At 69.5% G+C, this 112,782-nt stretch carries 103 protein-coding genes and 8 pseudogenes (1 of these 111 cut by a window edge); 61 read left to right on the forward strand and 50 right to left on the reverse strand.

The window, feature by feature from the left end; all coding sequences use genetic code 11:
* The first annotated feature begins 18 nt into the window (after nt 1-18).
* The 3 genes from ACJX2R_RS48170 to ACJX2R_RS48180 all read left to right on the forward strand — a co-directional run bounded on the left by ACJX2R_RS48170 (nt 19) and on the right by ACJX2R_RS48180 (nt 2,406).
* Nucleotides 19-927 (forward strand): EamA family transporter, encoded by a 909-nt coding sequence (locus ACJX2R_RS48170; RefSeq protein ID WP_413105314.1) that lies wholly within the window; start codon nt 19-21, stop codon nt 925-927.
* A gap of 82 nt (nt 928-1,009) precedes the next feature.
* On the forward strand, nt 1,010-1,483 hold the full coding sequence (locus ACJX2R_RS48175) for a nuclear transport factor 2 family protein (RefSeq protein WP_413105315.1): 474 nt from the start codon (nt 1,010-1,012) through the stop codon (nt 1,481-1,483).
* 38 nt (nt 1,484-1,521) lie between these two features.
* Nucleotides 1,522-2,406, forward strand: a complete 885-nt coding sequence (locus ACJX2R_RS48180) for an oxidoreductase (RefSeq protein ID WP_413105316.1) — start codon at nt 1,522-1,524, stop codon at nt 2,404-2,406.
* A gap of 148 nt (nt 2,407-2,554) precedes the next feature.
* Here the strand turns inward: ACJX2R_RS48180 and ACJX2R_RS48185 are convergent, their stop codons facing one another.
* The 7 genes from ACJX2R_RS48185 to ACJX2R_RS48215 form a co-directional block, all read right to left on the reverse strand.
* The gene (locus ACJX2R_RS48185) at nt 2,555-3,595 is read right to left on the reverse strand and encodes a vWA domain-containing protein (RefSeq protein WP_262697963.1); all 1,041 of its coding nucleotides are present in this window, start codon (nt 3,593-3,595) and stop codon (nt 2,555-2,557) included.
* A gap of 103 nt (nt 3,596-3,698) precedes the next feature.
* A complete protein-coding gene (locus tag ACJX2R_RS48190) occupies nt 3,699-4,916 on the reverse strand; it encodes a hypothetical protein (RefSeq protein WP_413105317.1) in 1,218 nt (405 codons plus the stop codon).
* A gap of 591 nt (nt 4,917-5,507) precedes the next feature.
* A complete protein-coding gene (locus ACJX2R_RS48195) occupies nt 5,508-7,304 on the reverse strand; it encodes a sugar-binding domain-containing protein (RefSeq protein WP_413105318.1) in 1,797 nt (598 codons plus the stop codon).
* An 83-nt stretch (nt 7,305-7,387) separates the two neighbouring features.
* The gene (locus tag ACJX2R_RS48200) at nt 7,388-8,020 is read right to left on the reverse strand and encodes a hypothetical protein (protein WP_413105319.1); all 633 of its coding nucleotides are present in this window, start codon (nt 8,018-8,020) and stop codon (nt 7,388-7,390) included.
* An 8-nt stretch (nt 8,021-8,028) separates the two neighbouring features.
* Complete coding sequence (locus ACJX2R_RS48205) at nt 8,029-8,865, reverse strand: carbohydrate ABC transporter permease (RefSeq protein ID WP_413105320.1); 837 nt, start codon at nt 8,863-8,865, stop codon at nt 8,029-8,031.
* Nucleotides 8,862-9,833 carry a carbohydrate ABC transporter permease gene (locus tag ACJX2R_RS48210; RefSeq protein WP_413105321.1) on the reverse strand — a complete coding sequence of 324 codons (972 nt, stop codon included), beginning with the start codon at nt 9,831-9,833 and terminating at the stop codon, nt 8,862-8,864. Before ACJX2R_RS48210 ends, ACJX2R_RS48205 begins: the two co-directional genes overlap by 4 nt.
* Nucleotides 9,830-11,167 (reverse strand): ABC transporter substrate-binding protein, encoded by a 1,338-nt coding sequence (locus tag ACJX2R_RS48215; protein ID WP_413106141.1) that lies wholly within the window; start codon nt 11,165-11,167, stop codon nt 9,830-9,832. Before ACJX2R_RS48215 ends, ACJX2R_RS48210 begins: the two co-directional genes overlap by 4 nt.
* A gap of 255 nt (nt 11,168-11,422) precedes the next feature.
* On the opposite strand from ACJX2R_RS48215, the gene ACJX2R_RS48220 reads away from it, so the two are divergent.
* Nucleotides 11,423-12,466, forward strand: a complete 1,044-nt coding sequence (locus ACJX2R_RS48220) for a LacI family DNA-binding transcriptional regulator (RefSeq protein ID WP_413105322.1) — start codon at nt 11,423-11,425, stop codon at nt 12,464-12,466.
* A 236-nt stretch (nt 12,467-12,702) separates the two neighbouring features.
* On the opposite strand, the gene ACJX2R_RS48225 is transcribed toward ACJX2R_RS48220, so the two are convergent.
* The 5 genes from ACJX2R_RS48225 to ACJX2R_RS48245 all read right to left on the reverse strand — a co-directional run bounded on the left by ACJX2R_RS48225 (nt 12,703) and on the right by ACJX2R_RS48245 (nt 19,326).
* On the reverse strand, nt 12,703-14,055 hold the full coding sequence (locus ACJX2R_RS48225; RefSeq protein ID WP_413105323.1) for an RNA-guided endonuclease InsQ/TnpB family protein: 1,353 nt from the start codon (nt 14,053-14,055) through the stop codon (nt 12,703-12,705).
* A gap of 247 nt (nt 14,056-14,302) precedes the next feature.
* Nucleotides 14,303-15,835 (reverse strand): sulfatase-like hydrolase/transferase, encoded by a 1,533-nt coding sequence (locus tag ACJX2R_RS48230; RefSeq protein ID WP_413105324.1) that lies wholly within the window; start codon nt 15,833-15,835, stop codon nt 14,303-14,305.
* On the reverse strand, nt 15,832-17,184 hold the full coding sequence (locus tag ACJX2R_RS48235; RefSeq protein ID WP_413105325.1) for an MFS transporter: 1,353 nt from the start codon (nt 17,182-17,184) through the stop codon (nt 15,832-15,834). The genes ACJX2R_RS48230 and ACJX2R_RS48235 overlap by 4 nt, the downstream gene beginning before the upstream one ends.
* 95 nt (nt 17,185-17,279) lie before the next feature.
* The gene (locus ACJX2R_RS48240; RefSeq protein ID WP_413105326.1) at nt 17,280-18,284 is read right to left on the reverse strand and encodes a LacI family DNA-binding transcriptional regulator; all 1,005 of its coding nucleotides are present in this window, start codon (nt 18,282-18,284) and stop codon (nt 17,280-17,282) included.
* A gap of 37 nt (nt 18,285-18,321) precedes the next feature.
* On the reverse strand, nt 18,322-19,326 hold the full coding sequence (locus tag ACJX2R_RS48245; protein WP_413105327.1) for a LacI family DNA-binding transcriptional regulator: 1,005 nt from the start codon (nt 19,324-19,326) through the stop codon (nt 18,322-18,324).
* A gap of 296 nt (nt 19,327-19,622) precedes the next feature.
* On the opposite strand from ACJX2R_RS48245, the gene rox reads away from it, so the two are divergent.
* A complete protein-coding gene (rox, locus tag ACJX2R_RS48250) occupies nt 19,623-21,053 on the forward strand; it encodes a rifampin monooxygenase (RefSeq protein ID WP_413105328.1) in 1,431 nt (476 codons plus the stop codon).
* Nucleotides 21,054-21,156: 103 nt separating this feature from the next.
* Here rox and ACJX2R_RS48255 read toward each other — a convergent pair whose 3' ends face one another.
* Both ACJX2R_RS48255 and ACJX2R_RS48260 read right to left on the reverse strand, forming a co-directional pair.
* Nucleotides 21,157-21,690: an EF-hand domain-containing protein gene (locus tag ACJX2R_RS48255; protein WP_413105329.1), complete on the reverse strand. Its 534-nt coding sequence runs from the start codon at nt 21,688-21,690 to the stop codon at nt 21,157-21,159.
* A 274-nt stretch (nt 21,691-21,964) separates the two neighbouring features.
* Complete coding sequence (locus ACJX2R_RS48260) at nt 21,965-22,573, reverse strand: hypothetical protein (protein WP_413105330.1); 609 nt, start codon at nt 22,571-22,573, stop codon at nt 21,965-21,967.
* Nucleotides 22,574-22,738: 165 nt separating this feature from the next.
* Between ACJX2R_RS48260 and ACJX2R_RS48265 the strand changes: the two genes are divergently transcribed.
* The 3 genes from ACJX2R_RS48265 (at nt 22,739) to ACJX2R_RS48275 (ending at nt 25,337) form a co-directional block, all read left to right on the forward strand.
* Nucleotides 22,739-23,443 (forward strand): VanZ family protein, encoded by a 705-nt coding sequence (locus ACJX2R_RS48265; protein ID WP_413105331.1) that lies wholly within the window; start codon nt 22,739-22,741, stop codon nt 23,441-23,443.
* A 69-nt stretch (nt 23,444-23,512) separates the two neighbouring features.
* A complete protein-coding gene (locus tag ACJX2R_RS48270; RefSeq protein ID WP_413105332.1) occupies nt 23,513-24,208 on the forward strand; it encodes a response regulator transcription factor in 696 nt (231 codons plus the stop codon).
* Entirely contained in the window at nt 24,201-25,337 is a 1,137-nt protein-coding gene (locus ACJX2R_RS48275; RefSeq protein ID WP_413105333.1) for a sensor histidine kinase, read from the forward strand. The genes ACJX2R_RS48270 and ACJX2R_RS48275 overlap by 8 nt, the downstream gene beginning before the upstream one ends.
* On the opposite strand, the gene ACJX2R_RS48280 is transcribed toward ACJX2R_RS48275, so the two are convergent.
* On the reverse strand, nt 25,317-27,710 hold the full coding sequence (locus tag ACJX2R_RS48280) for a SpoIIE family protein phosphatase (RefSeq protein WP_413105334.1): 2,394 nt from the start codon (nt 27,708-27,710) through the stop codon (nt 25,317-25,319). The two genes, ACJX2R_RS48275 and ACJX2R_RS48280, sit on opposite strands and share 21 nt — an antisense overlap.
* Before the next feature lie 168 nt (nt 27,711-27,878).
* On the opposite strand from ACJX2R_RS48280, the gene ACJX2R_RS48285 reads away from it, so the two are divergent.
* The 3 genes from ACJX2R_RS48285 (at nt 27,879) to ACJX2R_RS48295 (ending at nt 30,267) form a co-directional block, all read left to right on the forward strand.
* Complete coding sequence (locus tag ACJX2R_RS48285) at nt 27,879-28,151, forward strand: hypothetical protein (protein WP_413105335.1); 273 nt, start codon at nt 27,879-27,881, stop codon at nt 28,149-28,151.
* Between the two features lie 126 nt (nt 28,152-28,277).
* Entirely contained in the window at nt 28,278-28,598 is a 321-nt protein-coding gene (locus ACJX2R_RS48290; protein ID WP_413105336.1) for a hypothetical protein, read from the forward strand.
* Nucleotides 28,599-28,656: 58 nt separating this feature from the next.
* The gene (locus ACJX2R_RS48295) at nt 28,657-30,267 is read left to right on the forward strand and encodes an amidase (protein ID WP_413105337.1); all 1,611 of its coding nucleotides are present in this window, start codon (nt 28,657-28,659) and stop codon (nt 30,265-30,267) included.
* Nucleotides 30,268-30,694: 427 nt separating this feature from the next.
* On the opposite strand, the gene ACJX2R_RS48300 is transcribed toward ACJX2R_RS48295, so the two are convergent.
* On the reverse strand, nt 30,695-31,261 hold the full coding sequence (locus ACJX2R_RS48300; protein WP_413105338.1) for a TetR/AcrR family transcriptional regulator: 567 nt from the start codon (nt 31,259-31,261) through the stop codon (nt 30,695-30,697).
* A 144-nt stretch (nt 31,262-31,405) separates the two neighbouring features.
* Between ACJX2R_RS48300 and ACJX2R_RS48305 the strand changes: the two genes are divergently transcribed.
* Both ACJX2R_RS48305 and ACJX2R_RS48310 read left to right on the forward strand, forming a co-directional pair.
* Nucleotides 31,406-32,353, forward strand: coding sequence for a TIGR03564 family F420-dependent LLM class oxidoreductase (locus tag ACJX2R_RS48305; protein ID WP_413106142.1), 948 nt, complete (start codon nt 31,406-31,408; stop codon nt 32,351-32,353).
* Nucleotides 32,354-32,552: 199 nt separating this feature from the next.
* The gene (locus ACJX2R_RS48310; RefSeq protein WP_413106197.1) at nt 32,553-32,807 is read left to right on the forward strand and encodes a hypothetical protein; all 255 of its coding nucleotides are present in this window, start codon (nt 32,553-32,555) and stop codon (nt 32,805-32,807) included.
* A 162-nt stretch (nt 32,808-32,969) separates the two neighbouring features.
* Here ACJX2R_RS48310 and ACJX2R_RS48315 read toward each other — a convergent pair.
* Nucleotides 32,970-33,254 (reverse strand): annotated as a pseudogene (locus ACJX2R_RS48315) (helix-turn-helix domain-containing protein); the annotation flags it as partial.
* Between the two features lie 563 nt (nt 33,255-33,817).
* Here ACJX2R_RS48315 and ACJX2R_RS48320 point away from each other — a divergent pair.
* The 9 genes from ACJX2R_RS48320 (at nt 33,818) to ACJX2R_RS48360 (ending at nt 41,855) form a co-directional block, all read left to right on the forward strand.
* The gene (locus ACJX2R_RS48320) at nt 33,818-34,168 is read left to right on the forward strand and encodes a hypothetical protein (protein WP_413105339.1); all 351 of its coding nucleotides are present in this window, start codon (nt 33,818-33,820) and stop codon (nt 34,166-34,168) included.
* A gap of 50 nt (nt 34,169-34,218) precedes the next feature.
* Entirely contained in the window at nt 34,219-34,881 is a 663-nt protein-coding gene (locus ACJX2R_RS48325; RefSeq protein WP_413105340.1) for an MSMEG_1061 family FMN-dependent PPOX-type flavoprotein, read from the forward strand.
* 13 nt (nt 34,882-34,894) lie between these two features.
* Nucleotides 34,895-35,803 (forward strand): PDR/VanB family oxidoreductase, encoded by a 909-nt coding sequence (locus tag ACJX2R_RS48330; RefSeq protein ID WP_413105341.1) that lies wholly within the window; start codon nt 34,895-34,897, stop codon nt 35,801-35,803.
* A gap of 97 nt (nt 35,804-35,900) precedes the next feature.
* Entirely contained in the window at nt 35,901-36,524 is a 624-nt protein-coding gene (locus ACJX2R_RS48335) for a DedA family protein (protein WP_413105342.1), read from the forward strand.
* Between the two features lie 402 nt (nt 36,525-36,926).
* Nucleotides 36,927-37,385: a nuclear transport factor 2 family protein gene (locus tag ACJX2R_RS48340; RefSeq protein WP_413105343.1), complete on the forward strand. Its 459-nt coding sequence runs from the start codon at nt 36,927-36,929 to the stop codon at nt 37,383-37,385.
* 64 nt (nt 37,386-37,449) lie between these two features.
* Nucleotides 37,450-37,704, forward strand: a complete 255-nt coding sequence (locus ACJX2R_RS48345) for a hypothetical protein (RefSeq protein ID WP_413105344.1) — start codon at nt 37,450-37,452, stop codon at nt 37,702-37,704.
* 64 nt (nt 37,705-37,768) lie between these two features.
* Complete coding sequence (locus ACJX2R_RS48350) at nt 37,769-38,857, forward strand: FAD-dependent monooxygenase (RefSeq protein WP_413105345.1); 1,089 nt, start codon at nt 37,769-37,771, stop codon at nt 38,855-38,857.
* Between the two features lie 26 nt (nt 38,858-38,883).
* The gene (locus ACJX2R_RS48355; protein WP_413105346.1) at nt 38,884-40,617 is read left to right on the forward strand and encodes a CocE/NonD family hydrolase; all 1,734 of its coding nucleotides are present in this window, start codon (nt 38,884-38,886) and stop codon (nt 40,615-40,617) included.
* Nucleotides 40,614-41,855: a metal-dependent hydrolase family protein gene (locus ACJX2R_RS48360; protein WP_413105347.1), complete on the forward strand. Its 1,242-nt coding sequence runs from the start codon at nt 40,614-40,616 to the stop codon at nt 41,853-41,855. The genes ACJX2R_RS48355 and ACJX2R_RS48360 overlap by 4 nt, the downstream gene beginning before the upstream one ends.
* A 382-nt stretch (nt 41,856-42,237) precedes the next feature.
* Here ACJX2R_RS48360 and ACJX2R_RS48365 read toward each other — a convergent pair whose 3' ends face one another.
* The 3 genes and pseudogenes from ACJX2R_RS48365 to ACJX2R_RS48375 all read right to left on the reverse strand — a co-directional run.
* Nucleotides 42,238-42,429 (reverse strand): hypothetical protein, encoded by a 192-nt coding sequence (locus ACJX2R_RS48365; protein ID WP_413105348.1) that lies wholly within the window; start codon nt 42,427-42,429, stop codon nt 42,238-42,240.
* Nucleotides 42,426-42,713 (reverse strand): CocE/NonD family hydrolase, encoded by a 288-nt coding sequence (locus ACJX2R_RS48370; RefSeq protein ID WP_413106143.1) that lies wholly within the window; start codon nt 42,711-42,713, stop codon nt 42,426-42,428. Before ACJX2R_RS48370 ends, ACJX2R_RS48365 begins: the two co-directional genes overlap by 4 nt.
* Nucleotides 42,714-42,917: 204 nt before the next feature.
* Nucleotides 42,918-43,310 (reverse strand): annotated as a pseudogene (locus ACJX2R_RS48375) (FAD-dependent monooxygenase); the annotation flags it as partial.
* A gap of 183 nt (nt 43,311-43,493) precedes the next feature.
* Between ACJX2R_RS48375 and ACJX2R_RS48380 the strand changes: the two are divergent.
* Nucleotides 43,494-44,402, forward strand: coding sequence for a LysR family transcriptional regulator (locus ACJX2R_RS48380; RefSeq protein ID WP_413105349.1), 909 nt, complete (start codon nt 43,494-43,496; stop codon nt 44,400-44,402).
* 46 nt (nt 44,403-44,448) lie between these two features.
* Here ACJX2R_RS48380 and ACJX2R_RS48385 read toward each other — a convergent pair whose 3' ends face one another.
* A complete protein-coding gene (locus ACJX2R_RS48385; RefSeq protein ID WP_413105350.1) occupies nt 44,449-44,625 on the reverse strand; it encodes a hypothetical protein in 177 nt (58 codons plus the stop codon).
* Nucleotides 44,626-44,757: 132 nt separating this feature from the next.
* On the opposite strand from ACJX2R_RS48385, the gene ACJX2R_RS48390 reads away from it, so the two are divergent.
* Nucleotides 44,758-44,958 carry a hypothetical protein gene (locus tag ACJX2R_RS48390; protein WP_413105351.1) on the forward strand — a complete coding sequence of 67 codons (201 nt, stop codon included), beginning with the start codon at nt 44,758-44,760 and terminating at the stop codon, nt 44,956-44,958.
* A 151-nt stretch (nt 44,959-45,109) separates the two neighbouring features.
* A complete protein-coding gene (locus ACJX2R_RS48395; protein ID WP_413105352.1) occupies nt 45,110-45,718 on the forward strand; it encodes an NAD(P)-dependent oxidoreductase in 609 nt (202 codons plus the stop codon).
* Here ACJX2R_RS48395 and ACJX2R_RS48400 read toward each other — a convergent pair.
* Nucleotides 45,715-46,614 (reverse strand): LysR family transcriptional regulator, encoded by a 900-nt coding sequence (locus ACJX2R_RS48400; protein ID WP_413105353.1) that lies wholly within the window; start codon nt 46,612-46,614, stop codon nt 45,715-45,717. The genes ACJX2R_RS48395 and ACJX2R_RS48400 overlap by 4 nt on opposite strands.
* A 55-nt stretch (nt 46,615-46,669) precedes the next feature.
* On the opposite strand from ACJX2R_RS48400, the gene ACJX2R_RS48405 reads away from it, so the two are divergent.
* Nucleotides 46,670-47,449 (forward strand): inositol monophosphatase family protein, encoded by a 780-nt coding sequence (locus tag ACJX2R_RS48405; protein ID WP_413105354.1) that lies wholly within the window; start codon nt 46,670-46,672, stop codon nt 47,447-47,449.
* A gap of 628 nt (nt 47,450-48,077) precedes the next feature.
* A complete protein-coding gene (locus ACJX2R_RS48410; protein ID WP_413105355.1) occupies nt 48,078-48,278 on the forward strand; it encodes a hypothetical protein in 201 nt (66 codons plus the stop codon).
* 826 nt (nt 48,279-49,104) lie between these two features.
* On the opposite strand, the gene ACJX2R_RS48415 is transcribed toward ACJX2R_RS48410, so the two are convergent.
* The 3 genes from ACJX2R_RS48415 to ACJX2R_RS48425 form a co-directional block, all read right to left on the reverse strand.
* A complete protein-coding gene (locus tag ACJX2R_RS48415; protein ID WP_413105356.1) occupies nt 49,105-51,483 on the reverse strand; it encodes a hypothetical protein in 2,379 nt (792 codons plus the stop codon).
* 550 nt (nt 51,484-52,033) lie between these two features.
* Nucleotides 52,034-52,381 (reverse strand): hypothetical protein, encoded by a 348-nt coding sequence (locus ACJX2R_RS48420; protein ID WP_413105357.1) that lies wholly within the window; start codon nt 52,379-52,381, stop codon nt 52,034-52,036.
* Between the two features lie 651 nt (nt 52,382-53,032).
* Nucleotides 53,033-53,971: a S1 family peptidase gene (locus tag ACJX2R_RS48425; RefSeq protein WP_413105358.1), complete on the reverse strand. Its 939-nt coding sequence runs from the start codon at nt 53,969-53,971 to the stop codon at nt 53,033-53,035.
* A 266-nt stretch (nt 53,972-54,237) separates the two neighbouring features.
* On the opposite strand from ACJX2R_RS48425, the gene ACJX2R_RS48430 reads away from it, so the two are divergent.
* The 13 genes and pseudogenes from ACJX2R_RS48430 to ACJX2R_RS48490 all read left to right on the forward strand — a co-directional run bounded on the left by ACJX2R_RS48430 (nt 54,238) and on the right by ACJX2R_RS48490 (nt 68,751).
* The gene (locus ACJX2R_RS48430; RefSeq protein WP_413105359.1) at nt 54,238-54,393 is read left to right on the forward strand and encodes a DUF2399 domain-containing protein; all 156 of its coding nucleotides are present in this window, start codon (nt 54,238-54,240) and stop codon (nt 54,391-54,393) included.
* Between the two features lie 295 nt (nt 54,394-54,688).
* Nucleotides 54,689-54,875 (forward strand): annotated as a pseudogene (locus ACJX2R_RS48435) (transposase); the annotation flags it as partial.
* A 474-nt stretch (nt 54,876-55,349) separates the two neighbouring features.
* Nucleotides 55,350-56,621 carry an inositol-3-phosphate synthase gene (locus ACJX2R_RS48440; RefSeq protein WP_413105360.1) on the forward strand — a complete coding sequence of 424 codons (1,272 nt, stop codon included), beginning with the start codon at nt 55,350-55,352 and terminating at the stop codon, nt 56,619-56,621.
* Nucleotides 56,622-56,728: 107 nt separating this feature from the next.
* Nucleotides 56,729-57,538: an SCO3242 family prenyltransferase gene (locus ACJX2R_RS48445; RefSeq protein WP_413106144.1), complete on the forward strand. Its 810-nt coding sequence runs from the start codon at nt 56,729-56,731 to the stop codon at nt 57,536-57,538.
* Entirely contained in the window at nt 57,526-58,437 is a 912-nt protein-coding gene (locus tag ACJX2R_RS48450) for a sugar phosphate isomerase/epimerase family protein (protein WP_413105361.1), read from the forward strand. Before ACJX2R_RS48445 ends, ACJX2R_RS48450 begins: the two co-directional genes overlap by 13 nt.
* A complete protein-coding gene (locus tag ACJX2R_RS48455) occupies nt 58,434-59,135 on the forward strand; it encodes an EboA domain-containing protein (RefSeq protein WP_413105362.1) in 702 nt (233 codons plus the stop codon). The genes ACJX2R_RS48450 and ACJX2R_RS48455 overlap by 4 nt, the downstream gene beginning before the upstream one ends.
* Nucleotides 59,135-59,986: a TatD family hydrolase gene (locus ACJX2R_RS48460; protein WP_413105363.1), complete on the forward strand. Its 852-nt coding sequence runs from the start codon at nt 59,135-59,137 to the stop codon at nt 59,984-59,986. The genes ACJX2R_RS48455 and ACJX2R_RS48460 overlap by 1 nt, the downstream gene beginning before the upstream one ends.
* A 74-nt stretch (nt 59,987-60,060) precedes the next feature.
* A complete protein-coding gene (eboE, locus tag ACJX2R_RS48465; RefSeq protein ID WP_413105364.1) occupies nt 60,061-61,314 on the forward strand; it encodes a metabolite traffic protein EboE in 1,254 nt (417 codons plus the stop codon).
* Nucleotides 61,311-62,768 carry an alkaline phosphatase family protein gene (locus tag ACJX2R_RS48470; RefSeq protein WP_413105365.1) on the forward strand — a complete coding sequence of 486 codons (1,458 nt, stop codon included), beginning with the start codon at nt 61,311-61,313 and terminating at the stop codon, nt 62,766-62,768. Before eboE ends, ACJX2R_RS48470 begins: the two co-directional genes overlap by 4 nt.
* 250 nt (nt 62,769-63,018) lie before the next feature.
* A complete protein-coding gene (locus tag ACJX2R_RS48475; protein WP_413105366.1) occupies nt 63,019-63,267 on the forward strand; it encodes a hypothetical protein in 249 nt (82 codons plus the stop codon).
* A gap of 51 nt (nt 63,268-63,318) precedes the next feature.
* On the forward strand, nt 63,319-65,463 hold the full coding sequence (locus tag ACJX2R_RS48480) for a hypothetical protein (RefSeq protein WP_413105367.1): 2,145 nt from the start codon (nt 63,319-63,321) through the stop codon (nt 65,461-65,463).
* Between the two features lie 100 nt (nt 65,464-65,563).
* On the forward strand, nt 65,564-66,697 hold the full coding sequence (locus tag ACJX2R_RS48485) for a ferritin-like domain-containing protein (RefSeq protein WP_413105368.1): 1,134 nt from the start codon (nt 65,564-65,566) through the stop codon (nt 66,695-66,697).
* A gap of 1,448 nt (nt 66,698-68,145) precedes the next feature.
* The gene (locus tag ACJX2R_RS48490) at nt 68,146-68,751 is read left to right on the forward strand and encodes a lytic polysaccharide monooxygenase (RefSeq protein ID WP_137982052.1); all 606 of its coding nucleotides are present in this window, start codon (nt 68,146-68,148) and stop codon (nt 68,749-68,751) included.
* 157 nt (nt 68,752-68,908) lie between these two features.
* Here ACJX2R_RS48490 and ACJX2R_RS48495 read toward each other — a convergent pair.
* Nucleotides 68,909-69,342, reverse strand: a pseudogene (locus ACJX2R_RS48495) (integrase); the annotation flags it as partial.
* 55 nt (nt 69,343-69,397) lie between these two features.
* Nucleotides 69,398-69,747 (reverse strand): annotated as a pseudogene (locus ACJX2R_RS48500) (molybdopterin-binding protein); the annotation flags it as partial.
* A 351-nt stretch (nt 69,748-70,098) separates the two neighbouring features.
* On the opposite strand from ACJX2R_RS48500, the gene ACJX2R_RS48505 reads away from it, so the two are divergent.
* The 3 genes from ACJX2R_RS48505 (at nt 70,099) to ACJX2R_RS48515 (ending at nt 73,803) form a co-directional block, all read left to right on the forward strand.
* Nucleotides 70,099-70,467, forward strand: coding sequence for a hypothetical protein (locus ACJX2R_RS48505; RefSeq protein ID WP_413105369.1), 369 nt, complete (start codon nt 70,099-70,101; stop codon nt 70,465-70,467).
* 535 nt (nt 70,468-71,002) lie between these two features.
* Entirely contained in the window at nt 71,003-72,985 is a 1,983-nt protein-coding gene (locus ACJX2R_RS48510; protein ID WP_413105370.1) for a sulfatase-like hydrolase/transferase, read from the forward strand.
* A gap of 362 nt (nt 72,986-73,347) precedes the next feature.
* Nucleotides 73,348-73,803 carry a BTAD domain-containing putative transcriptional regulator gene (locus ACJX2R_RS48515; protein WP_413105371.1) on the forward strand — a complete coding sequence of 152 codons (456 nt, stop codon included), beginning with the start codon at nt 73,348-73,350 and terminating at the stop codon, nt 73,801-73,803.
* Here ACJX2R_RS48515 and ACJX2R_RS48520 read toward each other — a convergent pair.
* Nucleotides 73,735-74,694, reverse strand: a pseudogene (locus ACJX2R_RS48520) (hypothetical protein); the annotation flags it as partial. The gene ACJX2R_RS48515 and the pseudogene ACJX2R_RS48520 sit on opposite strands and share 69 nt — an antisense overlap.
* Before the next feature lie 10 nt (nt 74,695-74,704).
* Between ACJX2R_RS48520 and ACJX2R_RS48525 the strand changes: the two are divergent.
* The gene (locus ACJX2R_RS48525) at nt 74,705-74,866 is read left to right on the forward strand and encodes a winged helix-turn-helix domain-containing protein (RefSeq protein WP_413106145.1); all 162 of its coding nucleotides are present in this window, start codon (nt 74,705-74,707) and stop codon (nt 74,864-74,866) included.
* A gap of 230 nt (nt 74,867-75,096) precedes the next feature.
* Here the strand turns inward: ACJX2R_RS48525 and ACJX2R_RS48530 are convergent, their stop codons facing one another.
* Nucleotides 75,097-75,984: a S1 family peptidase gene (locus ACJX2R_RS48530; RefSeq protein WP_413105372.1), complete on the reverse strand. Its 888-nt coding sequence runs from the start codon at nt 75,982-75,984 to the stop codon at nt 75,097-75,099.
* Nucleotides 75,985-76,921: 937 nt separating this feature from the next.
* Nucleotides 76,922-77,617 carry an SDR family NAD(P)-dependent oxidoreductase gene (locus ACJX2R_RS48535; protein ID WP_413105373.1) on the reverse strand — a complete coding sequence of 232 codons (696 nt, stop codon included), beginning with the start codon at nt 77,615-77,617 and terminating at the stop codon, nt 76,922-76,924.
* A gap of 102 nt (nt 77,618-77,719) precedes the next feature.
* On the opposite strand from ACJX2R_RS48535, the gene ACJX2R_RS48540 reads away from it, so the two are divergent.
* Complete coding sequence (locus ACJX2R_RS48540) at nt 77,720-78,598, forward strand: helix-turn-helix transcriptional regulator (RefSeq protein ID WP_413105374.1); 879 nt, start codon at nt 77,720-77,722, stop codon at nt 78,596-78,598.
* A 107-nt stretch (nt 78,599-78,705) separates the two neighbouring features.
* Nucleotides 78,706-78,839 (forward strand): annotated as a pseudogene (locus tag ACJX2R_RS48545) (xanthine dehydrogenase family protein subunit M); the annotation flags it as partial.
* A 241-nt stretch (nt 78,840-79,080) separates the two neighbouring features.
* On the opposite strand, the gene ACJX2R_RS48550 reads toward ACJX2R_RS48545, so the two are convergent.
* Entirely contained in the window at nt 79,081-79,332 is a 252-nt protein-coding gene (locus ACJX2R_RS48550) for a hypothetical protein (RefSeq protein ID WP_413105375.1), read from the reverse strand.
* A 187-nt stretch (nt 79,333-79,519) separates the two neighbouring features.
* Here ACJX2R_RS48550 and ACJX2R_RS48555 point away from each other — a divergent pair, with 187 nt between their 5' ends.
* Nucleotides 79,520-80,362: a MerR family transcriptional regulator gene (locus tag ACJX2R_RS48555; protein WP_413105376.1), complete on the forward strand. Its 843-nt coding sequence runs from the start codon at nt 79,520-79,522 to the stop codon at nt 80,360-80,362.
* Nucleotides 80,363-80,827: 465 nt separating this feature from the next.
* On the opposite strand, the gene ACJX2R_RS48560 is transcribed toward ACJX2R_RS48555, so the two are convergent.
* Entirely contained in the window at nt 80,828-81,796 is a 969-nt protein-coding gene (locus tag ACJX2R_RS48560; protein ID WP_413105377.1) for an alpha/beta fold hydrolase, read from the reverse strand.
* Between the two features lie 442 nt (nt 81,797-82,238).
* Nucleotides 82,239-83,558: an MFS transporter gene (locus tag ACJX2R_RS48565; RefSeq protein WP_413105378.1), complete on the reverse strand. Its 1,320-nt coding sequence runs from the start codon at nt 83,556-83,558 to the stop codon at nt 82,239-82,241.
* A gap of 134 nt (nt 83,559-83,692) precedes the next feature.
* Between ACJX2R_RS48565 and ACJX2R_RS48570 the strand changes: the two genes are divergently transcribed.
* Nucleotides 83,693-84,628, forward strand: coding sequence for a LysR family transcriptional regulator (locus ACJX2R_RS48570; RefSeq protein WP_413105379.1), 936 nt, complete (start codon nt 83,693-83,695; stop codon nt 84,626-84,628).
* A gap of 43 nt (nt 84,629-84,671) precedes the next feature.
* On the opposite strand, the gene ACJX2R_RS48575 is transcribed toward ACJX2R_RS48570, so the two are convergent.
* Nucleotides 84,672-85,541 carry a helix-turn-helix domain-containing protein gene (locus tag ACJX2R_RS48575; protein WP_413105380.1) on the reverse strand — a complete coding sequence of 290 codons (870 nt, stop codon included), beginning with the start codon at nt 85,539-85,541 and terminating at the stop codon, nt 84,672-84,674.
* A 142-nt stretch (nt 85,542-85,683) separates the two neighbouring features.
* Here ACJX2R_RS48575 and ACJX2R_RS48580 point away from each other — a divergent pair, with 142 nt between their 5' ends.
* Nucleotides 85,684-86,298 carry an NADPH-dependent FMN reductase gene (locus ACJX2R_RS48580; protein WP_413105381.1) on the forward strand — a complete coding sequence of 205 codons (615 nt, stop codon included), beginning with the start codon at nt 85,684-85,686 and terminating at the stop codon, nt 86,296-86,298.
* A 16-nt stretch (nt 86,299-86,314) separates the two neighbouring features.
* Here ACJX2R_RS48580 and ACJX2R_RS48585 read toward each other — a convergent pair whose 3' ends face one another.
* Both ACJX2R_RS48585 and ACJX2R_RS48590 read right to left on the reverse strand, forming a co-directional pair.
* On the reverse strand, nt 86,315-86,884 hold the full coding sequence (locus tag ACJX2R_RS48585; protein WP_413105382.1) for a hypothetical protein: 570 nt from the start codon (nt 86,882-86,884) through the stop codon (nt 86,315-86,317).
* Nucleotides 86,885-86,987: 103 nt separating this feature from the next.
* On the reverse strand, nt 86,988-87,458 hold the full coding sequence (locus ACJX2R_RS48590; RefSeq protein ID WP_413105383.1) for a winged helix-turn-helix transcriptional regulator: 471 nt from the start codon (nt 87,456-87,458) through the stop codon (nt 86,988-86,990).
* A gap of 119 nt (nt 87,459-87,577) precedes the next feature.
* Here ACJX2R_RS48590 and ACJX2R_RS48595 point away from each other — a divergent pair, with 119 nt between their 5' ends.
* Nucleotides 87,578-88,849, forward strand: coding sequence for an MFS transporter (locus tag ACJX2R_RS48595; RefSeq protein WP_413105384.1), 1,272 nt, complete (start codon nt 87,578-87,580; stop codon nt 88,847-88,849).
* Nucleotides 88,850-88,937: 88 nt separating this feature from the next.
* Here ACJX2R_RS48595 and ACJX2R_RS48600 read toward each other — a convergent pair whose 3' ends face one another.
* Both ACJX2R_RS48600 and ACJX2R_RS48605 read right to left on the reverse strand, forming a co-directional pair.
* Nucleotides 88,938-90,440, reverse strand: coding sequence for a sodium:solute symporter family protein (locus ACJX2R_RS48600; RefSeq protein WP_413105385.1), 1,503 nt, complete (start codon nt 90,438-90,440; stop codon nt 88,938-88,940).
* Nucleotides 90,437-90,637: a DUF3311 domain-containing protein gene (locus ACJX2R_RS48605; protein ID WP_413105386.1), complete on the reverse strand. Its 201-nt coding sequence runs from the start codon at nt 90,635-90,637 to the stop codon at nt 90,437-90,439. The genes ACJX2R_RS48600 and ACJX2R_RS48605 overlap by 4 nt, the downstream gene beginning before the upstream one ends.
* Nucleotides 90,638-91,117: 480 nt before the next feature.
* On the opposite strand from ACJX2R_RS48605, the gene ACJX2R_RS48610 reads away from it, so the two are divergent.
* The 7 genes and pseudogenes from ACJX2R_RS48610 (at nt 91,118) to ACJX2R_RS48640 (ending at nt 97,129) form a co-directional block, all read left to right on the forward strand.
* Nucleotides 91,118-91,507 (forward strand): gamma-glutamylcyclotransferase, encoded by a 390-nt coding sequence (locus tag ACJX2R_RS48610; protein ID WP_413105387.1) that lies wholly within the window; start codon nt 91,118-91,120, stop codon nt 91,505-91,507.
* Nucleotides 91,507-92,337, forward strand: coding sequence for a hydroxypyruvate isomerase family protein (locus ACJX2R_RS48615; protein WP_413105388.1), 831 nt, complete (start codon nt 91,507-91,509; stop codon nt 92,335-92,337). Before ACJX2R_RS48610 ends, ACJX2R_RS48615 begins: the two co-directional genes overlap by 1 nt.
* A gap of 116 nt (nt 92,338-92,453) precedes the next feature.
* Nucleotides 92,454-93,350, forward strand: a complete 897-nt coding sequence (locus tag ACJX2R_RS48620; RefSeq protein ID WP_413105389.1) for a 2-hydroxy-3-oxopropionate reductase — start codon at nt 92,454-92,456, stop codon at nt 93,348-93,350.
* A gap of 49 nt (nt 93,351-93,399) precedes the next feature.
* Complete coding sequence (gene gcl / locus ACJX2R_RS48625; RefSeq protein ID WP_413105390.1) at nt 93,400-95,178, forward strand: glyoxylate carboligase; 1,779 nt, start codon at nt 93,400-93,402, stop codon at nt 95,176-95,178.
* 122 nt (nt 95,179-95,300) lie between these two features.
* A pseudogene (locus ACJX2R_RS48630) lies at nt 95,301-95,366 on the forward strand (helix-turn-helix domain-containing protein); the annotation flags it as partial.
* Nucleotides 95,367-95,518: 152 nt separating this feature from the next.
* Nucleotides 95,519-95,806, forward strand: a complete 288-nt coding sequence (locus tag ACJX2R_RS48635) for a zinc ribbon domain-containing protein (protein ID WP_413105391.1) — start codon at nt 95,519-95,521, stop codon at nt 95,804-95,806.
* 210 nt (nt 95,807-96,016) lie between these two features.
* Nucleotides 96,017-97,129 carry a glycerate kinase gene (locus ACJX2R_RS48640; RefSeq protein WP_413105392.1) on the forward strand — a complete coding sequence of 371 codons (1,113 nt, stop codon included), beginning with the start codon at nt 96,017-96,019 and terminating at the stop codon, nt 97,127-97,129.
* A gap of 500 nt (nt 97,130-97,629) precedes the next feature.
* Here the strand turns inward: ACJX2R_RS48640 and ACJX2R_RS48645 are convergent, their stop codons facing one another.
* From ACJX2R_RS48645 to ACJX2R_RS48680, 8 genes are read right to left on the reverse strand one after another with little or no spacing between them, the layout of a single operon-like run.
* The gene (locus ACJX2R_RS48645) at nt 97,630-98,268 is read right to left on the reverse strand and encodes a TenA family protein (protein ID WP_413105393.1); all 639 of its coding nucleotides are present in this window, start codon (nt 98,266-98,268) and stop codon (nt 97,630-97,632) included.
* The gene (locus ACJX2R_RS48650; protein ID WP_413105394.1) at nt 98,253-98,999 is read right to left on the reverse strand and encodes a glutamine amidotransferase; all 747 of its coding nucleotides are present in this window, start codon (nt 98,997-98,999) and stop codon (nt 98,253-98,255) included. The genes ACJX2R_RS48645 and ACJX2R_RS48650 overlap by 16 nt, the downstream gene beginning before the upstream one ends.
* Nucleotides 99,000-99,057: 58 nt before the next feature.
* Nucleotides 99,058-100,113: a phosphotriesterase gene (locus tag ACJX2R_RS48655; RefSeq protein WP_413105395.1), complete on the reverse strand. Its 1,056-nt coding sequence runs from the start codon at nt 100,111-100,113 to the stop codon at nt 99,058-99,060.
* A complete protein-coding gene (locus tag ACJX2R_RS48660) occupies nt 100,110-101,132 on the reverse strand; it encodes an ABC transporter permease (protein WP_413105396.1) in 1,023 nt (340 codons plus the stop codon). Before ACJX2R_RS48660 ends, ACJX2R_RS48655 begins: the two co-directional genes overlap by 4 nt.
* Nucleotides 101,132-101,899: an ATP-binding cassette domain-containing protein gene (locus ACJX2R_RS48665; protein ID WP_262698012.1), complete on the reverse strand. Its 768-nt coding sequence runs from the start codon at nt 101,897-101,899 to the stop codon at nt 101,132-101,134. Before ACJX2R_RS48665 ends, ACJX2R_RS48660 begins: the two co-directional genes overlap by 1 nt.
* A complete protein-coding gene (locus ACJX2R_RS48670; protein WP_413105397.1) occupies nt 101,899-102,909 on the reverse strand; it encodes a substrate-binding domain-containing protein in 1,011 nt (336 codons plus the stop codon). Before ACJX2R_RS48670 ends, ACJX2R_RS48665 begins: the two co-directional genes overlap by 1 nt.
* Before the next feature lie 14 nt (nt 102,910-102,923).
* The gene (locus tag ACJX2R_RS48675) at nt 102,924-103,880 is read right to left on the reverse strand and encodes a carbohydrate kinase family protein (protein ID WP_413105398.1); all 957 of its coding nucleotides are present in this window, start codon (nt 103,878-103,880) and stop codon (nt 102,924-102,926) included.
* A complete protein-coding gene (locus tag ACJX2R_RS48680) occupies nt 103,877-104,761 on the reverse strand; it encodes a BtpA/SgcQ family protein (protein WP_413105399.1) in 885 nt (294 codons plus the stop codon). The genes ACJX2R_RS48675 and ACJX2R_RS48680 overlap by 4 nt, the downstream gene beginning before the upstream one ends.
* Before the next feature lie 155 nt (nt 104,762-104,916).
* Here ACJX2R_RS48680 and ACJX2R_RS48685 point away from each other — a divergent pair, with 155 nt between their 5' ends.
* The 3 genes from ACJX2R_RS48685 to ACJX2R_RS48695 all read left to right on the forward strand — a co-directional run bounded on the left by ACJX2R_RS48685 (nt 104,917) and on the right by ACJX2R_RS48695 (nt 108,187).
* Nucleotides 104,917-105,954, forward strand: a complete 1,038-nt coding sequence (locus tag ACJX2R_RS48685) for a LacI family DNA-binding transcriptional regulator (RefSeq protein WP_413105400.1) — start codon at nt 104,917-104,919, stop codon at nt 105,952-105,954.
* Nucleotides 105,955-105,986: 32 nt separating this feature from the next.
* Nucleotides 105,987-107,093 carry a M20 family metallopeptidase gene (locus tag ACJX2R_RS48690; protein ID WP_413105401.1) on the forward strand — a complete coding sequence of 369 codons (1,107 nt, stop codon included), beginning with the start codon at nt 105,987-105,989 and terminating at the stop codon, nt 107,091-107,093.
* Between the two features lie 104 nt (nt 107,094-107,197).
* Nucleotides 107,198-108,187 (forward strand): CehA/McbA family metallohydrolase, encoded by a 990-nt coding sequence (locus ACJX2R_RS48695; RefSeq protein WP_413105402.1) that lies wholly within the window; start codon nt 107,198-107,200, stop codon nt 108,185-108,187.
* 85 nt (nt 108,188-108,272) lie between these two features.
* On the opposite strand, the gene ACJX2R_RS48700 is transcribed toward ACJX2R_RS48695, so the two are convergent.
* Complete coding sequence (locus ACJX2R_RS48700) at nt 108,273-108,677, reverse strand: DUF6000 family protein (protein ID WP_413105403.1); 405 nt, start codon at nt 108,675-108,677, stop codon at nt 108,273-108,275.
* A 46-nt stretch (nt 108,678-108,723) separates the two neighbouring features.
* A complete protein-coding gene (gene tnpA / locus ACJX2R_RS48705; RefSeq protein ID WP_413105404.1) occupies nt 108,724-109,182 on the reverse strand; it encodes an IS200/IS605 family transposase in 459 nt (152 codons plus the stop codon).
* A gap of 25 nt (nt 109,183-109,207) precedes the next feature.
* On the opposite strand from tnpA, the gene ACJX2R_RS48710 reads away from it, so the two are divergent.
* Nucleotides 109,208-110,416 (forward strand): RNA-guided endonuclease InsQ/TnpB family protein, encoded by a 1,209-nt coding sequence (locus ACJX2R_RS48710; RefSeq protein WP_413105405.1) that lies wholly within the window; start codon nt 109,208-109,210, stop codon nt 110,414-110,416.
* Between the two features lie 32 nt (nt 110,417-110,448).
* On the opposite strand, the gene ACJX2R_RS48715 is transcribed toward ACJX2R_RS48710, so the two are convergent.
* Both ACJX2R_RS48715 and ACJX2R_RS48720 read right to left on the reverse strand, forming a co-directional pair.
* Entirely contained in the window at nt 110,449-112,284 is a 1,836-nt protein-coding gene (locus ACJX2R_RS48715) for an FAD-dependent oxidoreductase (protein ID WP_413105406.1), read from the reverse strand.
* Between the two features lie 175 nt (nt 112,285-112,459).
* Nucleotides 112,460-112,782: the 3' end of an NAD(P)H-binding protein gene (locus ACJX2R_RS48720; protein WP_413105407.1), read on the reverse strand. The gene runs 544 nt beyond the window's last position; only the last 323 of its 867 coding nucleotides appear in the window; its start codon lies beyond the right edge, outside the window; the stop codon is at nt 112,460-112,462.

The raw sequence follows: 112,782 nt of genomic DNA on the forward strand, positions 1-112,782 counted from the left end.
GCCGGGGCCGGTTTCCTCATGGCCGCCACCGCGATGTGTACCGTGCAACTCGGATCGGCCCTGACGGTTCCGCTGTTCGGACAGCTCGGCGCGCTGGGAACCGCAGGGCTGCGCCTGGGCTGGGCGGGGCTGATTCTGCTGGTCGCCATCCGCCCCCGGCCTCGTGATTTCAGCTCCCGGGATCTTCTTGCCTGCGTGGTGCTCGGTCTGGTGACCGCCGGAATGATGGTCTTCTTCATGCAGGCGATCGCCCGTCTCCCGCTGGGGACCGCAAGCGCACTGGAATTCTTGGGACCGCTCACCGTCTCCCTCTTCGGACCGAGGAAGGGGCGCCTGATCTGGGCGGCCGCGGCGGCGACGGGCGTCGTGCTGCTGACCGAGCCCTGGCACGGCGGCGCCGACCCCGTGGGAGTGGGGAGCGCGCTCCTCGCCGCGGGGTGCTGGGCCGCGTACATTCTGCTGACCCAACGGGTCGGTGATCGCGTCACCGGCCTGAAAGGGCTGGCTGTCTCCATGCCGATCGCCGCGGTGGTGGGGCTGGGTATCGCCGCCCCGGACCTCGCCGAACGCGTCACGTGGTCACCGCTGTGGACCATGCTGGCTCTGGCGGTGCTCAGCCCCGTCATCCCCTTCGCTCTCGAGTTTCTCGCCCTGCGCCATCTGACCACGTCCGCGTTCGGCACCCTGATGAGCCTTGAGCCCGCCATCGCCCTCATCGTCGGTCTGCTCGTCCTCGGCCAGCGCCCCGGGGTGGTTGCGACAGTTGGCCTGGTTCTCGTGGTCGTGGCCAGCGTCGGCGCCACCCGTGCCGGTGTCCGTCCCGTGGCATCCTCCACGCAGGTGCCAGTGCGCCGGTATGAGCCCGGCCCGGAGTCCGTACGAGATGAGCAGCGGCGTTCATCCAGGTGTCAGAACGTGCCAAGCTGACGTGTCGCAACCGGGCGATCCGCAGTCTTGCTGTCGCCGGGCGCGGCACGCTGAAGATCTCCCGCTTCGCTTGGAGGAGACCATGTCCACATCCATCGGCACGCCCGCCGATCCGACGTCGAGCCACCGAGCCATCGAGAACTTGATCGCACGTTACGCCGAACTCGTGGACGACGGCGATTTCGCGGGACTCGGCACGCTTCTCGCCGAAGCCACCTTCACGGGCACCGGCGAGCCGGCCAGCGGGCGCGAGGCGATCGAGAAGATGTTCAAGGATACGTTGATCGTCTACGCCGACGGCACGCCGCGAACCCACCATGTCACCACCAATGTGGCCATCGAGGTCGATGAACAGGCGAGCACGGCGGTATCGCGCTCGTACGTCACCGTGTTCCAGGCACTGCCCGACCTGCCGCTGCAACCCATCGCCGCCGGTCGTTACCATGACCGCTTCGAGCGCCGCGATGGGCAGTGGCGCTTCGCGGAGCGACGGGTCCGCATCAACCTGATCGGCGATGTGAGTCACCACGCGCGCCGGGCTGCCGCACAGCGGTAGTCGTCCCGGGGAGTTACTCAAGGGAGATGATGATGTCGATGGATCCAACCGTCGCAGTCGTGGGGCCGGGGGCGATCGGCACGACCGTGGCGGCGGCGCTGCATGAGGTCGGCCGTACACCGAGGATTTGTGGCCGCACGGCGCGTGATCGCCTCGAACTGCACATGGGCGAAGGTCGCGTCGTCGTGCCGGGGCCTGTGCGGATCGACCCGGCACGGGCTGATGGAGCGGTCGACCTTGTTTTCCTTGCCGTCAAGTCGACGCAGGTCGAGGCGGCGGCGCCATGGCTGACGGCGATGTGCGGTCCGGACACCGTCGTCTGTGTTCTCCAGAACGGCGTCGAGCAGGAATCGATTGTCGCGCCTCACCTCTCCGGCGCCCGGGCCATCCCCTCGGTCGTATGGTTCCCCGCCCAAGCGCGGCCCGACGGTTCGGTGTGGTTGCGCGGCGAAGCGCGCCTCACCCTGCCGGACACGCCGGCGTCTCGTGTGGTGACCGAGGCTCTGCGCGGCACTCGGTGTTCGGCCGACCTGGCCACGGACTTCACGTCTGTGGCGTGGCGCAAGCTGTTGCAGAACGCGGCCGCCGGCTTGATGGTCCTCACCGGCCGCCGCACCGGCATGTTCGCCAGGGCCGATATCGTCGAGCTGTCGATGGCCTATCTGCGGGAGTGCCTCGAGGTTGCCCGAGCCGAGGGCGCGGTACTGGGCGACGAGGTGCCGCGGGAGATCATTGACAGCTTCCAGGCCTACCCGGCCGATATGGGCACCTCCATCCTCGCCGACCGCGAAGCCGACCGGCCGCTCGAATGGGACACCCGCAACGGCGTCGTGCTGCGCCGCGGACGGGCCCACGGCATCCCGACGCCGATCAGCGATCTGGTGGTGCCACTCCTCGCGGCCGCCAGCGATGGGCCCGGCTGACTCCTGGCATGGATGAGCCATGGCTGAGGGGTGTTGCTCCTCGTGGATTTCATGGACGCGCGCCGGAGGTGCCGCGCCCCCGGACAACGGGGTCGCGGCACCTCGCTCACTTCGACCGTCCGGGCCCGGGGGCCCAGCTCGCATCGCCTCAGATCATGAGCAGCAGCCGCGTGTGCGGTACCAGCTTCCGGTTCACGCTGGTGCTCTGCACGAATATCGTGAAGTCGTCGTTGCGGTCCGGATTGACGCGAACTTCCGTATCCGGCAGGCCGAGCAGGGATCGGGCCTCCGGCCCCGTGTAAACCCGGTCCGTCTTCTTCTCCAGCACCGCAATCTGCTTCCGCGCCTGGATTTTCTCCGACTTGCTCAGCTGATAGAACGCACAGCCGGTACGGAAGGTGTGCCCGCATTCGACGACCCATTCCCGGATCGCCGCTTCGCGAGCCACCGGAATCAGCTGGTATTTCGATGGGTCCACCGGGGTGAGGCCGGCTGCCTTGATGGTGTCCTTGTTGACCGCCTCGGCGCCCGTGGAGAATACCGCCCGCGATCCCCGGATGCCTTGTGCCCGGCCCACCATGAAGTTCTCGGTGGCCTGCTGGATGACCTGCCCCGCCTCCTCCAGTCCCTGTGTGCTCGTGGCGTCCCAGATGGCGATGTTGTCCTTCGGGAAACCGCACTGCATGGCCTCGCGCTTGCCCATCTGGTCCGGCACGAGGACGGCCAGTGTCCAGTTGTCCTCCTGCGTCGCCATCAACTTGGCCACGGCCTGCACGAGTTCACGCGGATTCTTGGTGGGGGCATCCAGGCAGCGATGGCTTGCGTTCTCCTGGCCGTCCGTCAGCACGAACGTCAGGAAGCTGTGGTCGCCGTACAGTTGAGCCGTCTGAGCCAGCTCCCGCTGCGACTTCAGTGTGGCCGCCAGCAGAGCCGTCATTCCACCGACCCGGTAGAGCTGCTTCAGGGACGGCATCCGCAGCACGTCCTTGTCGTAGATGACGCACTCCACCTTGTCGGCGAAGACGTACACCGTGACGCGGGTTTCCTGGTCCAGTTCCTTCGATCGGCGGGCCAGATACGCAATCTGCTGGTCGGCGACTTCGACGACCTTTCCGCGCAGGTGTGACATGGACGAACTGGCGTCCAGCACAAGAGCAACGTGATTGATGTAGTTCTGGTCTCCGGACATGCCGCGCCCCCTCTTTTTCCTTCTCGATGTTCCTACCTTCTCACCCACCACTGACAATCGACCTTGGACTTCGATGCGTGGGGAGGCGGCGGCGGGAACGGCGTCAGGAGTAGAAGCGCACATAGTCGAAGCGTGCGGTCACTCCCTCACCGGCCAGGGAGACGAGGCCGATGGACGGGTCGGAACCGGCGGGCAGATGCCAGACCCCACCCCAGATGTAGTGCTCACCGTCCCGACTCGTGGCCGGCTGGAACCTGTGCTCGCCCGTCTTCGGATCGACGGTATGGCGCAGCCGCAGCCACATGGTGTCGGCAGACGGCCCCAGCTGCATCTCCGGCCAGCTGTCACGGTCCCGGCCGATCCACAGGAACGCCTGCCGTGAGGGGCCGGTCCGTGTCGGAGCCAGATGGATCGAGTCCGCCGGGCTCCGGAAGGCGATCATCCCGGCTTGGCCGCGTCCGTCGAGGGCGTCGCTGATCGGGAAGCGCAGCTTGATCTCGACCGTGTAGGTGCCGGTCGGAGCGTCACGCAGCAGCGCCGATGCCATCGTCCCCTTGCCGGAGAAGTCGGCGTCCTGCGTCGGCCACACGTACTGGCCGTCGGCGACCTTCCCGTCGGCGGGGCCGAACCACTTCCAGCCGTCCAGCTGGTCGTCGTCGAAGTCCTCGTCGTACTCCGGCAGCCGGGCTCCGATCCGGGGGTCCGGCTGTTCGACGGTCACCGGCGTGTAGAGCCGGGTCACGCCGACGTTGTCCGCCTCGCCGGCGCCGCGGGTCGAGGCGACACCGCCGCGGCGCCAGTCCTTTGGCACGTCCACCGTCAGCTCGGCCAGCGGCATGTCGAGCATGGCCGGGCTGACCTGTATGTGCGCCGCCCCGTCGCGGATCTCGGCCGTGAGCGAGTGCCAGGTCCGCGGATCGGTGTTCGAGTGCAGACGAGCGGTCCGCTTCCGCACCACCTTCCGGTCCCGGGTGACCTCGACGGAGAGTGTCCCGGTGGCATCGAACCAGGCCACGGCGTGGCTGGACCGTCCCCCGGAGGCCAGGACGAGGCCGACCCGGCCCTCGTCGTCGCGCAGCCGCACATCGGCCTCGATCCTCACATCGCCCTCGGGGGCCCGCCGCGGCAGCAACAGCTGCGGGACCGCGGTCCGGGACCGGCCGTGGGCATAGCGTCCCGAGTCGCTGTCCGAACCCATGGCCCAGGAGCCGGGTCCGAGGATGTCGAAGCGGCCGGGACCGTCGTCGAAGGTGCTGCCCGCGTCCCAGGCGCCCGTCGGTGCGGTCTGCCGGTCCTCGCTGGTCCAGGCGCCCGCGCGCACGGTCGGCCAGCCGTCGATCCAGAGAGACCGGTCAGCAGCGGGCTGGACGGTGGGCCGGCGTCGAAGGCCGTGGCCGCGTCATCGGGGTGCGGCGCGGTGACCACAGAGACCGACCGGCCGCGCTCGACCTCCTCGTCGCCGCTGGTGAGCCGGATCTCGACGGTGGCGAATCCCGGAGTGGCCACCGGGGTCGCGGTGACCGTCAGCTCTCGCTCGGCTCCGGCGGCGACGGTCACGGTCCGCTCGGTGCCGGACCAGCCGTCGGGGGTGACCAGCCGGGCGGTGACGTCGCGGTCCTCGGCGCCGGTGTTGCGTACCAGCACCGTGACCGGGTTGGCCCGGCCCGTCCACCACACCGGATCCGCCGCCGCCCTCAGGGCCACCATGGACGGTGCCGGGGCGGCCGGATCCGTGATCGCGAACGCGGACAGCCGCGAGGCCGTAGCCGTCCTCATCGGGGATGGATGCCGATGCGGCGAAGCCGGCCGCCGTGCTCCATGGGCTCAGTACCGCGGCGAAGGCGAGAGCGGATGCCTGGAGCACTCGGCGACGGCCGTACTCGTACGCGGATCGCGCCATGGCGATGTCTCCTCATGCACGGGTTCGGGTGAGAATTTCGCGCAGTTCGGCCAGGGGGATCTTCGGCTGGCGGTCCGGTGTGAGCAGGCCGTTGGTCTCTTGTTCCGTGTCGGTGAACTGGGTGTAGCAGAAGCCCGCGAGCCCGGAGTCCACCGCGGCGGCCACCAGGTCGGCGAGGCGTTCGGCGAAGTCCTCCTTCGTGGCGACGGTGTCGTAGCCGAACCACTCGGCGCCCTCCGCCGGTTCGAAGGTCGCGCCGCCGAACTCGCTGAGGACGACGGGCTGCCCTTGGTGGCGGACGCCGTCCAGGGTCAGGCGTTTGGCGCCGGGCCACCGCTCGGCGATCTCGCCTTGCCGCAGCGAGGCGTGGCCGTAGCGCTCGCGCAGTACGTTCCCGTGCTGGGTGTAGTCGTGGACGCCCCAGATGTCGGCGGCGGAGATCTCCCAGCCGTCGTTGGAGACGGCCGGGCGCGAGGGGTCCAGGGCCTTGGTCAGGTGGTAGAGGGCGTCCATGAAGTGGCGCTGTGCGGGGACGAGCGCCGGGTTCGGCACGGACCAGGATTCGTTGATCGGGATCCAGGCGACGATCGAGGGGTGGCTGAGGTCGCGGGAGACGGCCTCGGTCCACTCGGCGACCACGCGCTCGACGGTCCGCGCGCCGAACGCGTACGCCGACGGCATCTCCTCCCACAGCAGCAGCCCGAGCCGGTCGGCCCAGTACAGGAAGCGCGGGTCCTCGATCTTCTGGTGGACGCGCAGCCCGTTGAGGCCGATCTCCTTCGCCAGTTCGACATCGCGGCGCAATTCGCCGGCCGAGGCCGACAGATGCGAAGCGGGCCAGTAGCCCTGCTGGAGCGCGAACCGGAGGAAGTACGGCTTGTGGTTGAGGAGGAAGACGCCGTCGTCCCAGCCGATGTCGCGCAGACCGAGGTAGGACGTGACGCGGTCGACCGGTGTGCCATCCGCCGCGTCGCGCAACTCCACCACCGCGTCGATGAGTTGCGGCCGCTCCGGACTCCAGAGCAGGTCGTCGAGGTCCTGCCCGTGGCGCAGGGCGGGCACCGCGACGTCGAACTCCGCCTCCTGGCCCTCGATCAGCGTCCGCTGCTCGGCGAGTACCCGCTCGCCCCGCGTGAGGCGGACCGTCACGGTGAGCGGACGCCGCGGCCAGTGGCCCAGACGCAGCCGGCAGCGGACGCGGGCGTGGGCGACCTCGGGGGTCCAGTGCAGAAGCATGATGTGCTCGGCCGGGACCTCCTCCAGCCACACCGGCTGCCAGATCCCGGAGGTGCGGTGGTACCAGATGACATGCGGATCCCGGCGCCAGTCCTGCTTGCCGCGTGGCTGCGCGGCGTCGAGCGGCTGGTCCTCGGCGCGGACGACGACGGTCTGCTCGCCGTCCCGGTCGACGGCGTCGGTCAGATCGCAGGTGAAGCCGGTGTGCCCGCCCTCGTGACGTCCCACCGGGCGGCCGTTCAGCCAGACCTCGGCCCGGTGGTCGACCGCACCGAAGTGCAGCAGGAGCCGCCGCCCGGCGGCCGGCCGGGGCACGTCGATCACGCGCCGGTACCAGAGCACGGGGTGGAAACCGGTGTCCGCCACGCCCGAGGCCGCGGACTCGGGCGGATAGGGCACGGTGACGGCGCCGGTGAACGGTGCGGAGGTGGCCGGGTCCATCCACCGGTCGGCGCGGCCGCGGTCCTCGTCGTCATGGGCGAACCGCCAGGGACCGCCGATGTCGCGCCAGTCGGGATCGCGGATCAGCTGCGGCCTCGGATGGCCTGCGGCGTCCAGGTGCGGGTAGGGCATGCGTGAACTCCGGTGAGGTGGTGCGTAGGTGAGGGGTGGGGAGGTGCGTAGGCGATGGACGGGGGAGGTGGCGCGCCCGCGGTTCAGTTCTCCAGGGCGTCGGCCGGGGAACGGGGGTCCATTGGGGAGCGGAGGTCCACGACCGTGGCGGCGAACGCCAGCGGGCCCGGCAGCAGCGGGATCAGCAGCGGAATCGACCAGGCCAGGAGCCCGCCGAGGATCACCGCACCGGCCAGGAGAAGAGTGCCGCGCGGGTCCGCGGCCGAGCGGAGCAGCGCCTCGCGCGCGGACAGCGGGTGCGGTGTCTCGAGCGCGGCCGCCCGCAGCGCCACGACCGCGGCGCCCAGGACGAGCAGCGCGAGGGCGGGCGCCATGACGGCCGCTCCGGGCAGCGCGGTGCGCATCAGCGCGGCATCGATCAGGACGACCGCCGCGAGCACCGGCGGCACCAGACCGAGGGCCGCCGAGCGCGCGGACAGGTGGGCACGGAAGTGAGCGCCGTACGTACCGGCCCTGACCTGGACGCCGTTGCCCGCGGCCTGCCGGAGCGTCGCGGACGCGGCGGCGAACGCGGCCGGGGCCGTGACGACCGGCAGACAGGCGAGACTGGTGAGCAGGCCGACGAGCAGCATGTCGGCGAAGAGGCTGAAGCCGGAGCCGAAGACCTCTCCGGCCTCCCGGCGCTCGCGCCGGGGCGTGGCCGATACGTGGGCCATGGTGTGCCTCACCCCTTCAGTCCGGACGTGGCCATGCCCTGCACGAGATAGCGCTGGAAGACGAAGAAGAACAGCACGATCGGCAGCACCGAGATCACCGACATGGCGAACATGGGGCCGTACGCGGACGTGCTGGACTGATCGACGAAGCTGCGCAGGGCGAGCGTGATGGTGAACTTCTCCGGCGCGAAGAGGTAGATCATCTGCGTGAAGAAGTCGTTCCACGTCCAGATGAACGTGAAGATGGCCGTGGTGATCAGCGCGGGACGGGTCAGCGGCAGTGTGATCGACCAGTACGTGCGGAACGGCCCGCAACCGTCGATCCGGGCGGCCTCCTCCAGCTCGCGCGGCAGCCCGCGCATGAACTGGACGATGAGGAAGACGAAGAACGCCTCGGTGGCCAGGAACTTCGGCAGGATCAGCGGCCAGTAACTGTCCACCAGGCCCAGGCGGTTGAAGATGATGTACTGCGGAATCAGCACGACGTGGTGCGGCAGCATCAGCGTCGCCACCATGAAGGCGAACATCACCTTGCTCATGCGGAAGCGCAGCCGGGCGAAGGCGTAGGCGGCCAGCGAGCAGGACAGGACGTTGCCGACCACGGCACCCACCGCGATCAGCAGGGTGTTGCCGAGCAGGCGGTTGACGGTGATGCCCGAGACCCCGTCCAGGGCGGTCGTGTAGTTCGACCACTCCAGGTGGCTGGGCCACAGATCGAGGCTCGTCACCACCTCGTCGGCCGGTTTGAGCGAGGTGGCGAGCAACCAGGCGAGGGGGTACAGCAGGACCAGCAGGCACACGGCCGCGACGGTGTGCGGCAGCCACCGCTTCGTGGCGATGTTCATCGACCCTCCTCGTCCGCGTAGAAGACCCAGGACCGGGAGGTCCGGAACAGGATCAGGGTGATCGCGCCGATGGCGATCAACAGCAGCCAGGCCATCGCCGCGGCGTAGCCCATATGCGAGGCCGTGAAGCCGCGCTCGTAGAGATAGAGCGTGTAGAACATCGTGGAGTCGGCGGGTCCGCCGTCGCCGCCGCTGATGGCGAAGGCCGGGGTGAAGACCTGGAAGGAGTTGATGACCTCGAGGACCAGGTTGAAGAAGACGACCGGGGACAGCATTGGCACGGTGATGGACACGAACTGCCGCCAGCGGCCAGCGCCGTCGAGCGCCGCGGCCTCGTAGAGGTCGGGCGAGATCTGCTGGAGGCCCGCCAGGAAGATCACCATGGGTGCGCCGAACTGCCAGACCGTCAGCAGGACGACCGCGTACACCGCGAGGGCGGGGTCGCCGACCCAGCCGCCGGTGTTGATGCCGACCGCGTCCAGGACGTCGGAGACCGTGCCGCCGTCGTTGAACAGCGCCTTCCACACCAGGGCGATGGACATGCTCGCCCCGAGCAGCGACGGCGCGTAGAACGCGGAGCGGTAGAAGCCCCGGCCCTGGCCGAGGTTCTTCAGAAGCATCGCCACGCCGAGGGCGAGGCCCAGCTTCAGCGGGACGGCCACGGCGACGTACAGCATGGTGGTGCCGACCGACCGCCAGTAGCGCGGATCCTCGAAGAGCATCTCCTGGTAGTTGCGCAGGCCCACCCAGTGCGGCGGGTCGAACAGGTTGTAGTCCGTGAACGACAGGTACAGCGACACGGCCATCGGCACCAGGGTCAGCACGACCGCGCCGATCATCCACGGGGAGAGGAACACATAGGCGGGCCACCGCCGTTCACGGACCTGGCGCCGCTTGCCCTTGTCCGGGCGCGGATCCGTCGCGCGGCCGACGCGCGCGGGCGCCCTCGTCGTCGACACCGTGCTCATGACCTCAGCTCCCGGTTCGCCTCGTCGATGAGTTCGCGCGCCGCCTGCCGCGGGGTGGCCATGCCGTACATCACGCGTTGGTAGCTCCGTTTGAACGCCGTCTGGATCGCGAGGTCACCGGGCGGCGGTGCGGTCGGGGGGTCGTCCAGGCCGTACTCCTCCATCGTCTGCGCGTAGTCGTAGATCTCCCGCTCCGGTCCCTTGAGCGTCTTGGCGACCCGTGCGGCGATCTTTCGGTTGGGCGGGGCGGAGCGGGAGAAGCCGAGGATGTCGCCCGCCCGTGGGTCATTGAGGAGGAAGTCGATCAACTGGGCCGCCTCCCTGGGGTGCTCGCTGTTCGCACCGATGCCGATGAGCATGGTCGGCTTGAAGTACGCGCCCTGGTGGCCGCCGTGCGTGGGCACGGGCGCGAAGTGGATGTCCTCGCCGAGCAGGCTCGTGTACCCGGGGAACGGCGCGTCCCAGGTGAAGTCGGCGGCCGCGAGGTGGCGGCCGATGGGGCTGGTCTCGGTGCTCTTGGCCTGGACGGTGTCCGGGGCCTGGGCGATGGCGCCGTCCCTGCGGAGCCGGTCGCGGAACGACCAGAAGGCCGTCAAGTCGTCCTCGGAGAAGCCGAGTTCGGCCTGACTGGCGTAGAGCTTCCCGCCCCGGCCGCGCAGCCAGGTCTCGAAGACGTCCTCGTTGTCGCCGCCGTCGTTGGAGCCCGTGTAGGGGCGCCCGTCGGGGGACTTCAGCCCCAGGGCGGCGATCTTCTTGTTGGCCTCCCCCCAGTCCTGCCAGGTCCAGCTCGGCCGGGGCGTGGGGATCCCGGCCTTCTCGTAGACGGCGGAGTCGTAGGCGTATCCGGTGATGCCGCGGCCCATGGGCAGGGCGTACTGCCCGCCCTCGTAGGTGCCGGTGCGCAGCAGGCCCTTGTCCATCTCGGACGTACGGATCGTCCTGGCCCTGATGACGTCGTCCAGCGGCATGATCGCTTCGCCGCCCGCGTACTGGGAGATCTGCCGGTAGTCGAGCTGGACCACATCGGGTACTCCGCCGCCCGCTGCCTGTGTGGCCAGCTTTTGCAGATAGGCGCCGAATTCACCATTGGATGTGCGGACGGTGACGCCCGGGTGCTCCTTCTCGAAGAGACGCACCGCCTTCTCGGTACGCGCGGCGCGGTCGTCGTTCCCCCACCAGGAGAACGTGAGGGTGACGCCGCCTGAGGCACTGCCGCTCGCGGCGGAGCAGCCGGAGAGCGTGGAGGTCAGGGCCGTACTGAGGCCGGCGGCGGCCGCGGCGAGGACGGCCCGGCGGCTCGGCTGGTGGAGCCGGCTGTTCGGAGGCTCGGGCATGGGGGCCTTCCAGGGGGAGAGGGGGAGTTCGCGCTGCGCGGGGGAGTTGTGGAGGGCGTCAGACACCGGGTCGGGGTTGTCCGTGTGACGCCCTTGGTAGCAATCGCTTGCTATTGATCGGTTCCAACGTTGTAACCGCGAAATCTCGCCACGGTCAACCCCTCGTCGGGAACGGGATTCCGGACCGATCCGGCACTGACAGCCCGCCGGAACCGGTGCATAATGCGGAGAAACACAGGTGAGGGGGTTCGGTCAGTGGCCGCGGTGACACTCAAGGACGTGGCGGAGCGGGCAGGGGTCTCGATCAAGACCGTGTCCAACGTTGTACGCGATGCTCCCCGCGTGTCCGAGGCCACGCGGAAGCGCGTACTGAAGGCCGTGCACGAGCTCGGCTACCGGCCGAACCCGTCGGCCCGCCGCCTGCGCACCGGGCACAGCGGCCTGATCGGCCTCGCCGTCCCGGATCTGGCCACGCCGTACTTCGCCGAACTCGCCCAGCACGTACGGGCCGAGGCCGCGCAGCTGGGCCTGACCGTCCTGATCGAGGAGACGTCGGGCGACGCGACGGAGGAACTGCGTCTGGCGACCGGGGTCGGGGCGTCACTGCTGGACGGCGTCATCCTCTCGCCCCTGGGTGTCTCGCCCGACGAACTCGCCGCCGTGGCCAACGAGTTCCCGCTGGTCCTGCTCGGCGAGCGCAGCTACGCGCGCGACCAGGTGGGGGCCGACCACGTCCTGATCGACAACGTCGCGGCGGCGCGCGAGGCCACCGCGCACCTGGCCGCCCTCGGCCGTACGCGGATCGCCGCCATCGGCGTGGACCGGCAGGCGTCGGCGACCAGTCGTCAGCGCCTGGAAGGCTTCCAGCTCGCCCTGCACGAAGCCGGGGTGACATACGACCCCCGGCTCGCTCCCTGCGTCAAGGAGTTCGACCGGCGCAACGGCCTGCTGGCGATGCGCGCCCTCGCCGCCCTGCCGGCCGGCGTGCGGCCGGACGCGGTCTTCTGCTTCAGCGACCTGCTGGCGGCCGGGGCCCAGCGGGCGCTGTTCGAAGCGGGGGCGCACATCCCGGACGACGTCGCGGTGGCGAGCATCGACGGCTCCGACGAGGCGCTCTACAGCACGCCGTCACTGACGTCCGTGGTCCCCGACAAGGCGGCGATCGCCTCGCTGGCCGTGAAGTGCCTGGCGGCCCGCATCCGCTCGGTCGTGCCCCTGCCGTTCGAGGTGCACACGGCTCCGCACTGGCTGCATGCCCGGGAGTCCACGAACGGCGGGCGCCAACAGCTCTTTCCCTGATCCGGACCGAGGGACCGTCCCTCGTCTGACGGCCCCTCGGCGCGCAAGCGCTCAGCCGCTCCCGCTCCTGGTGACGGTCACATGCCGCCAACTCGCCGTCCCGGCCTGATCACGTACCCCGATCGCGCCCCTGGTGAAGGAACAGTCCGGATCCCTGTGGGTGAAGCCGACCGGCGTGGCGGTGGAGGCCGAGGGCCTGCCGTTCACCGTGAGGGTGCAGCCCACCGCCTTCACCGTCAGGTGGTACCACGTCCCGGGGGACAGGCCACCGGGAATGTCCGTCCCCGCCAACTCCCTCCAGGCACCGTTCTGCTTGCCGAGGACGATCCGGCGCGGACGACACACCCACGTATTGACTTCCGCTCCACGGCCTGAAGGCCGTGGATTCCTGCCACGGTCGGCTGACCGTCTCGGTGGGTTCCTGCTTCACCGCGCTGGGCCGGTACGAGTACCGGTCTTACCTGCGCTCGACAGGCTGACACCGCCAGTCCGGCGGCCTTGGCGACGTTGACCGCCGCGTTGATGTCCCGGTCGAGGACGGCTCCGCAGGCCCCGCATTCCCACACTCGGATGTGCAGGGGCTTGGGGCCGTCCTTGACGCCGCACTGCGAGCAGACCTGGGAGGTCGGCTCGAACCGTCCGATGCGGTGGAAGCCGCGGCCGAACTTCGCGGCCTTGTACTCCAGCATTGTCACGAACGCGGACCATCCAGCGTCGTGTACGGACTTGGCCAGGCGCGTACGGGCGAGTCCCTTCACCGCCAGGTCTTCCACCGCGACCGCTTGGTTATCGCGGATCAGCCGGGTGGAGAGTTGGTGGTGGAACTCGCGTCGCGCGTCGGTGACCTGCGCGTGGGCGCGGGCGACCTTGATCCTGGCCTTGTTCCGGTTGTTCGAGCCCTTCGTCTTGCGGCTGAGGGCCTGCTGTGCGCGCTTGAGCTTCTTCTCGGCCCGGCTCAGGAAGCGAGGAGCGTCGATCTTTGTGCCGTCGGACAAGACGGCGAAATGCCCCAGCCCCAGGTCGACGCCGACGGCCCTGTCGCTCTCGGCCGAGGTGACGGGCTCGGTGGCCACAACGAAGCTCGCGAAGTACCTTCCGGCCGCGTCCTTGATCACGGTGACCGTGGACGGGACCGAGGGAAGGCTGCGGGACCATTTCACCCGCACGTCCCCGATCTTCGGCAGGGACAGGTCGCCGCCGGCGGTGATCTTCCATCGGGCGTTCGCGGTGAACCGTACGGCCTGCCGGTTGTCCTTGCGGGACTTGAACCGGGGTGCGCCCATGCGTGGGCGCTTGCCCTTCAGCCCGTCGAAGAAGTTCCGGTACGCGGCGTCCAGGTCCCGCAGGGACTGCTGGAGCACAACAGCGGACACCTCGCCGAGCCACGCGCGCTCTTCGGTGAGCTTGGCCTGGGTGATCAGCAGCTTGGACAGGTCCCCGGTCTTCGGGAACGCCTCGCCTGCGGTGCGGGCGGTTTCACGGGCGCGAAGCGCATCGTTGTAGACCACCCGCGCACACCCGAACGCCCGTGCCAGCGCCGCGCGCTGAGGCCCATTCGGGTACAGACGGAAGCTGTACCTCAGTTGCATGCCGATCACCCTAAGACAGTTGGGTTATGGCCGAGAATCAGAACATCTGTACTGGTCGGCACTGCATCTTCGCCCTCCACAGGCACTTGGTCTTCGTGAGGTCTTCAAGGACACCCACCTGACGCGCATGGAGGAGATCACGCCGGGCCGTCTGCGCCGACTTCGAATGCGAGCTGATCGAGTTGCGAGAACAACCACGTCCACCTGCTCCTCCCGGTTCCTTCGGCACGCGGGTGCCGTCGCTGTCTCATGCGGATTGTCCCTTTCCCTCGGAGTGCCGGTAGGGAGCGAGGTGGTTGCGGGGGTCCCGCTTGAGCCGGTAGCCGCCGGGGACCGTCGGCAGCGGGTCCTCGGCCCGCATCTGCCACACGGCCAGCAGGGACAGCAGCCTGACCCGTTCGTCGGCGGCCGCCGGGTCCGACCAGCGGTCCACCAGTTCCAGCGGGTCCTCGCGCAGGTTGTACAGGCGGAAGTCCCCGACGATGTCGGCGTACAGGGTCCAGTCCCCACTGCGGACCTTGCGGCGGCGTCCGCTCTGCGTGGCCGCGTTGAGCTCGTCCCAGCGGGGCGCGCCGTCCGGGCCGTCGAAGATGAGTCCGGGCATCTGGTCGGCCACGTCCTCGGGCCCGTAGGGGAGTCCTCCCATGCCCTGCTCCACATAGGAGCTGTCGAACTCCTCCGCCGGACAGGGCCGTCCGGTCAGCGACGGCCACAGGCTGCGCCCCTGTATGCCGTCGGGCAGCTCCCGCCCCATCGCCTCGCAGAGTGTGGGCATGAGGTCCGCGAGCGAGACGTGCTCCGGACGCGGCCCACCGGTGGGCCGCACCGCGTCCCCGTTGACGACCAGGGGGACCCTGGCCAGGATGTCCGGGATCTCCGCGCCCTTGCGCACCAGTCCGTACTCGCCGACGAAGTCGCCGTGGTCCGCGGTGGCGACGACGACGCGTTCGCGTACGCGGTGCCGGCTCTCCAGCCCCGTGAGCAGACGCCGCAGTTCGTCGTCGATGAGCCGCAGCATGCCGAAGTAGTTGGAACGCGACGGGGCGATGGCTCCCTCGTAGTCGGCCACCGCGCGCTCGCCCAGGCTGCGCAGGTACTGCCAGGGGAAGGACTTCCCCTCCAGTGCGCCGGCCCCGGTGCGGGTCGGCGGCAGCGACTCCTCGGGGAAGAGCGAGAAGTAGGGCTCGGGCACCTGATACGGATTGTGCGGCTCGGGGATGGACACCGTCAGCAGGAACGGCCGGTCCTCCGGGACGCCGGCGACCCAGGCCAGTGCCTCGTCGACGATGCGGTGCGGGTTCTGGGCCTCGACCGGGAACGGCGTGGGCTTCTCATGGGTGCGGTGCCGCAGCGCCGCCAGCCACTTGTCGAACTCCTTGTGCAACGCCTTTGACGGAGTGGTCACTTGGCCGTCGTGCATGAACTCGACCCAGTGATCCACGGACGAGGCGTCGAGATAGGTGTGGTTCTTGCCGATCATCGCCGTGGTGTAACCGGCGGCGCGGGCCTCGCTGAAGAGATCGGCGCCGCGTACCGCGAGCGGATGCGCCGGATTCTGGGTGACGCGGTGCGCGCTGGGAAACCGTCCGGTCATCAGGCTGGTGCGCGCGGGGCAGCACAGCGGTGAGGTGGTGTACGCGCGGTCGAACCAGGCCCCGGAGCGTCCCAGTTCGTCGAGGAACGGCGTGGTGTCCAGCGGGAATCCCTCACGGGCGCTGACGTCGGCACGGTGCTGGTCGGTCAGGACGAGGACGATGTCGGGCCGGTGGCGCGCGGTCACGCTCGGGTGGTCCTTTCGGTGAGGGCGGCGCCGTCGGTCGACGGGCCGTCGGTGGTACGGAGGCCGGCGTGGGAGAACCGCAGGCCGATGACGGCCGCGCAGGCGGTACTGAACAGGACCGAGACGACCACGGCGAGGGCCAGCCACCACGGCGAGCCGTCGGACGCCACGAGCATGGCGTACGCGACCGGCGGGGTGAGACCGCCGAGGATTGAGCCGACCTGGTAGACGAACGACACCGCCGTGTAGCGCACCTCGGTGGGGAACAGCTCGGCCAGGAACGTGCTCTGGACGGCGAACTGGGCCGAGTTGCACAGCCGGAAGATCGTGATCCCGAGCACCATCCAGAAGAGCGTCCCGGTCTCCAGCAGGGCGAACAGGGGGAAGGTGGTCACGGCCATCGACAGCACACTCCACACGAATGTGCGGCGCACCCCGAACCGGTCACCGAGCCTGCCGAGGTAGAGCATCAGCGGCAGGCAGATGATGCTCGGGATCATCGTTCCGATGATCCCGATGCTGTCGCTCCGGTGCAGATAGGTGACGATGTACGCCGTCACCACGGGCCCGACGACATTGCCGGTGATGGCATCGGCCGAACGCGCGCCCAGCGCGAGGAGCAGCGGCGCCCAGTGGTCGCGCAGGAGCGTGATCAGCGGCGCCTTCTCCACCCCGCGCCTCTTCTGGAGGCGTATGAAGTCCCCGCTCTCGGCGAGGCGCGTGCGCACCACGAGGGTGTAGACGAGCAGGATGCCGCTGAGCAGGAACGGGACCCGCCACACCCAGTCCTCGTACTGCGTGCCCGAGGAGAGCCAGGTGCACAGCAGCACGAGCCCGCTGCTGAAGATGCCGCCCACGGGGTTGCCGAGCTGCGGGATGGAGCCGAAGAAGCCGCGCCGCTCCTCCGGCACCGACTCGATCGTGGCGAGCGCGGCACCGGCGTACTCGCCGCCGAGGCCGATGCCCTGAAGTACGCGCAGGAACAGCAGGATCACGGGGGCGGCCGCGCCGATCGTGGCGTAACCGGGCAGCAGGCCGATCATGAACGTCGGGATGCCCATGAGCAGCATCGTGAGAATCAGGAGCTTCTTGCGGCCGACCCGGTCGCCGAAGTGCCCGAAGACGAGGCCGCCGATGGGCCGGGCGAAGAACCCGACGGCGGTCGTCGTGAGGGCCAGCAGGGAGCCGATCGCGCTGCTGTGCGCCGGGAAGAAGACGTGGCCGAAGACGAGTGCCGCGGTGGTTCCATAGAGCCCGAAGTCGAACCACTCGAAGGTCGAGCCGAGGAAGCCGGCGAGTACGGTACGACGCGCGGCGGGGGCGATCCGAGGCGGGTCTGGCCTTGGCATACAGCGGCTCCACTGAGGATTCCAACGGTTACGGTAACCGTTGCATTGCCTGTGGACGTTAGGACCGCGCGGCGTTCGCCGTCAATGACCGGGCGTTAGGAAAATGTTGACTCGCGTTCGGTTATGGTGAGTGGCGCCTCGACGTGGCTCCGCGGGCGTGCGCCCTCCCGGACCCGCGCCGTGAGCAGGTCGAGCGCGCGCCGGGCCATCGTGCGGACATCCGCCTGGACGGTCGTCAGGCTGGGGGAGGAGTACTCCGCGTCCTCGTCGTTGCCGAACGCGACGACCTGGACCTGCCCCGGTACGTCCCGGCCCGCCCTGCGCAGTGCGTGCAACGCCCCGTGCGCGAGCGGCTCTTCGAGCGCGAGCACCGCGTCGAACGGCGTTTCCCCGCCCGGAAGCCGAGTCAGAAGTCGAGCGATCGCCACATGCCCCTCGTGCCGGGAGGCCTGTGACGTCTCCACGACGAGAGACGGGTCGGCCCTCCGCCCCGCCGCCGTCAGCGCGCGCCGGTATCCGTCGGTGCGCAGGGCCGCCGCGCTGTCGCCGCCCGCCTTCCGCTCACCGCCCAGCAGCGCGACGCGCGAGGCGCCACGGTCGAGCAGCAGCCGCACGGCTGCCTCGGCCGCGACGGTGTCCCGCGACGTGACGCTGTCGAAGGGGCCCGCCACCCGGCGCGATCCGATCAGCACCGCGGGGCCGGGGGACGGCAGGTCCCTCAGGTCCCGCGTGGTGATCGCGGTCGGCATCAGCAGCACGCCGTCCGAGAGGCCCCCTCGATTGCGCAGCACCTCCAGTTCCCGCTCGCGGTCGCCCCCGGTCGGCTCCATCACGACGCTGACGCCCTCGGCCTCCGCGAGATCGAAGACCGCGGCGGCGAGGGGCGCGCAGTAGCCGTACCCGAGGCCCGGCAGGGCGAGCGTCACCGTGTCCGTCGCCCTCGAATTGAGGCCGCGGGCCAGGGGATTGGGGCGGTAGCCGAGCTCCTCGACCGCGGCGCGCACGGCTCGGACGGTCGCCTCGTTCACCTGCCCGGTGGCATTGACCACGTTGGACACGGTCTTGACGGACACACCGACGGCGGCGGCCACGTCGCGCATGCGCACCACCGTCGGCCGGCCACCGGACGACTCCGGCTCATTCACTGGCAACGGCGCTCGACTCCCGTTCGACGAGGCGGAACCCGACCGTGTGGTGTCCCGGTTCGGGGAGCACCGCGCCGGTCGTCCGCGCCTGTGCGCGTTCCGCCAGGAGCGAGACGGCGCGGTGCGCCATCTCCTCCCGCCCCGGGTCGACGGTGGTGAGGGTGGGAGCGCAGTACGCGGCCTGCGCGACGTTGCCGAACCCGGCCACGGCGACGTCCCCCGGCACGGTTCTCCCGGCGTCCCGCAGACCGCGGAGCGCGCCCAGGGCGAGCGCGTCGCCGAGTGCGAACACGGCGTCCGTCTCGGGCGCCCGCTCGACGAGCGTCCGCACCGCGTCGGCGCCCGCCGCGAACGTGACGGTCTCCGTGCTCACCACCCGTCGGCGGCTCACCGGCAGCCCGGCGTCGCGCAGACCCGCGACGTATCCGAGATAGCGCTCGTCGCTCTCGGCCGGCAGCGCCTCACCGGGGGCCAGGGCGGCGATGCGGCGCCGCCCGCCCGCGACGAGATGGGCCACCACCGCGCGCGCCGCCTCGAACCGGTCCGTGTCGAAGGAGTCGACGCGGCCCGCGGTGAACGAGGCCGTGGCCACGATCAGCGGCTTCGTCACCGTCAGCGCCCGCATGTCCTCCTGGCCGAGCGCGACGGGAACGAGCAGGATTCCGTCCACGTGCCGCAGGTACGGGTCGTCACAGACGCCGCGCTCGCGCCGCACATCGCCGTGCGTCTGCGTGATGCGTACGGACATTCCGTGCCCCCGGGCCTCGCGCAGCACGGAGTCGGCGAATTCGCGGAAGTACGGGACGGTGACACTCGGCAGGGCGAGCCCCAGCACATGGGAGCGTCCCGAACGCAGCCGCCGCGCGGCCAGATTGGGGCGGTACCCGAGCTCGTCGATCACGTCCTGCACCCGCTGCCGGGTCTCCTCCCGGACGTTCCCGCGGCCGCGGGCCACGTTCGACACCGTGCTCACCGAGACACCGGCGAGGGCGGCCACGTCGCGCAAGGTCGCGGAACCGCGCGTCGCGGAGTCCGCACCCGCCTCAGACAGCCGTCCGCGCACAGCTCACCAAGCCCCTTCCACCACGACGGAAGTCTAGCCCCGCTGGAAAAAGGATTGGACCGGACGACGCTCGGCTTGTACCTTGCAGCTGGACCGCGACACCGCCCGAGGAGGTGAGACCCATGAACGCTGTATCGATGTGGGTGCTCCCCCTTCCCGTCACGGTCGGGCGATTGACGTAGGTGTCGCCGGGAGCGCCTCGACAAAGGCACTCCCGAAAGGCAACACCTATGCACACGTTCGACGTGATCATTTCCGGGTGCGGGCCGACCGGCGCGATGCTGGCCGCCGAGCTGCGGCTGCACGATGTGCGGGTACTCGTTCTGGAGAAGGAAACCGAGCCGGTGTCGTTCATCCGCGTCGTCGGTCTGCACATTCGCAGTATCGAGCTGATGGCAATGCGCGGACTGCTGGATCGCATGCTCGAACACGGAAGGCGGCGTCCGGCCGGCGGATTCTTCGCCGCCATCAACAAACCCGCGCCCAAAGGTCTGGATTCCGCGCACGCCTATCTGCTGGGCATCCCGCAGCCGGTCATCGTTGACCTGCTCGAAGAGCATGCGACCCAACTGGGCGCGCAGGTCCGGCGCGGTTGTGCGGTGGCCGGTTTCGAGCAGGACGACGAGGGTGTGACCGTCGAGCTGGCCGATGGCGAACGGCTGCGTGCGCGCTATCTCGTCGGCTGTGACGGTGGGCGCAGTACGGTGCGTAAACTGCTCGGCGTCGGCTTCCCCGGTGAGCCCTCCCGGACCGAGACGCTGATGGGCGAGATGGAAGTGGGTGTGCCGCAGGAGGAGATCGCCGCCAAGGTGACCGAGATCAGCCAGACCAATAAGCGATTCTGGCTCAGGCCCTTCGGCGGAGGGGCATACAGCGTCGTGGTCCCCGCCGCGCAGGTCAGCGATCGCGCGGAACCACCCACCCTCGAGGATTTCAAACAACAGCTGCGTACGATCGCCGGAACCGATTTCGGCGTGCACTCCCCGCGCTGGTTGTCCCGCTTCGGGGATGCCACCCGGCTGGCCGAACGCTATCGGGTCGGGCGGGTGCTGCTGGCCGGCGATGCGGCACACATCCATCCGCCCACCGGCGGACAGGGCCTCAACCTGGGCGTCCAGGACGCGTTCAACCTCGGCTGGAAACTGGCCGCACAGATCCGCGGCTGGGCGCCGGAGACACTGCTGGACACCTACCAGGCCGAACGCCATCCGGTCGCCGAGGACGTGCTGGACAACACCCGCGCCCAGATGGAACTGCACTCCACCGAACCGGGCCCGCGGGCCGTGCGCAGGCTGCTCACCGAGCTGATGGACTTCGACGAGGTGAACCGCTATCTGATCGAGAAGATCACCGCGATCGGCATCCGCTACGACTTCGGCGAAGGCCCCGACCTGCTCGGCCGCCGCCTGCCCGACATCGAGGTGAAACACGGCCACCTCTACGGTCTGCTGCATCGCGGCCGCGGCCTGTTGCTGGACCGCACCGAACGCCTGACGGCCGGCGGCTGGTCGGACCGGGTCGATCACCTCGCGGACCCCACCGCGGCACTGGATGTTCCCTGCGCCCTGCTACGCCCCGACGGCCACGTCGCCTGGATCGGCGACGATCAGCGGGACCTGGACGACCATCTCTCCCGCTGGTTCGGCAAGCCCGCCAGCTGATTTCGCCGGAGCGGCCGAACGGAAGGCTGGCATCAGCCGTGGTGCCACGGGCCCACCCGGTGCCCCAACCGCCCGTTCGGCCGTTCATTGTCGGTTCCCGCGATCAGACCCCCGTGCCCGAGACCAGGAGGTCGCCCGGGATGCCCGCCTTGTCCGGGGCGTAGTAGTCCTTGATCCCGGCGATCCAGGTGGCCACCTGGATCCGGTCCGGGCCTGAGGGGCCGAAGGCGTCGAAGAGTGCGTCGATGTTGGCGCGCTTGAAGCCGATCGCCCGCATCAGCGCGACGAACGCGGGGCGTTCGATGAGCCCATCGCCGTCCGGGTCGCCGAGGGCGGCGAGCGCCTCGGCGAACACACCGATCGTCGCGTCGAAGCGCTCGGGCGAGAGCACGCAGGCCACGTACTCTTCGTAACTGATCTTGCCGTCGCCATTGGCGTCCAGCTCCGTGGCCAGTGTCGTCCAGTACTGGCGGAACGCCGCGCGCATCGCGTCCTTCGCCGCCTCGTCCGCGTCGGGCGCGGCCTCGATGACGTTGTTCGCCATGAGGTCGAAGTCATCGGCTTCGAGGACGCCGTTGCCGTTGGCGTCGAAGAGGGAGAAGACGTGTGCGACCCGCTTGGTGGCCTCCGTGCGCATGAATGTTGTCACCCTTCTTCGATCCGTGGGCTGGTCAGGACGGTTGGGCGGAAGACAGGAACAACCGCCGTGTCCGGGCGCGACCGGAAGTTCGTGTCCGGCCGCCTTGCCCACTATTTGGCCGACGGCTTGCTCATACGGTGGGTATTCCTCTTCGTTCACTCGAAGGACGGAATCGCCCTGAAACTCGTGTGTGCCGGACAGCTGGTGCCCGGTCCCGCGGACGGTTTGAGCCCGTCCAGGGAGCCTCGCCGAACGTGTCCCGCACCGCCCCTCAGTGGCCGTAGGGCGGCTCGAAACAGCCGGTCTCCATGAATGGCCCGTTGGTCTTGACCTCGAAGTTCGTCTTCTGCACGAACGCCGTGACGCAGGCATCGTCATGGACGCGAATGCCTATCAGGGCTCCTTCGGGTGTGACGTTGTGGTCGACCTCGAAGCGTGGATACATCTTCCGTACGGTGAGCGTCCCGCCGAGACGCTCTCCCTTTGGCCCGGTCCGCTCCTCTTCGTACCCCAGTTCAAGTAGCGCCGCGCGTACGCTCTTCGGGTCCCACTTCTTCTGCCCCCAGAGTCGCTTGAGCACGGGCTCGATGCGGTCGGCTTCCTTCTGGGCGTCCCTGGCACTGGCGGGGGACATCTCGCCGGAGCGACGGTAGGCATTGTTGTCGCCGTTGTGCGGGGCACCGTCGATGGTCCCGGGCTCCACGTAAGGAGAGGCGCCGGGGGAGCTGGGGCTGGAGCTCGGAGTTGTGGTCGAGGAGCCGACCGCCACGTCCGTGCCGCGCTGCTCCCCGCAGGCGGTCAGAGACACGGCAGCACCCAGGAAGAGGGCGGTCGCGACGAAGTGTCTGCACGCCCCTGGCGTAAAGGTCTGCATGCGCATGACTCTGCCATGCCGTGGACGGCTGCGCTGGGATCTGGAGCTGCACCGGCAGCCCATCGAGCCGGCCAAGTGAGATGAGTCCTTGACGCCGGGGATTCCGTGTATCGCGGGTGTATCGAAAATCGCATACGCCACCGCAACGGCACGTCCGTCTCCAATGGGGGCATGAACCAGAACGCATCCCTGTCCGCGCGGCCCCGCCGCACACGCGGAATCGTGCTCCTCGGACTGGCGGTCCTCGGCCTGGCGGGCGCCGTGTTCGTCGTGCGGCGGCCGCTCATGATGTCCGCTCCGAGGTGTGTGGCCGGGCGGTGGCACGGCTGCTTGGACACGTTCAACGGTGTGGTGCTCATGACGTTGGTCACGCTGCCGTTGGCCGCGCTGGTGGTGTGGGCTCTGGCGCGTCGGCGGCGTGCCGCCGGTGTCGCGTCGGCGTGGCGGATGTCGCTGGCCGAGGTGGGCATGGTCCACGGGACGGTGCCGTTCCTGTGGCTGACCCTGATGCCGGGCGCCGGGGTCGGCACCGCCCCGCCGCGGGTGAGTCTGGTGCCGCTGCGGGACCTGGTCACGATGGGGCCGCTCGGGATCGTCGGCAACCTGCTGGTCTTCGCGCCGCTGGGGTTCTTCGCCCCGATGCGGTTCGCGGCCCCGGCGTCCGTGCCGCGGATCCTGGCGCTCGGGGCGGGCTGCTCGGTCCTGGTCGAAACCGCACAGTACGTCCTGCGGCTGGACCGGGTGACCTCCGTGGACGACGTACTGGTCAACGCCGCCGGCGCCGTACTGGCCGCGCTGGCGTCGCGCCGCTGGTGGCGCACCGCGCCGGAAGCGCCGTCCGACCAGTCTCGCCCCGCCCCAGCACCGGCAGGCTGAGTCGCGTGTTCCGGTATGCGCACGTCTTTGCATACGTAGGCGATATGTTGTGCCGCTTAGGCTTCCGACATGCGCGTGCTGATCGTGGAGGACGAGCCCTACCTGGCCGAAGCCGTCCGTGACGGTCTGCGGCTGGAGGCGATCGCCGCCGACATCGCCGGAGACGGCGACTCCGCCCTGGAACTGCTCAGTATCCACTCCTACGACCTCGCGGTCCTCGACCGCGACATTCCCGGCCCCTCCGGCGACGAGATCGCCCGGCGCATCGTGGCGTCCGGCAGCGGTATCCCGATCCTCATGCTCACCGCCGCCGACCGGATCGACGACAAGGCTTCCGGGTTCGAGCTCGGCGCCGACGACTACCTCACCAAACCGTTCGAGCTTCGGGAGCTCGTCCTGCGGCTGCGGGCGCTCGACCGCAGACGCGCGTACGCCCGGCCCCCGGTCCGCGAGATCGCGGGGCTGCGGCTGGACCCCTTCCGCCGGGAGGTCTTCCGCGACGGGCGCTACGTGGCGCTCACCCGCAAGCAGTTCGCCGTGCTCGAAGTCCTCGTCGCCGCCGAGGGCGGTGTCGTCAGCGCCGAAGAGCTACTGGAGCGGGCCTGGGACAACAACGCCGACTCCTTCACCAACGCCGTCCGCATCACCGTCTCCGCCCTGCGCAAACGGCTCGGCGAACCATGGCTCATCGCCACGGTGCCCGGCGTCGGCTACCGCATCGACACCGGCATGGACACCACCCACCCAGGCAGCGCTCATGAATAGACGCCCAGGGCTCAGCGCCCGACTGAAACTCACCATCAGCTACGCCGGATTCCTCCTTCTCGCCGGCGCTCTCCTGCTGGCCGTGGTGTGGGTGTTCGTGCTGCGCTGGCTGCCGACCGACGACCCCAGATCCATCCAGCGGACGTTCGGCGCCGTGATCATCACCGGCCCCAACCGCTCCGACCTCCTGCGCGGCTTCGCCCCCGCCGCGGCCACGGCACTGGCCTTCCTCCTCGGGTTCGGCCTCCTGGGCGGATGGATCCTGGCCGGCCGGATGCTCGCACCACTCACCCGGATCGCCTACGCGGCACGGACGGCCGCGAACGGGTCGCTGTCCCACCGGATCGCCATGAAGGGCCGCCAGGACGAATTCCGCGAACTCGCCGACGTGTTCGACACCATGCTGGAACAACTCGAGTCCCAAGTCGCCGAGCAGCAGAGGTTCGCCGCGAGCGCCTCCCATGAACTGCGCACCCCGCTGGCGATCTCCCGGACACTCCTCGACGCCGCCCGCGACGACCCCACACGGGACCAGGACGAACTCATCGAACGCCTCCACACCGTCAACACCCGGGCGATCAACCTGACCGAGGCCCTCCTGCTGCTCAGCCGCGCCGACCGCAGGAGCTTCACCCGCGAGCCCGTGGACCTCTCCCTCATGGCCGAAGAAGCCGTCGAAACGCTGCTTCCGCTCGCCGAAAGGCGTCAGATCACGCTCGACGTCACCGGCGAGACAACACAGACGGCCGGCTCCGCGGCGCTCATACTGCGGATGGTGATGAACCTCGTCCAGAACGCCATCGTCCACAACCTCCCCGCGGGCGGCACCGTAACGGTCCACACCGAACGGCGGCACGACGCGAGCGTGCTGCGGGTCGAGAACACGGGCCCTCCGCTCCCATCGGAACTGGTACCGACCCTCACCGAACCCTTCCGGCGCGTAACAGAACGCATACGCACCGACGAGCACGCCGGCGCCGGCCTGGGGCTGGCGATCGTGCACAGTATCGTCCGAGCACACGACGGCACACTCGACCTCACCCCCCGCCCCGCCGGCGGCCTCCTTGTCACCATTCGGCTTCCCGGCACGCCGCGGGCGAAGGGTGTGTCATCCGCCGTCCGGTCGTAGGCGGAGCAGGAGGAGGGCGATGTCATCGCTGCGGGGGTCGGTGTGCGGGTCGTGGCGGATGAGGGTGTCGGCCAGGGTGGTCATGGGCTGGTCCGGGGCTTGTGCGAGCTGATCGGCGAGGCTGGTGGTCGCGTCGTCGAGGTCGACGTCGGGACTTTCGACGAGGCCGTCGGTGTAGAGGGCCAGTACGGCGCCGGGCGGCAGGGGGATTTCGGTGGCCGGGTAGTCGGCGTCGGGGTCGATGCCCAGCAGGAGGCCGGGCGGCAGGTGGAGGATCTCGGTGTGGCCGTCGGGGTGGCGCAGGAGAGGGGGCGGGTGGCCGGCGCTGGCCAGGTGGACGAGATGGTGCGCCAGGTCGATATGGGCGTAGAGGCAGCTGGTGAACAGGCCGGGGTCGAGGTCGGTGAGCAGGCGGTTGGTGCGGGCCAGGACTTCGCCGGGATGCGCGCCGGCGGTGGCGTGGACGGCGGTGCGGACCTGTCCCATGAGGACGGCGGCGTTCACGTTGTGGCCTTGGACGTCGCCGATGGCCGCGGCGACGGTGGTGGTGTCGCAGCGGATGAGGTCGTAGAAGTCGCCGCCGATGTCCATGCCGCGAGCCGTGGGCAGATAGCGGGCCGCTACCTCAAGTCCGGGCACGGTGGGCAGGGTGGCGGGGAGCAGGCCGCTCTGGAGACTGTGGGCGAGCTGGTGTTCGGCGTCGTAGAGACGGGCGCGGTCGAGGGCCTGGGCGATCAGTCCGGCGAGGGAGGCCAGTACGGCGCGTTCGTCGGGAGTGAAGTCGTGGGGCCGGTCGTAGGAGACCACGCAGCAGCCGACCGGGCGGCCGGAGGCCAGCAGCGGCAGGAAGGCCCAGGCCGCCCTCTTGGTCAGCCGTGGGATGTCGGGGGCGAGCTGTTCCATCTCGCCGGGGGAGGCGAAGAAGAGGGGTATTCCCGTGGTCACGGCGCGCACGGTAGGGGCCGACCCGTCCCGGAAGGGAGGGATGTCGAGGCGGTTGATGACCTTGGCCGGGTAGCCTCGGTGGCCGACGACACGCAATCGGTCGCCCTCGGCGACGGACAGCACGAAGCCCTGGGCGCCGAAGGCCGGCAGGACCAGGTCGGCGGTCAGCTCGACCACATCCCGCACGCTGACGGCCTTGGTGAGCGCGCCGGCCAGGTGCATCAGGTCGTACAGCGTGCCGGCCCGTGCCGGTGTGGCGACGTTCGACGCGCGCCCCGGATCCGGGTGGTCCACGGGGGTGGCGTGGTCGGTGGGGGAGACGCGCACGCTGACGCCGGAGACGTCCGGACAGAGCTGGAAGGACAGCCACCGGTCCGGCGGGCGCAGGGCGGTGAAGGACGTGGGTCGGCGGCCGAGGACCGCGGCCCGGTAGCGGTCCACGAAGACCGGGTCGTCCAGCCACGGCAGTGCCTCCCACAGAAGCGCACCCAGCAGATCCGGGACGCTGCCACCGACCAGGTCGGCGGCGGTGGTGCTGATGAAGGTGATCCGGCCCTCCGCGTCCAGCGCGCAACAGCCCTCCGTAAGGCGGTCGGCGAAGTCCACCGCGGCCCGCGCGGTTGCCCGGGCCCGCGGCGGGGCCGCCATATGCGGCTCCTCGGGTGATATCGGGTGCCCGTCCGCGGCGGCGTGCCGCAGGAGCGCGCCCGCACGGTCGCAGGCGGAGCTGATCACGGCGCGCTCATGCGCGCTCAGGTGCGAAGGGCGCGGTTCGGGCCACAGCAGCACCAGTCCGCCCCAGGCCGTGGTACCGGAGGTGAGCGGTGCGGCCGCCAGCGCCACGGGGTAGGGCCATACCAGCGCCGCCCTCGGGTAGCGGCGCGCGAGCTCTGCCTGGCTGGGGAGCCACACCAGGCGCCGCTCACGGACCGCGTCCGCCACCGGACCCGAGGCCGGAAGCAGCAACCGTTCCCAGAGCGCGGTGATCTTCGGCGGCACCCCGGTCGTCATGGCCAGCCGCAGCACCTGCCCGCCCGGCGGCAGCAGGTACACCAGACCCGCTGACGCGCCTGTTTCCCGAACCGCCTCGCACAAGAGCGCATCCAGCGGCTCCGTACCGGAGCCGACAGCGGGCGTGGTGTCGTCCCGCGGCCCCCGCCCCTCTCCCGGGAGGTCCCGCACCCGCCCGAAGCGGCGCCTGGCCGCCTCGCCGCTGGTCCCCAACGCGGCGCCGATCCGCGCCCAGCTGGCACCGGCCTGCCGATCGGCAAGCACCGCATACCGCACCAACCGCTCGGCCAGCCCGGGAATCTCCGCCACCGCGGCACAGTGACAGCCCACCGCGGCCTCCCGCGCCGGGGACAGCTCACCCGTCTGCCGGGCCACCGCCTCAACCCGGGCCAGCAGGTCCGCGCCCGCGAGCGCCATCGTCTGCCGCGTCCGGGCCGCCGCCGGCCATCGGCGCCGCGCCCGCCAGGCCGCCTGTCGGTGAGCCGGGCTGCAATACCGCCGATTGTGGCCGCCTTGATCCGGTAGCAACGCATCACACCATTGACACCGAACATCACCCATATACACACATTACGCCCGTATGGGGTGACGGCGCGGCGCCCTGGCGCCCTTGGCCGTGGTGGCGGTTTCGTGGACGGTGAGGTCACCGCGGGTGACGCGCTCGCACTGCGCCGGGTCCGAGCCTGCCTGGACCGCCGCGGGATTCCGTACGACGCGGCCTGGAGCGCCGGCTACCGGCCCGACGCCCTGCATCTGTCGAAGGCGGCCGAAAACCCCTATACCCACCTGCTATTCCTCTGCGGCCCCGCGCACGGCCGCCAGGTCGAGGAATTGCACCGCAGCTTCCCCATCCGGTGAGCGGGGCCGAGCTGGTACGGGCTCCTGCCCGTGAGCCTTTCGGTGAACCGGGCACGACCCACGGTCAGTCGGCTGATCTCGACGGCAAGGGGGAGCGGCGTGTCAGGCGCACTGAGGTTCAGGCACGTGTCCATGGCCGCGACGGCGGCACGCAAGCAGCGGCTCACCGTCTCGAACTGGGGCGGCTATATGCCGAAGGACATGCACGGCTGGCCGCGGTGGTTCCAGATCGCACTGGCGGTGATCGAGCTCGGCCTGCCGCCGGTCTTCTTCTGGCCGGCCGACGCGGAGGAGCGGACCCCGCGCAGCGACGTGGAACTGGCCGCGCCCGCCGGTCCATGCAGTGGAAGCGGCCGCGCCCGCCGGTCCATGAAAGCGCCTGAGCTCGCCCGGACCGATCCCGGCCTCCGGCGCTCCCCCGGTGCGGCAGGGGGATATCACCAGTGAAGAGCCGGGGGACAGTCGGAGCGCGGTACGTTCGGTGCCACCTCTAGCGTGCCGACCTATGAGCACGCCGTACCGAATCGACCGGACCAACGCCACGCGCCGGAGCATGCTCGCGCTCGGCACCGCCGCGGCGGCCACGCCCTGGCTCGGCGCGGCCCCCGCCCGAGCCCGCCCTGCCACCGGAGGCCTGGACGAACTGGGCATGACCGAGCTCCGCGCGCGGATGGACGAGGGGCGGCTCGACGCGGAACGGCTGACCCGCTACTACCTGGACCGGATCGAACGCATCGATCCGCTCCTGCACGCGGTGATCGAGGTCAATCCTGACGCGCTGCGAGAGGCCCGGCGGCTGGACGCCGGGCAACATCCCCGTGGGCCCCTCCACGGCATGCCCGTACTGCTGAAGGACCTGGTGGAAACCGCGGACCGCATGCACACAACGGCCGGATCACTCGCCCTGGAGGGCCTGCGGCCGGCAAGGGACGCCACGGTCGCGGCCAGGTTGCGCGCGGCCGGTGCCGTCATCCTCGGCAAGACCAACCTGAGCGAGTGGGCCGGTGGGATGTCGCTCACCCACCACGCCGGCTGGAGCGCCCGCGGTGGGCAGACCCGGAACCCCTACAAGCTGGATCGGTCTCCGAACGAGTCCAGCTCCGGTACGGCGGTCGCCACCGCGGCCAATCTGTGTGTCGCCGGGATCGGTACCGAGACCAACGGTTCGATCATCGACCCCGCCTCGGCGAACTGCGTCGTCGGGGTGAAGCCGACCGTTGGACTGGTCGGGCGCGGCGGAGTGATCCCCGGCGTGCCCAGCCAGGACAGTGTCGGCCCGATCGCGCGCACGGTCCGCGACGCCGCGATCCTGCTGGGCGTCCTCGTCGGCATCGACGACCGCGACCCGGCGACCGAGGCCGGCCGTGGCCACTTCCACCGTGACTACACCCGGTTCCTGGATGCCGACGGACTGCGGGGTGCGCGGATCGGCGTACCGCGAACCGTGTACTTCGGCTACAGCGACCACGCCGACGAGATCGCGGAACGGGCGATCGCCACGCTGCGCGCCGCCGGCGCGACCGTGATCGACCCGGCCGACATCCCGACGGCCGAGCGGCTCGAGGACCTCCCCAGCTCGAAGGTCGTTCAGGTGTACGAGATCAAGCGGGCGCTGAACGCCTATCTGGCCGGCGCCCCCGGCGACCAACCGCGCGGCCTGGCGGAGCTGATCGCGTTCAATCGCGCACACGCCGACCGCGAGCTCCGCTATGTGCGGCAGGACGGTCTGGAGGCCGTACACCGGCTGGACTTCACCGAGAGCGAGTACCGCGAGGCGCTGGCCACCAACCACCGGCTGTCGCGTGCCGAAGGCATCGACGCGGTGCTGCGGCGCCACCGCCTCGACGCGTTGGTGATGCCGACCACCGGACCGCCGGCCAAGATCGACCTGATCCGTGGCGACAGCTACGGCGGCGGCGCGTCCACCCCCGCCGCACTCGCCGGATACCCCGCGATCAGCGTCCCGGCAGGCTTCGCTTCCGGCCTGCCGGTCGGCCTTACGTTCATGGGCACGGCGTGGAGCGAGCCGACCCTGCTCCGCCTGGCCTACGCCTTCGAGCAGACCGGCCGGATCCGCAGAGCACCGACATACCGCCCCGCCGACGTGGGCTTCTGACCCGGTCCGCCTCGAACGCGACCTCGACGCTGTCCGCCATGCCGGATCCGGTCTCCGGATCACGGACAAGGCCGGAGGGGGCCTCATGATGACGTCGAGCGGCGTTAACCTGCCGGGTGACTTCTTCACCGTGGAGTTGGGCGTGTGCTGAGCGGCTCGATAGCCATCGAGTGGCGGACGCCCTCCACAGCCCATCCTCCGGGGTCCGCTTGACGGACGATGGTCCTTGCCCAGGCGGGCAAGTGGGTGCAGTCCCGCATGTCGCCCGCGAGTACATCGTCTCGCTGCCCGGCGCGGTGGCGGCCTACAAGAGAACCGGTGCCGACGGACCACGGGACGGTGGCGGGCCGCCGCCCCGCACCCGGTGCTGGTCTTCGGTCCTCGTCCGGCTGGCCGTCCGGGCGGGTGAAGGCAGGAGTGGCCGGTGCTACCAGGTGCCTGCGGTGTGGTGCAGGTCCTCGAAGCTCGCGTGCAGGTGGTGCCCGAGCGTGCCGCGCTGCGGGTCGGCCAGCCACTGGGCCGCGGCGAGTTGGTGTGCGGCGACGGAGACGGCGGCGGTCAGCGTGGCCGCCGGGTCGGGGAGGCCCCGCGCGCGCAGTGCGTCGGTGATCGCCTCTCCGAGGGCTGCCGCTTTCGCCTGTTCGCGTTCCCGCAGGTCGGCATGTGCGTCGAGGAGGTGCCTGCGGCGCCGTGCCGCCTCCCGGCGCTGGTCGAACCAGTCACTGCCGGCGGTGAAGGCCGCGAGGACCGCGTCGAGGGGGGATTGTTCCGGGGGTGCGGCGGTCACCGCTTCGCGGATCTCGGCGGTGAACCGGTCCTGGGCGGGGAAGAGCACCTCGCGTTTGTCGGCGAAGTGGTTGTAGAAGGTGCGCTCGGTCAGTCCGGCCCGCGTCGCGATCTCGGCGACTGTCGTGCGTTCGTAGCCGCGTTCGGTGAACAACTCGATCGCGGCTTCCTGGAGCCGTTCCTGTGTGCCACCCGGCCATCGTCCCATGGCACGCAGAGTAGTGATTACAGGTTCTGCAATCAACGTGTACCGTTGATTGCAGAACCTGTAATCACTCTGGTGCCTCGGGACAGGGCCGCGGCCGAGCGGACGACGCTCCTGGTGGACCGGAAACAGACGGAGGAGTTCGTGATGGAGGCTGCCGGACAGCGGGTGGGAGTGTTCCTGGGAGGCACGTTCGCGCAGGAACCCGGCATGACCAACCTCGTGGACCGGGCTGTGGAACTCGCGCACGGGGTGGCCGACGCCGGGGTGCGCACCCTGTGGTTCGGGCAGGCGTCGGATTACGACGCGCCCCAACTCGCGGCGCTGGTGGGCCGGGCGGAGCCCAGGGTGGTCGTCGGCACGTCGGTCGTGCCGATGTACCCACGCCACCCCCTGCTGCTCGCGGCGGCGGCGAAGACGGCACAGGCGTCCACCGCAGGGCGCTTCCGGCTCGGTGTCGGGCTCGGCGCACGCACCGTGCTCGAGCCGCAGTTCGGCCTGGCGTATCCGCCGCAGATCCAGCACCTGCGCGAGTACCTCACCGCGCTGCGCCCGCTGCTGGACGGCGACGACACCGTCTTCGAAGGGCAGACGCTGGCGTCCCGCCCGGTCGGCCCGACGGCCGTGGCCGGGGCCTGTCCGGCGATCCCGGTCCTGGTGGCGGCGATGGGGCCGCGCGCCCTCGCGGCCGCGGGCGAGTTGGCCGACGGAACGATTCCGTTCCTCGCCGGGCCGCGCACGCTCGCCGAACGGATCGTGCCGGCCATCACCGAGGCCGCCGCCGCGGCAGGGCGGCCGGCCCCGCAGATCGTGGCCGGGGTGCCCGCGGTGGTCACCGACGATGCCGCAGCGGCCCGCGACCGGGTCTCGGCCGCTCTCGGTTTCTACGACAGCATCCCGTCCTACCGGAACGTCATCGCCACCGAGGGGTTGTCACACGCGGCGGACCTGCTGATCGCCGGCGACGAGGACACCGTCACCGCCGGGTTGCGCCGCTATCTCGACGCCGGGGCCACCGAGGTCATGCTCACCCACACCGACCTCTTCGATACGGAAGACCGCGCACGGACGTGGAGCATCGCCCAGCGCCTGTGAGCCGGGGCCGGACCGGCTGCGCCGTCCCCGGCCCCAACTGCCGTGATCGTGGCGCGGTTCCTCCGCCGCCCGACCCTCCGCACCTGCGCAAAGAGGTGCTCCAGATCAGGCTCCAGCCAGGCAGGACGAGCAGCGGCCTGCCCGAACCGCCGTCGGCACGACGTCCGGCCTGAGCATCGCCACCACACGCACCATCGCCGTGCCCGAAGACATGACCTCCGTGATCGAGGAGGTCTACGCGGAACTGAACGACGTGGCCGACGATGCTCTTACCGACGACCGGCACCGCGCCCGCGCGGCAACGCAGACAGCGGCGGCGGACGCGGCTGCCATCCCCGCTCCCGAGACGCTGACGGACCGGTTCCCTGTCACCGACCGCGCGATCGAGGCCTGGACCGAAACACCGGCAGCACGCGCCGGCGCAGACCCCGGACAGCATGTCGTTGACCTGTAGGTCGAACGTGCGCACCGCGGTGTCGGGATTGGTGGACGCGGACGGTGCGAACAGCGCTCGCGTCCGGGTGGCAACCGCGTGCACCTCTTCGCGCGGTTCGAGGGCGCGGGGTGTGGGCACGAGGTCGTGCCCGGCGCGCACGAGGAGCGGCTCGTCGAAGATTCGGCGCAGCCGGGCCAGCGCTCGGCTCATCGCCGGTGGCGAGGTGTGCAGGAGGGCCGCGGCCCCCGTCACGCTGTTCTCGGCGAGCAGCGCATCCAACGCCTTGATCGGGTTCAGATCGACGTGGCCTATCCCTGGATTATCAGATGCGAAATGAGTCTGTATCAACATTGCATTGGTGTGAATCGGCTCCAGTTCTCTAATGTCTGAAGCACTCGATCCCCCCAGGAGGACGCCGTGGACATCCGCGTCTGCCCACCCCCACGTCGCCACCGCGAGCACCATGACGCCGGTGCCCGGTGTACCGGCGCGACCAGGGGTGGACCGTGATGCGCGCGGTCGTGATCGGTGGCGGCAGCGTGGGGCTGACGACTGGGTTCGCGCTGCGCCTGCCGGATACGAGGTGGTGATCTGTGAGCGTGCACCGGAGATCCGCGCCGTCGGCGCCTCGCTGGGGCTCTGGGCGAACGCGCTGGCGGTCTTCGACGATCTCGGCGTTGGTGACAGTCAGCCCACCGCACCAGGAAATGGGGATACAGGTACTCGGAGCGTTCACCGTGGCCGATGATGAGCACAGCTTCGTCTGGATGCGCCGCTTCGAGGACGTCGCGGACCGGCAACGTGTCTTGGATGCCGCCCACCGAGATCCCCGGTGTGTGTCCATAGGCCGTGTCGGCGCTGACGGACGGCACGGCGTCCACGGTCCGCCTGAAACCCACTTCCTGGTCGGGGCTCCGTTGACCCTATTCACGTCCCCGCCCATCCGGTCATCCCGTCACGCCCGGCTGAAGCCGACTGACGGTACATCGCACGACACGACCGATCGACCATGTGAAGGAAGGCTTCCAGTGAAGCAACACGAACTACCGGCGACACGAGACACCGTGGTGAATGTCTTCGACCGCGGCACCTCACCGGTCACCGTTGGCAGCGGCGACTCGGTGGTGGCCGGCTCGCTGGACGCCGCCGAGTATCTGGAGCCGATGAAAAGGCCGGGTCACCAGCGGCCGAGAATGTTCGAGGGCCACACCGGACACCGCCTCACCGGACCGATCGAGGTCCCGGGTGCGGAGCCGGGCATGCCCCTCAAGGTCCGCTTCGAGTCCATCAGGGCTGACTCCTGGAGGTGGACGCTCGGCGGGGTGAAGGGCAGCACGTTGACGCGCCGACTCGACGTCGCCGACGGACCCGAGTCGTGACTGCCGTACATAGAGCCGTACATAGAAAGGCCGGGCAGGAGCCAACCCGAATGATCACTCATAAGGACCATGTGGCCAGCGGACATGCGGCCCCCGGGGCCCGTCCGCGCCAGATCTCCTACGCGGAGGTGCGCGCCCGGATCGGAGAACCCGAAGACCTGATCAAACGCAAAATCCACGACAGCCTCGACCGGCATTGTCGCCGTTTCATCGCCCATTCGCCTTTCCTGACGATGGCGACATCGAACGCGACAGGGCTCCCCGACAGCTCACCGCGCGGTGATTATCCAGGGTTCGTGAAGGTCCTCGACGAGCGCATGCTCGCCATTCCCGACCGGCCGGGCAACAACCTCGCCGACTCGTTCCGCAATCTCGCCGAGAACGACGGGATCGGGCTGATGTTCGTCGTGCCCGGGATGCGGGAGGTCCTGCGTGTCAACGGTCGCGCCTACCCCACCGACGAACCGGACGTGCTCGCCCGGATGCGGACCGAGGGGAAGGACGCCACGCTGGCGATCATCGTGGACGTGGAAGAGGTCTTCTTCCACTGCGGCCGCGCGCTGATCCGCTCCCGGCTGTGGGACCCGGCCGCCCAGGCACTGGCGGACGAGCTGCCGTCGATGGGTGAGATCGCCCGCGACCAGATGGGCGTCGACGCCGATCCGTCCGTGCTGGACGGAATGCTCGAAGACGACTACCGGCACCTGTACTGAGGGCGGCACCACCATGCAACGAACCATTCTCGAGAACGTGGAGCCGGTCGCCGAGGGCGTCGTCTCGCTCCTCCTGCGCGGAGCCGACGGTCCGCTGTCCCCCTGGGAACCGGGCGCCCACATCGATCTGGCCCTGCCCAACTGGCTGACCCGGCAGTACTCGCTGTGCGGCGACCCGGCCGACCGCGACACCTACCGGGTCGCCGTCCGTCAGGACCGGCTCAGCAGGGGCGGCTCGGAATACATCCACCTGTTCCTCAACAAGGGCCGCACTCTCGACGTCTCGGTGCCCCGCAACAACTTTCCCCTGCTGCCGGCTCCGGAATACCTGTTCCTCGCCGGCGGGATCGGCATCACCCCCCTCCTGCCAATGCTGAAGGCGGCGGTGGAGGCCGGCGCCTCGGCAGGGCTGTTGTACGCGGGCAGATCCCTGGCCACCATGCCGTTCGTCGACGAGTTGCGAGCCGTGCACGGGAGTCGGGTGCGCGTCCATACCAGCGACACGCACGGCACGCCCGACCTCGCCGCGGAAGCGGCGGCACTGGGTCCCGAGGCGCTCGTGTACTGCTGCGGTCCCACGGCGATGCTCGACGCGGCCGGGGCAGTGTTCCCCGCGGAGCGGTTGTACCTTGAGCGTTTCCGGCCGGCCGTCAGGGAGTTCGCGCCCAACGCGCCCTTCGAGGTGCACTGCGCCCGATCGGCACGGACCGTCCAGGTCGGCGCGGAGGACTCCATGCTGGACGCGTTGAACCACGCAGGATTCTGCATACCGTCCGGGTGCCGTGAGGGCGTCTGCGGCAGTTGTGAGATCGCCCTCGTCGACGGGGAGCCGGAACACCGCGACGACATCGGTGCCCCACCCGGCCGCATGTACTGCTGCGTCTCACGGGCGTTGTCATCCATCCTCACCGTCGACCTCTGAACCGGACGAGCAAGCCGAACAACATGGTCGCCGACCATCCCTGGAGGGAATGCCCCATGACCGTCCATTCGCGCCTGACAATCAAGGTTGGTGACCTATGATCGACTGGCTGGAACTGGCTGAATCAGTCATCTCCTCACCGTGGTTATACGCGGTCCTGATCGCGGTGTCCTTCCTCGACTCGTTCCTTCCGCTGATCCCGAGCGAGCCCGTCGTGATCGTCGCAGGCGTCTACGCCGCCTCCGGGGACACCGACATCGTGCTCGTCATCGCCGCCACGACACTCGGCGCGTTTCTCGGCGATTGCGTTCCCTACGTGGCAGGACGGCTGTTGAGTGAAAGCATTCTCAAGCGTCTGCCGCCCGGTTCCAAACGCCGGACGGCGCACGACTGGTTCGCCCGCGAACTCGATTCCCGGGGTGGCTTCATCCTGGTGACCACACGGTTCATCCCGGTGGGGCGTTACCTGGCCACCCTCTCCACCGGTCTCGTGGGCTTTCCGATGGCCAAGTACGCTCTCTTCGTCGGGTTCGCGACGGCGACATGGAGCACCTACACCGCACTCACCGGCTACCTGGGCGGCGTCGTGTTCCAGGAGAACACTCTGCTGGCCATCGCCGTCGGCGTCGGGCTGGCCTTCGTGGTGACCGGTGTCATCGAAGCCGTACGCCACGTCCGCCACCGCAGGAGTGCGGCCCCGGCGGACGCGACCATCGACTGAAATTCGCCTACTGACGCTTGACGCCGGTGTGGTCGCAGCCGAGCTGACCTGACCGGGCAGTGGCGCCGTATCCGGGCCGTGCTGCCCGTCTGCGTCGCCGGTTCGGCCACTGGCTGCGCTTCGCTGCTATATGTTTGCGCTTTTCGGCCCGGTCAACTGGTTCGCCGTCCTGATTCTGGGTCCCGCGCGACGGTCGTCGGCGGTTACGCGGGGGCGATTCTGGCCCGGCGTCTGCCCGGCCGCCTCCTGAAGGCGCTCATCGTCACCTTCGGCACGACGATCGGCACGGTGCTCCTCATCCGAGCGCTTACCTGATACCCGGCCTTAAGTGATGCAGAGGCCTCCTCCGTGAATTTCCGGACAGTACGAAACTGATCAGATGATGAGGAGCGTGGACACGAAATGGACGCGACACTTCTCGACCATATGCGGATTGCCGACGTGGTCGCCAATCTGGCGCATGCCCAGGACACCAAGGAGTGGGAACGCTTTCGGGATCTGTTTGCCGATCGGATGACACTGGATCTGACCGGGCGGTCCGGCGAGCCTGTCGAGGAGCTGACAGCAGACGAGATGACCGCGAAGGCACGAACCATCATTGATGGGTTTGCCTGCACGCACCATGCCAGTTCCAATCTGCTCATAGAGGTCTCCGGTGCGACCGCGCGGTGCCGGGCGCACATGGTTGCCTATCACCACGTCCCGACTCCGGGCGTCGACTATCTCACCATGCGCGGCTATTGGGACCTGGGCCTCGTCAGCACGAACGGGAAATGGGTGATCCGGCGGTGGACGATCGTGCGGACCGCGCCGTGGGAAGGAAATCCTGACCTGTACCGCATCGCTCGCGAAGGAGCTTAGGTTGTTTTACGAGATTCGCCGTGAGAGGGCAGTGCAGGGCCGCGGGAGGGAACTGGCCCGATGGATGGACGAGCAGGTGATTCCGTTGCACGAGGCGAGCGGGATGATCGTTGCAGGAGCGTTCACCGATGCCGGTGACGAAGACTCTTTCGTCTGGATTCGCAAGTTCGGCAGCGATGAGGAACGTGAGGAAATTGTGGAGCGGGTGCACCAGAATCCGCTGTTCGAGTCCACGATCAAGCCTCGACTCGAAGAACTCATGGCCGGCGAGGCGGTGACCTTGCGTCTGGTGCCCACCGCGCACTCCCGACTCTACTGACGGTCGGCTCCGTGCCCGGCGCGGAAGTGTAGAGAATTCGCAGCTCATTCAGGAGGTATGACAAGTGCGTGCACTTGTGGTCGGCGGCGGGATTGTCGGACTCACCAGTGCGATCTCGTTGCGCAGGCGAGGCATCGAGGCGGTGATCCACGAGCAGGCGCCCGCGATACGGGCAGCTGGTGCGGGGCTCGGGTTGTGGGCGAACGCGCTGGCGGTCTTCGACGAACTGGGACTGGGCGAGCAGGTGCGAGCCATCGGCCGGCCTGCGGATATGTATTTTCGGGACCACGCGGGCGAGGTGATCCATCCTTCCGGGTACTCCGACGACAACCACCGGTATCTGCTGGTGCACCGGGCCAAGTTGAATGACTTGCTCGCCGATGCGGTGGGCCGGGACAACATCCGCCTGGACTCGCGACTGGTCGGCTACGACGAGACCGATGCTGGCGTGACGGCATGTTTCGGTGACGGCGCTACGGCCCATGCAGACGTGCTCGTCGGCGCCGACGGCGCGTACTCGGTCGTTCGTTCCCTGTTGCTTCCGGGCAGTGAAGCCGTGGAGCACAAGGGCCATCACGCGTGGCGCGCGGTCGTCCAGCCGCCGGCGGGCGTCACCATCGACCGTAGCGTCATCGTGCTCGGCGAAGAGCGCACCCGCGGCGGATATGTACCCACCGTCGACGGCACCGTGTACTGGTTGGTCAACCAGTTCGGTGCCGATCCGCTGCGGGGCACGCCAAAAGAGCAGGCCGCGGAACGTGCCGCGTTCCTCGACACGACGGGCTGGAATCCGGCACTGCTCGCCCTGATCGCATCGACGCCGGACGACCAGGTGCTGCACAACCAGATCATGCTGGTGCCGCCGTTGTCGCGGTGGGTGTCGCAGCGGGTGGTTCTCGTCGGCGATTCCGCTCACGCGCTTTCCCCGCACATCACCGCAGGTGCGTCACTGGGCGTCGAGGACGCGCTGTTGCTGGCCCGGCTGCTCACCTCATCCGACAGCGTGGCCACCGCGCTGGCTGCCTACGAAGAGGACCGGATTCCGCATTATCGGAAGGTCGGCGAGTTGGCCAAGTCGGTGGAGGACTCCGCGACTCCGGAGGAGTTCGCCGCCAACTACGCGGCCTTCAGTCACTGGATGCTCAACCGGTAGCGGTATCGACGGACATGGAGAACCGGATGAGCTTGTACATCGACACCAATGTCGCCGTGCCGATGCGTGACGGCGTCATGCTGGCGACCGATCTGTGGCGACCGGCCGGGACCGGCCCGTGGCCAGTCCTGCTCGGTCGCACTCCGTACGGCCGAACGTCCACCACCCACCTGGGCAATCCGAAACTGCCGGACGTCCGCGCCCTGGTCGACAGCGGCTACCTGGTGGTCGTCCAGGACGTACGGGGCACAGGGGAGTCGCCAGGGTTGATGGAACCGTATCGCTTCGATCAGAGCGACACCGTCGACACGCTGGCGTGGATCGCCGACCAGGCTTGGTGCAACGGCAGCGTGGGGATGTGGGGCGCGTCGTACATGGGCTTCCCACAGTGGCAGGCGGCCGCCCTGGCGCCGCCGGTGCTGCGCGCGATCGCCCCCGCGATGACTTCGGCGGACATCTACCGGGCCTGGTACTCGACGCAAGGTGCGGTGTCGCAGGGCGCGTTGTTCAACTGGTCGGCCCGCATGGCTGTGGCCAATCTGTCGCGCCCGCGCAGCGACGGCCCGCCGGATCCGCGGGATGCGGCGTCGGTCCGAGCCGCGCTCGAGGACGTCGACGCGCTGTACTCGCTGCCGATCGACCACCAGGGCGCTCTCCTGCGGGGCCTGCCCTGGCTCGGTGAGATGCTCGCCCACCCCGACTACGACGCGTACTGGAAGCGCCTGGCCGCATTGGATCACAGCTCAACGATCACCGTTCCGGCGTTGAACGTGACCGGCTGGTACGACGTGTTCGCGCGAGAGGTCATCCGCTCGTACACCACCATGAGCCGTAACGGTGGCAGCGTGTCGGCCAGGGAAGGCCAACGGCTCATCATCGGCCCGTGGGGCCACGGTGACGGCGCGGACTTGGGAGTCTTCCCCGACCGCTCGTTCGGGCTCGCGGGGTCCGTCAAGGCGGCAGGGATCACACAGGCCCATCTGCGGTTCTTCGACCGGTGGCTGAAGGGTGGCGTCGAAGCCGACCAGGGTGCGCGAGTACGCATCTTCGTCATGGGCCTGGACCGGTGGCGCGAAGAGGACGACTGGCCGCTGCCCGACACCCGGTACGAGGATTACTTCCTGCGCAGCGCCGGACGGGCCAACAGTGCCGAGGGTGACGGACAGTTGCGCCGCCGCGCCGCCGCCGACAACCGCAGCGACTCGTACTCATACGATCCGCTCGATCCGGTCCCGACCGTGGGCGGAGCGACACTGGGATTCGGCGGATTCGCCGGCCCAGCCGATCAGACCGACGTGGAACGCCGCGACGACGTCCTCTGCTACACCGGTGAATACCTCCAGGAACCGCTGGAGGCCACCGGTCACATCACCCTCACCGTGCACATGTCCTCGACAGCGGTCGACACGGACGTCACCGGCAAACTCGTCGACGTCTTCCCCGACGGCCGCGCCATCATCCTGTGCGAGGGCGTGTGCCGGATGCGGTACCGCGCCTCCCTGAGCCGGCCACAGCCCCTGGAACCCGGCCAGATCGTCGAGGCCACCATCGACATGGGCGTGACGTCGAATGTCTTCGGCCCCGGACACCGCATCCGGCTGGAGGTGTCGAGCAGCAACTTCCCGCGGTACGACCGGAATACCAACAGCGGTGATCCCGACATGTCCGCGCCCGGTACGAGGGTGGCCCTCAATCGGATCTTTCACGGACCGGCCCACCCCAGCCGGCTGACGCTCCCGGTGATCGCGAGGCCCCGATGAGTACGCCTCAGCGCATCGAGGCCGACCTGCTGATCCCCGGACGCGGCGCCCCGGTCCACGACGGTGTCGTCGTCATCGACGGCCCCGTCATCGCGTACGCGGGTCCGCGCGCCAGTGCTCCGATCCACGACTCGGCGGTCGAGCCGGTGCACGCGCGAACCGTCATGCCCGGCATGTGGGACTGCCACACGCACGTCAAAGGCGGTCGCCCGGGCACCTTCGACGACGTCCGGCTGGTGCGGGAACATCCGGCGACACGGGCAGCGCGGGGCGTACAAGGTCTGCGCCGCGCTCTCGACGCCGGCGTCACCAGCATCCGTGAGGTCGGCGGAATGGGGCTACAGCTCGCCCCGGTGGTCGCCGAGGGTTACCTTCCCGGCCCGGCCATCTACGCCGCGGGCGCCATTCTGTCCACCACCGGCGGCCACGGCGACATCCACAGCCTGCCCGCGGCGTGGGTCCACGACTGTGCCCGGCTGGGCACCGAATTCCAGCTGGCCGACGGCGAGGCCGAATGCGCCAAGGCGGTCCGCGAGCAGCTTCGGCGCAATGCCCGGATCATCAAGGTGTGCGCGTCCGGCGGCGTACTCAGCGTCATCGACGATCCGCTCCACCAGGAATTCACCGTCCGCGAACTGCGTACCATCGTGGAAGTTGCCGGGCTCGCGGAACGCAGTGTCGCAGCCCACTGCCACGGCAAGCCAGGGATCATGGCGGCCCTGGAGGCCGGCGTGCTCACCATCGAGCACGGCAGCTACCTCGACGACGAGGCATGCACGGCCATGAGCGAAGTCGGTGCGATCCTCGTACCAACACTCACCATCATCCGGGAGCTACTCGACGGCGGAGAACTTCCGCCATACGCGGCCCGCAAGCTCGCCGACATCGCCCGGGTGCACCGGGACAACATCGCCCGCGCCCACCAGGCCGGCGTTCGGATCGCCATGGGCACGGACATCCAGAGCAGTGGCGATGCCCCCGCCGCCTGGGGGCGCCATGGGCGCGAAGCGGTGTTGCTCAACGACATCGGTATGAACCCGCTGGACGTGATCGAAGCCGCCACAGCCAACGGCCCAGCCACCCTAGGTCGCCAGACACCTCGCTCCGGCCTCCTGCACGAGGGCTTCGACGCGGACATCCTCGTTGTCGACGGCGACCCACTGAGCGACATCTCCCTTCTCGCCGACCCGTCCAAAATCACCGCGGTCTGGCAAGCCGGAACCCTGGTGAAGGGCTGACGCGGTTGCGTAACGCACCCCCCGGTGACTGCATGTGCCCCGCTGTCCCTCCGGCGTCGGTCAGGAGGCCGACCCTCACGCTTCAGCCGCACCGCCGCCCGAATGCGGCGGGCCGGAACCGATCGCAGAGAATACCGCCCATCCGGAGCCTGGCGAGGCTGGCGGAGGCAGTGGGGCCGCTGTGCTGGCCAAACACGGTGTGAAGCATGGACCGAGCTGCCACTGTGGCGGACGCGCGCCGGAGTCTGGTCGGTGGATTCTCAGCGCGCCGTGGAAGCTGGGTCGCGTTGTCGATCGATCGCCGAAACAGTGCGCGATACGTGGCAGTGGTGGGCCGCCGACGGGCGTCCCGTGGACCATCCGCGGTGGGCAGAACACGGGATCACGCCGGAGAAGGAGGCGAGGATTCTCGCCTCGCCGAGATCTCCTGCCAGAACTCGTCCCGCTCGGGATACTCAAGCACCTGGCCGAGCCAAGGCAGGTAACGGGTCACCGTGCCGCGGTCGGCGTCCTGCGACAACGCGCCGCCCGAGGAGCGCCACGGTGCCGCGTACGGGGTGGCGGAACTCGTCACGGGTACGATCGCACGCAGTGTCGGCGGGAGTGCGGGGGCGCTTGCCACTGCGTGAATCCCATGTAGGACCCGCCCCACATGGCGACCGCGCCGTCACACCCGGGCTGCTCGGCCAGCCATGCGAGGGTGTCGAGGCCGTCCGCGCCCTCGTGAGTGTGCGGCACGAACGTGCCGGGGGAGCGGGGGTGCCGCGGACATCCTGGGCCACCACTGCATAACCAGCGTTGACGAGAGCGAACATGTCCGGGAGCTTCGGGTTGCCGTACAGGCCGACGTCGTCCCACACGTTGGCGGCGAGCGCGACACCGTCGCGCATCGGCACCGCCACGTCCACCTCCACCGTGAAGGTCACGCCCACCCCTGCCGCTCGCCGGACGTCGCCGAGGTGAGCATCCAGTGGCTGAACGCGGCGTAGCGCCGCACGAACTCCTGCGGCGTGGGTGCATGCTCCACCGCCGACGACAGCCCCGCAACGCGGCGCAGCGCGGGATTCGGTCGGCCTCGTAGGCGGTCAGCGCCGCGGACATGTCACTGGTGTGGGTGGGCGGCCAGCCGAGCAGAGCGGCGTCCTCGATGCCCAGCGTCGCACCCGCGATGATGTGCGGCGACATCGCGTGGGCCGCGTCCCCGGCCAGCACGACACGCGCCGAGACCCAGTGCGGCGGCACGAGCGTGATCTGGTTGTGCAGCATCATCTCCTCGGGTGTCGCGGCGATCAGCTCGGCCAGGACCCGGTTTCGCTCCCCCCGTTGGAAGGTGGGCGGCCCGGTCCAGGGCCTATCGGACAGACACATCCGATCAACTGACCAACCCACCAAAGAGACATGCGCTAACCCGCTGGTCAGGCCCATGATCCCAGCCCCGATCACCACAGACCGCATCAGAGCCCACCCCCCGGCCAGGCTCGCACCACGGCCGCCAGCGCCGTGACGGCGTGCTGGGCACGACGGATGTCCATCGTGTACTCCTTCATGCCGTCCTGTGCGTTCGACGATGGGGACGCAGTCCGATTCACTCCAGTGCAACCTTGATACGAACTTATTTCGTTGCTGATAATCGATAAGGTGGACTACGACCTGAACCTCATCGAGGCGTTGGACGCGTTGCTCACCGAAGGCAGCGTGACCAAAGCCGCGGCCCGGCTGCACACCTCGGCACCGGCGATGAGCCGCGCCCTGGCCCGCTTGCGGCGCGCGTTCGACGACCCACTCCTCGTGCGGGCCGGACGCGATCTCGTGCCCACCCCCCGCGCGCTGGAGCTACGCGGTGAGGTGCACGCTGTCGCCGCCCGAGCACGAGCGTTGTTCACACCGTCGCACGCCGCCGATCCGCGCACTGCGGTGCGCATGTTCGACCTGCAAGTCGCCGACATGCTGTCGACGACGTTCATCCCGTCCCTGATCGACGACCTGCGGGTCCAAGCCCCCGGCATCTCGTTGCGGCTGCGACCGGAGAACCTCGAGGACACCCCGGCCCTGCGGGAAGGACTCGTGGACCTGGAGATCGGTGTCATACGCCCGGGCGACCCGGAGATCCTCTCCGAAACGCTGGTCACGGAGACACTGATCGGCGCGGTGCGACCGGACCATCCACTCGCGAGGGTGAAGACCGTCACGCCGAAGCGGTTCGCCGCGGCCGATCACATCGTCGTGTCCCGGCGGGGCCGGGCGCACGGCCCGATCGACGAGCAGCTCGCCGACCTGGGCCTGAGTCGGCGCGTGATCGCCGTGGTCCCCAGTTTCGCGAGCGCGCTGTACCTGGCCCGCGAAACCGACGTCGTCTGCATCGCCCCGGCCCGGCTGGGCCGGTCGATGCTGGACACCCTCGGGCTGCGCACCTTCCCGATCCCCCTGACCCTGCCGCACACGGCGATCGGCATGGCGTGGCATCCCCGCAACCACCGCGACCGCACCCACCAATTGCTGCGCGAGCGCACCCGCCACATCATTGCCGCGGCCGACGGCGACGGGTGATCCAGCGCCGCTGCGTTGCCGCGAACGAACGGTGGGGCCGCGAACGTCACGGCATCGTCGTGTTGTCGAACCCGGCCAGGCCGGCGTCGAGCAGCCGGGCCGCGCCGCGCACGTCGGCGGTAACTGCGTCGCGGACCTGTTCGGGCGTGCTTTCACCGTCGAGGCCCCGGCGCAGCGCGCTGAACTGGACGCGCCAGAGCCCGCGTAGGGCCGTAGCCGCCATCTGGCACAGGGGATCGTCGCTGTCGTGCCCGGTCCGCGGCCAACGCCTCGGCCGCGGACCGCGTTCGCCGTGGTTGGGCTGATCACCGCCACCAGGCCCGGTCTGGCGCCGCGGTGGGCGAGGCTGGCCGCGGTGGTGCTGTTCCTGCTGTTGTCGTTCCTGGGCGCGGTGCCGATCAACATCAAGGTCAACGACTGGCGGGTGGACGCTCCGCCGGCTGACTGGAAGGCCGTAGTCCGCCGCTGGGCACGCACGGACGTGTTTCGATCGACGGCCGCAACTGCCGAGTTCCTGTTCGCGGTGCCGGCCGTCGCGCAGGGTGCCGCGGGCTGACCGGTCGAGGGGGGCGACGCTTCACCATCGGCACCCCTCAACCGTGATCCGCGGACCGCCACTCGTCGTGGCACCCAATTGCATGTGGGTAAATCATTGATTGACGAACATGAACTTGATGTTAATCGATCTGTTCCCTAGCGTTCCTGACATGAACCTCATCGTCCTCGCCGCGTCCGGCCGAACCGGACTCGCGATTACTCGACAAGCGTTGCAGCGTGGCCACACCGTCACGGCGATCGCGCGGAACCCCGAGCGCATCGCCCTTCCCGACTCCCCGAAGCTGCGCAAGGTCGCGGGCGACGTGAGCGATCCGGCCAGCATCGCCGCGGTCGTCGACGCGAACTCCGTTCTCCTGTCCGGACTCGGCACGGAGCAGGCGGGAACTCTCCTCGCCGGTGCCACGGCGATTGTCGCCGCCGGACCGCGGCGCATCATCTGGCTCGGCGCCTACGGCACGGGCAAGTCGGCCGACGCCGCCGGCGAGGGAGCGGCTGTGCTCGGGAAACTGCTGGGCGACCGGCTCGCGGACAAGGTCGAGGCCGACAACACTGTCCTGGCCGCCGGGGGCACGGTTTTCCACGCCGGCGTACTCGACATGGGGCCGGAGAGCCGCACCCGGCGCACGGTCGGTCTGGAGGCCGCGCCCCCGTTCGACCTCAGCGCGAAGGTCAGCCGCGAGACCGTCGCCGCGGCCATGCTCGACGAGGCCGAGACACCCCGCTTCCCCGGCACGGTTGCCCTGCCGCTGGACCGCTAGTCGGCGACGATCTCCGAGAGAGATGCCCGTACCTGGTCACGGAGCCAGGCATGGGCGGGGTCGGAGTCATAACGCTGGTGCCAGTTACAGTTGATCACAGCGGGCGGCGACTCCACCGGTAGTGGCCGAGTGATCAGCCCGAACGCCTCGATGAGCGGGCGGCTGAGGATCTCGGTACTGGTGACCAGCACGTCGCTGCGGCCGGCTAGTTGCAGGGCCATGGCGAGCGTCGCCACCGCCGCGACCACTCGCCGGCGCAGTCCTTCGGCCGCCAGCACGTCATCGATCGGTGCGGTGAGACGGCCTCGTCGGGAGACCAGCACGTGCGGCTGCGCCGCATAGGAGTGCAGATCCAAGCCGTCCGCGCACGGATGAGTCGGACGCATCGCCACGACGAGCGGGTCGTGTCCGAGAGTCTCGGATCGGAACTCGGGCAGGCCCGGCCGGTCCCCGCCGAGTTCCAGGTCGACGCGGCCCTGGCGGAGGTCATCGGTGTCGGCGGAGTGCTCGGCCAGCACACGCAACTGCACCCCGGGCGCCTGCTCCTGGATCCGGCCGACCAACACGGGTCCCAGCGCCGTGGCGAGCGCGTCGTGGCACTGGATCGTGAACGCGCGGTTCAGCTCGGCCAGGTTCAACTCATGGGTCGGCGACAGCACTTCGTGCGCTTGCCGCACCAGCCGGTGCACGTCCTCCCGAACCGCCAGAGCGTATGGCGTGGGGGTCATCGAGTGACCCGTACGCACCAGGATGTCGTCGCCGGTCACGGCGCGGAGCCGGCCGAGGGTGCGGCTGACCGCGGGCGAGGACAGGTGCAGCCGGTCGGCCGCGCCCATCACGCTGCCCTCTTCCAGCAGGGCGTCGAGCACCGTGAGCAGGTTCAGATCTACTTGCATGCCAGTAAATCTTACGCGCACATTCATGCCACAGGGTTAACGACGGGAGCTTCCCATGACGCACGAACTTCTCACCGCGACCACTGACGCCGTCCGCCGCGCCGGCGCCCTGATGCTGCACCGCTACTCCGCCGATGCGCGTCAGCTCGGGCTCACCGAACTCCTCGCGGACGTCCGCGCCAACGACGAAGCCGTGGTCGAGGTGTTGCGGCCGGCGCTGGCCGACATCCTGCCCAGTGCGGACTGGCTCAACGACGAACACGGCTGGGGCCCGCTGACCACGGGCGAGTGGTGGCTCATCGATCCGGTCGGCGGCAATATCAACGCCGTCCACGGCATGACCGACTGGAACATCGGCGTGAGCCTGGTCCGGGACGGGCGGCCGGTACTGGCCGTGGTCTACTTCCCGCTGGTGGACGAGATGTTCACAGCCGTCAAGGGCGGCGGGGCGTTCCGCGACGGCGTTCGGCTGCGGGTCTCGGACAAGACGTCGCTCGACGGCGTCCTGGCCGGCACCGGTCAGGCAAAGCCCGGCCAGGACGCCGAAATCGCCGACCGGATGGGGGCCTCGTTCGCCGCGATGATGAAGGCCGCCATCTACGTGCGGATCTCCGTGCCCGTGACGCATCAGCTGGCGCAGGTCGCGGCCGGCCGGATGGACCTGCACTGGCAATTCGACCACGTGCGTTCCCACGTCGCCGGCGTACTGCTGGTCCAGGAAGCCGGCGGCGTCGTCACCGACCTCGACGGCAAACCATGGGAACTGACCAGCAGGGACTACATCGCCGCAGCCCCAGGCGTGCACACCGCGGCGCTAAAGATCGTCGCTCCCTGACCTGTGCCGCTCGAAAATTCGTCGCTGCACGTCATGCCGTGTACCTGTACTCGTTGATGAGGCCGCCGAGGACTCGGGTGCGTAGAACTTTGCTGGTGGCCGGGCCATGCGCTGTGGCGGGTCGTGCGTGGCCCCGGGACCCGCTTCAGGCGGCAACACGGTCACCATCTTCGGCCCCACGGCCGGCCCGGATATCGGGGGAGAAGCCGTCGTGCTGAACGGCGGCAATCCCACCCACCTACACCGACACGGTGACCTTCGCCGGGTCTCGGCCTCGTTCGCGGCGATCTCCGAGGCGGATGGGCGCCCGCACACGAATGACCGTCAGGCATGGTCCGGTCAGAGCGGGCTCCAACTGGCATTCTCTCGGGCAGCGTGCGTGGGCAGGCTGTGTTCGAACCAGACGGTCCTTCCCGCGGGTATGGGGGTGCAACCCCATCGCGTCGCGTCGCGTCGCGAGCTTGTGGATAAGCGTGACGGCCTGCTCGGATGCGTCCGTACTCGCGGGTTGCGGGAGTGAGGGCGCCACTTGGCTGTCGTCGGTGACTTCGCACAGAAGTGTGTCGGTATGCACCAGGCGCAGCCCGATCGGATTAGAGGTGTGGCGGGCTGAGTCGGTGAGGAATTCATGGGCCAGGATGCCGTGGGTTCGCGCAGCTCCGCGGTAGCTCTCAGCCGTGTCGGCGCCGCCATGTCCGACGAGCCCGGCTCGGCGTGGCAGGCCATCGCCGACGCGGCAGGTCGGCTGCCGGCGGCCTCACCCACCATTCCGGGCGCTCGCCACGACATGGGCGCTGCCGGTGGCTACGCCCCCGCGACGCGGAGGTAAAGTGCCGGGCGGACAAGGCACATCAAGGCGCCGACGGCACCACCCAGGCGCCCGTCCGCGGCTGGCGTCTCAAGCTGCGGCAACGTCGGCACAACAGCGCCCACGCCGGAATCCGCTGCCTCGGCGAGCACGCCATGGCCGCTCTGAAGGGCTGGCGCCCCCCCCGCGGAAACTCCGCTGTAGCACCAACCGAGTCACCGCCATCGTGAAGACCATCCCTGCCCTTCGTCACGCCTCAACCTGAGGTTGGAAAAAGCTCAATGCCTGAACGCGGCGCCACCCGCGCAGGGGTTCGACCCACGCGAAGATCGAACACGTGCCGCGGCGGATGTACTCGCTGTCCTGGCGGGCGTCGTGGCCGGGGCGGGCAGGGAGCGGGTCGCGGGCATGGTTGAGGAAGATGACGCATGGGCCTTCGCGGAGTGCTTCCACGTGGTGGTTGAGGTCTCGACGACCCGCTGTAAGCGCACGTCGTCGAATCGTGGCCGTCGGTGGCGGCCACGGCGAGAAGCGCGTCGCCCGCCGCGGCCGACTCCACCTACGGCGGGCGCCGGGGCGCGGGGGCAGAGCGGGCCGCCAGAGCGAGGTCGCTGCCGGTCACGGCGGCGGCCCGGGCCCGGAAGCCCACGGCCAGCTGTCCTTGGGTGATGAACCTGGTGATACAGCAGGTGACGCTGAGAGCGAGCAGAAGCTCCGCAAAGGCTCATGGAAGCCGTCCTACGGACACAGAAGTATTACGGTGGATGCCGAATGCCGGGCTGTCCCCCGTACTTGCACTACGGGGGACAGCCCTTTCTCTTCGCACACGTTCACCCGTGGGCCAGGGTCACACCGGCGGGATGCACGGCAGCAGGGAGGCCGTCGAGGTGACACGGGTGCCCCCAACGACCGCGGTCGCCTGGTAGGTGGTGTTGACGATCTGCAACGGGGTGAGGTTCACCGAGAGGGTGGCGGTGCCGGTCGCATCCGTCGTCGCCGTCCCCACGGGCACGCCGCCCACGAGGAACTGCACAGGGATGCCTGCGGTCGGCGGCGTCACTGTGGCAGTCAGAGTGGTCGGGAAGAGGGTCGGGTTGGACAGGTTGATCCGCCAGCAGGCGGGGAGAGCCTGGAGCGGCCCCGGCGGCGTCGTCGATCCGGGTTGTACGACGATGGGGAGGGGAACAGAGGTTGTTCCGGTGCAGTTGCAGGGGGTGCTGGCGGGGGTGGCGGTGACGGTGGCGGTGGCTGTGGTGGCTCCGGCGGTGGGGAAGGTGACTGTTGCTGAGGCTAGGCCGGAGGCGTTGGTCGTCCCGGTGCCCAGAGTGCCGCTCGGGGTGGCGAAGGAGACCGTGGCGCCGCTGACCGGGAGGCCGTTGCACAGCACCAACGCCTGAAGAGTCGTCGGCTGACCCGCCGTGACCACACCCGTCGGAGGGAGAAGCAGCACTGTGCAGATTCCCGGTGGGAGCACGACGATGGGGAGGGGAACAGAGGTCGTTCCGGTGCAGTTGCAGGGGGTGCTGGCGGGGGTGGCGGTGACGGTGGCGGTGGCTGTGGTGGCTCCGGCGGTGGGGAAGGTGACTGTTGCTGAGGCTAGGCCGGAGGCGTTGGTCGTCCCGGTGCCCAGAGTGCCGCTCGGGGTGGCGAAGGAGACCGTGGCGCCGCTGACCGGGAGGCCGTTGCACAGCACCAACGCCTGAAGAGTCGTCGGCTGACCGGCGGTGACCACACCCGTCGGAGGGAGAAGCAGCACTGTGCAGATTCCCGGTGGGAGTACGACGATGGGGAGGGGTGTGGAGGTTGTTCCGGTGCAGTTGCAGGGGGTGGTGGCGGGGGTGGCGGTGACGGTGGCGGTGGCTGTGGTGGCTCCGGCGGTGGGGAAGGTGACTGTTGCTGAGGCTAGGCCGGAGGCGTTGGTCGTCCCGGTGCCCAGAGTGCCGCTCGGGGTGGCGAAGGAGACCGTGGCGCCGCTGACCGGGAGGCCGTTGCACAGCACCAACGCCTGAAGAGTCGTCGGCTGACCGGCGGTGACCACACCCGTCGGAGGGAGAAGCAGCACTGTGCAGATTCCCGGTGGGAGTACGACGATGGGGAGGGGTGTGGAGGTTGTTCCGGTGCAGTTGCAGGGGGTGGTGGCGGGGGTGGCGGTGACGGTGGCGGTGGCTGTGGTGGCTCCGGCGGTGGGGAAGGTGACTGTTGCTGAGGCTAGGCCGGAGGCGTTGGTGGTGGCGGTTCCGAGGGTGCCGCTTGGGCTGGCGAAGCTGACCGTGGCGCCGCTGACGGGCACGCCGTTGCACAGGACGAGTGCCTGGAGGGTGGTGGGTTGGCCGGCGGTGATGGTTCCGGGCGGAGGCAGAAGCAGCACCGTGCAGACTCCCGGTGGGAGCACGACGATGGGAAGGGGTGTGGAGCTTGTTCCGGTGCAGTTGCAGGGGGTGGTGGCGGGGGTGGCGGTGACGGTGGCGGTGGCTGTGGTGGCTCCGGCGGTGGGGAAGGTGACCGTCGCCGACGCCAGGCCGGAGGCGTTGGTCGTCCCGGTGCCCAGAGTGCCGCTCGGGGTGGCGAAGGAGACCGTGGCGCCGCTGACCGGGAGGCCGTTGCACAGCACCAACGCCTGAAGAGTCGTCGGCTGACCCGCCGTGACCACACCCGTCGGAGGCAGAAGCAGCACCGTGCACAGGCTCGTGGTCACCGGTGCGAAGGTGCACGCGGGGCAGGTTCCGGCAGCCGCCACGAAGGTGGCCGTCACCGACTGCCCCGAGGTCAGCAGCACCCCGAGGTCGACCGGGGTCACGACGCCGTTGACCACGGGCGTCGATACCGTCCCCCCGCCCGGCAGGGTGTACTGGATCGTGCCGTTGATCGAGGTGGTGTCACCGCCGCAGGTGAGGGTGGTGCTGGCCTGTGTGGTCGTGCCCACGGTGGTCAAGGTGGTCGTCATTGTCCCGGAGGGTGCCGGAGTGACGTTGATCGGGACGACCTCGGTACCGGTGATGGTGGCGCCGCTTGTGTACACCACGGTGATCGTCTGGGGCCCGGTTCCCACGGCGGTGAAGGTGACCGGAGGGGTGGTTCCGTCAGCGGCGACGGTCGCGGACTGGGTCTGGCCGTCGTAGGTGAAGGTGGCGGTGTTTCCGGCGCTGACGCCACCAGGGGTGGAGGTGACCTGGGCCGTGAACGTGGTACACGCCACGGGGGTGGGGGGAGTGATAGCGACTGGCATGATGCAGCCCCTTCGAGTCAGTGTGGTGGGGCTGCTACTCGCTGCCGGGGTGCCCATGTGAACGGAACGGTGAACGCGAAAATGTCTCCGTCCTGACCCCGACAGGGAGATGGGCACCCCACAGTCGGTAGGACCAGTACAGCCACTGCTCGGGATGATTCACCACACTGGGTGCGGAAAACCACCCTTTTGGCCTAGCGTTCTGGCTGCGAATGTCACCGGTTGCTTCGCAAAGCCGCCTTGGTGAGGGGGGCCGTCCAGACTTCCGCAACCGATGTTCCTGCCTCGGTTGGGCGGAACCCGCCGAACAGCCGGGCTGCTTGGACGGGCGGCTCCCAGCTGGGGTAGAACCCGGGAGGGGCGCCGAGTCACGGATCGCGGAACGGAACTCAGCGCCGGGAGCGTGCTCTGCACGGGTGAATCGTTGTGGTGCGTTCTTGTCGGCCAGGCACTGGTTGTGGGCACGGTGTAGACGGCATGGCAGCCCATCCCGGACCGAAACCCCTCCGTAGAGGGCTCGGCTCTTTCCAGGCCGCGGGGGATGGGCGTATCACTGCCTTCCGGAAGCCAGGTCAGTCACTCTTCCCGGCACCTGCATCGGCTCCATCGCCATCTCCTGGCTGAGCCAGGCTACGTTGCGCCAGTCGGATCCCTTCGCCGCAGCGGCCTCGGCCCACAAGAACAGCGTCCGCGCACGCTTCCGCCGAGCGCGAGGCTGGATCAGATGCTCGGTGGAGAGGGTTTTCACGGCCGTGCGGAGGGCGTCGAGCAGGTCGGTCTTGCGGCCGCCATGGATACGAGGCCCTTTGTGGCGGCAGACCTCGAGGACGCGCTCCCCTCCCAAGGACAGGAGCAGCGCCTGCCATGAGTCGCCGAGGAGCGTCGGGACGCTGAACATGCCACGGGGCAGCCCCCCTCCTGAGATGCACCCTCAGGCACCTGCCTGGTGGGATCATGAACGGGGCCCCAGGTGACCCGACGGAGGACGACGTGGCCCGGCCCCACCAAGGCGCAGCGTGCTGCCATCGCGAGGCGCCGCGCCGACGCGATCTGCGCCTTCCGGGGGTTGACTGGCTGACGATCGGACGCAGGCACGCCGCCGACCCGGCCGTCAACTCCGACCCGCCGCGTACCCGCAGGGCTACGGGGCGGACCGGTACGCCATGGGCTGCGACCCCGCGCGCCTCGACCGCCTGTTCTTCGTCGCCTACAAGCAGGCCGTCCGCGACGGCGACCTCACCGTGATCGACCACGTCCTGCGCGTCATGGACCGCCGGGCCCGCCTCCTCGGGCTCGACCGCCGCCCGCACCGAAGTCACCGGCGCGGCCGGCGGCCCGCGGGCTGGTCCGACGCCTCATCCATGTTCACGAGGTCGCCCCGGCCCGTCTTTTCGGCGGCTGGTCTGAGTCTGCTGCCCGGTGGGGGCGATTGCCTCGCGTACGGGTTGGGCTTGGCAGCGGCCGACGGCTGTGCGGGGTGGGATATCACTGAGGGGGGCTCCGCGTTCTGTACCGCGGGGTGCGGAGCCGTCTGCGGCGCGGATGAGTGTCACGGAAGGCTTGCTCCGTGGTTGTTGAGGGCCTCGGTGACCGGCTGGAAGTAGGTGACGCCGCCGAAGTCGCAGTCGCCGGAGCCGCCGGAGGTGAGGCCGATGGCGGTGTTGCCCGAGAAGAGCGGACCGCCGCTGTCGCCGGGCTCGGCGCACACATTGGTCCGGATCATCTGGTAGACGATGTCACCGTTGCCGTAGTTGACGGTGTAGTTGAGTCCGGTGACGGTGCCGCTGTGCAATCCGGTGGTGCTGCCGCTGCGCTGGACGAGCATGCCGATACTGGCATTGGCGGCACCGGTGATGGTGCGGTAGGTGCCGTTGTACAGATTCACGTTGCTGGGGTGCGGCAACAACGGGTTCGTGTAGGAGATGTAGCCGTAGTCGTTGACCGGGAAGCTGGAGTAGGCCGTCGGGCCGATGGACAGGCCGAGGCCGGTGCGCCAGGTCGGGTAGCCCTCGGTGCAGTGCCCGGCGGTCAGGATGTAGTACGCGGTGCCGATGTGTACGTTGAAGCCGGCCGAGCAGCGCCAGCCCGCGGATGCGTAGATGGGATCTCCGCCGGAGAGCAGTCTGGTGAGCTTGCCCGGTGTGCGCTCGAAGCGCAGCGCGCCGGCGTTCCGACCCGCCACCCTTTTGATCTTGGTGAGCTGGGTGTTGGAGACGGTGCTGTCAGCCTGGACGACGACGGATGCGCTCTTGGTGTCGAGGGTCCACGCTGTGCCGCCGACGTCCGCGGCGAGGACGGCGTCGCTTGCCGCTTTGAGGTCCGCGGCGCTGGGGGGCCGGTCCTGGTCCGCGGCGGCGGTTCCGGGGGCGGTCAGCGCGATCGCGGCGGCCAGCCCCGATATCAATGCCAGTGTCCGAAGCCGTCCGACGACCGCGCTGTCGGCGCGGCTGGCCGGGCTGCGTCTGCGGGGTGCGTGCTTGATCCTCACGATGTTCCTCCAGGTGCGGGATGAGAGGAGGCCCGCGTCGCGGCCGGGATACCCATTGCGCCCGCGGGCGGGGATTGTTGATCCCTTGTCGGCAACGGTGATGGCGGTATTCGCCCGGTGCAAGGGTCGTTATGGCGTATTGAAGGGGCGTGAGGAACTGCCGTTGTCACGGTGAACCACCGGTGCCTTACCAGGTGCGCCGCGGCGCCCACCTTGCGCCCCCCGGCATTGGTGGGTGAAAGAGCGCACCGTGCTTGGCGAAGTAGATGGTCTGCCTCCAGAGCCAGTCTTCGGCCGCTGTCATCACCCTGCTGTGTCGGCTACGCCACCACGGAGCATGCCTGCTGTACCACGGCGACTTCGACTGGGGCGGTCTGCACATCGCGACAAGCCTGCTTCGCCGCATCTCGTGGCAGCCCTGAGCCACAGTCGGCGTAGGTATCGAGGAAGAAACGGTCTTGACCGACTTGCTGTCCGATCTCGGCCTGTAGGCATTCGGTCTCGCGCCCGTACCGATCACAAACTCGTAATTGCCGCTCACGCCCATACCGGTCGCGTGTCCGTGTCTCTCTGTACAAGGCGCCCTGGACATTGTCGGCCGTGCCGTCCGTGCCACTCCGCAACGATGCCCGTGGTGATGTCTTCGACCACGATCTGGCCGGGTGTGTACGTCGAGGGCGGTGACGATGACGTCAGCCTCTGGCTCCGCGCGGGCGCGCCGACCGTCTGTTCTGCCGCGTCTACGGCCGCAGCAGCCGGTCCTCGGACCAGTTCGCTCCCGTGGCCGTACTCCTTCGTCGCCGTCCCGGAGATGGGTCGGACCTCCCGGTGCCAACTCCTGGACGCCGTGTGCCTGGGCCCGGCCGACGACGTCGCCGAGGCCAATGCCAACCAGGTTTGCCGCGAGTCGAGGAGCTCATCGTCGCCGCGGGTTCCGGACCGCATGTGTCCGCGCTTGGGCGGTGCGGCCCAGCAGGATACGGGTCCCACCGCATCGTCGGCATGGCTCCGGGTGGTTCCCGCGGTAGAGGTAACGGTTGCCGCAGGTGGCGCACTCCTGGCGCTCGGGGCCCCCGCGGTAGCAGTTGCGGCAGATGGGTCCCTCCTCACGATGGGTGGCGACGCATCCGTCCTGTCCGCAGACGATGTTCACCCGGTCAGCGAAAAACTGCGCATGTCGGAGTGACCTCCGCACCGAGTGGGCGCTTCCTGGTGATATGCCTTCGTCAAGGCTGGGGGCCTTCGGTTTCCCGTCCACAACCGCCAGGCTTGCCACGAGTGCCTGGCTGACCAGCCGCGGTCCGAGCGCCCCACCACTATGCAGGCTTCGTCGCAGGTCGGCGTACCCGCGGAGAGGAGCAGGGAAGGTGAAGAGGGTGTGCCGGGAGAGTCGACGGTGACGGCCGGGACGCCGGAGCGGCCGACGAGGCGGACCGGTGTGTGGCTTGTGGGCGGGCGAGGGTCGGTGGCGACGACGGCGGTGTTCGGTGCCGCTGCGCTGCGGGCCGGGCTTGCCGAGCCGGTGGGGTGCGTAACCGAGCGCCCGGGTTTCCCGCGCACGGTGCTTCCAGGGCTGGACTCGCTGGTGTTCGGGGGACACGACGTGGTCGACACCCCGTTGACCAAGCGCGCCGAGAGCCTGGTGGAGGCGAGGGTACTGCCGGGGCGGATGGTCGCGGCTGTTGAGGACGCTCTGGCGGACACGGACCGGGAGATCCGTACGGGGGTGGCCTGCGGTCTGTCCTGCGCCGCCCGCGGCACCGCGGCCCCTCACTCCTTCGGGGAACCAGGAGAGCGGTTCGGAGGTCCGCAGGAGCAGACGGTGCTGACACTGGCCGACGACATCGCGGAATTTCGTGAGCGCCGCCGACTGGATCAGGTGGTGGTCGTCAACGTGGCCTCCACCGAACCGCAGCCGACCTGGCAGGAGGAGTACGAGTCCTGGCCGGCCCTGCGACAGGCGCTGCGTGGCGGCTCGCCGGTGCTGCCAGCGAGTTCCCTGTACGCCTGCGCCGCGTTTCTGGCGGGGTGCGCGTATGTCGATTTCACGCCGTCCGTCGGTGCAAGGCTGCCTGCGCTGCACGATCTGGCGTGCGAGCGTGGCCTGCCCTATGCGGGCAGCGATGCCAAGACGGGGGAGACGCTGGTGCAGTCGGTGCTGGCGCCGATGTTCGCCGATCGGGCGCTGCACGTGCGTGCGTGGTCGGGCACGAACCTTCTCGGGGGCGGCGACGGCCGGACCCTGGCCGATCCGGCCGCAGCCCTGAGCAAGACGAATTCCAAGCGGCGTGCCCTGCCCGCGCTGCTGGGACACCAGGCCGAAGGCGCGGTGCACATCGACCACCTTCCGTCACTCGGCGAGTGGAAGACCGCATGGGACCACATCCTGTTCGAGGGATTCCTCGGCGTGCCGATGACGATGCAGTTCACGTGGCAGGGCTGCGACTCGGCCCTCGCCGCGCCGCTGGTGCTGGACCTGGCACGGCTGGCGGCGGCGGCCTTGGCGGACGGCTTGGCCGGTCCCCTGGCCGCGCTGGGCTTCTTCTTCAAGGATCCCGTCGCGCAGGGGCCCTGTGGTCTCGCGGCGCAGTACGAGCAACTGTGCGCGTTCGCGGCCGGGCTGGCGGCCGGGCGGGGAGGCTGGTCGTGAGCTGTTCGTCGCCGCGGCGAGGGCCGCGAAAGGGGAAATCGTCCGGTGCGGTGGCTCCGGGAGTGCGTAAGTGGGCGGAACTGGTACGTGCGCCGGCGGCGCTGACGGTGCCGGGCGACAGTCTGGCCGGTGCCGTGGCGGCCGGCCACCCGTCGTGGGGGCGAGGGGCCGTCCTGGCGAGCGCTTCTGTGTGCCTGTACTGGGCCGGCATGGCACTCAACGACTTCGCCGACCGGAACGTGGACACACGGGAGCGTCCGCAGCGGCCGATTCCCTCGGGGAGAGTCACGCCGGCGCAGGCGCTCACCGTGGCCGGTGGACTCACCGGCGCGGGCCTGGCGCTGGCGGGTGCTGCGGGCGGATGGCGGACGCTGGGCGTCGCGGTGCCGCTGGCCGGGGTGGTGTGGGTCTACGACCTGCGGGCCAAGGCCCATCCGGTGGGCGGGCCGGCGGCCATGGCCGCCGCCCGCGCGCTCGATGTACTTCTGGGGGCCGGCGTCGGGCGGCTGCGTGCGGCGGCACCGGCGGCGGTTGTCCTGGGGGTGCACACCGCGGTCGTCAGCGCCCTGAGCCGTGCCGAGGTGGCAGGCGCGAGCCGGGGGAGGCTGGGGGCGACAGTGGCGGCCACCGCGGCCGTCGCGGCGCTCGCCGCACGCTCAGGCGCACCAGGAGCACAGAAGCCGGCGACCGCTGCGCTGGCCATGTACCTGGCGTACTTCGCGGGAGCACAGGCCCGGGCGGCGGCCGACCGTGGGCGACCGCACAGCGTGCGGCAAGCGGTCGCGGCGGGCATCACCGGAATGCTGCCGCTCCAAGCATTGTGCGCGGCCCGGGCGGGATCGTCGCCGGTGGCCACGGGCCTGCTCGCCGGGATGCCCGTGGCCCGCCGCCTGTTCCGGCTGGTATGTCCGACGTGAGCGGGCCCTCCGCGCCGCGCCCGCGCTTCGGCTACGGCACCAACGGATTCGCCGGCCATCGGCTGCCGGACGCGCTCCGCGTGCTGGCCGACCTGGGCTACGACGGCGTCGCCCTGACCTTGGACCACTGCCATCTGGACCCGTTCGAGCCGGATCTGCCCCGCCGTACCGCGCAGACCGCCCGGCTACTGGATCGGCTCGGCCTGGACGTGATGGTGGAGACCGGGGCACGCTACCTGCTCGACCCCCGGCGCAAGCACGCTCCGACGCTCCTGGACGAGGACTGCGCACCGCGGTTGGACTATCTGCGCCGGGCTCTGCGGGTCGCCGCCGACCTTGGCGCCCCCGCAGTGTCGCTGTGGAGCGGCGTGCGACCCCCCGTGCTGGCACCGAGGAAAGCCTGGGAGCGCCTCATCCGCCGCTGCGAGCCGCTGCTGCCGGAGGCCGAGCGCCTGGGGGTGCCGTTGGGACTCGAACCGGAGCCCGGCATGCTCGTCGACACCCTGGACGCCTACGACCGGCTCCGCCGTGCGCTCGGTGATCCGCCGCAGCTCCGGCTCACCTTGGACATCGGCCACTGCCGGTGCCTGGAGGAGCACAGCGTCCCGGCGTGCGTGCTGCGGGCCGGTCCGCGTCTGGTCAACGTGCAGATCGAGGACATGCGGCGGGGCGTACACGAGCATCTGGAGTTCGGCGAGGGGGAGATCGACTTTCCACCGGTGCTGCGGGCCCTGTCGCTGGCGGGATACACGGGCCTGGTCAGCGTGGAGCTGCCGCGGCACAGTCACGCCGCGCCGGACGTCGCCGCCCGGTCGCTGGCGTTCCTGCGCCAAGCGGCGTCGGAGGCAGCGATGGCGCCGGCGGAGGCCGAGGGGCCAGCGGAGGGAGCGCCGCGATGAGCCTTGGTAACGCGCAGGAGGTCGGCGAGGCGCGAATCCGTGCCTTGCTTACCGACCGCCTGACGGGGCGGGCGGCGGCATGGCTGGAGGCGGCGTCCCGGAAGGCCGCGGCGGACCCGGGCGCGCTCGGAGTGCTGTTCCCGCAAGCCGGACTGCGCTGCGGCCGCGCGCCGCTGGGCACGCCGTGCTCCGGCGGCGGTGCCGGGCAGCGGGCCGTGACCCAAGCCCTGTACTGGACGGTCGACGATGCCGCCCGCACCATCCTGTTCGCCGCCGGAGCAGCGGCCGAGGGCGCGGGACGGCTTGCGGCCTGGCTGTACGGCAATGGTGACGCGGCGGAACGGCGCAGCGTGCTGAGGGCCCTCGGCACCGTGGCCTCGGGGCCACAGGCGGTCGGTCTGTGCGCGCAGGCACTGTCCGCCAACGATCTCAGGCTGGTCGCTGCCGCCCTCGGCCCCTACGGTGCCCGCCACCTGGACGCGCACACCTGGCGGCATGGAGTGCTGAAGTGTCTGCACTACCGCGTTCCGCTGCGCGCCGTCGGCAGACTGGAGGAGCGTACCGACGCGGAACTGATCCGCATGGCCCGGTCCTATGCGCGCGAACTGCGCAGCGCCGGGCGCAGCGTCCCCGGCGACCTGCACAGCCTGACCCAAGGCGACCTGATCCCCACCGCACGGGAGGTTCCCACACACTGATGCGCATCTTCGACCCGCACATCCACATGACGTCGCGGACGACGGACGACTACATCGCGATGCGCGCCGCCGGCATCCGTGCCGTGGTGGAGCCCGCGTTCTGGCTCGGGCAGCCGCGCACCGGCGTCAGCAGCTTCACCGACTACTTCGACTCCCTGACGAGCTGGGAGCCGTACCGCGCTGCCCAGTTCGACGTCAGCCACCACTGCGCGCTCGCACTGAACCCCAAGGAGGCGGGCGACCCCCGGTGCGCCGAGGTGCTCGACGTGCTGCCACGCTACCTGGCGAAAGAACAGGTGGTGGCGGTGGGGGAAGTCGGGTACGACTCGATGACGCCCCGCGAGGACGAGGCGCTGGCGACGCAGCTGACCATGGCCATCGAACAGCAACTGCCCGCGCTTGTGCACACCCCACACCGGGACAAGCAGACCGGAACACGGCGCTCACTGGATGTCGTACGCGAATGCGGGATCCCACCCGACATGGTGCTGATGGACCATCTCAATGAACTCACTGTGGTGGACGTGGTCGGCACCGGCTGCTGGATGGGATTCTCCATCTACCCGGACACCAAGCTCGACTGCCGCCGCATGGTGCAGATCCTGGCCGAGTACGGCACCGAACGGATGCTGGTCAACTCGGCCGCCGACTGGGGGTGCAGCGACCCGCTGGCCACCTGCCGTACCGCCGAGGCCATGCTGGCCGCCGGGTTCACCGCCGGCCAGGTCGACCAGGTCCTCTGGCACAACCCGGTCGACTTCTACGGCCAGAGCGGCCGACTGGACCTCGTCGGCACCGAGCACTTCGCCCGCGGCGAGCACGCGGGCAACTCGGTCCGGCGCGGCGGCTGACCCGCGGACACCGGACCACCTGGCACCACACAGCACCCGCATCTCGTGGAAGGAGGCCGGCCCCGCCGGACCCCATGCGCCTCTACCACCGCGACGGCACCACCATCCACCTCGCGTACTGCACCAACGTGCTGCCCGCCGAAGACCTGGACGGCATCGTCCGCCAGCTGGACGTGATCGGCGAACCCGTCCGTCAGCGCCTGGAGGTCCCGCTGCTCGGCCTGGGGTTGTGGCTCGCCCGCGACATCGCGCATGCGCTGGTGAACGACCGCTGTGCCCTGACGCGGCTGCGCCAGGAACTGGAGGCCCGGGGGCTCGAAGTGGTCACCCTCAACGCATTCCCGTACCGGGGCTTCCAGCAGCCCGTGGTCAAGCACGCCGTCTACACCCCCGACTGGGCCGACCCGTCGCGCGCCGCCTACACCCTGGACACGGCCCGTGTGCTGTCCGCGCTCCTCCCCGACGACGCCGCACACGGCAGCGTCTCCACCCTCCCGCTCGGCTGGCGCACCGGATGGACACCGGAGCGCCACCACACCGCCCGCCGTCACCTGAGCCGGCTCGCCGAGGAACTGGCTCGCCTCGCCGCCTCCGAAGGCCGCGTCATCCGTGTCGGGCTGGAGCCCGAGCCGGGCTGCGTGCTCTCCACCATCGGGGACGCCCCCGGGCTGTTGGACGCCCTCGACAGCGCGTGGCTGGGGGTGTGCGTCGACACCTGCCACCTGGCCGTCGACTTCGAACCCCCCGCCCTGGCCTTGCGAGAGCTGTCGGCCGCAGGCGTGCCCGTGGTCAAGGCGCAGCTCTCCGCGGCCCTCCAGGCCGACGACCCCCTCGACGCCGAGACCCGCCGGGCGCTGGAGCTCTTCGACGAGCCGCGTTTCCTCCACCAGACCCGCGCAGGCCACCTCGACCCTACTCGGCGGCGCCGCTGGGACGATTTGGGGGACGCCTTGCGCCACCCCACCGGACGAGACCCTGATCCCCCGGGTCCCTGGCGGGTGCACTATCACGTTCCCCTGCACGCCGACCCTCAGCCACCGCTGACCGCCACCCGGCGGGTGCTCACCGAGGCCGTCCATGCCCTTGCCGGAGGCCCGCGGCCGGCCACTGACCATCTGGAGGTCGAGACCTACACCTGGTCCGTCCTGCCCCCTTCCGTCCGGCCTGCCAGCGACCACGCTCTGGCCACCGCCATCGCGGGAGAGCTGGCCTGGGCACGCACCGAACTGCTGCGTGCGGGACTGCTCGAGCATCCGCCGGCAACACGCACCACACCCCTGACGGACCCGGACGCCGCTCGCCGCGCCGTAGGCGAGGAGGCGCCGTGACCGAAGCGGCCTTCCCCGGTGGCCCCGCACCCCTGCTCGTTCTGAACATCGCGGCTCTCACCCCCCGACTGCTGTCCCACATGCCCGCACTGCGGTCCGTCGCACAGCCGGGCCCGGGCACCGCCCCCCGCGTCGCCGAACTGGTCCCGGTCCTGCCCGCCGTCACCTGCACCATGCAGGCCAGCATGCTCACCGGCCTCCTGCCGCGGGACCACGGAATCGTCGGCAACGGCTGGTACTTCCGCGGCCTCGGCGAGATCCTGCTGTGGCGCCAGCACAACCGGCTTGTACGGGGCGAGAAGGTCTGGGACACCGCCCGTCGGCACTTCCCGCGCTACCGCGTCGCCAACATCTGCTGGTGGTACGCCATGGGCGCGGACACCGATCTGACGGTGACCCCTCGCCCTGTCTACCACGCGGACGGCCGCAAGACGCCGGACTGCTACACCACCCCGCCCGAGCTGCACGGCGAACTCACCTCACGATTCGGCAGGTTCCCGCTGTTCGACTACTGGGGGCCACGCGCCGGCATGGCCTCCAGCCGGTGGATCATCGGGGCGGCCGGGCACATCCTCCACACCCACCGACCCCACCTCACATTGGTGTACGTGCCGCACCTCGACTACGACCTCCAGCGCTTCGGCCCGCACGCACCGCAGTCCGTCCGCGCGGCCAGGGAGCTCGACCGGGCCCTCTCTCCTCTGCTGGACACAGCTAGAGCACGGGGCGTGACCATCGTCGCTCTCTCCGAGTACGGCATCACACCCGTGAACCGTCCAGTCCATCTCAACCGCCTGCTGCGCCGGACCGGGCTGCTGCGCGTGTACACCCAGTCCGGCATGGAATACCTCGACCCGTGGACCTCCCCCGCGTTCGCCGTCGTCGACCACCAGATCGCCCACGTCTACGTACGCGACCCCAGGGACCTTCCGCGGGTGCGCGCCGTGCTGGAGGCGGCCCCCGGGGTGGCGGAGGTGCTCGACCGCGAGGGCAAGACGGCGCAGAGCCTGGACCACGACAGGGCAGGGGACCTTGTCGCCGTGGCGGAGCCCGACGCGTGGTTCAGCTACTACTACTGGCACGACGACCGGCGGGCCCCCGACTTCGCGCGCTGCGTGGACATCCACCGCAAGCCAGGCTATGACCCCGCCGAACTGTTCCTCGATCCCGACGACCGCTGGGTCCGCCTGAGAATCGCCGTCGCCCTGCTGCGTAGCCGCCTGGGCCTGCGCACCACCTTGCCGGTGGTGCCGCTGGACGGCCGGCACGTCCGGGGCAGCCACGGCCGCCTGCCCCAGGATCCGGCCGACGGGCCCATACTGCTGCACTCCGCCACCGACCGTGTGCCCCTGTCAACCCGATACTCCGCGACCGACGTCGCGGGTCTGCTGCTGGAACTCGCCGGTGTGCCCGCGCGGCTGCCAAGCCGGACGGCCGACCGCGTTCGGCGCTGACCCGCGGCCGCGAACGGTCAGCGGCAGAGGGGGATGGACCCGCCCCGCACCGGCGCCCGGTTCCCGCCCTGCCATCGACCGGACCAACGATGTGCCCCCAGCGGGTGCATTGCGGTTGGGCACGCGCACCGACGCGTTTGGGTCTTCCCCCTTTGCTGGTAACTCTCCCCGGCATCGACGAAGCCCCGCTGACAGGCCAATCGATCGGGGTAACGCCTTTCCCGATCCCGGAGGGCCGGAGGAACGAAAGGTGACAGTAGTGGTCGGAGACCTTCAGTCCATCGCCCGCCGCTTCCAGCGGGCACACCCCGAGGGTGGCGAACCGACGCAGGCGGTTTCGCTCGACCGGATCACCCTTGAGCTGACCGCGCCCGAGTGGGTGTCCCTGCTCGACCAATGGCGTGTTCGCAACACCGACTCGGCAAAGCTGGTCATCACCGTCGACGGAAGCGAGGTCGGCACCTTCATGCTCAGCGCCATTGACGACAGAACCGGATAGTCAGGGACCGGAATTCCCACCCACCTCAGCACGACAGGCACAGGAGAATCCGTGAGTACGTTGTCCGTCCCCCGGCTCTACTTCAAGGGGGCCGCCACATGGAACCCCGGCACCGCCAACAACAACGATTACTGGCCCATCTACGACTTCAGTCAAACCGACCTGAACTGGACGCACCTTCAAAACTACAAAATCGACAAGGCAAACGCCAAGAGTAAGTTCCCGGAGTATGCCCGCTCGCTGCATCTGGTGCCGCCCGACCCGGACGTTGGCGGCGAGCGTGAGTTGAGAGTGTGCCCGGCCGAGTGGAACTATTACGGCGGCATGGAGTGGTGGCTGCACAGCACGGATCAGCAGACGGTCATCACCGGCGGCCAGACCAGTCTCGGTGGCGAGGTGGTAACTGATGACCCCGTCGTCGGTGCGGTCCTGGACGTGGTCGGCGACCCGTTCCCCGGCAGTACCTTCAACACACCCCCACGGATGGTCGACAACGACCCCGCCTCTTACTGGTGCACCAACTTCCTGCTGCGGCGATTCAACCTTGGTACCCGAGCGGCTCCCGAGCGCTTCCTCACCGGAACGCTCGAGGAGGACGCCCCGTGCATGACCTCCCGCTGGCTCACCATGAACCGCAATCTCGATCTGGACAAGGAGAAACCGGTCGTCGGCGACGGTGTCGGAGGCGTCGTCCTCCAGACCTGCCTGCCGACAGAGAACCTGGAATGGGACCCTGACACGCCGTCCGCGCTGCTGAGAGCGCTACAGGACGGGCTGAAACAACCACATGTGCGCGGCCTGATGGTCCGCCTCTCGGCCTATCTGTCCGGCGCCTTCACCGCCGATGTCTTCAAAGACATCCCCATCACCGACACGAACAAGCGGTACGCCGCCCTGGCGGCCCTATGGGAAAAGGAGTTGGCCGAGAACCGAGTCCCTTCCGCCAATCCCTCCGTGGCCACCGTGGTGGGGACCCTCGGTTTGTGGTACGAAGACGAATTGAGGTCCTCACCAGGCGGGCGGGTGCTGTTCTGTAGTAAACCCTGCCCCACTAGGAAGGACCCTGAGAAAAAGGCATGGCTCGGGCCGATCTTCGCTGAGCTCCAGCCGTCGGGATCCTCCAAACCCACCCATCTCAGTCTGGACCTGGGCAACGCCATTCCCGAGGTCTCCAGTACCCGCGAAAAGTACAACGCCGGCCGACTCGAAGTGCGGGCTCTTACGCGCTTCGGACTGGGCTGGTTTGCGAATACGGTGGGTTCAATCTCCACCTCCGATTACGACAAGGCCGCTTACGAGAGCCGCGCGGGCATCGTCGATCTCCCGTTGCCGGACGTCCCCAATCTCCTCGATAGCATCAGATCGGGCTTGTTGGACGTCGTCGCAAATCCCAGCACCCCGGTGAGAAGTGCACTGGCCGAGCGCCCGGTCATCGCGGAGACTGACGACCGCAGCGTCTACCTCGATCGGGGCGACACCGGGAGGATGAGCCTCCAGGTGCGAGAGCATGGGCTAGCACCCACTCGGGACATCACCGTTCAGGTGAGGCAGTACCTGGCGAGCCCGGCGCCGCCCCTTGGGGGACAACAATGGCAACTGGCAGACGAAGATGACGGGATCGTCCAGTTGAAAGAGCAGGCCGTCACCGTCAAGGCTGGAGTCGGAAAAGTCGACATCACCTTTACGGCGAACCTTCCGGGCAACGCTGTCCTCGCTTTCTTCATTGAATCCGAGGACATTCCTCCGTTCGTCTATCCCGTTCCGGATCTCGCACCTCTTGTTCCGCCTCCCCCCGAGCCCGGCATCAGGCTCACCACCGCGTCCGCTTCCTTCGGCTGCGTACGCGTGCTCCCCTTCGACGACGATCTTCCTCAGCAGTTCGGCGCGGCCTACGCCGACAGCAATTTCTCGAAAGACGCTGCCTGGGAGTGGCTTTACGAGAACGTCCTGCGCGTGTACGACCTGCTGTACCCGGCCATGAAGTACTACGCCCAACTGGACCTCGGCGACAGTACGGCCGTGGAGAAGAACATCGATCAGATCGTGCAGCTGTGCAACCCGAAGCTCCGGTCCTCCACGGTGTACATGCCTGTCACGAGGGAACTGTCCCGAGGCAAACGCAATGTGCTGAAAGCCTATCAGTGGCTGGTGAACAACAACTGGCCCAAGACGCAGCCCCCCGAGACGTGCTCGTAATTCTGGCGGGCCACCGCGGGCGGCCCGCCGGGATGATCACCGGACTGCCCGCCGGCCTGCCGACAGCGCCCCACGCCCGCACCGGCAGGATGGAAACACCATGCAGAACAAGGACACTCCGATCACAACAATTCAAGAGCTGAAGGATCATCTACAGAAGGCACTCGCCGTCGAACTCGCCACCATCCCGGCTTACCTGTCGGGCTGGTTCACCATTCGCAACCGTCAAAACTACGGAGACGTCCTGCACATCCTCCGGAGCATCACCGTGACGGAGATGCGCCACCTGGCAGTCGTCGCCAACACCCTGATCGCTGTCGACGGCACCCCAGACATCAAGGCCGCAGCCCTCACCTATCCACACCAGCTCCCGATGATCGACACCATCAAATTGGTTCGGCTGCTGCCCTTCGGCGACGCCTACTGGAACCAAGGACTCGCCATCGAGCAGCCTGACCCACCCACCTGCCCTCCGTTCACCACCGGCGAGTATCACCCGGAAACGGGGACCCTCACCGGCACCTCCACCGACATCAGCGCGTTGGTGCGGGAACTTCCGCGCTTGGTCCCCGAGGCGTACATGTCCATCGGAGACTTCTACAAGGCTGTCATCGACGGTATCGATTACCTCGTCCAACAGAAGGGGGCGGGAACAGTCTTCCCCGAGGGCCGATTGGGCCTTCAGTACCGTTACTTCGGCGGACAGGACAACATCTCCGTCCGCGCCGGCGAAGACGGGGCCGATGACGCCAAAGCCCTGCTCCTGGACATCATCGAGGAAGGTGAAGGGAGCAAGGACCGAATGTGGGACGAAAACCGCAACTTGTCCCATTATTACTCGTTCGACCAGCTACGCAAACGCAGACTTTACAAATACGGCGACGCCGAATGCACCCCTACTGGAGGTGACTTGTCACTGCCATCGAACAGTGATGTGGTTCGGATTCTGGACGATCCGATGATGTGCAAATACGACAAGGACCCCTCTGCCTGGAAGGCAGCAGACACATTCAATCGGTTCTACGGAAAGATTCTGGACAACCTGAACATCGGCTTCTCCGGACACCTCCCACAGGTGGACGCCGCGATCGGCCAGATGCACCAGCTGGACACTCTCGCCCAAGACGTCCTGAAGCAACCTGTTAAGAATTCCAATCCCCCGGCCTTCGCGGCGCCCACGTTCGAACTGCCGCCCTACCGTGGGAAGCCGATCGTGCTTCCCGCCGAGCTGTAGCCAGCCCTGAGCAGCGCAAAGCGACCGAGCCGCAGTCATCGCCTCGAGAGCTGTTGCCGATCCAGGGTGAGCCTCCAGGCTGACGCTACCCCTTGATCGCGGACACCTGCGGACTGGGATATGGGATTCCAGGGAAAGTAGCACCAGGTGGGAAGCAAGTACACGAAGCGGTACACCGCGGGGTTCAAGCGGGACGCCGCCGCTCTCGTCGATTCCACGGGCCGGACGGTCACCGATGTTTGACCAGCGCAGGGCACGCATCTCGCCGCGGCGGGATCCGGTCGCCATCGTCATGAACAGGAACTTGCCCCAGTCCAGGTCGCGCTGCCACGCGGTGTTGAGGACCAGCGCGGCTTCCTCGGGGGTTGGCGGGTCCGGGTTGGGCTTGGCTGGGACGACGGCTCCGCAAGCGCCGCTACGTTCTGGGTGACGTAGCCCGAATAACGCCAACGTCGCCCGAACACGGTTCACTTCATGTGCATCCACACACCCACCGTGCCGCTGAACACCTGCGGGTGCCGATAAATCGTCCAGGCTGGTCAGGCGGCATGTTGGTACTCATGGAGGGTTCCGCCGAGTCGGTCTCGTCGGCGGACGTCCAGGTGTCTGCTCTCCCCTGGCGCGTCGATCGGGCGGGGGAGTGGGCGGAGTGGTGCGGTCTGGGGTGTGGGGTGGCGCCGAGGATCCGGATGCGCCTGGTGGTGTGCTCGATGACGGCGAAGAAAGTCGGCCAGGTGGTGCTCTGCCGTTCGGGTGAGGGTGGGATGCCTTGCTCGCGGAGGATTTCCCCGACCGTGGAGGCGGCGACTTTGATCCCCAGCGCTGTGAGTTCGCTGTGGCACGGTCGCTGTCGGTGAGGGTCGGCTTGCCGACCTGACGCTGTAGGAGCAGCAGTTGGTGCCGGAGTACGAGGATCTCGACGTCCTTCTGTCTGTCGCTCATCGGCAGGAGGCGTAGGAATGCTACGGCGTTGGTCGCGGCGAGGTAGGCCAGACGCAGCAGCACGACAGATCATGATGCCGCCGGGGCCCTGCGCAGGTGAAGACCCCGGGGCGAATGTCGAGGAGCACCGAAGATCCGTGATCAGGCTCCCAACCTGCGTGGATGATTCATCGGCACCCGCAGTGTCGTGGCTCTCTGAGCTCCGAATTACGCGGAACGCAGGCAGGCCGTACCCTCGCTTTCCGGTTTCGGGAAGGGTTCTGACTGTCGTGCCACCGAAGTCGCCGAAGCCTCCCGTGACTCCCGGCTCACGGCAGATTCCCTGATCGCCGCCCACCCCTGTAATCAACTCCGTTTGTTTCATTGACATTTCACTCGGAAGTCGTACGTTGGGAGCGCTCCCATGGTGCCTTTCAACTGGAAGGAGTTCCCCCCACATGCGCAAACAGAGCCCGTTAACCGGGCGTTCCCGGTCGGCCCTCCGCCGGCCTCTCCAGGCGCTCGCCATGCTGTTCGCCGTGGTTGTCGGCGCACTGACCTGGTCGGCCCCCGCCCAGGCTCACGGCTCCGTCGTCGGCCCCGCCTCCCGCGCGTACCACTGCTGGGAAAGGTGGGGTAACGACCACATGAACCCGGCCATGCAGACCGAAGACCCCATGTGTTGGCAGGCCTTCCAGGCCAACCCCGACACCATGTGGAACTGGATGAGCGCGCTCCGCGACGGCCTCGGTGGCCAGTTCCAGTCGCAGACCCCCAATGGGACGCTCTGCAGCAACAACCTCTCGAGGAACGCCAGTCTGAACAAGCCCGGGCAGTGGAAGACGACCACCGTCGGCAACAACTTCTCGGTCCACGTGCACGACCAGGCGTCCCACGGTGCCGACTACTTCATGGCCTACGTGAGCAAGCAGGGCTTCGACCCCAAGACCCAGACCCTGGGCTGGGGCAACCTCGACTTCATCACGCAGACCGGCCGCTTCGGCCCGGCGACGGACTACACGTTCAACGTCAGCACCTCCGGCTACACCGGACACCACATCCTGTTCGTGATCTGGCAGGCCTCGCACCTCGACCAGGCCTACATGTGGTGCAGCGACGTGAACTTCGGCTGAGCAGGGGAGCGCCGCACACGGCATCGGTCTCTGCCGGGCACCGGTAACCCGCCGCCCGGCCGGCCGAGCTCCGTCGGGGCAGAGAACCCATTTGGTCACCCTGCCCCGACGGGGCTCCCTTCGCTCCTGGTGTGAACGCGGACCGATCGCACGGCAGTCGCTCGGTAGCCGGCTCCCCACCGTCCCATCGTACGATTCCAGCACTCAACGGCCATTGAGACTCCCAGACCGTGGAAGCGGCGATCTTGATTCCCAGCGCTGTGAGTTCGCCGTGGATCCGTCGGTATCCCCATGAGGTGTTCTCCCTGGCCAGGCGTAGGACCAGGGTGCGTATCGATGGGATGGTGCGTGGGCGTTCGCGTCGCCTGGGTACGCCGGTCGCGGCATGGCGCCGCTTGAGCAGGTCGCGATGCCGGTTCGCCGCGCCCTCCTCCGCGTAGCAAGGGTCGGCTTTCCGACCTGACGCTGTAGGACCAGCAGTTGGTGCCGGAGTACGAGGATCTCGACGTCCTTCTGTCTGTCGCTCATCGGCAGGAGGCATAGGAACGCCAGGGCGTTGGTCGCGGCGAGGTAGGCCAGGCGCAGCAGCACCACAGACCATGATGCCGCCGGGCCCTGCGCAGGTGAAGACACTTGGGCGAATGTCGAGGGCTCCGGCCACCAGCACCCGCGACCGATAGTCGTTCCAGGTGTGCTTGACCGACCGCAACGGTGGCCACTCGAACAACCGCGGATACACTGCCCATAATTTCGCCAGCGGCAACGGAACTGCCGCGATGCCAGAGGCGGCATGAAGTCCCTGAGTGAGCCGATAGCCCCACGTAGGACGGCTCGGGATGTTGTTGGCCAGCCAGCCTGGCGGATGCTGCATGAAGTGACTGACCAACCCGGTGGCGAAGCACACGGCGAACGCCACCCCCAGCTACCGGCCGATCGACGCCGCCGTGCGGGCATCGTACTGGCCTTGAACACCGGAAGACGGACACGCAGTTTCATGCCCTTCATCCGACTCGGCACATGGCGATGTTGGAACAATCGAACTCTTACAGAGCGAGGACATCCCAGTCGGGACGGCTGTGCAGAACGTGTCGGAGCGAATGTGTGGGGAGCCCCGGAAGTTGAGCGCGACGGCGACGGCGTCGGCGTTGCCAAAGACAGGGAGCAACTGTCCGCGGCTGTCCCGGATGCGTTCGGCGTCTCCAGCTTTCCCGGTCGCCTCGGCAGCACCCCGACCGCCCACGCCCGAGGCCGGAGCGGCTCAAGCGGGATCTCTCGCCAGAAGAGCATGTCTCCGCGGAGGCCACCAGTTTCGGTCGGGAAGCAAGCGATATCGAGCGGGCCGACGAGATGCTCGCAGTGAAAATGATCCTGCTGGCCGACAAGGAACCGGCCAGTCGCACTGCGTGGCTGATGGCCTGCGACCAGGTGGAGCGCGAAATGGCCGGGATCTTCGCGGGGCGACTGCGACTCCCGGGCGACGGCCTTCAGGTGCGCCTGCACGCTGCGGCGGCCTCGGCCGCTCTGCGCGTCATCAACGAGGACAACGGCGCCACCCTCCTGGCGGGCACCGACCCCAGGGAAGTCGCCGACGCCCCCGAACGTGTCGCGCGACCGCGTTCCGCCGGTCCAGCCCCTCACAACCGAGCTCGGCGGAGGCAGCCCCGGGCAACGATCCACCGGGCGGTGCTCGCTCGGGCTCGTCACGCGACGAGCTGACGTTTCGCCTGCCGCGCAGGTGTGGGGCTCTCGTCTGCCCCGGCATGACCTGCTCTGTGCCACCTTCGTCAGCTCCCCCCTCCTCCCACTTCTCGGAACTGGTTCTGTCACCTGCCCACGACGGCTGGATCTGACCAACGGTTCACACCGGATTCGCCGACCCGGGCTCGTTCGGTGGAACGTAGGTCATGTTGCCGACGTGCTTGACGCGTGTCCGGTCAGCTGTGATATCTCTCCGTACCGGGTCGGGGATCCGGTGAATCGGCGGCGTGATATGTGGCAGGGTCAGGGCTGCGGTCGGCACGGGAACACACCGAGCCAACCATGACGTCACGTTGGCTCGGCCAGATTGCTGCTCGGGTGCCCGCTCCGGGTACCTTCCGCTCGAAACGACGAGCCGGACCGCGTTACGACCCTGCGGCCCGGACGCGTGGCGCCAGGCGGCGCACCCACTCGACATCATCCTCAGATGCTGGCCACCACATGGCCGACGCAGCTGGCGACCAGACCGGAGGTCCTCGCTATGACAGTATCGATGCCGGATCGACGCACAGTGCTGCGGGGGTTGGCCGCCGCCGGCCTCGGTGGCGCGGTCAGCACGGCGGCGAGTGCCGACGTCGCTGAGGCCGGGGCGAAACCCAACATCATCGTGGTTCTCATCGACGACCTCGCCCGGCGAGAGCTGGGCTGTTACGGCAACACGTTCAACGAGACCCCGCACATGGATCGCCTCGCCGCGGACGGGATCAGGTTCGAGGCCGGCTACGCCGCAGCACCGGTCTGCTCGCCGACGCGGGCCAGCATCATGACCGGGCAGTACCCGGCGCGCGTGGGTATCACGGAATTCCTCGGTGCCACCGGTGATGACTTTCTGCCGACCAGTTACCAGACCCTGCCGGAGACGTTACGCGACGCCGGCTACCGCACCGGCCTGATCGGCAAGTGGCACCTGAGCGAGTCCTACACCGGCCCGGTGCGCGACCGGCCCGGCAACCCGTGGTCCCACGGGTTCACCGACGTCGTCGCCTCGGAGCAGAAGTACATCGCCGACGGTGACTACTTCCACCCCTATTTCATGCTGCCGGATCTGCCCGCTCGTGAGGAGAACGAGTACCTCACCGACCGGCTCAACCTGGAAGCTGTCGATTTCATCGCCCGCGCCAAGGACGAGGGGAAGCCGTTCTTCCTGTATCTGTCGCACTACGCCACCCACACGAAACTGGCGGCACCGCAGCCGTTGATCGACAAGTACGCCTCGAAGGCGGGCGCCGGGGAGCCGGGCAGGAACCCGGTACTCGCCGCGATGCTGGAAGTCATCGACGACGGTGTCGGCGCGATCCGGGACACGCTGCGAGAGCTGGGCATCGCCGAGAACACCGTCATCCTGCTGCTGTCGGACAACGGTGGCGACCGCGCCGTGGCGACAAGCGCCCCGCTGCGGGGCAATAAGGCGACTCTGTACGAGGGCGGTGTCCGCGTGCCGATGATCGCCTACCACCCGGCAGGACCCGGCGGGCGCGTCGTCGACACCCCCTTCAGCACCATCGATTTCATGCCCACACTGCTCGATATCGCCGCTGTCACCCGACCGCCGGGACAACACCTCGACGGCACCAGTTTCGCCGGCCTCCTGGCCGGCGGTGCGGCGCCGCGACGCACCGACCTGTTCTGGGTATATCCGCACTGGCATGACCCTGGCGCGCCCACCGCCTCGGTCCGCAGCGGCCGGTACAAGCTGTTGCGGCACCTGCACGACGGGCGGACCGAGGTGTACGACCTCGTGGCTGATCCCGGCGAAGCCGAGAACCTCGCCACCCGGCTGCCCGACCAGACGCGACAACTGCAAACCGCCCTGGACCGGCACCTACGTGACGTCGACCTCCTGCCGCCGGAACCCACAACGGAGAACTACCCGAATCTGTTGCTGAAGCAGGAGTTCCACCGTGGGCTCCCCGGATTCACCGTGCTGGCACCGGATCCGGAGGGACGCCCCGGGATGGTGCGCGCCAGCGATGGCGCGCTCACGGTGGCGGCCGATGGGGCACCCGCCTTCGCGCTGCTGCGCTCGGCTGTCGTCGCCAACGAGTCGCCGGCCGCGATCGTCGTCAGCCAGCGCTCGTACGCCGGGGCCGCCGCGCCGAACCAGGACACCCTGTTCGCGGGGTTGGTCAAGGACGCCCAGAACTATCTCATGGTCTGGTACAACCACCGGAAGAAGCGCACCGGCTGGGACGTGAGGATCAACGGTGACCCGGCTGCCGAAGGCATCGTCCAGCTTGACGGGAAGATCAGCTACCCGGGGCCGAACGCCCGGCTGGCGTGTGCGCTGCACCGCGACGAACTCACCGCCTACGCTCGGGGGGCCGACGGCGACTGGCAGTACCTGTTCACCGCTGACGTCGGCCGCTACGCCCGGCTCGACGATCCGGAGGTCCGTGGACAGTACCGCTACGGCTTCGGGGTCCGCGTCGACGGAGGCACGCTCGCGGTGGAGCGCTTCGAGGTCCGCCGTCGCTGACACCGGGCGGGTCACCGGTCGCGGTGACCGTGGTCCTTGAGAGGGTAACCCGGCCCGCCGCCCGCGGCGTGTCGCGCGCCGGGCCGCGCTGCTGCTCCCTCCGGTTCGGTGGTTGGGAAGGCGACCTGCGGGACATCGCATGCGTGGCGGTCGCGCCATCGGTCTTCGCCGACCGACTGATGGTGATCGGTTGAATCGTTTCCTCCTTCCGACCGTGGCAGGGGGTGAACATCGCCGTGCCGTTCGGGTCGCTTTGAACCGCGTGTACGTATGCAAAAGGATTTTGGGAGTTCTCATGAGCGCCGGGGACTGTGTGCCGGTTCGGTTCAGTATCTTGGGAACGCTCGAGTGTCGAACAGGAGATGGAAGGCTGCTTCCATCTCGGTGGGGCCCCGCTGGAAGCGGCCGAGGGCCACACCGCGACAGCGGAAGATGCCGCCTCGGCCGGCCTGGAGGAGCGTCGGCCGGCCGCGGTCGAGCAGTACTTCGAGCTGAGGCTGTCGTTGGGGGAGACCGGCGAACTCATCGGCGAATTGCGTGTTTTGGTGAGTAGCCACCCTGTGGGTGCCGGAAACACTGTCACCCTATGCGACCAGGTTGTATTCGTGGATGAGGCCACCGAGCCGATCGTGCCGGGAGACCGATGTGGGGTCGCTGGCTGGCCATGGTTCAGGGGTGATCAGCGGGTCTGGTGGCCGTTGTTCGAGAGTTCTGTGTGGCCGGTATCTGTTGTAGTGGTCCGCGTACTCGTTGACGATGAGGCGGAGGTGGTTCCGTCCGGTGATCAGGAAGCGGTCGGTGGCTTCGCGGCGGCATGATCCGATCCAGTGTTCGGCGATGGCGTTCATCCGGGGTACCTGGGGCAGTGTGGGGACGACACGCGCGCCGATGGCTTGGAAGGCGGCGTCGAAGCTTTCGGTGAAGTACGCGGCCGCGGTCCCGGATGAGGAACCTGATCGACTCCACCCCGTTGCCGATGTCCATGAGATAGTTGCGCGCCTGCTGGGTGATCCAGGGGCCGGTCGGGTGTGGTGATGCCGGCGATGTGCACCGCCGGGTGCCGTGGTCGATGAAGAACAGGACGAACCAGCGGCGGAGGAGGATGGTGTCGATGTGGAAGCGGTCGGTGGCCACGATCGCGGAGGCCTGGGCCTTGAGGAAGGAGCCCCAGGAGCGGTCTGCTCGTTGCGGTGATGAAGTGATCCCGGCCTTCTTGAGGATCTCCCAGACGGTCGAGGCGCGATTTTATGTCCCAGCCCCAGCAGTTCGCCGTGGATCCGTCGGTATCCCCATCCGGGGTTCTCCCGCGCGATACGCAGGACCAGTTGCCGTAGGGCTTCGGGCTTTGACGGTCGCCCTGGCCTTCGGGAGGGGTAAGTCCACTTCCAGGCGATGAGCCGTGTGTGCCAGCGCAGGACCAACCGCGGAGTGACCAGCAGGGCCAGTTGCGGACGACGCTGCTTGCTGACGATCCGGAGCAGTGCTGCCATGACGGACCTGTCGCACCAGGAGAACCGAGGCTGGGGCCGGTTGCGCTGCGCGATGAGGAGCTGATGCCGAAGCATCAAGATCTCGACATCTTTCGCCGTACTCGAGCGGGCCAGAAGGGCAAGCATCGGAACGTCTGGCAGGCGAGCGGGTAGATCAGCCGTATCACCACGACCCGCATGCTCCCCCAGAACGCCCCGCAGCAATCTGAGCTCTGGCATCCTACAGGAGCTGTGGGGCACCGAAGTGACCGACACCAACGCCCTCACCGCGCACGTCAAACGGCTACGCGCCCGGCTTGCCTCGGTAGCGGGCTGCTGCTGCACCATCGACACCGTCCGCGGCCTCGGCTTCCGCATGGAGTGCCCCGAGGCGGTACCGGAACGGCCGTAACGGGCAGTATTAGTGGGGTGAGCCGTCATACGGTCAGGTGGTAATCGAACGGGCCGTACTGCCTATGGGCCCGCAATGCGAACGGGCCGTAGGCGTGGGGCCTGGACCGTCCGCGTGCGGTCAGAGCACCGGTGTTCTGTGCCGCGAATCCTGAGTGCCGTTCCGCGATGTGGCCCCGCAGCGACGATGGTGTGATGCCACCAGCGCCCTCTGATCCGGGAAGCGACGGGCTATTTGCCGGCGAGTTCCCTGATGCGGTCTTGCTTCAGGACGCCGTGGATCCACGCGGCGTAGGCGTGCACGGAGGTGTAGATGCCGTGCTGCTGTTCGCTGGCGGAGCCCCGGGAGGCGGCGCCCTGTACGGTCCAGGTTCCGCCGGTGCGGGCCAGCACGGGGCCGCCGGAGTCGCCCGCGCGGCTGGTCTGTGGCCAGGGGGCGCCGGGCAGGGACGAGACGCACAGCTGGGAGGAGCTGTTGGGCGGCAGCTCGCCGCCTATCTCAGGGCAGTGGCGGCGTTCGATGAGGCGGGTGTCGAGCTGGCGCAGCATCCGAGGTTGCGGATTGTCCGGCCAGGGGTCGCCGGGCTTGTCGGGCATCAGGTGGTCGCCCCAGCCCAGGATCCGTACCTTGTCCCCCGGCCGCGGGGCGGTGCGCGGCAAGGCGGCCGGGGCACTGCCGACCGGCCGGTCGAGCTTGAGCAGTGCGATGTCGTTGGAGTCCGGATCGTCGCCGGGCGGCAGAACGAAACGCTGGACCCGGCGCAGCTCGCCGCCCCGGGTCTTGTCGTTGCTGCCGATGCGGACCTGCATGGTGTCGGGGTCGATGAGCTTGTCCGGGTCCTCGGCCTTGTGGTCCTCCAGGCAGTGATAGGCGGTGAGGATCCACTGCCGGGCGATGAGCGTGCCGCCGCAGAAGTGTTTGCCGTCTGCGCGGCCTTGTAGGGAGGACATGAACGAGTAGGGCTTTTTGGCTTCTTCACCGCCGTTGATCGCGTGGGCCGGGACGGCTGTTCCGGCTGTCGCGGCGATGAGTGCTGCCGCGGCCGTGGCCAGTTGCCGCCAAAGCCGCCTCGTGGCGGTGGTTCGGGCAAGGGTGCGGGGGATGGACGAGGTCTTCATGCGGGAGATTCAAGCAGGCTCCCGCTTACACCGGGATAAGAGATCGTGTTGTCCCGGTGCTTCATCCCGCAGACAGTCCTTTGTCCCGTGCTGCCGGGGCGCAGCAGGTCACGGTGGCTTCGCCGGTGCCGTACGCCCGGGACGCGAGTGGTCTTGCGCAGGCGGATGCTGGGGGCGGTGACGGTGGTCGCCGCGGCCTCGGCCGGGCTCACCGGGGAGGCGTACGGCGCGCCCGCCCGGCGCACGTCGGCCGCCGAGCACGTGGCGGCCGGACCGGTCAAGCAGCATCTGAAGGCACTGGACGTGATCGCCGCCCGGCACGGCGGCAACCGGGCTGCCGGGCTGCCGGGCTGCCGGGCTACGAGTACTCCGTGCGTGATGTGGAGAGCCGGCTGCACGAGGCTGGATACCGCACCCGGCGCCAGCCGTTCGACTACACCCGCACGGACACCATACGGGGCACCGTCGAGTAGCTCCGCCCCAGCAACGCAGGTTCCCCAACGTCGCGGCGGAAGGCGTGGCGGCATCATCGGCCTCTGGGCCCCGCCCTGCACGAAGCTCGACAGCATCGCGGCCGACACGGGGCCGGGGCATTCGGCACGCGATCCCAGAGAAGGCGGAAAGCCGGGCTGCCCGCCTGTGCAAAGGTTCGCGCGGCGGATAGCCGCCTGGTTTCGACGAAGGGCGGTACAAGAATGGCAACACCGTTGAAGGCGCAATCAACAGCCTGAAGCAGTCCCGGGCGCTGGTCACTCGTTACGACAAGCGCGGCTACGTCTTCCGCTGGAAGGTGACTACCGGAGTTCTGCTCATCTGGCTTCGCATCTGAGTCCCGACATCGAAGGCCGCGGAGTCTTGCAGCACGCGCCGTGATCCAGCCCCACCACACCAAGGCGACCTTGTGCACGATGCCCGGCGAGATAAATTCAGAAGTGGATCACCAGGCCATCTCACCATGACGGTCACGGAAGGTTCCGGTCGGTCCGTCCGTCCCGATGGTGGCGAGTTCGACGATCGCGTCGGTCCCCTCGGTCACTGTCTGCGGGCCGCTGTGCCCGGTGAAGTCGGTCGCGGTGTATCCCGGGTCGGCCGCGTTCACCTTCACGTCCGGCCAAGACTTCGCGTACTGCGTGGTCAGCATGGTCACGGCAGCCTTCGACGCCGTGTACAGCGGCGCGACGGCCCGGCCCTCGACGCGCTCGGCGTCGTGGGTGGCCGCGAAGGACCCCATGCCGCTCGACACATTGACGATCACCGGGTTCGCGGACGTGCGCAGCAGAGGCAGGAACGCGTGCGTCACCCGGACGATCCCCACGACATTGACCTCGAACACCTCGCCTGCGTCAGCGGCCGTGATCTGGTCGGCGGGGCTGTGCGTCCCGAAGACGCCGGCGTTGTTGATCAGGACGTCGATGCCGCCCTCGCGAGCCCCGACGTCGGCGGCGGCCGCGGCCACCGACGCGTCATCCGTCACATCGATCTGGACGAAACGGGCACCGAGTGCGTCGGCGGCCGCCTGGCCGCGCCCTGGGTCGCGTGCACCGACGAGGACGGTGTGGCCGGCCTCGATCAATCGGCGGGCGGTCTCATACCCGAGGGACTTGTTGGCTCCTGTGATGAATGTTGTCGTCATACGTTCACTCTCGGCCCGTGACGAGAGGACAACCAGTGCCCTCTGCGACGGTAGGACAGCCAGTACCAGGCACAACGGCTGCACGACGGACACAATGGTTGTGTGGACGAGACCCTTGGCACGGCATTGCGCCGCTGGCGCGACCGGCTTTCTCCCATCGACGTCGGGCGGACCTCGCGGCCCGGACGGCGTGCGGTGGGGTTGCGGCGCGAGGAGCTGGCCGAGCTCGCGGGGCTGTCGGTCGACTATGTGGTGCGGCTGGAGCAGGGTCGTGCCACGAGCCCTTCGGCGCAGGTCGTCGCGAGCCTGGCCAGGGCACTACAGCTGCAACCCCTGGAGCGCGATCACGCCTACCGGCTGGCTGGCCTCCTCCCGCCGCAGGAGGGGACGATCTCTACGCATGTTCCGGCAGGGGTCCAGCGGATGCTGGCTCGCCTCGGTGAGTTCCCCGTGGGCGTGTTCAGTGCCGACTGGACCTTGCTGTCCTGGACTCCGGCGTGGGCAGTGCTGCTGGGCGATCCCAGCGCACGGACACCCGTCGAGCGGAACCTGGTGCGGGCGGTCTTCGCCGCAGGGCCCTCGGGGCTGGCGGCCTGGCCCGTGCTCCAGGAGGGCGACGCCCTCAACCTTGCCCTCGTCGCCGATCTGCGCACGGCTCTCGTCAACTACCCCCGCGACCGTGGACTGATCGACCTTGTCGCCGAACTGCGCTCCACCAGTGCGGAGTTCGCCCGGCTGTGGGACGAGGGCGCGGTCGGTCCGCACGTCTCGGCCCGCAAGACCATCGTGCACCCCCAGGTCGGCGAGGTGACGTGCGACTGCGATGTGCTCACCGTCCCAGGCTGTGACGTCCGCCTCGTCGTCTACACGGTGGCCGCGGGTTCCGCCGATGCGGAAAAGCTGGAGTTCCTGCGGGTCACGAACGGCGTCAGCGCCGACGGCCCCGCGCCTCCGGGGCCCGGTTTGTCCTCCACGCCGTAACCATCGGGCCGGCCGGACCCCGTCCAGCAAGCAGAGGGAGGACAAGGTGCCCGTCGCGGAACGCAACCGCGACCGGGCCCGAGCAGCTGCCAACCGCGCGGCCCGCCGACGGGCCGGGCGAGCGCCACTTACCGAGTTCTACCTGCCCGTCGGCGACACCCCGCACCGCGAGATCGCCCTGACGCCAGGCTCACTGATCACCGGCGTCACCCTGCCGCCCGCCCCGGTCGCCGCCCCCTCTGCCCTGACTTCTGCCGCCTGCTGGGCTGCTTCCTTTTGCCGGTCCGCTCGCGTCGCGGTTCCCGCCGATGTGGCTCAGGCAAACTCCACGGCGACAAGGGATGCGACCACGACTACCTACGCGGAAGCGAACGCACCCCCGAGCACTTCCTAGCCTTCGTCGCAATCGCGGAAGCCCTCATCGGATGCAGGAGAATGGCCGGATGAGCGCCACCCAGGGGGTGCGGTACCACGCGCCGCACTCATGATCCCTGGCCCGGGCGCACCAGCAGCAGTAGGTGGCGCGGTTTGTCCTTGGGGAGGTGGTGGAGCAGGCAGGCGAGGATGGCGCGGTCAGTGTCGGTGAAGGTCGGCTTGCCGACCTGGCGCTGCACGACCAGCAGTTGGTGCCGAAGCACGAGGATTTCTACGTCCTTCGCTCTGTCACTCATCGGCAGGAGGCGCAGGAACGCCAGGGCGTTGGTCGCGGCGAGGCAGGCCAGACGCAGCAGCACGGCACATCATGATGGCGTCGGAGCCTCGTGCGGTGAAGTCGCCGGGGCGAGCGTCGGTCAGAGTCGAAGATCTCTGATCAGGCTCGCGCCTGTGTGGATGATGTACCGGTACCCGCAGTGTTGTTGCACCTGCCGTAGCGGCATGTGGTGTCGTCGAGGCACCACAGCACGAAAGGCTCCGTCTGCGATGTACCCCTTCGTCACACCGCCCCGCCAGGTCAAGATCGGCGCTGCTGCCGCCTTCGCCGGGACCACCCCACGCGCTATCCGCCACTACCACCAGATCGGTCTGCTGCCGGAACCCGAGCGCGGTGGAGACGGCCGCCGCCGCTACGGCTACGACGACATGATCCGCCTGTTGTGGATCCGCAGAATGGCGGAGGTCGGCATCAGTCTGGACGACATGCGAGCCGCCTTCGACGAATCCGGGGACATCGAGGAGACCCTGGGCCGGCTGGAGGAATCCCTGGCTGTCCAGGAGGCCGACATCAAACGTCGGCGCGCGGCCGTCGGGCGCCTGCGGGCTGTGGGCAGCCCGCAGGGCCTGCTCTCCGAGCTGGTGACGGATCGGCTCAGCCACCTGCCCCCTGGCGCATTGCGCGCCTCCGACATGGAGGCCCTGCTGGTCACGGAACGGATCTTCGGTCCGCTCGGCTCCGCGATACAGGCCGGCGTGTACATCGTGCTGGCCACCCATCCCGACCTACGGGCCGAGGAGGACCGTCTCGACGAGGCCGAGGCCGCCCTCGACGACGGCGTCGACCCCGATGACCCGCGCGTCGAGGAGATCGCCGTACAGCGATACACCCACCACATGGCCCTCATGCAGGCCATCACGGCAGCCGGGCTGGACACGGCCGATGACGAGCTCTTCGAGACCTACGACGCCGACCTGGCAGAGGAGGAGGACACGCGGATGAGCGCCTTGGAGGCGATCACCAAGATGCCCTACGACTTCTCTCCTGCCCGGATGCGCTGCATGGAGCGCGTGGCACAACTCGTCGGCCAAGACACCTGCGCAGACAGTTGATCGCTGTGCCCGGTACCGACCTGGCCGGAATCCCATGGCGTCCACCTGCATTCTGGGCCGTCTTCATCAGCCTGGAGGGCCGGCAACTCAGCCACGGGCCTGCTGGTCCTGGCGTCTCGCTCTGCGGATGCCGAAAATCGCGTCCAGCCTGGTGAGAGGCAGTTTCTGTCTGTGAGCTGCGGCGCGTGCGGTGGGGCGTTTGAGTCTGTGCTGGGTGTGACTTCGAGCGTATGCTGTAGACATGCGACGTCCGGTCACGATGCCGGCTTCCAGGCACCTCGGGACGCAGGCCGAAAACGGTGGACTCCTTTACTCGGCTGATTGTGCGTCAGCGTGACCTGGGAGAACGGGTCGGAGCATGCCGCACAGGCTCGACCCACTGGGGGGCAAGGCGTCGGCGCTGTCCAGAAGAACCCGTGGACCGTCTCGCTCACGGAGGAAGATCCGCAGGTGGAGTCCGGGCCGTCAACGGGCCGTGCGGGTCAAGAGCTCCACGACTACGGTGCGCACCGCGTCGGGGCACTCGTACATCGGGCTGTGCCCCGCGTCCACCGTGTGCAAGGTGGCGTTCGGGAACGTCTGGGTCATTGCTGCGGCGTCGGCGGTTGTGCGGACCGGGTCGTGCCGTCCGTGGACGACCGCGACCGGCACGTGGATGGTGGGAAGGGCCGCTGTCAGGTCGGTGTCGCGCTGGCTCGTCAGCGCTTCCACTGCTGCCCGGGTGGGGACGGCGCTACCGTAGGCGAGGAAGCGCTCCAGCTCGGCCGCCGGCGGAGGGACCTTGAACGAGCGCCGCAGCACACGTCGCGTCATGGCCTCGACTCCATCCGTTGTGATGGCGTCGATCAGGGTGTCCACGTCTCCGTGCCCCCGCATGTGGGGGCCGGTGTTGATCAGCACTAGACCTCGCAGCAGCTCGGGGTGGCGTGCGGCGGTTTGCAGGCCGATCGCCCCGCCGGTGGAATGCCCGATCAGGACCACCGGCTCGTCGCTGCCCGCCCTGATACGGCCGGCGACCCACTCGGCGAGCGAGCCGATGCGGTATGCGTCGGCATCCGTCATCCATGACAGAGCCCGCAGTCGGCAGTGCCCCGCCAGCGCGTGTCCGAGTCCGTCGAATATCGCCGGGGCACAGAAGGTTCCTGGCAGTGCGATGGCAAGCGGGGCCGTGCTCGGTGTCATCCACTTGCCAGCGTCGCCGGACGTGGACGGTACACAAGGTTCGGTGTTGTAGGCACGATGCATGGCTCTGTCTGTCACTTCGGCGACCCACTCCTGTCGGCCGCGGCCAGGTCCCCGGCGGCGGCCGCTTGACCAGGCAGCTGGTCCTAGAGCGCTCGACCTCGGTGATCCGTGGCTCGCACCCTTGTCCGCCGAGATCCTACAGCCCCTGCGCCGCATACCTGTGGGCCGGGAAGGTCTGTGCACCGACATCCGGAGGCACGGTTCGTCCGGCTCCTCGGGAAGGTGTGGACGTGCCCCGTGTGGCTGCGCCCCGGGCAGGAGCCGCCCGCCGAGGAGTGACCCGGCCGCGGTGCTCGAGGTGGTGTTCGCGGTCGAGGAAGGCGCCCAGCACCGGGGAGTGGCACGATTCGGTGCTCTTCTCCACGCGCCGCGCGGAGCGGCCCGGCGGCGCACCGATGTGAGTGCGGGACGATGATCAACCTGGCGGGACTCGGCGCCCGAGCTGAAGCCCGTCAGGTATCTCCCTCCGACGGGTGGCCGTCGGCTACCGCTGCACGCACGCACGTGCGTGGATATCGGCGGATGCGTATCGGCTCCCGGCGAGGGCGTGCGCTCACGGCGCCAGATGATCAGCGTTCCGCCTCTCGGAGCAGGGGCCCGAAGCGATCGCGGTAACGCCCGCGGCGGCCCGTCAGGCGCGGCGGGGTGCCGGTTCCGGCTCCGACTCCGGCTCCGACTCCGGCTCCGGCTCCGGCTCCGGCTCCGGGAGACGCGCTGCCGCGCGGCGGGGGAGTAGCAGTGGGGTCGCCAGCAGGAGCACACCGGCCAGGGCAATGGCCGTACGCGTGCCGAGCAGGCCGCCCAGCACGCCCCAGACGGCCGTCAGGAGCGCGGTCGAGGCCTTGGTCGTCACCGCCCAGGCGGACAGCGTGCGGGCGACCCGATCGGGTGCGGTGCGCTCAAGGCGGTAGGTGGCGTAGACGGGGTTGAAGACCCCGCAGCAGAAGATCAGCCCGAGCTCGACGCCCATCACCAGCAGCAGACCGCCGGTCCCCGGCCCCAGGAAGGCCAGGCCGACGGGCCAGATCGCGCGCAGCGCCCCCATCGCGACCAGGACCTGGTGCTGCCCGAACCGGGTGACCAGCGGTCGGGCCAGCCATGAGCCGAGCAGCCCGCCGATCGAGGGCGCGGCGAAGGCGAGGCCGTACTGCCACGGCGCGAACCCGAGTCGGCCCAGCATCAGGACGGCGAGCAGTGGCTGGGCGGCCATCACCAGGCCGTTGAACAAGGCGGTGTTGAAGAACAGCGGCCGCAGCGCCGCGTCGGCGAGGATGTACCGCCAGCCGTCGAGCAGGTCCCTGGTCCGCATGCGCGCGGCCTCCCGGCGTTCCGGGCGCGGCTCGTGCCCGCCCATCGCGCGGATGCCCAGGGCCGAGAGCAGGTAGCTGATCGCGTCGGCCACCACCGTCGCCACCGGACCGAGGAGCCCGATCGCCGCGCCGCCCAGCGGCGGTCCGACGATGGTGGTCGTCCAGGCCGTGGACTCGAACCGGGCGTTGGCGACGAGCAGGTCATCGGCCGGCAGCAGCGTCTTCAGATACGCGCCGGAGGCGGCGCGGAAGCTGATGTCGGCCGCCGCGACGACGACCGAGACCAGCAGGAGCTGGAGGAAGGTGAGCGCGCCGAGCGCGTATGCGGCGGGGACCGTCAGCAGTGCCGCGCACCGCACCAGATCCATCGTGATCAGCACCGGCCGCTTGCGGCGGAACTCCACCCACGGGCCGAGCGGCACCGCCACGGCCGCGCCCACCGCGGCCCCGACGGAGGAGAGCGCGGCGACCTCGGCCGGTCCGGCGTGCAGCATCTGGATGGCGATCAGCGGGAACGCGCCGAAGGCGAGCCATGTGCCGAGCGCGCTGGTCCCGTACGCCGCCCAGAGCCACCCGAACCGCCGCCCCAGCCGATGCCCGAGCAGATGGCCCAGTCGGTGCCCGCTCCTCAACCCCGACATACCCGACGCCCCCTCGCCACTCATTCGCACAACCGATCCGCGATCGGAAGCATCAAAGCCAGCCCCGGACTGAGGGATCAAACAACCCCGGGGCCGCCCGCCACAACCAACGGTTGTGGCTCTAGGGTTTCGGCATGGACCTCGACACCGTCCGGACCTTCGTCGTCGCCGCCGACGCGGGGCAGTTCCAGGAGGCCGCCGCCGAGCTCGCGGTCACCCAGCAGGCCGTCTCCAAGCGCATCGCCGCGCTGGAGCGCGGCCTCGGCGTGCGGCTCTTCACCCGCACTCCGCGCGGCGCGGAGCTCACCATCGACGGGCAGGCGTTCCTGCCGCACGCGCGCGAGTTGCTGCGCGTCGCCGAGCGCGCGGTCTCGTCCGTGCGCACCGGCCGCCGTCCGCTGCGCGTCGACGTGATCGCCTCGCGCAGCGCGCAGTCGAGCCTGATGCGCGGCTTCCACCGTGCGTATCCCGAGATCGACCTCGACGTGGTGATGCTGTTCGACATCGAGGCGGCCGTCGCCGCCATCCGGGCCGGTACGATCGACGCCTCCTTCCGAGCCGTCGCCATGCCCGGTCGGCCCCTTCCCGAGGACATCGAGTCCGTCCGGGTGCTCGACGAGCCGCTCCAGCTCCTCACCGGCCCCGCTCACGCGCTGGCGGGCGCACGGTCGGTGACCGTCGCCCAGCTCGCCGGGCACCGGATCTGGATGCCAGGTATCGTCCCCGGTACCGAATGGGCCGCCTACTACGACGACCTCGTCGCCGAGTTCGGCCTCACCATCGAGGCGACCGGCCCCAACTTCGGCTCCGACGCGCTCCTGGACACCGTCGCCGACACTCCGGCCCTGGCCACCTTCATGGGTGAGCAGACCCGCCTCATCTGGCCCGTCGGCCACGGCCTGCGCCGCATCCCGGTGACCGACCCGGCGCCCGTCTACCCGCACTCGCTCCTCTGGCACCGCGACAACCCCCACCCGGCGCTGGCCACCCTCCGCGCGCACCTCGCCACCGCGGCGGCCGGCCACGACGCCGCCGGGACCTGGGCGCCGGGCTGGGTGATTCCGCGCTGAACAGCCCACGAGGTGTGAGACGGCCGAGGGTCCCCAGCGGTCTTCAGCCGGACACCGCGCGCAGCGCCCCGGACCGGCGGCCCGTCAGCCGGTCCAGCGCGGCGGCGGAGGCGTCGTCGGCGGGGATGTGCACCACCAGACGCTGATCGTCGTCGGCGGGCAGCTCCAGCGTCTCGTAGGCCAGGCGGAGTTCCCCCTCCTCGGGATGGACCAGACGCAGGACGCCGTTCGCCCTCGGCAGCCCGGGCACGGTCGTCACGCGCTCGGCGAAGTCCGGACCGGCGGTCACGGTCAGCTCGTCGGCGACGGCCGCGACGTGGGGGTCCGCACGGAACGGCCCTTGCTTGAGCGCGGCCACCTGGTCGTCGGCGACCCGGTCCCAGTCGGGGTAGGCGGTGCGTGCCCGCGCGTCGGTGAAGACGTAGCGGACGAGGCTGGGCGGGCCGCCGTCCGCGCCGTGGGCATCGAGGAGCCCCAGCGGCCGGGTGAGCCGTTCGTACGCCTCCGTCCAGGCCAGGAGCTCGCCCAGCCCGTTGCACAGAACGGCCGGGGCGGGCTCGAGGCGGTCCAGCAGCGCCCGCACCGTGGGCCGCACCGTACGGCCGGGCACCGCCCCGCCCCGGCAGGTGAACCCGCCCTCGGCGCCCTTGGACAGCCGGTGCAGATGGACCCGCTCGCTCGCGGTCAGCCGCAGCGCGTCGGCGAGCGCGGAGAGCACGGGCGCGGACGGTCTGCGGTCGCGCCCCTGTTCCAGCCGGGTCACATACTCCACGCTGACCCCGGCGAGCGTGGCCAGCTCGGCCCGGCGCAGCCCTGGCGTCCGGCGGCGCGCCCCGGTGGGCAGCCCCACGTCGGCGGGGGCCACGGCCTCGCGACGGCTGCGGAGGAAGAGACCCAGCTCGTTGTCGCTCACATGGTGAACGTAGCAGCCGCGCGGGTGCGGATCGTGGCCGTGCCACTACCAGTCTCGGCCCGGCCTTCCTGGCACTCGGCGGACCCGGCAGATTCGAAGGCGATCCAACGGACACCAGCCCAAGGAAAGGTGCTGAAAAACCATGCCCATGGAGCCCCGCCCCGCCGGACCCCTCAACCTCGCGGTGATCATCGGCAGCGTCCGGGAGGGCCGCTTCGGCCCGGTGGTCGCGAAATGGTTCGCGGAACGGGCCGAGAGTTACGGCCACTTCACGGTGAACCTCGTCGATCTCGCCGACACCGCCCTGCCACTCGCCCTCCCGGCGGTGCCGCCCGCCCTCGAACCCCGTATGGCCCGCCCCGCCGGGATGGCGGACCTCACCCGGCGGCTTGAGCGGGCCGACGCGGTGGTCGTGGTGACGCCCGACTACAACCGCAGCTTCCCCGCCTCCCTGAAGGCCGCGATCGACTGGCACTACACGGAGTGGGAGGCCAAACCGATCGGCTTCGTCGGCTACAGCGGAGCCAGCGGCGGCCTGCTCGCCATCGAGCAGCTCCGCCAGGTCTTCGCCGAACTCCAGGCCCACACGGTGCGCAACGTCGTGACGTTCCCCCGCTATTACGAGGTCTTCGGCCCGGAGGGCGAGCTACGGGACGCTGAGGGCCCGAACGGCGCCGCGAAGGCGATGCTCGACGAGCTGCTGTGGTGGGGCGAACTCCTCCACGAGGCACGCGGCAACCGCGCCGAGACCGCCTGAACGGCCGCCGGGGACCTCAGTCCAGCAGCTTGACCATGTCATCGATCACGCCTTCGTTCGTGAACCGTGCCAGCCAGGTCGCGAACCGCGGCCCGAACGCGCACATGGCCGCCTTGCCGATGGCCGCTTCCTCGTCCTCGTCGGGCGGGGCGAGACCGAAGTTCCGTTCCAGCCACATCAGGTACTCCTGACGCGCCGGGAAGAGCTCGTCGAGGTCCTCGTCCTCGTAGGCGACGTCGCGTTCGACGGGAAGCAGCCGGAGCAGCTCTCGCAGGTTGCGGGCATGGACCCACACGTCGCCCTCGTCGCCGAGGAACACGACGGGAAGGTCCGCGAGGTCGGCCCGGTCGTCGAACCGCCACAGCGCATAGCCCGAACCGCTGCCGGTGGCGCGTGCGAAGGGGATCAGCTGGTCGAAGAACTCGGCGCGGCTGGGGTTCTCCGGATCTTCCAGCCAGCCCTTGAGCTCATCCTTGTCGTCGTAGTCGAGCAGCTCGAAGCCATCCGCGTAGGTGTGCGTCCCGAACTGATCGTCGAACTCCCGGAGGAGATTGAGCTCCAGGATGGGCGAGTACACGCTGTTCATGAAGGCCACCTGACGGAGAGGCGGGGTCGTGTGATCGCATCGTATGGCCGCCGGTGTGCGTGCGGGATCCGGATGCGGCAACAACCCTGTCACCCGCCGCAGATCATCCTCGCCTCCCGCCCTCCATCTCCGGCACCTTCTCCACGACCGTGTCCTCGGGCTCCACCGGCCGTCCGTCAGCCGCCTGAATCCGCAAAGGGCGCAACGGACGGCCGGTCCGGCGGTCCAGCAGGCGGGAGTGGTCCTCTCCGGGAGTGAAGCACTGCTCCTCGCCCCACTGGCGCAGCGCGACGATCACCGGGAACAAGGCGCGGCCCTTGTCCGTGAGGAGGTACTCGCGGTGGGACCCGCCGTCCGGCGCGGGCTCGCCGCGCAGCACCCCGGCCTTCTCCAGCGCGCGCAGCCGCGCCGACAGGATGTTCTTGGCGATGCCGAGACCGCGTTGGAACTCGCCGAAGCGGCGGCTGCCGTCGAAAGCGTCCCGCACGATCAGCAGCGACCACCAGTCGCCGATGGCGTTCACCGTCCGGGCGACGGGACAGGGGTCGGCGTCGAAACGGGTGCGGGCGACCATCCGTGGCTCCTCTCCTCCAGTTCCCTGGGCCCCTTCCAGGGATGGTTGCAACATGCTACCTCGCGCGGCTACTGTGGCGCGCCGGTAGCAAGATGCAACCGAGTGGAAGGCGTGTCGGTATGGCGATCGAGTGCTCCGGTGCGGTCGGCGGGTGCGGCGGGACCGGCGGCCACCAGGCGCCTGCCACGGCATCGGCGCCGGGCGCGTCGCCGCCCGCCGGGCTCGTGCCCCTGCTCGCCCTCGCCTGCGGCAGCTCCGTCGCCACCGTCTACTTCGCCCAGCCCCTGCTGGTGACCCTCGGCGAGCGGTTCGCGCTCGGCCCGGGGCTGCTCGGCGTGATCGTCACCGTGACTCAACTCGGCTATGCGGCAGGCCTGTTGACGCTGGTGCCGCTCGGCGATCTGCTCGACCGCCGACGGCTGGTCACCGGTCAGCTCGGACTGCTGGCACTGGCGCTGCTGGCCGCCGGGCTGGCGCCGGGCGTGGCGGCGCTGCTCGGCGCGCTCGCCGTGGTCGGGCTGCTCGCCGTCGTCGCCCAGACGATGGTCGCGACGGCTGCCGCCCTGACCCCGCCCGCCCGGCGCGGCCGTGCCGTCGGGACGGTCACCGGCGGCATCGTCACCGGAATCCTGCTGGCCCGCGCCGCCGCAGGCGTCCTCGCCGACCTCGCCGGCTGGCGGGCGGTCTACCTGGCGTCCGCGGGTGTCACCGCCGTGCTCGCCCTGTCGCTGCGTCGTGTCCTGCCCCCGGGCGCGCCGTCCGCCGGGGTGCGCGAAGCGTCGTACGGACGACTGGTGGCCTCGACCGTCACCCTGTTCGTCCGCCATCCGCTGCTACGGATCCGGGGCGCGCTCGCCCTGCTGGTGTTCGCGGCCTTCAGCGCGCTGTGGAGCGGTGTGGCACAGCCGCTGAGCGGTCCGCCGTGGTCGCTGTCGCACACCGCGATCGGAGCGTTCGGGCTCGCCGGGGCGGCCGGGGCCGTCGCCGCCGGAGTGGCCGGGCGCTGGAACGACCGGGGACTCGCCCAGCGCACGACCGGTGTCGGCCTCGCCCTGCTGGCGCTCTCCTGGCTCCCGATCGCGCTGACCGGGCAATCGCTGTGGGCGCTGGCGATCGGCGCCGTCCTGCTGGACTTCGCCGTACAGGCCGTCCACGTCACCAATCAGACCCTGATCCACGCCGTACGGCCCGACGCGGGCAGCAGGATCATCGGCGGCTACATGGTCTTTTACTCGGCGGGCAGCAGCCTCGGCGCCCTCGGCTCCTCCCTCGCCTACGCGACGGCGGGCTGGTCGGCCATGACACTCCTCGGCACGTCGTTCAGCCTCGCCGCCCTGCTCCTGTGGGCAATGACCCGCCGTATGGGGCTGCCCGCCGACAACCCGGCATAGGAGGGCTCAGCGTTGTCCCTGCCGCGAAGGAGCGGCCGGAGCCCCGGGCCGGGAGCGCTCGTATGAGGTCCCGGCCCGGGGGAGTGGGTCAGCCGGTGCCGGCCGTGGCTTCGGGTTCGGGGCGCAGGGCGGCGCTGGTTACGGGGGTGGGGCTCACGGTGCGGGTGATGGCCGAAGTGGCCACCATGACCACGGTGTTGAGGACGAGGGCGATGACGCCGACGTTCAGGTCCTTCACCGCCTGGGGGAGTCCCGGCAGGAGGCTGCCCACCGTGACTCCGGAGAGCGTGACGACGGTGACCGTGGTGACTCCGACGACGATGCCCGCCGCCGCTCCCTCCTTGGTGATGAACTGCCGTGGCGCGAGGCTCGCCAGCAGTGCGGGGAAGAGCTGGGTGACCAGCGCGTAGCCCATGAGCAGCAGCGAGACGATCGAACTGCCGCCGTTGAAGGTGAAGTAGAGAGAGACCAGGGCGAGGGCGGGGACGAGCAGCTGTGCGAGGCGGCCGATGTGCTTCTCGCTGGTGTGCGGACGGGCCAGGCGGTAGACGTTCTTCGCCAGGCAGGTCGCGGAGGTCATGAGCAGCAGGGAGCCGGGGACCAGCGCGGTGAGCAGCCCGGCGCCACCGACGATGCCGACGAACCAGGAGGGGAAGGTGGCAGTGGTGATGCGCAGCAGGGACAGATCCGCGTCGGCGCCCTTGAGGCCGGGCACGACCAGGATGGCGGTGAAGCCGGCGAAGAAGACGAAGAGCAGGATGAGCTGGTAGAGCGGCATGAAGATGGCGTTGCGGCGGAAGACGCGTTCGTTCTGGGCGCTGTAGGAGGCGCTGAAGGTGTGCGGCCACATGTAGAAGCCCACCGCCGAGAGCAGCACGGTGGAGGCGAACCACGAGGTGCTCATGCCGCTGGAGGGGAGGGTGAGGAGCTGGGGGTGGGCCTTGTCCACCGCGTGGAACATCTCCCCGACGCCGCCGTAGTAGTGCACCGGCAGGTAGATGCCGAGGATGAGGACGACCGCGAGGATGGCGACGTCCTTGAGCACCGAGGTCCAGGCCGAGCCGTGGATGCCCGAGATCGTCACATAGAGGGTCAGTGCCACCGTGCCGATCACGATGGCCCAGTGGGAGGAGATGCGGCCGTCGGAGGAGACGGACACGATGATCCCCAGCCCTTTGAGCTGTAGGACGAGATAGGGCACCATCGCGACGACTCCGACGAGGGCCACCAGCGCGCCCAGCAGCGGGCTGTTGAACTTGGCGACGAAGAAGTCGGACTGCGAGATCAGCCGGTGCTGCTTGGCGTAGCGCCACACGGCCGGGAGCAGCCAGTACGACAGGACGTAGGCCAGTGAGGCGTAACAGAGGATGTAGTACGCGGGCGCGCCCTTGCCGTAGGCCCATCCCGAGGCGCCCAGGAAGGTGAAGGTCGTGTAGATCTCGCCGGCCAGCAGCAGGAAGACGAAGACCGTTCCGAAGCCGCGGCCACCCACCGACCACTGTTCGAGATCCATGTCCCTGCCGCGGCGGGCGCGCAGTCCCAGGCCCAGGGCCGCGAGCAGGAAGGCGAAGATGACGGCGAGGGCGATCATGAGCTCTGCTCCTCCCGGTTCGCCGGGTCCAGGCGGTAGATGGCGGCCATGGTCGCCGAGATCAGCACGACCCACATGACCAGCCAGAAGAGGTTGAACGGCATACCGAGGACATAGGGCGTCACCCGGTTCGCGAAGAAGATTCCCCCGAGGATCCCGAGGAACGGGATCGCGCCGAGCAGGTGGATGGGTTTCACGTCGAGAACCTCCTGGACCGGGCCAACACACGAGGCTGTCTGGGGCGGGTGGCACGTCTCGCGCGGAGCGGTCGGGACGGGGCCGTTGGGGCGCCGCGCATGGCGTGGGAGAGGCGGCGCCTCAGCGGATCGCCTGCCGCTGACCAAGGCCGCTGACCAGGGCCGCCGACACGGCCGCCGACCGGGGCCGCCGGCCAAGGCCTCGGCGGCAGATGAGACGGGTCGAAATGCTTTCACCATGCGGAATTTATTTTTCGATTGGCAGATGTATAGGTCCGCCACAGGGGCCTGTCAAGGCTTTTCGCGTCCCCGGTGCGCCCATCCGTCCGGACGTCGCCGCCGTGTCGATGAGTCTGCCACCGAAGTGCGGGGCGTGCGGAGAGGGTGTCCGGGGCGAGTGGTGAGCGGGGGGTTGTTATTCCGCATTGCAGAAAATACTATCCGCATCGCAGAAGATCCCCGACGTTCAAGGGAGATCCCATGGCACGCATGTTCCTCAACGGCCAGGCGATGGAGGGCGGCCCCTTCCATCACCACCTGCGCGGAGCCCCCCTCGTGGCCCGGACCCGCACCGCCCCCGGCTACCGCTTCTTCTCGATCCGGGACACCTGCCCCGGGCTGCTGCCCGACCCCGGTGTCGGCACCGCGGTGGAAGGCGAGGTCTACGACGTCGCCGACGAGGTGCTGCGCGACCAGCTGCTGCCCGCCGAGCCGCCGGAGCTGGAGTTCGGCATCATCCGGCTCCAGGACGGTTCCTCGTCCTTCTCGATGGTCCTTCGCCGCGGCGAGCTGGAGAGGGGCGTCCACAAGGAGATCACCGACTTCGGCGGCTGGCGTCCGTACCTGAAGAGCCTCGGCCGGGAGCACTGATGAAGAGCCGACTTCCCTACACGGTCAATCTGTCGATCCTGTTCACCGAGCTGCCGCTGCTCGAGCGCCCGGCCGCCGCGAAGGCCGCGGGGTTCGACGCGGTCGAGTTCTGGTGGCCCTACGCGACGGCCGTCCCGACGGACGCGGAGGCCGATGCCTTCGTGCGGGCGGTGCGTGCCGCCGGTGTCCGCCTGACCGGCCTGAACTTCTTCGCCGGGGACATGCCCGGGGGCGACCGGGGCCTGGTGTCCTGGCCCGGCCGGGCCGCGGAGTTCCGCGACAACATCGACGTCACCGTGGCGATCGGCGAGCAACTGGGATGCCGTTCGTTCAACGCGCTGTACGGCAACCGGGTCGACGGCGCCGCCCCGGCGGAGCAGGACGACCTGGCGGTGGAGAACCTGGCGCTGGCGGCCAAGGCCGCCGAGCGCGTCGGCGGCACGGTCCTGCTGGAGCCGGTCAGCGGCGCCCCGGCGTACCCGCTGCTCACCGCGGCGGACGCGATCGCCGTCATCGACCGGGTGGCGGTCGAGTCCGGCAGCCGCAACCTCCGTCTGCTGGCCGACCTCTACCACCTCTCCGTCAATGGCGACGACGTGGCCGGGGCGATCGCCACCCACGCCGACCGCATCGGCCATGTCCAGATCGCCGATGCACCCGGGCGGGGCGCGCCCGGTACGGGACGGCTGGACCTCGACGGGCTGCTGCCGCGCCTCCAGGCCGCGGGCTACGCCGGCTGGGTGGGCCTGGAGTACAAGCCCGAGGGCCCGAGCGCGGACAGCTTCGACTGGCTCCCGTACGAGCGGCGCGGCAGCGACCACCACGCCTGACCCGGTCCCTGACCCGCCGTTCCGGACCACCACGACGACACGTAACAACACATACGACACGACGACATGACGACACGGACGACACGACGGCACGGACGACACGAAGGAACCCCACGATGAGCGCCACTTCCCGGAAGATCGCCTTCATCGGCCTGGGCATCATGGGCGGCCCGATGGCCGCCAACCTGGTGAAGGCCGGACACACCGTCACTGGCCACAACCGCGGCCGCGCGGCCGTGGACACCCTGGTCGCGGCCGGTGGCCTGGGCGCCGACAGCATCGCCGACGCGGTGCGCGAAGCCGAAGTCGTGATCACCATGGTCCCGGCCGACCCGCAGGTGAAGGAGGTCGTCCTCGGCGAGGGCGGCGTCCTGGAACACGCCGGGCCGGGCACCTTGCTGATCGACATGAGCAGCGTCACCCCGCAGACCTCGCTGGAGGTGGACGCCGCCGCGCGGGACAAGGGCCTGCGCACGCTCGACGCCCCGGTGTCCGGCGGCGAGGCGGGCGCCATCGAGGGGACGCTGTCCATCATGGTCGGCGGCGACCCGGACGACTTCGCCGATGCCAGGCCGGTGTTCGAGGCACTGGGCACCACCATCGTGCACGTCGGCCCGCACGGGGCCGGGCAGACGGTCAAGGCCGCCAACCAGCTGATGGTGGCCATCCATCTCCAGTCCCTGGCCGAGGCCGTGGTGTTCCTGGAGAACGCCGGTGTGGACCTGGAGGCGGCACTGGAGGTGCTGGGCGGGGGCCTGGCCGGCTCCACGGTCCTGGCCCGCAAGCGGCAGGCGGTGCTCGACCGCGATTTCAAGCCCGGCTTCCGCATCGACCTGCATCACAAGGACATGGGCATCGTCACCGACGCCGCACGGGCCGTGGGGGCGCCCCTGCCGGTCGGCGCTCTCGTCGCCCAACTGGTCGCCTCGGCCCGCGCCCGCGGCGACGGCGGGCTCGACCACTCCGCCCTGCTGCGCGGCGTCGAGCGGCTGGCCGGCCGCGCCACCCACTGAAACCCACCCCGATGTACCACCCGATGTACCAATCGACAGGAGCATCCTCATGGCTCGAATGACCGCGGCCCAGGCGGCGGTGGAGATCCTCAAGCGTGAGGGAACCACCCATGTCTTCGGTCTGCCCGGTGCGGCGATCAATCCCTTCTACTCCGCGATGCGCACCAACGGCGGCCTGACGCATGTCCTCGCCCGGCATGTGGAGGGGGCCTCGCACATGGCCGAGGGCTACACCCGTGCGAAAGCCGGGAACATCGGGGTCTGCGTGGGCACCAGCGGCCCCGCCGGCACCGACATGATCACCGGTCTGTACTCGGCCGCGGCGGACTCGATCCCGATCCTGTGCATCACCGGCCAGGCGCCGGTGGCCAAGCTGCACAAGGAGGACTTCCAGGCCGTCGACATCGCCTCCATCGCGGGGCCGCTGACCAAGATGGCGATGACCGTGCTGGAGCCCGCGCAGGTGCCCGGCGCGTTCCAGCAGGCGTTCCACCTGATGCGTTCCGGCCGACCCGGTCCGGTGCTGATCGATCTGCCGATCGACGTCCAGATGGCGGAGATCGAGTTCGACCCGGAGACGTACGAGCCGCTTCCGGCCCACCGGCCGGCCGCCACCCGGGCGCAGATCGGCAAGGCCGTCCAACTGCTCCAGGCCGCCGAGCGGCCACTGATCGTCGCCGGGGGCGGCATCATCAACGCCGACGCGAGCGAGTCGCTGGTGGAGTTCGCCGAGCTGACCGGGGTGCCGGTGGTGCCCACGCTGATGGGCTGGGGCGCCATCCCCGACGACCATCCGCTCATGGCGGGCATGGTCGGTCTCCAGACCTCCCACCGCTACGGCAACGCCACCCTGCTGGAGTCCGACTTCGTCCTCGGCATCGGCAACCGCTGGGCGAACCGCCACACCGGCGGCCTCGACACGTACACCCGGGGCCGTACCTTCGTCCACGTCGACATCGAACCCACCCAGATCGGCCGGGTCTTTCCCCCCGACTACGGCATCGTCTCCGACGCCGGGCCCGCGCTCGAGCTCTTCGTCGAGGCGGCGAGGGAGCTGAAGGCCGCCGGAGCCCTCAGGGACCGCGGCGACTGGGCCGACAGCTGCCGGCAGCGCAAGGCCACCCTGCTCCGCAGGACCCACTTCGACCAGGTGCCGGTCAAGCCGCAGCGGGTCTACGAGGAGATGAACAAGGCGTTCGGGCCCGATACGCGCTACGTCTCCACGATCGGCCTGTCCCAGATCCAGGCCGCGCAGATGCTCCACGTCTACCGCCCCCGGCACTGGATCAACGCCGGCCAGGCCGGGCCGCTGGGCTGGACCGTGCCCGCCGCCCTGGGCGTGGCGACCGCCGATCCGGGCGCCACCGTCGTCGCCCTCTCCGGCGACTACGACTTCCAATTCATGGTCGAGGAACTCGCCGTCGGCGCCCAGTTCCAGATCCCCTACCTCCATGTCGTCGTCAACAACGCCTACCTCGGCCTGATCCGCCAGGCGCAGCGCGGCTTCGACATGGACTACTGCGTCCAGCTGTCCTTCGACAACGTCAACGCCCCGGAGGTGGGCGGCTACGGCGTCGACCACGTCAAGGTCGCCGAGGGGCTGGGCTGCAAGGCCATCCGCGTGCTCGAGCCCGACCGCATCGCGCCCGCCCTCGAAGAGGCCAAGAAGCTCATGGCCGAGTACCGGGTACCGGTGGTCGTCGAGGTCATCCTCGAACGCGTCACCAACGTGTCCATGGGAACCGAACTCGACAACGTCGCGGAGTTCGAGGAACTGGCCACCGGCCCCCACCACGCCCCGACGGCGCTCCGCGTGGCCCACGGCTGACCCTCGGCAACAGGAGACAGAGCATGAGCGACGTCACCCAGCATCCCGACCTCGTCGCCCGCGCCCTCGGCGGCGGTGTCGTCGCGGCCCGTGACATGAACCAAGTACGTATGGTGATCGCTATGCAGCTCAGGTATGGGTACCGTCTGTACCCGAACGCCGGTCAGCGTGCCGCGCTGGCAAGGGCGTTCGGGTGTGCGCGGGTGGTCTTCAACGACGCGTTGCGCGTCCGTGAGGACGCCCGCGCCGTCGGGCTGCCGTTCGTCACTGCCGGTGAGCTGTCGAAGCGGCTCACAGCGTCGAAGAAGACCCCGGAGCGGGCATGGATGACTGAGCTTTCGTGCGCATCGGCCGGTTCGAGCCGACCTCTCAGGTTTGCTCGGCCTGCGGCATCAAGGACGGCCCCAAGCCCCTGCACGTCCGCGTATGGACGTGCCAGGAGTGCGGGAACGTCCTGGACCGAGACATCAACGCGGCGGTCAACGTCTCCAAGGCGGCCGGACTGGCCGTGTCAGCCCGCGGAGCGCAAGTAAGACCGGTACCCGTACCGGCACAGCGCGTTGAAGCAGGAACCCACCCGAAGTCGCGCCCGACAACCGCGCGGCAGGCGGGAATCGCCCTCCTTTAGGTGGGTGAGGATGTCAATCCCCGCCCAAACACGTGCTGTCCCCGGGGCTGCCCCGGGTGATGGGCGACGGATGGGAAACCCGCCGGCGCTGGAGGGGTGCGAGCCGCGCGTGGCCGCCCGGGTACGCGACCTGGTGGCGACCGCCCCCTGACCGCGCCGGCGGACCATGCCGGGTGGATCGCCGCCCGGCCCGGAAGGAGAGGGAAACGAGTGCGCGTACTGATCGCGGCGGACAAGTTCAAGGGGTCGCTGACCGCGGCTCAGGTAGCCGAACGGCTCACTACCGGGCTCCGGCGGGCGGCTCCCCGCGCGTCGGTCGCGTCCGTACCGGTCGCCGACGGCGGTGACGGGACGGTGGACGCCGCGGTCGTGGCCGGGTTCGGCCGGCGCGAGATACGTGTGACCGGACCCGTGGGCAAGCCGGTGACCGCCGCCTACGCCCTGCGGAACGGCGCCGCGGTCGTCGAAATGGCCGAGGCGTCCGGGCTGCGACACCTCCCGGCGTGCGGCTTCGCGCCGCTCACCGCCACGTCGTACGGCACCGGCGAAGTGCTGCGCGCCGCGCTGGACGCCGGTGCCCGTTCGATCGCCCTGGGGGTCGGCGGCAGCGCGACGACGGACGGCGGCACGGGGATGCTGGCGGCGCTCGGCGCGCGGTTCCTGGACGCCTCCGGCGCCCCGGTCGGCCCTGGCGGGGCGGCGCTGGCCCGGCTCGCGAAGGCCGACCTGTCCGGTCTTGACCCCCGGCTCGCGGAGGTGGACCTCGTGCTGGCGAGCGACGTCGACAACCCACTGCTCGGACCGAAGGGCGCGGCCGCGGTCTACGGGCCCCAAAAGGGCGCCTCCCCAAAGGAGGTGGACATCCTCGAGGACGCCCTGCGCTACTACGCGCGAACGTGCGGAGCGCTCGGCACGGCCGAGGAACCCGGGGCCGGGGCGGCCGGCGGCCTGGGCTTCGGCGCCCTCACCGCACTGCGGGCGCGGTTTAGCCCCGGAGTGGAGGTGATGCTGGACCTGCTCGGTTTCGGCGAGGCCCTGGCCGGAGCGGATCTGGTGATCACCGGTGAGGGCTCCCTGGACCACCAGACCCTCCACGGCAAGGCACCGGCGGGTGTCGCCTCCCGGGCCCGCGCCCGCGGCCTGCCCGTGATCGCCGTCTGCGGCCGGTTGTCCCTGGATACGGCCGCCTTGAAGGCCATCGGCATCCATCGGGCCTACGCCCTGACCGAACTGGAGCCCGACGTCCCCCGCTGCCTCGCCCAGGCGGGGCCCCTGCTGGAGCGGGTGGCGGCGCGCATAGCGAGGGACTTCCTGCCCGTGTGAAGCGGACGGGGCCGCCTCATGGCTTCCCTTGCCAGGCCAAGGCCCGGCAAGGGGGCGGACAAGGCCCTCCCGGGCGGAAACAGAACCGATCGGCGTCCTCGTCGGGTGTGAGGTCCGGGCCGGCCCACGGATCCGTCCAGCTGCCGCTGCATGTGGCGTGGTCGGGACTGAGGCGGTTCGACCTGGACCGACCACGATCGAGGATGAGCATGTACCGCACGGTGCTCGCCGAAGGGCAGCACGATGACCTGATCGCCCTGCGTACGCCGTCCCGGGCTGGCCGAGCGCGGCCGGCAGGCCGGAGAGGTGGGCGTGGACCCGCTCTCCGGCCGCCTCGTGGTCACGGACCCCGCCAGCGGTGAGCAGTGCGAGGCCGACATCCTCCCACCTTGTGGGACTGGGCTCGGGACTGGGCCGACGACCTCACCCAGCGGCTGTGCACGAGGAGGCCACGGACGGCTGATCGGCCTTGTCCGGGGAGTCGGCCCGCCGGGGCCCGGTCACCCGAATACCGCGTCGTGGAACGCGATTTCCGCCTCCAGCATGCCGGTGAACCAGCGGGTCAGCCGCTCCTGGGGGATGTCGTCCGGCAGGGCGTCGACCTCCGCCGCCAGAGCCCGTACCCCGTCCCGGAACGCCCGGTCGGCGTGGAGCGCCACCCAGGCGCTGATCGCGCCGTCGGGGACGGCGCCGCGCTCGTGTGCCCGGGTGCACCAGGTGAGGTAGAGGGTCTCCGCGGCGAACAGCATGGTCATCACCGCCGGGTAGCCGCCTTCCCGCGCCACGTCGAGCGCGTACCGCGACAGCACCTCGGCGCGCCGGGCGGCGTCCGGCCGGGCGGGGACGGGCCAGGCGGCGCGGGCTTCGCGGAAGTAGTCGGCCTGGGTGGTGGTCAGCGCGTGGACCGCACGCGCGTTGCGCTCCAGCGCCGTCCGGTCCGGGGCGCCCCATACGGCCAGTCCGTGCAGCCGGGTGGCCGTCTCCACGAACGCGGCCTCGATCTCCAGGTAGTCGGCGTAGTCGGCGTCGCTGATCGTGCCGGCCGTGACCTCGGTGACGAAGCGCATGCACAGCGCCTGTTCCATGACCGGGGCGGCGGCCTTCAGCAGCCGCTCGGACCGGCTCAACGGGAGAGCCATTCGACGAGGCCGCCGAAGACCCGGGCGTAGCCGTCCCACTGCTCGCAGAACGCTGCGGGCGCCCAGTGCGGGGAGCAGTCGGAGGTGAAGACGGCCGAGCGTCCCGCGCCGTATTCGGCCACCGCCACCAGGGGGTCGCCGCCCAGGGTGGCCAGGACGTCCGCGCCCGGACGTGGCCGGACGCGGTTGTAGCCGAGCAGCGGCGGCCATTCGCCGGTCACCCCGCCGAGGGCGGGATGGCCGGTACCGACGGCCGACGGGCGGCCACCCGCGGGGAGTTCGACGCGGTCGTCCTCGGGCAGCAGCTCGACCGGCAACACCTCGTGCAGCGCGGTGTTGCGGTAGGCGGCCTTGCCCTCGAAACCGGTGAAGGAGAGATAGCCGCCAACCATCAGCAGCCCGCCGCCGTCGTCGACCCATCCGCGCAGTGCGTCGATCCGGTCGGCCCCCGGCGTGCCCCGCTCGAACACCTCGGGGGAGAGCTGGAGGGAGTTCGCCCCGATGTCGGAGAGGATGACGACGTCGTAGCGGCCGAGCGCCTCGGCATCGCCCGGGAACTGACCGGGCACCAGATGCGCGGGCAGGTGCGTGACCTCGTGCCCGCGGCCCTCCAGCGCCCGGCGCAACGGCTCGACTCCGGTCACATAGGTACTGGTGGTGAACGAGTCGACCCCCTTGATGTGTGTGGACTGGGAGATCCAGCTCTCACCGGCTATCAGGACGCGGCTCACAGGGTGCTCCTTGGTAATAACGGGGTTGGGGCGGAACGCCGGGACGGCGGTCAGAGCGTCAGGACGCGGCGGCGTGCTCGAACAGCCGGGCCGGGTTGGTGTGCAGCAGGCCCGCGGCGGTCCGCTCGGCCACGCCGTGCTCGACGAGCCGGGAGAGGAACAGCTCCGGCACATAGCGGAAGCCGTTGCCGCCGTAGGCGGTGAGCATGCTCTTGAGGAACACGTCGTGGCTGAGCAGCAGCCGGTCGCCGTGTCCGCGGGCGATGAGCCCGGCGATCGCGCGCGCGGTTTCGTGGGGTGCCGGGGACTGCCCCTCGCCGGGGTAGCGGAACGGCATGCCGATCATGTCGAATTCGAGCCAGACGCCGCGGTCGGCCACCGACCGTTGATAGTCCGGGTCGGCGTGCGAGGGGTCCATATGGCACAGCACCACGGCGGCCGGTGCAACTCCGTACTCGCCCAGTACCAGGTCGAGGACCTCGTGGGCGCGGCGCTGCCAGCCGGGCAGATGGACGTAGAGCGGGACACCGGTCTCGCGCTGGGTGCGCGCGGCGGCGCGCAGCGCGGTGTGCTCACCCTCGGTGAACCGCGCGGAGACCCCGATCTCGCCGATGACGCCCGGCCGGATCCCGGTGCCGTCGGCCCCTTCGGTGAACTCGGCCAGCAATGAGACGGCGAGGCAGCGTTCGTCCGCCGGCGACAGCGGCCGGGGGTGGTAGGGCTCCAGGTACCAGCCGCTGCCCATGACCACACGTACGCCGCTGTCCTCGGAGAGCGCGCGCAGCGCCGCCGGGTCGCGGCCCAGTCCGCCCGGGGTGACGTCGACGATCGTGCCGCCCCCGGCGGTGGCGAACGCGCGCAGGTCGGCCAGCATCCCTTCGGTGTCGTCGAGCACACAGTGGTCGAGGCAGGCGTAGGGCTGCTCGCGCAGCAGCCAGGCCAGTCCGGGTGTGGTGCGGGCGTCGCGCAGCTGACCGAGCCGGGGGTCGGCCGGGGTGGTGACGGCCTTGCGGACGTCGTTGCGCAGATGCTCATGGGTGAGGGTGAGACCGAGCCCGGTGCTGGGCAAGGGCCCGGTCACCGTGGTCACGGTGGTGGGGGAGGGGCCGCTCATGGGCGGCCCGTCAGATGGGCGAACAGATCGGCCATCGCCCGGCCGCGCAGGTTGAGCCAGATCGCGGCGAGCAGCACCAGTCCGGTGACGATGGGGGTGAGGAACGGGCTCACGCCCAGCAGGTTGAGGCCGTTGGCGATGACTCCGGTGATGAGGGCGCCGATGACGGTGCCGAGCACGGTGCCCCGGCCGCCGAACAGATTGGTCCCACCGAGCACGACCGCGGCGATCACGGTGAGTTCGAAGCCCTGTCCGGAGTTGGCGGAGCCGGACCCCAGCCTGGCCGCGGTGAGCAGCCCGGCGATACCGGCGGCCACCCCGGTCAGCATCAGGGTGATCATCTTGATCCGGGCGGTGTTCACCCCCGCTCGCCGCACGGACTCCTCCTGGGAGCCGATGCCGTTGACGTAGGAGCCGAACGGCAGCTTCGACAGCAGGACCGCTCCGACGGCGACCGTGGCCAGGGCGATCCAGGCCAGCGCGGACAGCCCGAGGAAGGAGGCGTCGCCGAGCTTGGCCACGAAGAGCCGGGCGTCGATGGGTACGGAGAACCCCTTGGTCCACAACTGTGCCAGACCGCGGACGACCGACATGGTGGCGAGGGTGACGATGAATGGGGGAATCTTCTGATACGCCGACAGCCATCCGTTGACCGCGCCCCAGAAGAGCCCGCCGAGCAGTGCCACGACGATCACCACGGAGGAGTCCCAGCCGGCCTGGAGCATCTCGGCCGTGCAGGTCGCGGTGAACGCGAGGATCGACCCCACGGACAGGTCGATCTGACCGGTGCTGATCACGAAGGTCATGGCGACCGCCACGATCAGGGTGATCGCCACCTGGGTGGCCAGGTTGGCCAGGTTGTTGAAGGTCAGGAAGTTGGGCGCGGCGATACCGAAGCCGAGGAAGAGCGCGACGCCCACGCCGAGCATGGCCAGGGTGGCCTTGTTGGCGCGCTGCCAGCGGCCCGGGGGCCGGCCCAGTACGGCGGTGGTGCGCATCGCGGTGTCGGCGCTCATCATCAGGCCACCTCCTCGGTGCCGGGCCCGCCATTGGTGGCGCCGGATCGGGTGATCATGGCGACGAGCCGTTCGATGTCGAGATCGGAGATCGGGGCGTCCTCGACGCTGCGTCCCTCGTACATCACGGTGATCCGGTCGCAGACCTCGAACAGGTCCTGAAGCCGGTGGGTGATCAGGATGACGCCGACGCCCTGGGCGGCGACGTCGCGGATCATCTTCAGCACCTGCCGGACCTCGGCGACGGCGAGGGCGGCGGTGGGTTCGTCCAGGATCAGTACGCGCGGGCGGAACGACACCGCACGGGCGATCGCCACGGCCTGCCGCTGTCCTCCGGACAGCTCGCCGATCTCCTGGTAGGTGGACTTCACCCGGACGTGCAGTTCGGAGAGGGTTTCGGCCGCTTGGGCATGCATCGTGGCACGGTCGATGAAGGGTCCTCTGCGCGGTTCACGGCCGAGGAACAGATTGCTGGCCACATCGAGGGTGTCGCACAGGGCGAGATCCTGGTAGACGATGCCGACTCGCTCGCGGCGGGCGTCGGCGGGGCTGGTGAAGCGGACGTCGCGGCCGTCGATGGAGATCTGCCCGCTGTCGTGCTGGACCGCACCGGCCAGGACCTTCATCAGGGTCGACTTCCCGGCGCCGTTGTCGCCGACCAGGCCGAGCACCTCGCCCGGGGCCAGGGTCAGGTCGACGCCGCGCAGCGAGCGGACGGCGCCGAACGATTTGGTGATTCCTCGCAGGGAGACCAGTGCGCTCTCGCCCATCACTTCTCCAGGTAGTAGAGGTAGTCCTTGACGTTGTCCGGGGTCACCAGCTGGGTGGGAACGGGCACTTGCCGGCGGGTGGTGCGGCCACAGGCCAGGTCGATCGCGGAATTCATGGCCTCGTAGCCGAACCGGAAGGTGTTCTGCTGGAGCACACCGGTGATCCAGCTGGCCCGCAGCCCGTCGACGGCCTGGCTGGACAGGTCCCATCCGACGACCTTGAGGTCCTTGGTGCGGTGCTGGCTGACCACGGCGGCGGCCAGGCCGATCAGGGCGGGCTCGCCGGTGGCGTAGGCGTACTTCAGGCCGGGGTCGCGGGTGAGCAGGTTCTCGGCGGCGGTCTGGGCGTTCTCCTGGATGTTGCGGCCGTCGACCACGTTCTCGATCTTCATGCCCTTGGCGGTGACGGTGTCGGTGAATCCTTTCTGCCGCTCGTTCTGGATGGTGCTGTTGAGCGCGCCGACGACGCCGATCCCACCGCGGCCGCCGGCCGTCTTCAGCAGGGCCTCGCCGATCCGCCGGCCGCCTTCCGCGTTGCCGACGCCGACCTGGGCGGAGACAGCGGGGTCGTCGACGGTGGCGTCCACGGCGACGACCGGTACGCCCGCCGCCTTGGCCCGGCGGATGGCGGGCTTGATGCCCTCGGTGTCGACCGCGTCCACGATGATGGCGTCGTAGTGGTTGGCCACCAGGTCGTCGATGGCGTTGGCCTGGGTGGCGGAGTCGTCGTTGCCGTTGACGATCTGGGTCTTGACCCCGGCCTTGTGGGCCACGGTCCGGGCGCCGGTGTTGATCTGGTTGAAGAACAGCGCCTGGAGGTTGATGGGCACGATACCGATCTTCGGAGCGTGGCCGCGGACGGTACAGGAGCGGGCGACCTCCGCGGGCGGCGGCGGGCCCTGCTCGGTGGACTTCTTCTCGGCCGCCATCTCGCGGCGGGCCTGGGTGTCGCAGCCGACGGTCGTCAGCAGCAGGCCCAGCGCGACCACGGCCGTCACTTTCTGGCGCATCTGCTCTCCTTGTCCTACCTGGTGCGGGTCGGCTCCGGGGTTCCGGGGGTTCCGGGAGTTCCGGGAGTGGGGTGGGCCGCGAGCCAGGAGTCGATGGCCCGCCGGTCGGGCAGCCCGTCCCGGGCGCCGGTCCGGGTACAGGACAGACCGGCGGCGACGGCGGCGAAGCGCGCCGCCTCCAGCGGGGACCGGCCCCGGTCCAGTTCGGCGCAGTACGCGCCGGTGAAGCAGTCTCCGGCCCCGGTGGCGTCGACCGTGTCCACCTCGATCGCCGGACCGTCGTGGCGTTCACCGGCCGGGGTCAGCAGGGTCCAGCCGCGCGAACCGTCGGTCACGACCAGATGGACGTCCATGTCGGCGGCGGCTCGGGCCAGGGCCGGTTCTCCGCCCAGCAGCGCGGCGGCCAGCGGCCGGCCGACGACGGCGTGATCGGCCGCGGCCAGCGCGGCGCGCATCGCCTCCGCCCGGTCGCAGCCGTCGAGGTCCACCACCAGGCCCGGTCCGGGCACCCCCGGCGGGGCGTCGGCGGCGGCCTCGGCGAGCGCGGCGGCGGCCTCGGGGAAGCGGTAGCCGTCGAGATAGAGCCAGTCCGCCCCGGCCTCGCGCGCGGCCCGTGCCGTACGGGTGATGTGCCGGGCGTCCAGTGCGTCGTCCTGGCTGATGACGGCACGTTCGCCGTCCGGGGTGAGCAGTACGACGGCGGTGGTGAGGGTGCCGGTGCGGGCGGTCCAGTCGGTGCGGACCCCGTCGGCGGCGAGTGCGGCGAGGAACGCGGTGCTCCGCGGCTCCGGTCCGACCACACCGGCGAACCACGCGTCGGCCCCCGTCCGGGCCGCGGCCGCGGAGGCGTTGGCGGCCATCCCGCCGTGGCCGTGGCGGATGGCGGTCGCCTGTACGCGGTCACCGGGAGCGGGCAGCGCCGGCACACCGACGGTCAGGTCGATGTTGGCGTACCCGCAGAAGACGATCACGGGAGCACCACTCCGGCCTTGGCCGCCGCGCTGGTCAGCTCGCGGACCTTGGCCCGGTCGACCCGGCCCCACCAGCGGCCGTTGTCCTTCACCGAGGACGCGACGATCACCCCGTCGCAGGCGGGCAGCAGGCCGCCGATGTTGCCCGCGGTGATGCCCGAGCCGATCACCACCGGCAGGGTGGTGTGGGCGGAGATGCCCTCGACCTCCTCCAGCGAGGCGGCGTCCCCGGTCCGGGAGCCGGTGGCGATCAGCACATCGGCGCCGAAGAACTCGGCGTCCTCGGTCTGCTCGGCCAGTGTGCGGTCGGCGACGATGGCGTGCGAACCGTGCTTGACGTGCACATCGGCGAAGACCTTGACCGGACCGGCGCCGATCCGGCTGCGATAGCGGCTGGCGTGTGCCGACTGGCCCTCGATGATGCCCTCGTTGGCGACATAGGCATTGGCCCACTGGTTGACCCGTACGAATCCGCCACCGCCGGACCAGGCGGAGGCGATGGAGCACTCGGCGGCGTTGGACAGCACGCTGACCCCGAGCCTGCCGCCGGCCCCCTCCAGCACGGCGTGCCGCACCCGGTCGGTCACCACGGCCATCGCCGCCGATGTCTCATAACCGTGTTCGCCCGGTTTGAGGAACGGGATGTCCCAGTGGTTCTCCACGATCAGCCCGTGGCAGCCGCCCTCCAGATAGGCCCGCGCCTCCTCGACCGCGAAGGCGCAGATCTCGTCCAGCGGGGTGCCCTCGTAATGCGGGCTGCCGGGCAGCGGCGGCAGGTGCACCACGCCGATGACGACCTTCGGGGTGGAGAACAGCTCCTTGATCGCGTTCGGCCGGGGTGGGAACACCCCAAGGCCGCTCGTGCTCCCGGTCGTCGTCATCGCGCCACCTCAATGCAATCGATTACAGCTGAGTTGCGGAGGACCGTAGGCAGGGGTCAGCTGCCGTGTCAAGGCTCTATGCTGATTCAACGCGTCAGGTCACATCGGTGTTGGAGCCGGGTGACCGCCATGTTTCCCGGCAGGAAGGTAATCGATTGCAACGGGTCACGATCGCTCAGGTCGCCGAGCGGGCCGGTGTCTCCACCGCCACCGTGTCGCGAGTGCTCTCCCGCCGGGGCAAGGTCTCGGCCGCGGTCGAACGCAAGGTCCGCCGCGCCGCCGACGACCTGGGCTACCAGGTCAACGTCATCGCCAGGGCACTGCGCAACAGTCGTACCGACACCGTGGGGATGGTCGTGCCCAGCATCACCAACCCGTTCTTCACCTCCCTGGTGGAGAGCGTGGAACACGCCCTCGGCAAGGAGGGCAAGGAGCTCTTCCTGTGCGACGCGCGCTCCGACCCGCGGATCGAGGCGCGCCGGCTGGCCTCGCTCGCCGCGCGCAACGTCGACGGCATCATCGTCAGCCCGAGCCACGGCGTCGACAGCCGGCCCGCCGTGCAGCAGACCGCGGACCGGCTGCCGCTCGTCCAGCTCGACCGGTTCGTCGACGGCACCACCACCGACTGGGTGGGCGTCGACGACGTCGCCGCGATGCGGCAGGTCATGGACCACCTCCACGACGGCGGGGCGCGGTCGGCGGCCTTCATCGGCTCGCTGATGACCCACTCCTCCACGGAGCAGCGGTTCGCCGGGTTCCGGCGGCGCGCCGAGGAGCTGAACATCGAGGTGAAACCGGACCAGGTGCTGCTCGGGGACTACAGCGTGGAGTGGGGCGAGGCAGCCGTTGCCCGGCTGGTCGCGGAGGGCGGCCTTCCGGACGCGCTGGTATGCGCCGATGACCTGATTGCGCTAGGGGCCACCCGGGCCTGCCGGGCCCACGGTTTCGCGGTGCCCCGGCAGGTGCAGGTGACCGGCTACGACGACATCGAGTTCTCCCGGCTGGCCGAACCGGCCCTGACCACGGTCCACCAGCCCCGCGACCGGATCGCCGCTGAGGCGGTACGGCTGCTGGCCGCGGCGAGCCTGGCCAAGGACGCCGAGCGCGGTCCGCACGCGCGTATCTCACTCGTGCCGACCCTGGTGGTGCGCGACAGCACCCGGGCCGCGCAAACGCCCCCGGACCGCATATGACGGCGACTCACCACAACCCCAGGAGGACCCCGATGGACGACGCGGACATCTGGCGCGGTGCGACGGACCTCGCGCGGCGGCTGGTGCGGATCGACACCCGGGGCGGCCGGGAGGCACCGGCCGCCGCACTGGTGGCGGACCGGCTGGACGGCGCCGGGTTCGACGTCCGGATCGAGGAGCCGATACCCGGCCGGGCCAACGTCGTCGCCCGGTTCGGTCCCGCGGCGCCACGGGTGCCGGTCACCTTCACCGGACACCTGGACACCGTGCCCGCCGACCCGTCCGGCTGGTCGTTCGACCCGATGAGCGGAGAACTGCGCGACGGCCGGCTGCTCGGCCGCGGCAGCAGCGATATGAAGGCGGGCGTGGCCTGCCAGGTCGAGGCGGCGATACGGGCCGCCCGGGAAAGCCCGCGGGACACCGCCGTACAGCTGATCTTCACCTTCGGCGAGGAGACCGGCTGCCATGGGGCCGAGCGGATCGACGCGGCGTCGCTCACCCCCACCGACCTGCTCATCGTGGCCGAACCGACCGGCAACCGGACCGTCCTCGGCCACAAGGGCGTGCTGTGGCTCGCCGCGACGGCCCGTGGCGTCTCCGCGCACGGCTCCCGCCCCGAGCTGGGCCGCAACGCGATCGCCGCGCTCGCCGCCGCGGCGAGCAGGATCCACGGCCACCGTGCCTGGCCGGTGAGCCCGACCCACGGCCCGGCCACGGTCAACATCGGCACGTTCCACGCGGGCGAACAGCCCAACCTGGTGCCGGACCACGCCGAGATGCGGCTGGACGTGCGCACCGTTCCCGGCTTCGGACGGGACGAGGCGATCGCGGAGATCACCCGGCTGTGCGGCGACGGCATCGCCCTCGAACCGCTCCTGGACCTGCCCGGCGTCGCCACCACCCCGTCGGCAGCCGCCACCGCGCGGGAACTCCTGGCCCCCGGCTCCTCGGCCCACCCGGCCGAGTACGCGACCTACTTCACCGACGCCTCGGTGCTGACCGGCCGACTCGGCGATCCGGCGGTGGTGGTGTACGGACCGGGCGACCCGGATCAGGCCCATGTCACCGACGAATCCTGCTCACTGGCCGCCATGACCGAGTCCGCGGAGGCGATGCACCGGCTGCTGCGGCGCTTGTAGCCTGACGAGCGCGGTGCCGACGAGGCAGGGGCCTGGGAACAAGACGGCGCGACGAATGCCCCACCGAACCGTGAGCGTTGGGCGGTGCTACGAGAAGGAGAGCGATGCCGGACTCGGGATTCCCACCTCTGCGAGCACGTGGGCGAGGAGTCGGCTGGTATCGCGGAGACTGCCACATCCACTCCGTGTACTCGGACGGCGACCTCACCCCTGAGCAACTGGCAGTCGACGCTCGCGCAGCGGGACTCGACTTCATCGCCACGACGGAGCACAACTCCTCGAGCGCGCATGGTGCCTGGGGACGCCATGCCGCAGATGATTTCTTGATCCTCCTGGGGGAGGAGGTGACCACCAAGACCGGGCACTGGCTCGCTCTCGGCATCGCCCCAGGACAGGTGATCGACTGGGACTATCGCGTGGGAGACAAACTCATCGGCCCATGCCTGGACCAGGTCCGCGAATCCGGTGGACTGTGCGTGGCCGCCCATCCGCACGCGCCCTATCCCTCAGGCAGCTTCATGTACCCCTACCAGGACCTCGATGTGGTCGAGGTATGGAACGGGCTGTGGGCGTCGGACCGGCCATGGAACGCCGACAACGAGGCCGCCCTCGCCGAGTGGGGCCGAGGACTGGCGGAGGGAATTCACGCGGGGCGCTGGCAACCGGCCATGGGCAACAGCGACACCCACCTTGAAGGTCAGATCGGCATCCCGCACACCGTGGTGTTCGCCGAGAATTTGAGCACGTCGGCCATCCTCGAGGGAATCCGCGTGGGCCGCAGCTGGATCGCCGAATCGGCTGCCGTCGATCTGTCACTCACGGCCGTCGCCGCCGGCCACAACGCGGGGATCGGCGAACGCCTGGCAACCCATGGGGAACCCGTCGTGGTGCGCGCGCACATACGCGGTGTCCCATCGGGGACGGTCAGCTTTCACACCGACCGGGGCAAAGTCCACCGCGAAACGCTGCCTGACTCAGTCGTGGGTACCGCCGAGTGGCACACGACGTGGGAAGACTCGGTGTTCGTCCGGATCGAGGTACGTCATCCACACGGCCATATGGCCGCGCTCGCCAACCCGATCGTGCTGACTTGACCTCCGCGACCACAGCATCTCGTCCACCGCTTATGGGTTCTGCGGCGGCCTCCTTCGACCAGGTGTCACCCTGCCGAGCGCAGTGTCACCGTCTCCTTGCCGTGCAGTGTCTGGCGCTCTCATCCGCGAGATCGCAGAGCCGGCCGATGAACTCGCGGTAGCTGTCGGGGGCGTCGGCGTCGGCAGGGGTGCCGAAGGTGGCGAGAGCGATGCAGTATGCCTGCCCGGCATAGGGCCCTTCGCCGACGAGCAGGAGTTCGCCGAGGCGTCCGCGGAACTCGGTTCTGCCGGCAACGGCGATGCGCCAGGCCGCCGTCTTGCGCTCGCGCCACCCTCCATTGAGCAGAATGCCCAGTTCACGGGGGCTGATCTGACTGGCGGCCTCGCCCAGCTTTCGCGTGAACTTGCCGCGTTCGCACCCGCTCATGCCGAGAAGGCTGCCACCGAGTTTCAGGTACCGCCGATCGGGCGTGACGTAGCGGCGGATCAACTTGGGCAGCTCGGACTCTTCGTCAGCGTGGCGGCTGGTGGTGCGGTCAGTGATTCGCTGGTGGCCTTCGATCTCGCCATCTCAGCCGCGGTCCTGGGCGTTGGCGATGCAAATCTCTTCTAACCGTGCAGGTTGCGAAGGGGGCTCTGTAGACGGAGGCTGGCCGCCGTTGTACGACCCGCCATACGGCGCCGTGCGGATGCTCCAGCAGCACCACGCCGTTTCGGTTGACGGGCCGCAGCCGCTCGGGGAAGCAGCCCTTCCGGCTCAACTCGGTGATGGCCTTCGGTGGGAAGTTCACCAGTGGGTGGACGTGGTTGCTCTCGCCGTTGAACTCGACCAGCTCGGTCTCGAAGTCCTCGCACACGGCCCGCGTGATCACCTCGCAGCGCGTCAGGTGCCGGTCGGCGAAGACGGAGTGCCGGTACTTCGTCACGAAAACCAAGTGAACATGCATGTGGAAGATGCACTGACGGCCTGTACGAACGTTCTCATCGATACCCATAAACCAACTGTGTATCGTGATCCGCGTGCAGCTTCGGTACAGCTTCCGCCTGTACCCGAGCGCCGGTCAGCGCACAGCGCTGGCGAGGGCGTTCGGATGCGCGCGGGTGGTCTACAACGACGCGCTCCGCGCTCGGGAGACCGCCCGTAGCGAAGGCATGCCGTTTCCGAAGACCGGGGACCTGTCCAAGCGGCTGATCACCGGGGCCAAGCAGACACTGGAGCGGTCCTGGCTCGGCGAGGTTTCGGCGGTCGTCCTCCAGCAGTCCCTGAGGGACCTGGACACCGCGTACCGGAACTTCTTCGACGGTCTGAAGGGCAAGCGCCCGCGCATGGGCGCGCCCCGGTACAAGTCGCGCAAGGACACCCGGCAGGCCGTCCGGTTCACCGCGAACGCCCGCTGGTCGATCACCACGGGCGGGAAGCTGCGCCTGCCGAAGATTGGCGACCTGAAGGTGAAGTGGTCCCGGCCGTTGCCGTCGACGCCGTCCACGGTGACGGTGGTCAAGGACTCGGCGGGCCGGTACTTCGCGTCCTTCGTCGTGGAGACCGGTCCGGAAGAGGTGCTGCTGGAGACGACGCCCGAGCTGGGCATGGACCTCGGCCTCGGGCACTTCGCGGTCCTCTCCGACGGCCGGAAGGTCGACAGCCCGCGCTTCCTGCGCAGGGCCGGGAAGCGCCTGAAGAAGGCGCAGCGCGCGCTCTCCCGCAGGGAGCAGGGCAGCAGGAACAGGGACAAGGCCAGGGTCCGCGTCGCTCGGGCACACGCCCGTGTCGCGGACGCGCGCCGCGAGTTCCACCACCAGCTTTCCACGAGGCTGATCCGCGAGAACCAAGCGGTCGCCGTGGAGGATCTGGCGGTGAAGGGACTCGCCCGCACGCGCCTGGCCAAGTCCGTTCGCGACGCGGGATGGTCGGCGTTCGTGAGCATGCTGGAGTACAAGGCCGCCCGGTACGGGCGCACCTTCATCCGGATTGGCCGGTTCGAGCCCACGTCGCAGGTGTGCTCGCGGTGCGGAGTGGAGGACGGGCCCAAGCCCCTGCACGTGCGCGTATGGACCTGTGGGGCATGCGGGGCGGTTCTGGACCGGGACATCAACGCGGCGGTCAACGTCGCCAAGGCGGCCGGACTGGCCGAGACAGCCTGTGGAGCGCGAGTAAGACCGGGACTCCTCCCGGCACCGCGCAGCGAAGCAGGAACCCACTCGACACCGCAGCGTTCAACGATGCGGTAGGCGGGAATCTCCCCCTTCAGGGGGAGAGGATGTCAACCCAGGTCGAAGGTGTTGGGCAGCCCCAGCCGATAGCGCACCTCGTCGATCCGCTTCAGGGGCTCCATCTCCGGCGGCCGGAACAACTCCCAGATGTGGCACCGCCCGGCGGCCGAATTCTCTGCGTCCAGGAGTGCGTTGACGGCGCGTCGGGCGGACTCGTTGGCGCCCTCCATGGTGGCCAGGTCCACATCCGTACGGACGTAGTCGCCCGCGAGGAAGAAGTTCGGCACCGCTGTCCTGGCCGACGGGCGGTGGTGGAGGGTGCCGGTGGGGTGGATGAGGAGCTGTTCGCGGTTCTGTGGGTCGGGGCCGCCGAGGCCCGTGACCGCCGGGTCCATGAACCATCCGAGACGGTCCTCGTCCCGGAGCGTCGTCTTGCCGGAGTCGTTCAGCCCGTCCTTCAGCTGGGCCCACAGTTCGGCGACGATCTCGTCCTTGGTGCACTCACGGGCCGTCTTGCCGTACAGGATGCCGGGCTTGTCCCATTCGGAGATGATCGCGGACAGACACTCATGGGCCTGCCCGTCTCCGTAGTCGCGCGAAAAGTCCCGTACGTCCCAGAACTGCGTCTGGCCGATTCCGGTGACCGCCCACGGGGAGTCGAGGCAGTTGATGTGGCCGTGCACGACGGGGGTGGGCGTGCGCAGGTAGAACATCACGCCGGTCATCCAGTCCGTCTTCAGCGCGTCGCACCGCCCGAGCTGCGGGTCGGCGGCGCGCAGGGCCGGGCCCCAGGTGACGCGCGCGTGCTCGACCGGGAGGGCGGAGACGTAGTGGTCGGCGGTGATGGTGCGCTGCCGGCTGCCGCCGCGCGGCGCCACCCGTACGCCGGTCACCCGGCCGCCGTCGTACACCACCTCCCGGACCTCGGTGTCGAGCACGAACTCGACGCCCAGGGAGCGCAGATACCTCTCCCAGGGGTCGATCCACGCCTCGCTGGTCGGGGCGTTCAGCACCCGGTCGATGTCCGCGTCACCGTCCATGCCGCGGCCGAGCAGACCCCACAGGAGGAGGGCCTCGATGATGACGCGGCCGACGGTGCGGGTGGAGGCGATCTCGGCGCGGGTGGCGACGAGGTTGCGGGTCTGGCCGATGCCGAGGAGCACCTGGTACTCGCGGCTCATCTCGCCCGCCCGGATGAAGTCCCACCACGCGGTCTTCTCCCACTGGTCCTCGCGGCGGGCGTCGCAACTGGTGAGGTGGACCAGGAGGCGGTCGGCGAAGTAGGCGGCCTCGTCGGCGGGCAGGTGAGTGGCGAGGTCCAGCACCGACAGGATCTGGTCGCGGATCCAGGACGGGGTGAGGTCACCGGGGGCGGGCGGGGTGGTGGCCCGGCGGAGTGGGAAGTGCAGGTCCGGTCGGCCCGAACCGTGCGCGAACAACGCCTCCGTACCGCTGCGGAGGTTGCCGTGGACGCCGCTCGCGTTGCCGGGGAAGGGGATACGGCGCATGGTGTCCGGCAGATTCCGGTAGAAGCCGGGGAAGAACCGGAAGCCGTGCTCGCCGGGAAGCGGCTTGCGGCCGCCGGTTCCGGTCCCGGGGACGTTCATTGAGCGGGCCTTGCCGCCGAGGGCGTCGTAGTACTCGTAGACCGTGACCTCGTAGCCGCGTTCGGCGAGTTCATGGGCGGCGCTGAGGCCGGAGACTCCGCCGCCGAGGACGGCGACGCGCTTGCCGGAGGAGGCCGCGGCCGCGCTGCCGGTGGGCCCCAAGGCGCCGGCCGTTCCCCCGCCGACGACTCCGGCGACGGCTCCCCCGGTCGCCGTCAGGAAGCGTCTGCGGCTGTGTCCGTTGTGCCCCTGGGACTGCTGCGCGTTGTCCGTTGCCATGAACACCGAAGGTAGGGAGGGGCTCCGGAAGCCGGAAGCCCTATTTCCCGTCACCCACAGCATCCTCACAAACGCAAGGAGACAGCGATGCCGACCGTGATGCCGACCGTGATGCCGGGACGCGGGGTCGGCACCGCGGCCGGGCGGCCTTGGCCGTCGTGCCGACCACCGGCGGTCAGTGCTCGGGCACCCCCTTGCCCGCCCACTGGGTCGCGTGCTCCTGGACGAATTCGGCGAAGGTACGGGGTGGACGGCCGGTCAGATCCAGCACCGCGGTACTGACCTGGTCCTCCCGACCAGCCCTGATGCCGTCTTCCACGGCGGCGATGGCGGCGGCGAACTCGGCGGACATGCCCGCGGCGCGGTAGTTGGCCGCCTGCTCGTCGGTCCCGATCGCCACCACTCGGACCGGCCGTCCGGTGTGGCTGGTGATGATCGCCGCCACCTCCTGGAGGCTCATGGCCTTCGGCCCGGTGAGCAGGTGGTCACGCCGGTCGC

This window comes from Streptomyces sp. Inha503, assembly GCF_047215865.1.
In the GTDB taxonomy this organism is placed as follows: Bacteria; Actinomycetota; Actinomycetes; order Streptomycetales; family Streptomycetaceae; genus Streptomyces; species Streptomyces lycopersici.

Excerpts from the sequence above, each read along its gene's own strand:
- ACJX2R_RS48535 (WP_413105373.1), bottom strand. The coding sequence starts at position 77,617 with ATGACGACAACATTCATCACAGGAGCCAACAAGTCCCTCGGGTATGAG.
- ACJX2R_RS48695 (WP_413105402.1), top strand. The coding sequence starts at position 107,198 with ATGCCGGACTCGGGATTCCCACCTCTGCGAGCACGTGGGCGAGGAGTC.
- ACJX2R_RS48360 (WP_413105347.1), top strand. The coding sequence starts at position 40,614 with ATGAGTACGCCTCAGCGCATCGAGGCCGACCTGCTGATCCCCGGACGC.
- ACJX2R_RS48490 (WP_137982052.1), top strand. The coding sequence starts at position 68,146 with ATGCTGTTCGCCGTGGTTGTCGGCGCACTGACCTGGTCGGCCCCCGCC.
- ACJX2R_RS48260 (WP_413105330.1), bottom strand. The coding sequence starts at position 22,573 with ATGCGCATGCAGACCTTTACGCCAGGGGCGTGCAGACACTTCGTCGCG.
- ACJX2R_RS48530 (WP_413105372.1), bottom strand. The coding sequence starts at position 75,984 with ATGAAGACCTCGTCCATCCCCCGCACCCTTGCCCGAACCACCGCCACG.
- ACJX2R_RS48300 (WP_413105338.1), bottom strand. The coding sequence starts at position 31,261 with ATGGGACGATGGCCGGGTGGCACACAGGAACGGCTCCAGGAAGCCGCG.
- ACJX2R_RS48240 (WP_413105326.1), bottom strand. The coding sequence starts at position 18,284 with ATGCGCGACGTGGCCGCCGCCGTCGGTGTGTCCGTCAAGACCGTGTCC.
- ACJX2R_RS48270 (WP_413105332.1), top strand. The coding sequence starts at position 23,513 with ATGCGCGTGCTGATCGTGGAGGACGAGCCCTACCTGGCCGAAGCCGTC.
- ACJX2R_RS48590 (WP_413105383.1), bottom strand. The coding sequence starts at position 87,458 with ATGGTCGCCCGCACCCGTTTCGACGCCGACCCCTGTCCCGTCGCCCGG.
- ACJX2R_RS48210 (WP_413105321.1), bottom strand. The coding sequence starts at position 9,833 with ATGAGCACGGTGTCGACGACGAGGGCGCCCGCGCGCGTCGGCCGCGCG.
- ACJX2R_RS48460 (WP_413105363.1), top strand. The coding sequence starts at position 59,135 with ATGCGCATCTTCGACCCGCACATCCACATGACGTCGCGGACGACGGAC.
- ACJX2R_RS48265 (WP_413105331.1), top strand. The coding sequence starts at position 22,739 with ATGAACCAGAACGCATCCCTGTCCGCGCGGCCCCGCCGCACACGCGGA.
- ACJX2R_RS48175 (WP_413105315.1), top strand. The coding sequence starts at position 1,010 with ATGTCCACATCCATCGGCACGCCCGCCGATCCGACGTCGAGCCACCGA.
- ACJX2R_RS48595 (WP_413105384.1), top strand. The coding sequence starts at position 87,578 with ATGGCGATCGAGTGCTCCGGTGCGGTCGGCGGGTGCGGCGGGACCGGC.
- rox (WP_413105328.1), top strand. The coding sequence starts at position 19,623 with ATGCACACGTTCGACGTGATCATTTCCGGGTGCGGGCCGACCGGCGCG.
- ACJX2R_RS48385 (WP_413105350.1), bottom strand. The coding sequence starts at position 44,625 with ATGGCGGCTACGGCCCTACGCGGGCTCTGGCGCGTCCAGTTCAGCGCG.
- ACJX2R_RS48295 (WP_413105337.1), top strand. The coding sequence starts at position 28,657 with ATGAGCACGCCGTACCGAATCGACCGGACCAACGCCACGCGCCGGAGC.
- ACJX2R_RS48600 (WP_413105385.1), bottom strand. The coding sequence starts at position 90,440 with ATGATCGCCCTCGCCGTCATCTTCGCCTTCCTGCTCGCGGCCCTGGGC.
- ACJX2R_RS48345 (WP_413105344.1), top strand. The coding sequence starts at position 37,450 with ATGGACGAGCAGGTGATTCCGTTGCACGAGGCGAGCGGGATGATCGTT.
- ACJX2R_RS48615 (WP_413105388.1), top strand. The coding sequence starts at position 91,507 with ATGAAGAGCCGACTTCCCTACACGGTCAATCTGTCGATCCTGTTCACC.
- ACJX2R_RS48455 (WP_413105362.1), top strand. The coding sequence starts at position 58,434 with ATGAGCCTTGGTAACGCGCAGGAGGTCGGCGAGGCGCGAATCCGTGCC.
- ACJX2R_RS48280 (WP_413105334.1), bottom strand. The coding sequence starts at position 27,710 with ATGGCGCTCGCGGGCGCGGACCTGCTGGCCCGGGTTGAGGCGGTGGCC.
- ACJX2R_RS48215 (WP_413106141.1), bottom strand. The coding sequence starts at position 11,167 with ATGCCCGAGCCTCCGAACAGCCGGCTCCACCAGCCGAGCCGCCGGGCC.
- ACJX2R_RS48305 (WP_413106142.1), top strand. The coding sequence starts at position 31,406 with ATGGAGGCTGCCGGACAGCGGGTGGGAGTGTTCCTGGGAGGCACGTTC.
- ACJX2R_RS48415 (WP_413105356.1), bottom strand. The coding sequence starts at position 51,483 with ATGCCAGTCGCTATCACTCCCCCCACCCCCGTGGCGTGTACCACGTTC.
- ACJX2R_RS48180 (WP_413105316.1), top strand. The coding sequence starts at position 1,522 with ATGGATCCAACCGTCGCAGTCGTGGGGCCGGGGGCGATCGGCACGACC.
- ACJX2R_RS48400 (WP_413105353.1), bottom strand. The coding sequence starts at position 46,614 with ATGCAAGTAGATCTGAACCTGCTCACGGTGCTCGACGCCCTGCTGGAA.
- ACJX2R_RS48200 (WP_413105319.1), bottom strand. The coding sequence starts at position 8,020 with ATGGCCCACGTATCGGCCACGCCCCGGCGCGAGCGCCGGGAGGCCGGA.
- ACJX2R_RS48570 (WP_413105379.1), top strand. The coding sequence starts at position 83,693 with ATGGACCTCGACACCGTCCGGACCTTCGTCGTCGCCGCCGACGCGGGG.
- ACJX2R_RS48325 (WP_413105340.1), top strand. The coding sequence starts at position 34,219 with ATGATCACTCATAAGGACCATGTGGCCAGCGGACATGCGGCCCCCGGG.
- ACJX2R_RS48330 (WP_413105341.1), top strand. The coding sequence starts at position 34,895 with ATGCAACGAACCATTCTCGAGAACGTGGAGCCGGTCGCCGAGGGCGTC.
- ACJX2R_RS48510 (WP_413105370.1), top strand. The coding sequence starts at position 71,003 with ATGCCGGATCGACGCACAGTGCTGCGGGGGTTGGCCGCCGCCGGCCTC.
- ACJX2R_RS48195 (WP_413105318.1), bottom strand. The coding sequence starts at position 7,304 with ATGCCCTACCCGCACCTGGACGCCGCAGGCCATCCGAGGCCGCAGCTG.
- ACJX2R_RS48485 (WP_413105368.1), top strand. The coding sequence starts at position 65,564 with ATGCAGAACAAGGACACTCCGATCACAACAATTCAAGAGCTGAAGGAT.
- ACJX2R_RS48585 (WP_413105382.1), bottom strand. The coding sequence starts at position 86,884 with ATGAACAGCGTGTACTCGCCCATCCTGGAGCTCAATCTCCTCCGGGAG.
- ACJX2R_RS48335 (WP_413105342.1), top strand. The coding sequence starts at position 35,901 with ATGATCGACTGGCTGGAACTGGCTGAATCAGTCATCTCCTCACCGTGG.
- ACJX2R_RS48170 (WP_413105314.1), top strand. The coding sequence starts at position 19 with ATGGCCGCCACCGCGATGTGTACCGTGCAACTCGGATCGGCCCTGACG.
- ACJX2R_RS48420 (WP_413105357.1), bottom strand. The coding sequence starts at position 52,381 with ATGTTCAGCGTCCCGACGCTCCTCGGCGACTCATGGCAGGCGCTGCTC.
- ACJX2R_RS48185 (WP_262697963.1), bottom strand. The coding sequence starts at position 3,595 with ATGTCCGGAGACCAGAACTACATCAATCACGTTGCTCTTGTGCTGGAC.
- ACJX2R_RS48690 (WP_413105401.1), top strand. The coding sequence starts at position 105,987 with ATGGACGACGCGGACATCTGGCGCGGTGCGACGGACCTCGCGCGGCGG.
- eboE (WP_413105364.1), top strand. The coding sequence starts at position 60,061 with ATGCGCCTCTACCACCGCGACGGCACCACCATCCACCTCGCGTACTGC.
- ACJX2R_RS48565 (WP_413105378.1), bottom strand. The coding sequence starts at position 83,558 with ATGTCGGGGTTGAGGAGCGGGCACCGACTGGGCCATCTGCTCGGGCAT.
- ACJX2R_RS48670 (WP_413105397.1), bottom strand. The coding sequence starts at position 102,909 with ATGCGCCAGAAAGTGACGGCCGTGGTCGCGCTGGGCCTGCTGCTGACG.
- ACJX2R_RS48715 (WP_413105406.1), bottom strand. The coding sequence starts at position 112,284 with ATGGCAACGGACAACGCGCAGCAGTCCCAGGGGCACAACGGACACAGC.
- ACJX2R_RS48405 (WP_413105354.1), top strand. The coding sequence starts at position 46,670 with ATGACGCACGAACTTCTCACCGCGACCACTGACGCCGTCCGCCGCGCC.
- ACJX2R_RS48225 (WP_413105323.1), bottom strand. The coding sequence starts at position 14,055 with ATGCAACTGAGGTACAGCTTCCGTCTGTACCCGAATGGGCCTCAGCGC.
- ACJX2R_RS48620 (WP_413105389.1), top strand. The coding sequence starts at position 92,454 with ATGAGCGCCACTTCCCGGAAGATCGCCTTCATCGGCCTGGGCATCATG.
- ACJX2R_RS48275 (WP_413105333.1), top strand. The coding sequence starts at position 24,201 with ATGAATAGACGCCCAGGGCTCAGCGCCCGACTGAAACTCACCATCAGC.
- ACJX2R_RS48660 (WP_413105396.1), bottom strand. The coding sequence starts at position 101,132 with ATGATGAGCGCCGACACCGCGATGCGCACCACCGCCGTACTGGGCCGG.
- ACJX2R_RS48555 (WP_413105376.1), top strand. The coding sequence starts at position 79,520 with ATGTACCCCTTCGTCACACCGCCCCGCCAGGTCAAGATCGGCGCTGCT.
- ACJX2R_RS48340 (WP_413105343.1), top strand. The coding sequence starts at position 36,927 with ATGGACGCGACACTTCTCGACCATATGCGGATTGCCGACGTGGTCGCC.
- ACJX2R_RS48610 (WP_413105387.1), top strand. The coding sequence starts at position 91,118 with ATGGCACGCATGTTCCTCAACGGCCAGGCGATGGAGGGCGGCCCCTTC.
- ACJX2R_RS48430 (WP_413105359.1), top strand. The coding sequence starts at position 54,238 with ATGGTCTGCCTCCAGAGCCAGTCTTCGGCCGCTGTCATCACCCTGCTG.
- ACJX2R_RS48505 (WP_413105369.1), top strand. The coding sequence starts at position 70,099 with ATGCTCGCAGTGAAAATGATCCTGCTGGCCGACAAGGAACCGGCCAGT.
- ACJX2R_RS48205 (WP_413105320.1), bottom strand. The coding sequence starts at position 8,865 with ATGAACATCGCCACGAAGCGGTGGCTGCCGCACACCGTCGCGGCCGTG.
- ACJX2R_RS48655 (WP_413105395.1), bottom strand. The coding sequence starts at position 100,113 with ATGAGCGGCCCCTCCCCCACCACCGTGACCACGGTGACCGGGCCCTTG.
- gcl (WP_413105390.1), top strand. The coding sequence starts at position 93,400 with ATGGCTCGAATGACCGCGGCCCAGGCGGCGGTGGAGATCCTCAAGCGT.
- ACJX2R_RS48255 (WP_413105329.1), bottom strand. The coding sequence starts at position 21,690 with ATGCGCACGGAGGCCACCAAGCGGGTCGCACACGTCTTCTCCCTCTTC.
- ACJX2R_RS48665 (WP_262698012.1), bottom strand. The coding sequence starts at position 101,899 with ATGGGCGAGAGCGCACTGGTCTCCCTGCGAGGAATCACCAAATCGTTC.
- ACJX2R_RS48355 (WP_413105346.1), top strand. The coding sequence starts at position 38,884 with ATGAGCTTGTACATCGACACCAATGTCGCCGTGCCGATGCGTGACGGC.
- ACJX2R_RS48450 (WP_413105361.1), top strand. The coding sequence starts at position 57,526 with ATGTCCGACGTGAGCGGGCCCTCCGCGCCGCGCCCGCGCTTCGGCTAC.
- ACJX2R_RS48235 (WP_413105325.1), bottom strand. The coding sequence starts at position 17,184 with ATGCCAAGGCCAGACCCGCCTCGGATCGCCCCCGCCGCGCGTCGTACC.
- ACJX2R_RS48395 (WP_413105352.1), top strand. The coding sequence starts at position 45,110 with ATGAACCTCATCGTCCTCGCCGCGTCCGGCCGAACCGGACTCGCGATT.
- tnpA (WP_413105404.1), bottom strand. The coding sequence starts at position 109,182 with ATGGGTATCGATGAGAACGTTCGTACAGGCCGTCAGTGCATCTTCCAC.
- ACJX2R_RS48560 (WP_413105377.1), bottom strand. The coding sequence starts at position 81,796 with ATGTCGGTGCACAGACCTTCCCGGCCCACAGGTATGCGGCGCAGGGGC.
- ACJX2R_RS48410 (WP_413105355.1), top strand. The coding sequence starts at position 48,078 with ATGGGCCAGGATGCCGTGGGTTCGCGCAGCTCCGCGGTAGCTCTCAGC.
- ACJX2R_RS48515 (WP_413105371.1), top strand. The coding sequence starts at position 73,348 with ATGGAAGGCTGCTTCCATCTCGGTGGGGCCCCGCTGGAAGCGGCCGAG.
- ACJX2R_RS48680 (WP_413105399.1), bottom strand. The coding sequence starts at position 104,761 with ATGACGACGACCGGGAGCACGAGCGGCCTTGGGGTGTTCCCACCCCGG.
- ACJX2R_RS48580 (WP_413105381.1), top strand. The coding sequence starts at position 85,684 with ATGCCCATGGAGCCCCGCCCCGCCGGACCCCTCAACCTCGCGGTGATC.
- ACJX2R_RS48645 (WP_413105393.1), bottom strand. The coding sequence starts at position 98,268 with ATGGCTCTCCCGTTGAGCCGGTCCGAGCGGCTGCTGAAGGCCGCCGCC.